Here is a 115,343-nt window from a genome sequence, read left to right as displayed (position 1 = left end):
GCAAGGCCACGGACCTTCCGTGGGCGTTGCACATCACGTCCTCCACGGACGGGCGCGTCCCCGGCTACTACCACCCGACCTTCCTGTACGAGTCCCTGTGGTGCGTCGGCGTCGGATTCCTGGTCATCTGGGCCGACCGCCGCTTCAAGCTCGGCCACGGGCGCGCCTTCGCCCTGTACGTCGCCGCCTACTGCGTCGGCCGCGGCTGGATCGAGTACATGCGCGTCGACGACGCCCACCACATCCTGGGCCTGCGTCTCAACGACTGGACCGCGATGGTGGTCTTCGTCCTCGCGGTGGTCTACATCGTGATCTCGTCCCGGCTGCGTCCGGGCCGGGAGGAGATCGTGGAGCCCCGCGCCGACGAGGACGCGCCCGCCGCGGACGACGAGACCGCCTCCGCCGAGGACGCGGCCGGCAAGGACGCCGACAAGTCCGAGGGCAGGACCGGGGACAAGGCCGAGAGCGGCCGCGAGGGCAAGGGCGAGGACGGGACCGAGGGCGACTCGGTCGACCTCGGCAAGGAGACCGTCACCGAGTCCACCACGTCTTCGGAGTCCGCCACGTCCTCGAAGTCCGCCGGGACCGCGTCCGCGGCGGAGTCCGAGACGGAGTCCGGCGAGGAGTCCGAGGCTCGCGACGAGGCCGGGTCGGCCAAGAAGGGCTGAGTTCTCCCCGTACGACGAAGGGGCGCCGCGTCCGGGACGCGGCGCCCCTTCGTGTCGTCCCGGGCCCTGTCGTCCTTGGTTGTTTCCCGGGCCTTGTTTCCCGGGCTCTGTCGTGCCGGGCGCGTGGACTCAGGCCAGGCGCTGGGCGAGGGCGAGGGTGCGGCGGGCGCCCGTGACCACCGCCGCGTCGATGAAACGGCCGTCCGGCAGGGCCTGCGCGCCCGGATCCGCGGCGGCCGCCCGGATGACGGCCTCGGCTGAGTCGACCTCGGCCGGGGTGGGGAGGTAGGCCCGCTCGATGATGGGGAGCTGGCGGGGATGGATCGCCGCGCGCCCGAGGAAGCCGAGGGCGCGCCCCCGCGCGCAGGACGAGGCCAGGCCCTCCACATCACGGATGTCGGGGAAGACCGACTGGGCCGGCGGCGGCAGCCCCGCTGCCCGCGCGGCCACGACCAGACGGGCCCGGGACCAGTCGAGGCCCGTGTCGTCACGGACGCCGAGATCGGCCCGCAGATCGCTCTCGCCGAGGGAGACACCGCGCAGGGCGCGATGGGACGAGGCGATGGAGAAGGCATGTTCGATGCCCAGAGCCGTCTCCAGCAGGGCGTAGAGCGGGATCGTGCCGCCCTCCGCCGGGATCGCGTTCTCCGCCACCCGTACGACGTCGGCGCGCGAGGTCACCTTCGGCAGCCGCAGGCCGGACAGGCCGCGCAGCGGCGAGAGCGTCTTCAGATCGGCTTCGCAGAAGGGGCCGTCGAGGGCGTTGACCCGGACGTGCACCGGGACGGGCGGCGCGTCGGCGAGCAGGTCGGCGGTGGCGGAGCGGGCGTACTCCTTGCGGTGCGGCGCGACCGCGTCCTCCAGGTCGACGAGCACGACGTCCGCGCCGGAGGCCAGAGCCTTGGCCACCACCTCGGGACGGTCTCCCGGCGCGTACAGCCAGGTCAGCGGCAGGAGGTCCGTGGTCATAGCACCCCCTCCGCCCTCAGCTCCTGGATCTCGGTCGTCGTCAGGCCGAGTTCACCGAGGACCGCGTCGGTGTCCGCGCCGTGCGGGCGGCCCGCCCAGTGGATCGCGCCGGGTGTGGCGGAGAGCCGGAAGAGGACGTTCTGCATGCGCAGCGGGCCCAGTTCGGGGTCGTCGACGGTGGTGACCGTGTCCAGGGCCTGGTACTGCGGGTCGGTCATGACGTCCCGGACGTCCTGGACGGGGGCGATCGCCGCCTCCGCCTCCTCGAAGGCGGCGAGGACCTCGTCCTGCTTGCGGCAGGCGATCCACGCGCCGACCGCCCCGTCCAGGACGTCGGCGTGGCGTGCCCGGTCCGCGCCGGTCGCGAACCACGGTTCGTCGATCACGTCGGGGCGGCCGACCAGCCGCATCACCCGCTCGGCGATCGACTGCGCCGAGGTCGAGACCGCGACCCAGGAGCCGTCCGCCGTGCGATAGGTGTTGCGGGGCGCGTTGTTCGCCGAGCGGTTGCCGGTGCGGGGCTGGACGTGGCCGAGCTGGTCGTACCAGATCGGCTGCGGGCCGAGGACGGTCAGGATCGGCTCGATGATCGCCATGTCGATCACCTGGCCCTCGCCGGTGCGGTCGCGGGCCCTCAGCGCGGTCAGCACGGCGTACGCGGTCGCAAGGCCGGCGATCGAGTCGGCCAGGCCGAACGGCGGGAGGGTCGGCGGTGCGTCCGGCTCGCCGGTGATCGCCGCGAAGCCGCTCATCGCCTCCGCGAGCGTGCCGAAGCCGGGGCGGTGCGCGTACGGGCCGAACTGGCCGAAGGCGGTGACCCGGGCGAGGATCAGACGCGGGTTGGCCGCGGACAGCTCGGCCCAGCCCAGGTCCCATTTCTCCAGAGTGCCCGGACGGAAGTTCTCGATGATCACGTCGGCTTCGGCGGCGAGCCGGAGCAGGGTCGCGCGGCCGCCGCGCTTCGACAGATCGAGCGTGATCGTGCGCTTGTTGCGGCCGAGGAGCTTCCACCACAGCCCGATGCCCTCCTTCGACGGGCCGTGTCCCCGGGACGGGTCCGGCTGGGTGGGATGTTCGACCTTGACGACCTCCGCGCCGAAGTCACCGAGCATGGTGGCGGCGAGCGGCCCGGCGAACAGGGTCGCGAGGTCGAGGACGCGCACGCCGTCGAGGGAGCCGCCCTCGCTGGGCCCGCTCACGCGCCGGCCTGGGTGTCGATCTCGGAGCGGTACGGCATCGAGGACGTCGCTCCGTGCCGCTGCACGGACACCGAGGCGGCCGCCGACGCCCACACCATGGCCTCCGACATCTCCCGGCCCTCGGCGAGCGCCACCGCCAGGGTGCCGACGAAGGTGTCGCCGGCCGCGGTGGAGTCGACGGCGGTCACCTTGGGGGCGGGCACCGTGATGGGTGCGGCGTCCCGGGTGGCGTACAGGCTGCCCTCCGCGCCCAGTGTGACGACGACCTCCGGGACCTGTTCGAGCAGGGCCGCGGCGGCTCCGCGTGGGTCGGTGAAGCCGGTGAGCGCGGCGGCCTCGTGCTGGTTTGGCACCAACAGGTCGATGGTGGACAGCAGTTGGGGCGACAGGAACTGCGCGGGGGCCGGGGTCAGGATCGTACGGACACCGTGTCTGCGGGCGGCCTCCGCGCCGGCGAGCACGGCTTCCAGCGGGATCTCCAGCTGGAGGAGGAGCGCGTCGGCGCTGGCGATGAGACCCTCGTCGCCGGGGGCCAGGGAGGTGACGGTGCCGTTGGCGCCGGGGATGACGACGATGGCGTTTGCGCCCTCGTCGTCCACCACGATGTGCGCGGTGCCGGAGGGGCCCTCGGTGGTGCGCAGATGGTCGGTGTTCACGCCGAAGTGCTCCAGCGTGGAGCGGAGTTGGCTGCCGAAGGAGTCGGCGCCCACCGCGCCGACGAGGGAGACGTCGGCGCCCGCGTGCGCGGCTGCCACCGCCTGGTTCGCGCCCTTGCCGCCGGGGATCGTGCGGAACTCCCGTCCCGTGACGGTCTCTCCGCGCTGCGGGGCTTTGGCGACATACGCGACGAGGTCCATGTTCGTGCTGCCGAGCACGGCGATATGGGTCATGGGCGAACGGTCTCCCGTTGTGTGAGGTGGGCGAGGGCGTCGAAGCCGATGCCGTTGAAGTCGGCGACGGAGGTGGCGAGCCGGTTCTTGAGGGGGCCCGTGAAGCGGTCGGGCAGTCCGGCGGGGTCGCCGGTGAGCAGTCCGGCGATGCTTCCGGCCGTCGCGCCGTTCGAGTCGGTGTCCAGGCCGCCGGACACCGCCCGGCAGACGGAGCCGCCGAAGTCGCCGTCCGCGTGGGTGAGGGCGGCGGCGATCAGCGCGGTGTTGGGTACGGCGTGGACCCAGTGGCAGTCGCGGTGGGCGGAGTGCAGTTCGTCGACGACCGCGTCGAAGTCCGGTGTCGTACGGGCCAGCCGGACGGCGTGGCGGACCGCCCGGGCCAGCCGGGAGCCGGGCGGGACGACTCTCAGCCCGGTGCGCAGACATGCGTGGACGTCACGGGTCGCGCCGGCCGCCTCGGCGATGGCGGCGGCCGTGAACATCGCCGCGTAGACGCCGTTGGCCGTGTGGGTCAGGGCCGCGTCGCGGTACGCCTGTTCCGCGGCCCGCGCCGGGTCGCCCGGGTTGGTCCAGCCGTGCACGTCCGCGCGGATCAGGGCGCCGATCCACTCGCGGAACGGGTTGTGCCGGCGGGCGGTGTCCGGGGGCTCGACGCCGCCGAGGAGGTTGCGGTACGCGACGCGTTCCGCGGTGAAGGTGCGGCCGGCGGGGAGTTCGTCGAGCCAGAGGCTGGCCACGTCCGCGGTGCTGAAGTCCCGGCCGTACCGCTGGAGCAACAACAGGTTCAGAAGGGGGTAGTTGAGGTCGTCGTCCTCCGGCATGCCGTCGATGTTCTCGGCCAGGGAGGTGGCGGCGGAGCGCCGGTTCCAGGGGTGGGCCTCCAGCAGGTCCCCGGGGACGCCCCGGGCGGTGAACCAGGTGTGCAGGGGCCAGTTGCCGGAGGCTCGCGCGAGGCCCCGGATCGCTTCGAGGGGGAGTTTTTCCACGGGTTTGCCGAGCAGGCAGCCCACGGCCCGGCCGAGCCAGGCCGCTTCCAGGCGGGCCGGGCCGGGAGCGGGGACGGGTGCGTACCGAGGGGGTGGCCAGTCGGGGCACTGGGCCTTGATCAGTGCCAGATCCGTCGGTTCGTCGTCCGCCAGCCTGCCCGGCAGGGCGGCGAGTTCGTCGAGGAGCCCGGCCGCCAGCCGGCGCAGGGACGGCGAGGCGGGGGCGGCCGACGCGCCCGCGCGCAGCGGGGCGGGCCGCCCGCCCGCCGCGTACCAGCGGGCGGCGACGCGGGACGGGTCCCGGCCGTCCTGCACGGCCTGGTTGAGCTCGTGCCCGAGGAGGTCCTCGGGCTGGACCCAGGTCAGCCGGAGCACGGTGTGCCCGCCAGCACGGCGTACGCCGCCTCGTGGGCCCGGCGGCGGTGGACGTCACGGTCGAAGATCTCCCGGGTCACCTCGGCCAGCGTACGCGCCGGGGCGTCCAGGTCGAGGCGGCTGGACTCGGCCACGGTCTTGGCCCAGTCGTGCGGGACCTCGGCGCCGAGCGCGCCCGCGAGGGCTCCGGCCATGGTGGCGATGGAGTCGCAGTCGCGGCCGTAGTTGACCGAACCCAGGACCGCGTGCCGGAAGTCGCCGTCCGACACCAGCAACATGCCGAGCGCGACCGGGAGTTCCTCGATGGAGTGGAGCCGGGAGGGGCGCCGGGCGCCGAGCGAGGGGGAGCGGTAGTCGGGGCCGACCGTGTCGAAGGGTGCCACCGCCCGGCGCAGCGGGACGAGGGCGGACTCGAAGTCCGTGTGCCGGGAGGCGACTTCGCAGACCGCCTCGACGGCGTCGCGGGTGCCGTCCTTGGCCAGCGACAGACAGGCGGCGACGACCGAGCCGGGGGTCGCGCCGGGGGAGCAGGCAGCCGCCACGGCCGCCGCGAAGACGCCCGCGGCCTCGCGGCCGTACGAGGACTGGTGGGCGCCCGCGACGTCGAGCGCCTCGGCGTACGCGCCCGCCGGGTTCGCCGCGTTGACCAGGCCGACCGGGGCCATGTACATCGCGGCACCGCAGTTGACGATGTTGCCCGTGCCGGCCTCCCGGGGGTCCACATGGCCGTAGTGGAGGCGGGCGACCATCCACTTCTCGGCGAGGAAGATCCGCTGCAGCGGGAGGGCCTCGGCCTCCAGTTCCGGGATCCAGCGGGGGGTCGTCATCAGGTCGGGGACGAGATGCCCGGCGACCGCGTAGGCGTCGAGGTGGTCGCGGACCTCCGCGTACACCCGTACCAGCGCATGGGTCATCAGGGTGTCGTCGGTGACGTGTCCGTCGCCCTTGTGGTACGGGGCGATGGGGCGGGCGGTGGGCCAGGCGTCGCCGTTCCAGGGGCCGACGACGCCGTGCACGCGGCCGCCGTGGCGTTCGGCGATCTGCTCGGGGGAGTACCCCTCGACGGGGCCGCCGAGGGCGTCGCCGACGGCGGCTCCGACGAGGGCTCCGGTGATCCGTTCGTCGAGGGTTCCCGTTCCTTCTCCTTTGGGCGTCATGCCCGAATCATCCCTCTGGGGCCACCGGTTCCGGGGAATCGCGCGGGTCGGCGAGTCCCGTCGCCTCCAGGAGTTCGGCGAGGCCGATGAGGTCCGTGCCGGTCAGCCGGGGCAGCGCGCAGCCGGACAGGGTGCGGCAGGCGTCGCGCCAGGAGGCGGGGACCGCGGCGGCGCCGCCGATCGCCCCGGTGAGCGCTCCGGCCAGGGCGGGGGCCGAGTCGGCGACCCGGGACAGACAGGCGGCGGCCGGTACGGCCTCGGCGATCCTGCCGCGCGCGGCCAGCGCCAGGGCCAGGGCCACGGGTACGGTCTCGGCGGCCGCGATCCCGTAGCTGTAGACGTGGTCGACGATCTGGTGCTCCAGCAGGGGGACCAGGGCGAAGGCGCTCTCGCTGTCCTGGGCCAGCGTCAGGGCGAGCCGGGTGTTGCGGCCGATCTCCGTGGCGGCGGGCAGTTCGGTCAGGGCCGCCTCCACACAGGTGCCGACGTCGTGCCCGGCGAGGGCGAGCGCCACGGCGGCCGCCATGGCGCGGGCGCCGTGCACCCCGTCGCCGTCCTGGGTGTAGCGGGCGTCGAACTCGGCGAGTTCCGCGGCGAGCCGGGGGTCTCCCGGGTGCGCCACGGCGAGGACGCAGGCCCGCACGCAGGCCGCGTCGTCGAAGTAGTGGGGGTTGTCGTGGCCGGTGGCGGGCGGGCGCAGACCGGTGGCGAGGTTGCCGAGTGCGGCCCGCACCGAGATCCGGGCGCGCAGCGGAAGCAGGGCGGACTCGACCTCGGGGGCGCGGTCCGCCGCGGCGGCCACCTCACTGGCGACGGCGTTCCAGGACAGGTCGATGGACGCGCGCATCCTGCGGCCGAGGCTCAGGTCGCCGAGCGCGGTGGTCTCCCCGGCCCGGAGCACGGCCTCCGCCGCGAACGCCGCCCACTCGGCGTCGTCCGAGGGGCCGAGCCGCAGCGGTTCGGGGGGCTGGTTCAGCGCGATCGGCACGGGCAGGGTCGTCGTCGCGTTCTGCTCCGCGAAGGTGTCCAGCTCGCGGGTCAGGCGCCGGGTCCACTCGGGCATCCGCGCGGCCCGGTGGCGGGCGGCGGGCCAGCCCGCGGCATCCCCGGCGGCCAGCCCGAGCAGCAGCCCTTCGATCCGCCGCACCCCCGGTTCCCCGGGCATCCGGGCCGGTGAGCTCCCGGCCTCCCGGACCGCGGGGGCGGCTGACGCGGAGGCGCCCGGCTCCGCAGCCCGGCGGTCCGCCGGATTGCTTCCTCCGAGCAGCGCCCCGGCCCGGACGGCACCGGCGAGGACACCACCGGCGACAGCCGCGGCCTTCGCCCCGGCGGCGAGCACCACGGGCTCCGCCTGCGCGATGGGTGGCGCGGGCCGCGCTTCTGCGGTGGGCTGGGTGTCTTGCGGGGGTGTCGCCGAGGCCGCGCTCCCGCCCGGTGCCGGGGCGGACCCGTCTCCGGGCAGGCCGGGGCTCATGACCGCGCCTCGTTGCCGTCGCGGCCGGTGGCCGCGTGCCTGGCCGCGTCCGGCGCCTGGACCGCGTACCCGGTTTCCGGGGCGGGCGGTACACGGCCCCCGGCGCCCCACTTCTCCTCGTGCTCCGGGGTCAGCAGTTCCGCCACGTCCAGGATGTGGTGGCCCTCCATGGAGGGGAGGCAGCTGCCGCGGGCCGGTCCGATGGCCGCCGCCCACTCGGCGGGGATCGAGGACATGCCCCGGGCAGCGCCCGCCAGCGCCCCGGCCACCGCGGCCGTCGTGTCGGCGTCGCGGCCCATGTTCACCGCGGTGAGGATCGACTCGGCGAACGCCCCGTCCGCCGCCGCGTAGGCGCCGAAGGCGAGGGCCACGGCCTCGGGGGCCAGGTCGGTCCACGGGTAGCCGCCGATCACCACGGCGGACCGCACCGCGCGCTCGCCCCGGTGCGCCACCGCGACCGCGCGGCGCAGGGAGCGGGCCGTCCAGGAGTCGTCCGGGACGACGGCCAGGGCGGAGGCGACGACCGTGGCGGTGGAGGCCCCCGCCATCGCGGCGGCGACCCCGGCCGCGACGGCCTGGCCGCCGTAGATGCCCTCGCCCTCGTGGCTCACCGAGCCGTCGATCGCCACGAGCCGGGCCGCCTCGGCGGGCCGCCCGGCCGCGAAGACACCGAAGGGTGCCGCGCGCATGGCCAGACCGTCGCTCCAGGCGTGCCGGTGCTGGGCGGAGATGGGCGCCGCGAGCCCCCGGCGCAGGTTCTCCAGCGTGCCGCGCTCACTGAACCCGGCGCCGCGGAACGGCCCCTCGTCGCGGTCCGCGATCCACTGGTGCCAGGCCGATTCGACGTGCGCCACGGTCAGCGCCGAGCCGTGCCGGGCCAGCAGCAGCCCCGAGAAGATCGCGTACTCGGTGTCGTCCGTCCCGGCCGGATGCTCGGCGACGTACCCGGTGATCCGGCCCCATCGGGCGCGGATCTCCGACGGCTTCATGTTCTCGGCCGGTGCGCCCAGCGCGTCCCCGACGGCGAGTCCGAGCAGTGCGCCGCGTGCCCGGTCGCGGAGACCGGCGGCGCTCCCGGCTGCCGGGGCCGAGGGAATGCAGGCGATGGAAGCCATACGTGCCTCTCTCTCAGGGTCCTGCCGGCGTGCGGAATGCGGCGCGCGGAACCCTTTGCGGATCTGTGCCACGTTGGCGGTTGACAGGAGCGTCACGGGCTCCACTGTCACCCGGTCGACATATGTGCATGACATGCCACGGATGAGCATTGAGAGGTAAAACCGCAGGTTAGCCCAGCCTTTCCTTGCTGGCGGCGGGGAATTGTGTGGCGTACTTTCAGAGTTGTCGAAAAGTGGAAACAGTCCAATGAAGCACTCTGGGGGACCGGCATGGCGATCATCGAGACCGAGGCGACGCTCCATGTGGCGCACCGCGACAACCACACCCACCGCGATGTCAACGGCGGATGGCTGCGCCCTGCCGTGTTCGGCGCGATGGACGGCCTGGTCTCCAACCTCGCCCTGATGACCGGTGTCGCCGGCGGGTCCGTGTCCCAGCAGACGATCGTCATCACCGGACTCGCGGGCCTCGCCGCCGGAGCCTTCTCCATGGCCGCCGGCGAGTACACCTCCGTCGCCTCCCAGCGTGAGCTCGTCGAGGCGGAGCTCGATGTCGAGCGGCGCGAGCTGCGCAAGCACCCCAAGGACGAGGAACGCGAGCTGGCCGAGCTCTACGAGGCCCGCGGCGTCGAGCCCGGGCTGGCCCGCGAGGTCGCCCGGCAGCTCTCCCAAGATCCTGAGCAGGCCCTGGAGATCCACGCCCGCGAGGAACTCGGCATCGACCCCGGCGACCTCCCCTCCCCGGCCGTCGCCGCCGTGTCCAGCTTCGGCTCGTTCGCGCTCGGCGCCCTCCTGCCCGTACTGCCGTATCTGCTGGGCGCGACCGTGCTGTGGCCGGCGCTGCTGCTCGCCATGATCGGGCTCTTCGCGTGCGGTGCCGTCGTGGCCAAGGTGACCGCGCGGTCCTGGTGGTTCAGCGGGCTGCGGCAGCTCGCCCTCGGTGGTGCCGCGGCGGGTGTGACGTACGCCCTGGGCAGTTTGTTCGGTGCGGCCGTAGGATGAGCCTCGATCACTTATGCGAGGGACCGCATAAGTAGTTGTTACCCGGCGGTTTCGATTCCGTGGCCACTGGGAATGAGCCGTAAGCGCCGCGGGCAATGACGCCCGCGCCGCATCTCACGCGGCGGATCACGATCTCCGCCGCGTGCCGGACCGATGGTCATCGATCTGTCCGCTTAGGTCCCATAACTCTCCACCGCTCAGCGCGATACCCCCGCCGCGCCCCCGTGGTGTCCGCATGTTGGAACGACGTATCCGATTCACGAGAATCGCTCCATCATGTAACCTGCACGAAATTTTGCACCCAGCAGAGGGCCAACGTCGTCCCTCGGCAGATGTCTTCCCAGCGCCGCAAGAGCCCGGGAGACCCCCCGCCCCGACGACGACGGGAGAGCCGATGCGTACCACGCGCCAGCCGTCCCAGCACTCCACGAACGACCAGAAGTGGTCCTTCATGGATGCTCGCCCTGCTGCGCAGGGTATGTACGACCCCCGCAACGAGCACGACGCCTGCGGCGTCGGCTTCGTGGCCACCCTCACCGGCGAGGCGAGCCATGCGCTGGTCGAGCAGGCGCTCACCGTTCTGCGCAACCTGGAACACCGCGGTGCCACCGGCTCCGAGCCCGACTCGGGCGACGGCGCGGGCATCCTCTCCCAGGTCCCGGACGCCTTCTTCCGCGAAGTGGCCGGATTCGAACTTCCCGCAGCCGGTGCGTACGCGGTAGGCATCGCCTTCCTCCCCGAGGACGGCACGGCCGACGCCGTCTCGCGCATCGAGACGATCGCCGCCGAAGAGGGCCTCACCGTCCTCGGCTGGCGTGAGGTCCCGGTCGCCCCCGAGCTCCTCGGCGCCACCGCCCGCTCGACGATGCCCGCCTTCCACCAGATCTTCGTGAGCGACGGCGAGAGCCAGGGCATCGCCCTGGACCGCACCGCGTTCGTGCTGCGCAAGCGCGCCGAACGCGAGGCCGGCGTCTACTTCCCCTCGCTGTCCGCGCGGACCATCGTCTACAAGGGCATGCTGACCACCGGCCAGCTGGAGCCCTTCTTCCCGGACCTGTCCGACCGCCGCTTCGCCTCCGCGATCGCGCTCGTGCACTCCCGGTTCTCCACCAACACCTTCCCGAGCTGGCCGCTCGCCCACCCGTACCGCTTCGTCGCGCACAACGGCGAGATCAACACGGTCAAGGGCAACCGCAACTGGATGGTCGCCCGCGAGTCCCAGCTCGCCTCGGACCTGTTCGGGGACAACGACAAGCTGCAGCGGATCTTCCCCGTCTGCACCCCCGACGCCTCCGACTCGGCCTCCTTCGACGAGGTGCTCGAACTCCTGCACCTCGGCGGCCGTTCGCTCCCGCACTCCGTGCTCATGATGATCCCGGAGGCGTGGGAGAACCACGCATCCATGGACCCGGCCCGGCGCGCCTTCTACCAGTTCCACTCCACGATGATGGAGCCCTGGGACGGCCCGGCCTGTGTCACCTTCACCGACGGCACCCAGGTCGGCGCGGTCCTCGACCGCAACGGTCTGCGCCCCGGCCGCTACTGGGTCACCGACGAGGGTCTCGTCGTCCTCGGTTCCGAGGTCGGCGTCCTCGACATCGACCCCGCCAAGGTCGTCCGCAAGGGCCGCCTCCAGCCCGGCAAGATGTTCCTCGTCGACACCGTCGAGCACCGCATCATCGAGGACGACGAGATCAAGGCCGGCCTCGCCGCCGAGAAGCCCTACGCCGAGTGGCTGGAAGCCGGCGAGATCGAGCTCTCCGACCTCCCCGAGCGCGAGCACATCGTGCACACCCACGCCTCGGTCACCCGCCGCCAGCAGACCTTCGGCTACACCGAGGAAGAGCTGCGGATCATCCTCGCGCCGATGGCCAACACCGCCGGTGAGCCGCTCGGCTCCATGGGCACCGACTCGCCGATCGCCGCGCTCTCGCAGCGCCCGCGTCTGCTCTTCGACTACTTCACCCAGCTGTTCGCCCAGGTCACCAACCCGCCGCTGGACGCGATCCGCGAAGAGCTGGTCACCTCCCTGCGCTCCTCCCTCGGCCCGGCGAGCAACCTGCTGGAGCCGACGGCCGCCTCCTGTCGCAGCGTCACCCTGCCCTTCCCGGTGATCGACAACGATGAGCTCGCCAAGCTCATCCACATCAACGCCGACGGCGACATGCCCGGCATGAAGGCCGCCACGCTCTCCGGCCTGTACCGCGTCTCCGGCGGCGGCGACTCCCTCGCCGCCCGCATCGAGGAGATCTACGCCGAGGCCGACGCCGCCATCGAGAACGGCGCCCGGCTGATCGTCCTGTCGGACCGCCACTCCGACGCCGAGCACGCGCCGATCCCCTCGCTGCTGCTCACCGCGGCCGTCCACCACCACCTCATCCGCACCAAGCAGCGCACCCAGGTGGGCCTGCTGGTCGAGGCCGGCGACGTCCGCGAGGTCCACCACGTCGCCCTGCTCATCGGCTTCGGCGCCGCGGCCGTCAACCCGTACCTCGCCATGGAGTCCGTCGAGGACCTGGTCCGCGCCGACACCTTCCTCCAGGGCATCGAGGCCGAGCAGGCCATCCGCAACCTGATCTACGCGCTCGGCAAGGGCGTCCTGAAGGTCATGTCCAAGATGGGCATCTCGACCGTCGCCTCCTACCGCGGCGCCCAGGTCTTCGAGGCCGTCGGCCTGGAGAAGGCCTTCGTCGAGAAGTACTTCAACGGCACGGCCACCAAGATCGGCGGCGCCGGCCTCGACGTCATCGCCAAGGAGGTCGCCGCCCGGCACGCCAAGGCCTACCCGGCCTCCGGCATCGCGCCCGCGCACCGCGCCCTGGACATAGGGGGCGAGTACCAGTGGCGCCGCGAGGGCGAGCCGCACCTGTTCGACCCGGAGACGGTCTTCCGCCTCCAGCACTCGACGCGCTCCGGCAGCTACGAGATCTTCAAGAAGTACACCGGCCGCGTGAACGAGCAGTCCGAGCGCCTGATGACGCTGCGCGGCCTGTTCGGCTTCACCTCGGACCGCACCCCGATCTCCCTCGACGAGGTCGAGCCCGTCTCCGAGATCGTCAAGCGCTTCTCCACCGGCGCCATGTCGTACGGCTCCATCTCCAAGGAGGCGCACGAAACCCTCGCCATCGCCATGAACCAGCTGGGCGGCAAGTCCAACACCGGTGAGGGCGGCGAGGACGCGGACCGGCTCTACGACCCGGCGCGCCGCTCCAGCATCAAGCAGGTCGCCTCCGGCCGCTTCGGTGTCACGAGCGAGTACCTGGTCAACGCCGACGACATCCAGATCAAGATGGCCCAGGGCGCCAAGCCCGGCGAGGGCGGCCAGCTGCCCGGCCACAAGGTCTACCCGTGGGTGGCCAAGACCCGTCACTCCACCCCGGGCGTCGGCCTGATCTCCCCGCCGCCGCACCACGACATCTACTCCATCGAGGACCTGGCTCAGCTGATCCACGACCTCAAGAACGCCAACCCGCAGGCCCGCATCCACGTGAAGCTGGTCTCCGAGGTCGGCGTCGGCACGGTCGCCGCGGGTGTCTCCAAGGCCCACGCGGACGTCGTCCTGATCTCCGGCCACGACGGCGGAACGGGCGCCTCCCCGCTGACCTCCCTCAAGCACGCGGGCGGCCCCTGGGAGCTCGGCCTCGCCGAGACCCAGCAGACCCTGCTGCTCAACGGCCTGCGCGACCGCATCGTCGTGCAGACCGACGGCCAGCTCAAGACCGGCCGCGACGTCGTCATCGCCGCGCTGCTCGGCGCCGAGGAGTTCGGTTTCGCGACCGCGCCGCTCGTCGTCTCCGGCTGCGTCATGATGCGCGTCTGCCACCTGGACACCTGCCCGGTCGGCATCGCCACCCAGAACCCGGTGCTGCGCGAGCGGTTCGCCGGCAAGGCCGAGTACATCGTCAACTTCTTCAAGTTCATCGCCGAAGAGGTCCGCGAGATCCTCGCCGAGCTCGGCTTCCGCAGCATCGAGGAGGCCGTCGGCCACGCCGAGAACCTCGACGTGGAGCGCGCCGTCACCCACTGGAAGGCGCAGGGCCTGGACCTGACCCCGCTCTTCTACGTGCCCGAACTGCCCGAGGGTGCGGCGCTGCACCAGGTCATCGAGCAGGACCACGGCCTGGAGAAGGCGCTCGACAACGAGCTCATCAAGCTCGCCGCCGACGCGCTGGCCGCGGACTCCGCGACCGACGCCCAGCCGGTCCGCGCCCAGGTCGCGATCCGCAACATCAACCGGACGGTCGGCACCATGCTCGGCCACGAGGTGACGAAGAAGTTCGGCGGCGCGGGCCTGCCCGACGACACCATCGACATCACCTTCACCGGCTCGGCGGGCCAGTCCTTCGGCGCCTTCCTCCCGCGCGGCGTCACGCTGCGCCTGGAGGGCGACGCCAACGACTACGTCGGCAAGGGCCTCTCCGGCGGCCGTGTCGTCGTCCGCCCCGACCGGGGCGCCGACCACCTCGCCGAGTACTCGACGATCGCGGGCAACACCATCGCCTACGGCGCGACCGGCGGCGAGCTGTTCCTGCGCGGCCGCACCGGCGAGCGCTTCTGCGTCCGCAACTCCGGCGCGCTGGTGGTCTCCGAGGGCGTCGGCGACCACGGCTGCGAGTACATGACCGGCGGTCACGCGGTCGTCCTCGGCGAGACGGGCCGCAACTTCGCGGCCGGCATGTCCGGCGGGGTCGCCTACGTGATCGACCTTGACCGCGACAACGTGAACGTCGCCAGCGTGAACGCCGTCGAGGAGCTCGACGACACCGACAGGCAGTGGCTGCACGACGTCGTGCGCCGGCACGCGGAGGAGACCGCCTCGACGGTCGCCGAGAAACTGCTCGCCGAGTGGCCCGCCGCCGTGGAGCGCTTCAGCAAGATCATCCCCAGCACCTACAAGGCAGTGCTCGCCGCCAAGGACGCCGCCGAGCGAGCCGGACTCGACGAGTCCGAGATCACCGAGAAGATGATGGAGGCGGCGACCAATGGCTGATCCCAAGGGCTTTTTGAACCACGGCCGTGAGGTCGCCAGGTCCCGCCCGGTCCAGGAGCGCCTCAAGGACTGGAACGAGGTCTACGTTCCGGGCTCGCTGCTCCCGATCATCTCCAAGCAGGCCTCGCGCTGCATGGACTGCGGCATCCCGTTCTGCCACAACGGCTGTCCGCTGGGCAACCTGATCCCCGAGTGGAACGACTACGCGTACCGCGAGGACTGGCAGGCCGCCTCCGAGCGCCTGCACGCCACGAACAACTTCCCGGAGTTCACGGGCCGGCTGTGCCCCGCGCCGTGCGAGTCCGCGTGTGTGCTGGGCATCAACCAGCCCGCCGTGACCATCAAGAACGTCGAGGTCTCGATCATCGACAAGGCGTGGGACACGGGCGACGTCGCCCCGCAGATCCCCGAGCGCCTGTCGGGCAAGACGGTCGCGGTCATCGGTTCGGGCCCCGCCGGTCTCGCCGCGGCGCAGCAGCTCACGCGGGCCGGTCACACGGTCGCCGTGTACGAGCGTGCCGACCGCGTCGGCGGTCTGCTCCGCTACGGCATCCCCGAGTTCAAGATGGAGAAGCGGCACATCAACCGCCGCATCGAGCAGATGCGCGCGGAGGGCACCCGCTTCCGCACGGGCATCGAGATCGGCCGCGACCTCAAGGCGACGGACCTGCGCAAGCGGTACGACGCCGTGGTCATCGCGGCCGGCGCGACGACCGCCCGCGACCTGCCCGTCCCCGGGCGGGAGCTGAGCGGCATCCACCAGGCCATGGAGTACCTGCCGCTGGCCAACAAGGTGCAGGAGGGCGACTTCGTGGCGCCCCCGATCACCGCCGAGGGCAAGCACGTCGTGGTCATCGGCGGCGGCGACACGGGCGCGGACTGTGTGGGCACCGCCCACCGCCAGGGCGCGGCCTCGGTCACGCAGCTGGAGATCATGCCGCGGCCGGGCGAGGAGCGGAACCCGGGCCAGCCCTGGCCGACCTTCCCGATGCTCTACAAGGTCACCTCCGCGCACGAGGAGGGTGGCGAGCGCGTCTACGCGGTCTCCACCACCCACTTCGAGGGCGACGAGGACGGCAACGTCCAGTGGCTGCACCTGGTCGAGGTAGAGTTCACCGGCGGCAAGCTGAACCAGAAGCCGGGCACGGAGCGCAAGATCCCCGCCCAGCTGGTGACGCTGGCGATGGGGTTCACCGGCACGGACGTCGAGAACGGCGTGGTCTCCCAGTTCGGCCTGGAGCTCGACGAGCGCGGCAACATCGCCCGCGACGCCGACTTCGCGACCAACGTTCCCGGTGTGTTCGTCGCCGGTGACGCGGGCCGCGGCCAGTCCCTCATCGTCTGGGCCATCGCGGAGGGCCGCTCGGCCGCCCGCGGTGTCGACCGCTTCCTCACCGGAGCGAGCGACCTGCCGGCCCCGATCCGCCCGACGGACCGTTCGCTGACGGTCTGACCCATGGATGCGTGACCTGACACGGTCACTCGAGAACGTCCCGCACAAAGGCGTGCGGAACACGAGACGGCGCCTGCCCCACTGTCCCCGACCGGACGACTGGGCAGGCGCCGCCGCATGTCCGCACCCGCCCGGCGCCTACGGCACGCGGTAGGTCTCGCCGTACACCTTCCACTCCAGCGGGGTGCGCAGGCCGAGGTTCCCCTCGTCGAGGAACCGGCGCTGGGCCGTGTCGACGCGGGTGGTGTCGCGGCCGGGGTTCTCGGACTTCATGGCCGCGCGGCGGATGTCCAGGAAGGTGCCGAGGTACGTCTTCTCGTCGCCGCCCCCGGACGGCGGGTCCGCCTCGCGCAGGGTGCGCTCGCGCAGCCCGTGGAAGCTGTGGACGCCGGTGCCCGGACCGTGCATCACCATGGCGTCGTAGTAGAGGAACTGGCCGAGCGTGCCGAGACCGTCGAGCTTGGCGAGCCGGACGGCGGGGCCGAAGTAGACCCGGTCGCGCTCGGAGTCCTGGGCCCTGCGGAACGCGGCGAGGGTGGCCTCGTGGCGCCAGGCCGCGGTGAAGCCCGGGTCCAGGCCCTCGTGGGAGTCCGTGCCGTCGACCTCGCGCAGGGCCGGGAGATAGCGGGCGAGCCCGTTGTCCGGGTGCGCCCGGGTGTAGCGCTCGACGAGGGTGAGCAGGTCGTGGGTGCCGGTGCAGAAGCCGACGACGCCCGCCGTGTAGCCCTGGCCGTCACCGATGTCCTCGATGTAGCCGTACGCCTCGTGCCAGTTCAGCGTGGAGTTCTCGGCACTCGCCACGATCTGCTGGGCGAGCTCCTTCTTGGCCGGAGCGGCGAGGCCCGCCGGCATGCCGGCGACACGCTCGTCGTCGGCCGTCCGCTCCGCCCTGTCCTTCGCACGGGACCGCGACGCGGCCGAGGGGCCGCCCCTGGCGTCGGCCGTGGCGTGCCCGGGCGTGGTGAGGTGGACCGCCGCCGTGATCAGCAGGAGGGCGAGGGTGATGAACAGATAACCCGCGCGTTTCATGCCGCACACGGTACGCAGGGCCGACGGGACCGGCGGGAAGGCCGGGGGGCCGCACGGGTGATGTACAGATGTGCCCCCGGGACCCGGCACGCGCGCCGGTTTCGGTCACGTCACCGGTCCGGCCACCGGAGCGTTCGGGCCAGGCGTTCCGGGCGGGGCACGCGTCGCGTCGGCGGTGCCCGACCCGCGTGCGGTCGGCGGCCGTTGACCCACCCCGGGCACCACGGCGGGGATCCGTGCCGGGCACCACGGCGGGGATCCGTGCCGGGCGCGGGCTCCCGCCGTTCGCTCCCGTGCTACACCGCGCCCGTCCGCAGCGCCGACACCTTCAGCACCGTGAGGACCACCAGCAGGGCGAGAAGGCCCACGCAGACGGACGCCTGGATCAGGGTCCGGCGGCGGTCGCGGGGGGCGTACGCGTAGGCGGCGGTCACGAGCCCGCCCGCCAGCAGCCCGCCCAGGTGCCCCTGCCAGGACGTGAGCCCCGCCGAGATCAGGAGCCAGATCAGCAGGCCCGCCATGAACCGGTTGATGTTCCCCCTGTCCGCGCCCAGGCGGCGGCCCATCACGTAGTACGCGGCGCTGATGCCGAAGATCGCGCCGGACGCGCCGATCGTCTGCTGGTCCGGGGCGATCAGCAGCACGAGGACCGAGCCGCCGAGCGCCGACAGCAGATACAGCGCGAGGTAGCGGACCCGGCCGAGCTGGGACTCGACGATCCGGCCGACGTTCCACAGCGCGAACATGTTCATCGCGATGTGGGCGATCCCGAACGTGCCCTCCGTGGGCGGCAGATGCAGGAACGCGCCGGTCAGCAGCCGGTACCACTCCCCGTCGACGAGGCCCTCCGCGTGATAGGACGCGGGGTACGCGGCGTCCCAGAGGTAGTGGAGCCCGTCCGAGTCCACCAGACCCGCGCCGAGCATCGAGAACCGGTCCACGACCGAGGCGCGCAGCAGTTCGGCCAGATAGGCCAGCACGTTCAGGCCGATGAGGACGTACGTCACCGCCGGCACCGTCGATATCCGGCCGCCGAAGGCCGTGCGGGCCTGCCGGACGGACCTCGCGCCCTCCTTCACGCACTCCACGCACTGATGGCCGACGGCCGCCTCGCGCATACAGCTCGGACATATGTAGCGGTCGCATTGGGTGCAGCGCACATGCGACTCGACCTTGGGGTGGCGGTAGCAGGTGGTGACGGCGGACTCGGACTCCACGGCCGGCTCCTAGGAACGCACGGGTACAGGGGAAAGTGAGCCGGTGGGGACGGCGATGATCAAAATATCCAACGTGACGGACGGCGGGTAACGGCAGGGCCACGATTCGCGGCCGCCGCCGGGGAACGCCGGTGCCCGCGCCGGGGATCGACCGGCGCCGTCACGTCGAACCCTGCCGGCTTCGTGGCCAACACCGCACCCGTGACGCCCCGTTGGCTTCGACCGCCCGGCGTGCCACCCTGGTGGGCCGAGGGGAGCGGCGAATGGGCGCACGAGAGATCGACTCCGGCCGGACCGCGGGGACTTCGGCGGACAGGGCACCCGGGGGCGGGACCGCGCAGGCCTCGGGCGGTACGGGGACCGTACGGGCCCGGCGCGCGCCGGAGACCGGCAAAGGGGAGAGGCTCGCCGACTGGGCCGACGGACGGCTGGGCGTCTACTCACTGGCCAAGGCCAACATGCGCAAGGTCTTCCCGGACCACTGGTCGTTCATGCTGGGCGAGGTCTGCCTCTACAGCTTCCTCGTCCTGATCCTCACCGGCATCTACCTCACCCTGTTCTTCGAGCCGAGCGGCGTCGAGGTCGTCTACCACGGCTCCTACGGGCCGCTGAACGGCATCGTCATGACGCGGGCCTACGAGTCCACGCTCGACATCAGCTTCGACGTGCGCGGCGGACTGCTGATCCGGCAGATCCACCACTGGGCGGCGCTCGTCTTCCTCGCCGGGATGCTCGTGCACATGATGCGGGTGTTCTTCACCGGCGCGTTCCGCAAGCCGCGCGAGGTCAACTGGCTCTTCGGCTGGACGCTGCTGATGCTCGGCCTCATCACCGGGCTGACCGGCTACTCGCTCCCCGACGACCTGCTCTCCGGCACCGGCGTCCGCTTCGCGCAGGGCGCGATCCTGTCCATCCCGGTCGTCGGGACGTACATCTCCTTCTTCCTGTTCGGCGGGGAGTTCCCGGGGCACGACATCATCCCGCGGTTCTTCCCCATCCACGTCCTGCTGCTGCCGGGCATCATGCTGGGACTGGTCGTCGCCCATCTGATCCTGGTCTTCTACCACAAGCACACGCAGTATCCGGGGCCCGGACGGGACCAGAAGTCGGTCGTCGGCATGCCGTTCATGCCGGTCTACATGGCGAAGGCAGGCGGCTTCTTCTTCCTGGTCTTCGGCGTCCTGTCGGTCATGGGCGCGATCGCCACCATCAACCCCGTGTGGGCGTTCGGGCCCTACCGCCCCGACCTGGTGACGACCGGCGCACAGCCCGACTGGTACCTCGGCTTCTCCGAAGGACTCATCCGCGTGATGCCGGGATGGGAGATCAACGCCTTCGGCCACACCCTCCAGCTGGGCGTCTTCATCCCCTTCTCGCTCTTCCCGCTCATCATGGCCGCCATCGCCGTCTACCCCTTCATCGAGGCCTGGGTCACCGGCGACAAGCGCGAGCACCACCTCCTGGACCGGCCGCGCAACGTCCCCACCCGCACCGCTCTCGGCGTCGCCTGGCTGACGCTGTACGCCGTCCTGCTGGTCGGCGGCGGCAACGACCTGTGGGCCACCCACTTCCACCTGTCGATCAACGCGATCACCTGGTTCGTCCGCGTCGCCGTCTTCGCCGGACCCGCCCTCGCCTACATCCTCACGAAACGGATCTGCCTGGGGCTGCAACGCGCCGACCGCGACAAGGTGCTGCACGGACGCGAGACCGGCACCGTCAAGCGCCTTCCGCACGGCGAGTACGTGGAGGTCCACGAACCCCTCACCCAGGCCCGGCGGTTCACCCTCACCCAGCACGAACAGCCGCCGCCCTACGAGGTGGGTCCGCTCGTCGACGCGAACGGCGTGGTCCGCCGGGTCGGCCCGGCCCGGAGGCTGCGCGCCCGGCTGGCGCGCGCCCTGTACGGTCCCGGCACCAGGATCCCGAAGCCCACGTCGGAGGAGTACCGGGCGCTCACGAACGGGGACGACCAGCACCACTGAGACCGGCCAGCGCCTCGGCCCTGCACTCCGCCGGGGTGCCCCAGGCCGAACGCAGGGCGCGGGCCTTGGTGAACCAGAGGGACAGGTCGTACTCGGCCGTGTAACCGATCGCGCCGTGCAGCTGCAACGCGGCCCGCGCCGTGGCGTACGCGGCCTCGCACGCCGTGACCTTCGCGGCGGCGACCTCCGCCGGCGCCATCGACAGCGCGGCCCCGAACAGCAGCGGGCGCGCGAACTCCAGGGCGATCATCGCGTCCGCGAGCCGGTGCTTGACCGCCTGGAACGAGGCGACGGGAACACCGAACTGGGTCCGCCGCCCGACGTACGCGACGGTCCGGCCGAGGAGCGCGAGGCCCACCCCGAGGGCCTGGGCCGCTGTGGCGAGCCGGGCCCAGGCCAGCGCCCGGAGCGCGGCGCGCGCGACCCGAGGTCCCGTGGCCAGGAGTTCGCCGCCGCCCTGCGCACGCGCGAGCCTGCGGGCCCGGTCCACGGACATCCGCACCGGGCCGGGACCGGGCGCGAGCCACAGACCCCGGCCGTCCACCGCGAGCAGCACCGTCGCCGCGTCCGCGTCGAGCGCCGGAGCACCGTCCGGGGCGAACGTGGCCACGCTCTTGCCCGAGGCGAGCCCCGGCAGCAGCCGTTCGGCCGGACCCGGCTCGCCCAGCGCGCTCAGCTCACCCAGCAGTACGGCGGCGGCCACCGTCTCCACCACCGGACCCGGAACCGCGTGCCGGCCCAACTCCACAAAAGCGACCGCCAGTTCCACCGGAAGCAGGCCCGCCCCCTCGTACGCCTCCGGGACCGCCAGAGCGAACACGCCCGCCTCGGCCAGCCGCGACCACAGGACCCGCCCCGGCGCGTGGTCGCCGTCCGCCCACGCCCGCACCGCCGACGGCGTGTCCGCGGACGCCAGCATCGCGTCCAGGGACGAGGCGAAGGCCCGCTGTTCGGTGTCGAGCAGGAAGCGCATCAGCGGCGGCCCTTCGGAAGGCCGAGCAGCCGCTCGGCGACGATGTCGCGCTGGATCTCGTTCGTGCCCGCGTAGATCGGGCCCGCGAGCGCGAAGACGTACCCCTCGCACCACCCGCTGTCCGCGAACTCGCCCTCGGCGCCCAGCAGATCGAGCGCCGTCTCGTGCAGCGCGATGTCCAGCTCCGACCAGAACACCTTGTTCAGGCTGGACTCCGGCCCGATGCCCTCCCCTTCGAGCAACCGGGAGGCATGGGCGTACGCGAAGAGCTGGTAGGCGCGCGCGCCGATCACCGCGTCGGCCACCCGGTCGCGCAGGGCCGAGTCGGACGGGTCGCCGTGGGCGTGCCACAACGCGGCCAGCCGGTCCGCGGCGGCCAGGAAACGGCCCGGCGAACGCAACGTCAGACCGCGCTCGTCGCCCGCCGTCGACATCGCCACCCGCCAGCCCTGCCCCGGTTCGCCGATCACGTCCTCGTCGGGGACGAACACATCGTCCAGGAACAGCTCCGCGAAGGCCGGTCTGCCGTCCAGGCGCCCGATCGGGCGGACCGTCACACCCGGCGCGCGCAGGTCGAACATCACGTACGTCAGCCCCTGGTGGGGTTTCGCCAGGCCCGGCTCACTGCGGAACAGGCCGAAGGCGCGATCGGCGAACGCGGCCCGCGACGACCACGTCTTCAGCCCCCGCAGCAGCCAGCCGCCGTCCACCCGCACCGCGCGCGATCTCAGCGAGGCCAGGTCCGAACCCGCCTCGGGCTCGGACCAGGCCTGCGCCCAGACCACCTCGCCCGTGGCCATCGAAGGCAGCACCCGCGCGCGCTGCTCCGCGGTGCCGTGGCCGAAGAGGGTCGGCGCGAGCAGGCTGATGCCGTTCTGCCCGACCCGGCCCGGAGCGCCCGCCGCGTGGTACTCCTCCTCGAACGCCAGCCAGCGCACGAGGTTCGCGTCCCGGCCGCCGTACTCGGCCGGCCACGACACCACCGACCAGCGGTCCGCGGCCAGTTCGGCCTCCCACGCACGATGCGCGGCGAAGCCCTCCGCGGTCTCCAGGGAGGGCAGCGCGGCCGCCGGGACGTGGGCGTCCAGCCAGGTACGGGCCTCGGCGCGGAACGCCTCGTCCGCGGGGGAGCGGGTGAGATCCATCGGCGGCACCTTCCGGCGGAGCTTCCCTAACAAGTGTTTGGTAGGTTAGCTTGGAGTCATGAGCGACGTCGAGAGCCCGGCGTACGTACCCGGCCACGGACTGCTGAAGGGCCGCAGCGCCGTCATCACCGCCGCCGCGGGCGCCGGCATCGGCGGAGCCACGGCACGCCGGTTCCTGGAGGAGGGCGCCCGCGTCCTGATCAGCGACGCGCACACCCGCCGGCTCAAGGAGACCGCCGAGACCCTGGCCGCGGAGTTCGGCCCCGGCCAGGTGACCGCACTGCCCTGCGACGTCACCGCCGAGGACCAGGTCCAGGCCCTCTTCGACACCGCCGAGCACCTCCACGGCCGACTGGACATCGTCGTCAACAACGCTGGCCTCGGCGGCACCGCGTCCCTCGTCGACATGACCGACGACCAGTGGTCCAAGGTCCTCGACGTGACCCTGAACGGCACCTTCCGCTGCACCCGGGCCGCCCTGCGGCGGCTCAGGGAACACGGCGACGGAGGAGTCGTCGTCAACAACGCCTCCGTCGTCGGCTGGCGCGCCCAGTCCGGACAGGCCCACTACGCCGCGGCGAAAGCCGGCGTCATGGCCCTCACCCGCTGCGCCGCGATCGAGGCCGCCGCCTACGGCGTCCGCGTCAACGCCGTCTCGCCCAGCCTCGCCCTGCACCCCCACCTGGTGAAGGTCACCACCCCCGAACTGCTGGAAGAACTCACCGCCCGCGAGGCCTTCGGCCGCCACGCCGAACCCTGGGAGGTGGCCAACGTGATCGTGTTCCTCGCCTCCGGCTACTCCTCGTACCTCACCGGCGAGGTCGTGTCCGTGAGCAGCCAGCGCGCATAGGACGACATTGACTTCCTCCCCCGTCTAAAGGCGGGGGGTTCCAGCGGTCGCCCGCTGGGGTTCCTGCTTCATCGACGACTGCCCCGTCCGGGAGGGCTCCCGTTGAGGTCTTACACCGTCTCCACAGGCAGACACGGCCAGCCCGGCCGCGAGAATGTTCTGCGCCGCGTTCGCGTCGCGGTCGTGCACCGTGCCGCACTCGCACGTCCATGTACGGACGTGCAGCGGCAGTTTCGCCCGGATCGTGCCGCAGTTCCCGCACAGTTTGCTGGAGGGGAACCAGCGGTCGACCGTAACGAGTTCGCGTCCGTACCAGGCGCACTTGTACTCGAGCATCGTCCTCAGCTCACGCCAGGCCGCATCCGAAATGGCCCGGGCGAGCCCGTGGTTCTTGACCATGTTGCGGACGCTCAGGTCCTCGATCACGACCGTTTGGTTCTCACGGACGAGACGAGTGGTCAGCTTGTGCAGGTGGTCGCGGCGCCGGTCGGCGATCCGGGCGTGGACCTTGGCGACCTTGCGGCGCGCCTTCTCCCGGTTGGCGGAGTCCTTCGTCTTGCGGGACAGTTCCCGCTGGGCCCTGGCGAGGCGGGCGCGGTCACGGCGTTCGTGCCGGGGGTTGGTGATCTTCTCCCCGGTGGACAGGGTCACCAGGGAGGTGATCCCCGCATCGATTCCGACCGCCCTGGTGGTGGCCGGTGCCGGGGGGATCGTGTCGTCGCAGAGCAGCGACACGAACCAGCGTCCGGCCGCGTCCTGGGACACGGTCACCGTGGACGGCGTCGCGTCGTCGGGGAGCGGCCTCGACCACACGATGTCCAGGGGCTCGCTCATCTTGGCGAGCGTGAGCCGGCCGTCGCGGTAGCGGAACGCCGAGCTGGTGTACTCCGCGGAGCGGCGGGACTTCTTGTGCGACTTGAACCGGGGGTACTTCGACCGTCCCTCGAAGAAGCTCGTGAACGCCGCTTGAAGGTGCCGCAGGCACTGCTGCAGGGGCACCGAGGACACCTCGGACAGGTAGGTGAGTTCCTCGGTCTTCTTCCACGCGGTGAGCATCGCCGAGGTCGCGTTGTAGTTGACCCTCTCCCGTCGCTGGTACCACGCGGCGGTACGTGCTTCGAGTGCCAGGTTGTAGACCTTGCGCACACATCCGAAGGTGCGCGACAGCTCCGCCGCCTGCGCATCCGTCGGATAGAAGCGGAACTTGAACGCCCGCTTCACGTGAGAGGTCATGGCTCACAAAGTAGCACGACAGGTTGTGACTGTATGCTGACTGCGGGTGGTGAGCGGCGATCCGTCCTGGCGGCAAGCCGTCTTCCCTGCCCTGCTCCGCGGGAGCCCGGTTCTCCCGTTGGCTGCGCCAGGGGCAATCCCATCCGGCCCGGAGGCCGGGGTACCCACCGAGGAAGCCCGATGACCGCGTGCCTACCAAGAAGAAGCCCCAGGTGACCGCCACCCCCGAGCGCCGCCGCGAACTCCTCGGCACCGCCGCCGAGGTGTTCGCCGAACAGGGCTACAACGCCACGACCGTCCGCAAGATCGCGGACGAGGCCGGGATGCTCGCGGGCAGCCTCTACTACCACTTCGACTCCAAGGAATCGATGCTGGAGGAGATCCTGCGGACCTTCCTCGACGAGCTCTGGGACGGCTACGACACCGTCCTCGACGCCGGACTCGGACCCCGGGAAACCTTGGAAGCCCTGGTCACCGAGTCCTTCCGGGAGATCGACCGGCACCGCGACGCCGTCGCGATCTACCAGAAGGAGTCCCGCCACCTCGTGGCACAGCAGCGCTTCGCCTTCCTCGCCGAGTCCCAGCGCAACTTCGAGAAGGCCTGGCTGAGCACCCTGGAACGCGGAGTCGACGCCGGGATCTTCCGCGCCGACCTCGACATCCGCCTCACCTACCGCTTCGTGCGCGACACCGTGTGGGTCGCCGCCTCCTGGTACCGGCCCGGCGGTCAGCACAGCCCCGAGGAGATCGCCCGGCAGTACCTGTCGATGGTGCTCGACGGCATCTCCGTCCGCGAGGAGACGTAAGCGAACCACTCACACCCCCAAGGGAGTCGTCATGGCCGAGGCCTACATCGTCGAAGCGGTCCGTACGCCCGTCGGGCGCCGAAGGGGAGGACTCGGCGCGGTCCACCCGGCCGACCTCGGCGCGCACGTGCTCAAAGCCCTTGTCGAACGCTGCGGTGTGGACCCGGCCGCCGTCGAGGACGTCGTCCTCGGCTGCCTGGACACCGTCGGGCCGCAGGCCGGGGACATCGCCCGCACGAGCTGGCTGGCCGCCGGACTGCCCGAGGAGGTCCCCGGGGTCACCGTCGACCGGCAGTGCGGCTCCTCCCAGCAGGCCGTCCACTTCGCCGCCCAGGCCGTCCTCTCCGGCACCCAGGACCTCGTCGTCGCCGGCGGCGTACAGAACATGACCCAGATACCCATCGCCTTCGCCTCCCGCCAGGCCGCCGAACCCCTCGGCCTCACCGAAGGCCCCTTCGCGGGCAGCGAGGGCTGGCGGGCCCGCTACGGCGACCGCCCCGTCAACCAGTTCCACGGCGCCGAACTCATCGCCGCCAAATGGGGCATCAGCCGCCGCGACCAGGAGGAGTTCGCCCTCCGCTCCCACCACCGCGCGATCCGCGCCGCCGACGAGGGCCGCTTCGCCCGCGAGACCGTCCCCCTCGCCGGCGTCACCGCCGACGAGGGCCCCCGCCGCGACACCACCCTGGAGAAGATGGCGGCCCTGAAGCCGGTCGTCGAGGGCGGCACCATCACCGCCGCCTGCTCCTCCCAGGTCTCCGACGGCGCCGCCGCGATGCTGCTCGCCTCCGAACAGGCGGTCCGCGAACACGGCCTCACCCCCCGCGCCCGCGTCCACCATCTCTCCGCCCGCGGCGAGGACCCCATCCGGATGCTCTCGGCCCCCATCCCGGCCACCGCCCACGCCCTGAAGAAGACCGGCATGTCCATCGGCGACATCGACCTCGTCGAGATCAACGAGGCGTTCGCCCCGGTCGTCCTCGCCTGGCTCAAGGAGACCGGCGCGGACCCCGCGAAGGTCAACGTCAACGGCGGCGCGATCGCCCTCGGCCACCCGCTCGGCGCCACGGGCGTACGGCTGATGACCACCCTGCTGCACGAACTGGAGCGCACCGGCGGCCGGTTCGGACTCCAGACGATGTGCGAGGGCGGCGGCCAGGCGAACGTGACGATCATCGAACGGATCTGACGGCTGTCACACCTCGTCGTGTTCACCAGCGATCTGTGGAAGACCGCTGAGAGCCGCCCCCGCTTCCGCCATCACCCGCTCGACCAGTTCCGCGCAGGACGGCAGATCCTCGATCACCCCGGCGACCTGCCCCGACGCCATCACCCCCAGATCCGTCCGGCCGTCCACCATCGACGACTTCAGGAGCATCGGGGTGTTGGCGGCGAGCAGGACCTGACTCCAGGACAGGTCCCGGCCGTGCTTCATGGCGAGGCCGTCGCGGATCATGCGGGACCAGGAGAGGCCGGAGATCCGCCGGAACCCGGCCGCGTGACGCACGGCCCGGACGAACGCCCTCGTGCGGCCCGCCCTCTCCAGCGCGTCGACGAGCTCACTGCGCAGCATGCGGTGCGGCAGCCCGTCCACGGCCGTCGTCAGCGTCACGTCCTTGACCGTCGCCGCCAGGTACCGCGCCTTCACCGCGTCGGGGACGGTCGAGTCGGAGGTCAGCAGGAACCGCGTGCCCATCGCGATGCCCGCCGCCCCGTAGGCCAGCGCCGCCACCAGCCCCCGCCCGTCGTGGAAGCCGCCCGCCGCCACCACCGGGATGTCCACGGCGTCCACCACCTGGGGCAGCAGCACGCTCGTCGCCACCTCCCCGGTGTGGCCGCCGCCCTCACCGCCCTGCACGATCACCGCGTCGGCACCCCAGGCGGCCACCTTCTCGGCGTGCCGCCGCGCGCCGACGGACGGCACGACGACCACCCCCGCCTCCCTCAGTCCGACGATCAGCTCCCGGGACGGGGCGAGCGCGAACGACGCGACCCGCACGCCCTCGTCGACGATGATCCGCACCCGGTCGCCCGCGTCCCCGGCGTCGGCGCGCAGATTCACGCCGAAGGGCCGGTCCGTACGCGACTTGACCTCCCGCACGGCGTCACGGAGCTGGTCGAGCGTCATCGTCGCCGAGGCCAGGATGCCCAGCGCCCCCGCGTTCGCCGTCGCCGAGACCAGACGGGGCCCCGCCACCCAGCCCATGCCGGTCTGCACGACGGGATGCCGGACCCCGACGAGCCGGGTCAGCGCGGTCTCCATCAGCGCCCGCCCCCGCCCGGACCGCCGGTCGAGGTGCCCCGCGGATCGGGCACCTCGCGTTCACGCCGACCGGCCGGGTCGAGCACCGTGCGGATCAACTCCAGCTCCTCCGCGGTCGGTTCGCGGGTGAACGGCACTTCGTCCGGGACCGTCAGCCCGAACCCCGTCGCCTCCCCGACCTGCTCGGCACTCACGCCCGGGTGGACGGACACCAGCCGCATCGAGTGATCGGGCGTCCCGAAGTCCAGGACGGCCAGGTCGGTCACCACACGGGGAAGGCGATGGAAACGGGTGGCGCTCGGCCCCGCGGCGCCGGCCCGGTCGTATCCCACCCCGCACACCAGGTCGACCCGCTCCACGAACACCCGCTGGGAATGCCGCGGGATCCAGTAACTCGTCGGATTGTTCAGGGTGTTGACCGGCGCGCCGCGCACGCCGAGCAGCTGGCGCCGGGGCCGGGACCAGTCGCCGACGCACGCGATGTTCTGGTTGCCGAACCGGTCGATCTGGCTCGCGCCCATCATCACGTGCCTCCGTCCGCCGGTCACCGCCGTCAGATGTCTGCGGTACGGCAGCCAGCCCTCCGGGGTGCCGTCGAGCCCGACGAGCAGCGCCTCGCCGTCGGTCAGCAGCAGATCCGGCGAGAAGGTGTGCCGGGCCAGCCGGGCGCCGATGGACGGGATCAGGCCCATCGGGCTGGCGAGCACCTCGCCGTTGTCCCGCCACGCCTCGGCGCACGCGATCACGCAGTACTCCGCTCGGGTGACGCTCACCGGTCCCGCTCCTTCCCCGTTCACCGCTCCCGCTCCTTCCGCCAGGCGCGCACGGCGCTCTGATAGGCCTCCTCGCCGCCGCCGAGGAACCGCTCGGCGAACTCGGCGTACGGCGTGGTCGCGTACAGCTTCTGGAAGGCCTCGTCCCGTCCGTAGTCCGGCACGCACGAGGTGAAGTGCGCCCCGTTCGGCGCCTCCACCACTCCCGTCACGAAGGAACGCTGGAGCAGCAGGGTCTGCGGCGCCGCCTCCTTCGTCAGCTCCGCCGTGTCCACGATCCGCTCGCAGGAGACGTACGCCGCGTCCGCCGCCTCGCAGAACAGGTCGTCGAAGTACGGATCGGGTCCCAGATACTGGCCGTTGCCCGCGCGGTCCGCGCGGTTCATGTGGACCAGGGCCGCGTCCAGACGCAGCGCGGGCATCGCGAGGAGCTCCTCCCGTATCCCCGAGACCGGGTCCGGATACGGCGAAGTGACCGTCCGCAGACCTGGATCGACCCGCATCACGTCCGAGCCGAGCCCCGCGCGCACCGGGAGGAACGGCAGCCGGTTCGCCGCCGCGTGCAGCCCCCACATGAACATCGCCTCGTCCACCTCCCTCAGCTCGAACGCGCCGCGCTCGCGGGCCGCGCGGTAGTGCGGTTCGAGCGGGACGGAGTCGAGCGTCACGAACGCGGTGACCAGGGTGCGGATCCGGCCGGCGGCGGCGAGCAGCCCGACGTCCGGGCCGCCGTACGACACGAGGGTCAGATCGGTGATCTCGCTGCGGAGCAGCGCTCTCACCAGGGCCATCGGCTTGCGGCGCGAGCCCCAGCCGCCGATGCCGAGCGTCATCCCGCTCTCCAGCCGGCCGACGACGTCCTGCGCCGACATGGTCTTGTCGCTCACCGGGGAGCCTCCTTGCCGAAGGTGTCACGGACGCGGGCGGCCACACCGGCCAGAGCGGCCTCGAAGGTGAAGCCCTGTTCGAAGCGGTAGCTGCGGCGCACGTCGACGGGATCGATGCCGTTGATGGCGGCCTTGGCGAGCCGGACGAGCTGCCCGTCCTTGGCCGCGATCTCGCGCGCCAGCTCCAGCGCCGCCGCCCGCAGCTCCCCGCCCGGCACGACCCGCCACACCGAGCCGTGCGCGTGCAGCTCGGCCGCCGTCACCGTGCGCGAGGTGTAGTACAGGACCCGCATCAGATGCTGCGGGACGAGACGCGCCAGATGCGTGGCCGCCCCGAGCGCGCCGCGATCCAGCTCGGGCAGGCCGAAGACGGCGTCCTCGCCCGCCACGATCGCGTCCGCGTTCCCCACCAGCCCGATGCCGCCGCCCAGGCAGAAACCGTGCACCGCGGCCACGACGGGCACCTCGCACTCGTACACCGCGGCGAAGGCCTCGGCGCAGCCGCGGTTCGCGCCGATCAGCGCCCCCCGGCCGGTGGGGTCGCGCTGAAGCTCCTTGATGTCGACGCCCGCGTTGAACCCGCGCCCCTCCGCTCTCAGGACGACACAGCGGACCCCCGGGTCGCCGCCCGCAGCGCGCACGGCGTCGGCGAGGTCGAACCAGCCCCGCACCGGCAGCGCGTTCACCGGCGGGAAGTCGACCGTGACGACGGAAATCCCCTTTTCCGGGGACGAGGTGGAGACACCCATGGGCACATCAGCTACCTTTCCACCAAACGTTTGTTAGGTGTGATGCGAAGCTAGCAGCGATCGCGGTCGCGCGGGAGGCCCTGTGGACAACCCGGACACCATGGACCGGCCCGGATCCGCCGTGGACCTCGGCGGCCGGACCGTCGTCGTCACCGGCGGCACCCGAGGCGTCGGCGCGGGCATCACCCGCGCCTTCCAGCGAGCCGGCGCCCACGTCGTGGTCTGCGCCCGGCGGCCGCCCGAAGCCCCCCTCGGCAAGGCCGACTTCGTCCCCCTCGACCTGCGCGACCCGGCCGCGGTACAGGCCTTCTTCGACGCCCTGCCCCGGCTCGACGTCCTGGTCAACAACGCGGGCGGCGCCCCCTACCGGCCGCTGGCCGAGGCCGACGCCGAGCGGCAAGCCCGGGTGATCGAGCTCAACCTCACCGTCCCGCTCACCGCGTCGATCGCGGCCCGCGACCACCTCAGGCGGAACCGGGGCTCGATCGTGATGATCGGCAGCGTGAGCGGATCGCGCCCCTCGCCCGGCTCCGCGGCCTACGGCGCCGCCAAGGCCGGACTGGAGCACCTGGCCCGCTCGATGGCCGTCGAGTGGGCGCCGGAGATCCGGGTCAACACCCTGGTCGTCGGCATGGTCCGCACCGAACTGGCCCATCTGCACTACGGCGGCGAGGACGGCCTCGCCGCCGTCGCCCGCACCGTCCCGCTGGGCCGCCTCGCCCAGCCCTCCGACGTCGGCGACGCCGCCGTCTTCCTCGCCTCCGACGCCGCCGCCTACATCAGCGGCGCCTCCGTCCTCGTCCACGGAGGCGGGGAACGCCCCGCCTTCCTCGACGCCGCCACCGCCAACAAGGACCAGCGGGGAGAGACACGATGAGCGCACGACGGCTGTGCGAGGGGCGGGTCGTGATCGTCACGGGCGCGGGCCGCGGGCTCGGCAGGGCACACGCCCTGGCGTACGCCGCGGAGGGCGCCCGGCTCGTCGTCAACGACCTCGGCGTCGGCCTCGACGGCACCCCCGCGGCGGACAGCCCGGCCCGGCAGGTGGCCGACGAGATCCGCGCGGCGGGCGGCGAGGCGGTCGCCCACGGCGGCGACATCGCGACGGCCGAGGGCACCGCGTCCCTCGTCCGCACCGCCCTGGAGACGTACGGGAGGCTCGACACCCTCGTCAACAACGCCGGATTCCTGCGCGACCGCATGCTGGTCAACCTCGACGAGGACGACTGGGACGCCGTCATGCGGGTCCACCTGAAGGGCCACTTCCTGCCGCTCAGGCAGGCGGCGGCACACTGGCGCGCGGAGGCGAGGGCGGGTCGCGCGCCCGACGCCAGGGTCGTCAACACCAGCAGCGGCGCGGGCCTGCTCGGGTCGGTCGGGCAGGGCAACTACAGCGCCGCCAAGGCCGGCATCGTCGCCCTGACACTGGTCGCGGCGGCCGAGATGGAACGCCACGGCGTCCAGGTCAACGCCATCGCCCCGGCCGCCCGCACGCGGATGACCGAGCGCGCCTTCGCCGACACCATGGCGGTCCCCGGCAGCGGATTCGACGCGATGGACCCCGGCAACGTCTCCCCGCTGGTCGTCTGGCTCGGATCGGCCGCCAGCGCCGGGGTCACCGGCCGCGTCTTCGAGACCGAGGGCGGCAGGATCACGGTGATGGAGGGCTGGCGGCCGGGCCCCAGCGCCGACAAGGGCGCCCGGTGGACCCCGGCGGAGGCCGGCGAGACGGCCCGCGAACTCCTGACGCGGACCGCGACTCCGGGAGCGGTGTACGGGGCGCGGTGAGCCTCAGCGCCCGGAGCGGGTCGTGCTCGCCTTCAGCAGGGCGACGATCTCCGCGTGACCGGTCTGGAGGTCGTCGCCCGCGAACGGCCGGCCCCGGGCGTCCAGGAGCTCGACCTCGACGGTGACGCCCTCGGGCGAAGGACGCCGGCGGGTGACGAAAGCGTGGCCGGAGCCGTGCGCGCGGGCCAGCCCCTCCCGCAGCTCCGCCTCGACGCCGACGCCGAGCAGCCGGCGGGCCTCCGCCAGCGCCTCGCCCCGCGCGCCCGCCCCGTGCGCGAGCAGCGCCCGCACACAGCCGGCCGAACCCCGGTGCGCCGCCGTCACCAGCGGGGGCTCGCCCGCCGGTCCGGGCCGGCCCGGGTCCGCGCCCGCCCCCAGGAGCGCCTCCGCGACGGCGGTGTGACCCCGCCGCAGGGCCCAGGTCAGCGCGGTGAAACCGAACGCCTCCACGGTGTCCGGGTACGCTCCCGCCGACAACAGGGCGCGCACCACCTCCGTATGACCGCCGCAGGCCGCCCCGCACAGCGGAGCGTCCGTGCCCAGACTCAGCCGGTCGGGCTCGGCGCCGGCGGCCAGCAGCAGCCGCACGACGCCGGGCCGGTCGCTCACCGCCGCCAGATACAGGGCGCTCTGGCCGTCCTCGTCGACCGCCTCCGGGCTCACCCCGGCACGCAGCAGCCGTACGACCGCGTCCTCGTCCCCCTCGTACAGAGCGGGGAAGAGGAGTGCGGTGGGGTCGTTCGTGCTCATCCTTCGACCCTCGCTCGCCACGGACACGCGAGGCAAAGGCTTTCGGGGTGTTCTGCCTCACCCGGCCCGCCCCCCGGCGCCACGAACGGCGCACTCGCGGGGCGGCGCACGGGGCCGGCCCTCAGGTGTCGCACTCCAGCACCGTCCGGCACAGCGCGCACCGCGCCCGTACCCGGCCCCGGACCGGCACCCTGATGCGCTGGTGGCAGGTGGGGCACGGGAAGGAGACACGCAGCGGTCCGCGGTCGTCGGGCGCGAAGGTGTAGGGCACGCCGGAGTGCTCGGGGGTGTGGTGCTCCTGGGCGTGGCGCCGGTCCCTGGCGTAACGCCGTCGCCCCGCCCAGCCGGCCGCGGTCAGCGGGGGCTGCCGCCCGTCACGCAGGGCCAGCTCCATGCCCTTGGTGTACGCGGTGTACGCCTGCGGGCTGGTGAACCACACCGAGGGGTCCTCGCCGAAGACCAGAGCGCGCTTGGCGAGGACGTAACCGAACTCCTCGGGCGTCAGATAGCCGAGTTTCTGCGAGGACGCGGCGTCCTCGCGGTAGGCGTCGAGAAGGAGCCAGCCCGCGCCGAGGTAGGCCGCGGCCGTGTCGGTGAGGATCTCGGTGTCGCGGGTGCCGGGGAACGAGAGGTCCAGGCGGTGCAGATAGACGTGCATCACCTCGTGGGCGAGGGCGGCGCCGATGTCCCTGCGGTGGGTGCGGAAGCGGTCGTTGAGCTCGATGAAGTACTCGGGCCCCGCGGCGAGTTCGACATGCGCCGCGTGGGTCATCTCGCGGAAGCCGATGATCATCCGGGCGTCCGGCAGCCGGTAGTGCCGCACCATCTCACGGGCGACGCGCTGCGCGCCCAGATGCAGGTCGTCGACGTCCGCGAAGGCCACGTCGGCGGGCGCCACGCTGGTCGCGAAGGTGTGGACGGTGTCGTACGAGAGCCGCTTGTAGAGCGCGGTGACCGATGCCCGCACCGTGTCCAGATGCGGGTAGCCGTGCTCCACGGGTCCGCCGTTCGCCACGCCCGCACCCCCAGAAGACGCCGGAACTCCTCTCCACTGTAAGCGGGGTTCCGCCCGGTGGCGGGGGAGCGGAGCGAGCGGGGGTGCCGCCCGGAGACGGGGGAGCGGGGTGAGTGGCGTTCCGCCCGGAGAAGGGGGCGCGGGGCACGTGGGGTTCCGCCCGGAGGCGGGGCGCCGCACGGGCCGGACGACGGCTGGCCGGAATGAGGCTCTTGCCCGCCGCGGCGGACGGTCCTCATAATCCCCACCAACTTGGCAGGTGCATGCCATTCGACATTTCCCGTGCACCCGCCCTGCCGACAACCCCCCACGAAAGGAAGCACGTTGAAGTCTCTCAGGAAGTACGGCGTCGTCAGAAGACTGCTCACCGTCGCCGCGGTAGCCCTCGCCACCGTCTCCCTCCAGCCGACGGCCGCACACGCCGCACCCGCACCCGTCGTCGGCGGCACCCGCGCCGCCCAGGGCGAATTCCCCTTCATGGTCCGCCTCTCCATGGGCTGCGGCGGCGCCCTCTACACCCAGAGCATCGTCCTGACCGCCGCGCACTGCGTGAACGGCTCCGGCACCAACACCTCCATCACCGCCACCGCCGGCGTCGTGGACCTCCAGAGCAGCAGCGCCGTCAAGGTCAAGTCCACCAAGGTGCTCCAGGCCCCCGGCTACACCGGCAAGGGCAAGGACTGGGCCCTCATCAAACTCGCCACACCCATCGCCCTGCCCACCCTGAAGATCGCCACCAGCACCGCCTACAACAACGGCAACTTCACCGTCGCCGGCTGGGGCGCCACCCGCGAAGGCGGCGCACAGCAGCGCTACCTGCTCAAGGCCACCGTCCCCTTCGTCGACGACGCCACCTGCAAGCAGGCGTACGGCAGCGACCTCGTCCCCGGCGACGAGATCTGCGCCGGATTCGTCGCCCAGGGCGGCGTCGACACCTGCCAGGGCGACTCCGGCGGACCCATGTTCCGCAAGGACGACACGGGCGCCTACATCCAGGTCGGCATCGTGAGCTGGGGCGAGGGCTGCGCCGAGCCGGGATACCCCGGCGTGTACAGCGAGGTCTCGACCTTCGCCGCCGACATAGCCAGAGCGGCCGCCGGCCTCTGACCCCGCCCGCCGTACGGCCCGCCCCACCCGCAGGACCCGAACGACCCCTGCGCGCGGCGCCCGCGACCCAGGTCGCGGGCGACCGCCGCACGGCCTCCCCTCGAGATCGAGCCCCCGCGGGCCACGTAGGGTTGGCTGTCATGACCACCAGCACGCCCCAGGAAGCCGGCCCCGACGTCAGAGCGGAGCTCGCCCGGCTGCGCGACAGCATCGACAACATCGACGCCGCCGTCGTCCACATGCTCGCCGAACGCTTCAAATGCACCCAGCAGGTCGGCCACCTCAAGGCGGCCCACCAGCTTCCGCCCGCCGACCCCTCCCGCGAGGCCCACCAGATCGCCCGGCTGCGCAGCCTGGCCGAGAACGCGAAGCTCGACCCGGCCTTCGCCGAGAAGCTGCTGAACTTCATCATCGCCGAGGTCATCCGGCACCACGAGCGCATCGCGGACGACGCGGGCGGCGGTACGGCCGGCACGGCCAGTACGACCGGTCCGACCTCCGAGACCGCCACGACCGGCGCGGCCACTACGACCGGTGCGGCCGGTACGGCCGACCCGACCGGCACGGCCGATACGCGGGAGTGACGGCGGCGGGCCGCCGCTCCGCCGCCCCGGCCGCCCCTCCCCCGACCGCAGCCCGTGACCAGGTGGCGTCAATGCGCATATACAGGACCACCCCTGTGTCCTGACCCGCGCCATCGGGCAGCATGGCCTCATGTCCGTACTGACGCGCGACGAAGCGCAGACCCGTGCCAAGCTCCTCGACGTCCACCACTACGGGATCGAACTCGACCTGACCCGAGGGGACGAGACCTTCGACTCCCTGACCGTCATCCGGTTCACCGCCCGCGCCGACGCGGACACCTTCGTCGAGATGAAGCCCGCCGAACTGCGCTCCGTCACCCTGGACGGCAGGCCCCTCGACCCCGCCACCCTCGACGAGAACCGGCTCACCCTCAAGGGACTCACCGCCGGCGAGCACGAACTGCGCGTCGACGCCTCCATGCGCTACTCCCGCACCGGGGAGGGCATGCACCGCTTCACCGACCCCACCGACGGCGAGACCTACGTCTACACCCAGCTCTTCATGGAAGACGTCCAGCGCGTCTTCGCCGCCTTCGACCAGCCCGACCTCAAGTCCGTCTTCGAGCTCTCCGTCACCGCCCCCGAAGGCTGGACCGTCCTCGCCAACGGCGTCACCGAACACCTCGGCGACGGCCGCTGGAAGGCCGCCCCCACCCCGCTGATCTCCACCTACCTCGTCGCCGTCGCCGCAGGCCCCTGGCACTCCGTCCGCACCGAACACGCCGGCCTGCCCTTCGGCCTCCACTGCCGCCGCTCCCTCGCCCCCTACCTCGACGCGGACGCCGACGAAATCCTCGACATCACCCGCGCCTGCTACGACCGCTACCACGAGAAGTTCGACGAGCCCTACCCCTTCGACTCCTACGACCAGGCGTTCGTCCCCGAGTTCAACGCCGGCGCCATGGAGAACCCCGGCCTCGTCACCTTCCGCGACGAGTTCATCTACCGCTCCGCCGTCACCGACACCGAGCGCCAGACCCGCGCCATGGTCATCGCCCACGAGATGGCCCACATGTGGTTCGGCGACCTCGTCACCCTGCGCTGGTGGGACGACATCTGGCTCAACGAGTCCTTCGCCGAGTACATGGGCTACCAGACCCTCACCGAAGCCACCCGCTTCACCGACACCTGGGTCGACTTCGGCGTCGCCCGCAAGTCCTGGGGCTACGACGCCGACCAGCGCCCCTCCACCCACCCCGTCGCCCCCGACCCGGACGCCGTCCCCGACACCGCGTCCGCCATGCTCAACTTCGACGGCATCTCCTACGCCAAGGGCGCCTCCGCACTGCGCCAACTCGTCGCCTGGCTCGGCGAGAAGGACTTCCTGGCCGGCATCAACACCCACTTCGCCCGCCACAAGTTCGCCAACGCCACCCTCGCCGACTTCATCGACAACCTCGCCTCCGCCACCGAACGCGACGTCCACGCCTGGGCCGACGCCTGGCTGCGCACCACTGGCGTCGACACCCTCACACCCGAGATCACCGAAGCCGACGGCCGGTGGCAGCTCACCGTCGCCCACCAGGGCAGCCGCCCCCACCGCATCGCCGTCGGCGCCTACGACATCGTCCCCGGCGAGGACAACCGGCTCACCCTGCGCGACCGCTTCGAACTCGACGTCCCCCAGGGCGACTCCACCGACCCCCGGCCCGGCCGCCGCCCCGACCTGCTCCTCCTCAACGACGGCGACCTCACCTACGCCAAGGTCCGCTTCGACACCAAGTCCTTCCAGACCGTACGAGCCGCCCTCGCCGGCCTCCCAGACCCCCTCACCCGGGCCGTCGTCTGGAACGCCCTGCGCGACGCCGTACGCGACGGCGAACTGCCCGCCACGGCCTACATCGAGACCGCCCGCACCCAGCTGCCGCACGAGACCGACCTCGCCGTCGTCCAGGGCGTCCTCACCTTCGCCACCGCCCACGTTGCCAACCGGTACCTGAGCCCCGAACAGCGGGCCACCGCCCTCGCCACCCTCACCGACCTGTGCCGCGACCTCATCCGCCGCACCGAGGACGGCTCCCGACCCGGACTGCGCCTGACCGCCGTACGCCACCTCATCGACGTCGCCGTCCACCCCGACACCATCAGCGCCTGGTTCTCCGAGGGCACCGTCCCCGGCGGCCCCGAACTCGACCCCGAGCTGCGCTGGCGCATCCTCGGCCGGCTCAGCGTCCTCGGCGCCGTCGACGACGCCGTGATCGAAGCCGAACTCGTCCAGGACCCCAGCGCCACCGGCCAGGAAGGCGCCGCCCGCTGCCGCGCCGCCCTGCCCGACCCCCAGGCCAAACGCACCGCCTGGGACGCGATGTTCGCCACCGACGACCTCTCCAACTACCTGTTCACCGCCACCGCCCAGGGCTTCTGGCAGCCCGAACAGGCCGGCCTCGTCCACGCCTACGTCGAGCGCTACTGGCCCGACGCCGTGGCCGTAGCCGAACGACGCGGCCCCGCCATCGCCGAAGCCGCAGGACGCTGGGCCTTCCCCGCCTGCGCCGTCACCCCCGAGACCCTCGCCCTCGGCGAGAGCTGCCTGCGCGACGCCGACCTCATCCCGGCTCTGCGCCGCAAACTCGCCGACCAACTGGACGACCTCGCACGCGCGTTGCGGGTGAGGCAGGCCTAGCCGCCAACCTGACGAAGACCGGACACCGGAGACCGGGCACAAGACCCGGCTCCGGACCCCGGAGTCCAGACACCAGACGCGAACCCGGACGCCGGACAGCTGCCCCGCAGCCGTCCGGCGTCCCGCGTGTCCGCCCCCGTCACACAAATCCTCCGTACGGCAGTACCCCCGCCGGGACCGAATCGTTGTCCTTGGCGGGCGCACCTGCCCAAAACACGCACACGCCGGGAAGGACCCCGCCGCACGTCCACCGGAGGACACCCATGAGCACGCCGCCCCTCGCCTCAGGCCCCGAAGGCCCCGACGCACTGCGGCCGTTGCTCGACACCGTCCTGCACGCACTCGCCGAAGGCACCGCCGCCCGCGGAGGCCCCCTCCCCGCCGGAGGACCCGCACACGTCGCCGAGCGCCTGCGCACAGCCCTCGGCGACCCCCTGCCCCACCACGGCAGCCCCGACGCCCTGCACACCCTCGTCCGCGCCCTCGCCGAAGGCGCCGCCGACCCCGCCGACCCCCTGTGCGCGGCGCACCTGCACTGCCCGCCCCTGGCCGTCGCCACCGCCGCCGACCTCGCAGCCTCCGCCCTGAACCCCTCCCTCGACTCCTGGGACCAGGCGCCCGCCGCCTCCGAACTCGAGGCACTCCTCACCCGGGCCCTCGCCGACCTGGTCTACGGCAACCCGGACGACACCTCGCACACCTCGCACACCTCAGGCGCGGAGGGCACGGAGGGCACGAAGGGCACGAAGGGCACGGAGATCGCGGAGATCGCGGAGATCGCGGAGGGCACGCGAGGCGCGCAGGGAGCGCGAGGCACGCAGGGCGACGCCCTCGTCACCACCGGCGGCACCGAATCCAACCAACTCGCCCTCCTCCTCGCCCGCGAGAAACACCACGGCGTCCAACTCGTCTGCGGAGCGAACGCCCACCACTCCCTCCACCGCGCCACCTGGCTCCTCGGCCTGCCCGAACCCGTCGTCCTCCCCGCACCCGCCGGCACCCTCGACCCCGCCGCCCTCGACAGCGCCCTCAGCGACCTGCGCGGCCCCCTCCTCGTCGCCGCCACCGCAGGCACCACCGACGCCGGACTCATCGACCCGCTGCCCGAGATCGCCGACCTCTGCGCCACCCACGGCGCCCGCCTCCACATCGACGCCGCCTACGGCGGAGGCCTCCTCTTCAGCGACCGGCACCGCACCAAACTCGACGGACTCGCCCACGCCGACACCGTCACCCTCGACCTGCACAAACTCGGCTGGCAGCCCGTCGCCGCCGGACTCCTCGCCGTACGCGACCCCACCGACCTCACCCCCCTCACCCACCGGGCCGACTACCTCAACGCCGACGACGACACGGAAGCAGGCCACCCCGACCTCCTCGGCCGCTCCCTGCGCACCACCCGCCGCCCCGACATCCTCAAGATCGCCGTCACCCTCAAGACCCTCGGACGCCACGGCATCGGCCACCTCGTCGACCAGGTCTGCGCCCACGCCCACGAACTCGCCGATCTCACCGCCGCACACCCCGGCTTCGAGCTCTACGACCACCCCGTCATCAGCACCGTCCTCTTCCGGCCCCGAGGCGCCACCGACGACACCGTCGCCGCCGTACGCCGCACCCTCCTCGACCAAGGCCGCGCCGTCCTCGGCCGCGCCACCCTCGACGGCCGCCGCTGGCTCAAAGCCACCCTCCTCAACCCCCACACCCGGCCGGGCGACCTGGCCACGCTCCTGAAACTGGTGGAAGGACACACCCCCCGATGAGACCGACACCCCACCCCCACCGCCCCGACGCCGAAACCCCCCGCGACCTCGTCGGCATCGGCATCGGCCCCTTCAACCTCTCCCTCGCCGCTCTCGCCCACCCCCTCACCGAACTCGACACCGTCTTCTACGAACAACGCCCCGGCTTCGACTGGCACCCCGGCCTCCTCATCGACGGCGCCACCCTCCAAGTCCCCTTCCTCGCCGACCTGGTCACCCTCGCCCACCCCACCAGCCCCTGGTCCTTCCTCAATTACCTCAAGGACCGCGACCGCCTCTTCCCCTTCTACTTCGCCGAGCGCTTCCACATCCAACGCGCCGAATACGACGCCTACTGCCGCTGGGTCGCCGACAACCTCCCCGGGCTCCGCTTCGCCCACCAGGTCGACACCGTCCGCTGGGACCCCGAACACGAGCTCTTCGAAGTCGACTTCACCCAGCTCGACACCCACGGCCGAGCCCAGGCCCACGGCCGCGCCCACGCCCGCAACATCGTCCTCGGCGTCGGCACAGCCCCCCACATCCCCGAACCCCTCAAACCACTCGTCGAGGCCCCCGACGCACCCGTCATCCACGCCGCCGACTACCTCAAACACCGCGACCGGTTCCTCACCGCCGACCACATCACCGTCATCGGCGCCGGCCAGTCAGGAGCCGAAGTCTTCCTCGACCTCCTCCGCAACCGCCCCACCGGAAAAGAAAAGATCCACTGGCTCGCCCGCACCGAGGCCTTCGCACCCATGGAGTACTCCAAACTCGGCCTCGAACACTTCACCCCCGACTACACCCGCTACTTCCACGCCCTCACCGAACCCGTCCGCGACCGCCTCCTCGCCGCCCAATGGCAACTCCACAAAGGCATCGACGCAGACACCATCGCCGCCATCCACGACGAGCTCTACCGCCGCACCCTCCACGGCGGCTGGCCCGACGCCGTCCTCACCCCCGCCGTCACCGTCCGCACCGCCGGCCGCATCGCCACCACCAAGATCGAACTTCACCTCGAACACACGCAGCAGGGCACCCGATCCCGCCTCACCACCAACGCCGTCGTCCTCGCCACCGGCTACCGCGAACGCCCCATCGCCCCCCTCCTCGCCGGACTCGACCCCTACCTCCGCCGCGACAACGCCGAGCGCCCCGACATCGACAACGAGTTCCGCCTCGTCCTCGACCCCACCGTCACCGGCCGCGTCTACGTCCAGAACGCCGAACTCCACACCCACGGCGTCGGCACCCCCGACCTCGGCCTCGCCGCCTGGCGCAGCGCCACCATCCTCAACTCCCTCACCGGCAAAGACCCCTACCCCCTCCCAGACCGCACCGCCTTCACCACCTTCGGACTCGAACACACCCACCGCGTCCCCGCCGCCCGCCAGGAAACCCGAACCCTCACCCGCCTCGTCCCGCTCATCCCTCTCGTCGAAGGACGATGACCACCCCCACATCCCCTCATCGGACGAGCCCCGCCGATCGGTTCACACATAGGCCGGGATTCTCCGATCGCCTTGCACAACCGCCCAAGACAAACGGCGCCGACGCGAGAAACCGCGCCGACGCCGCCGACCTGAACCGACCTGAACCAAAAACGCCCTAGAACACGGGCACACCCTCACGCGTCAGCTTCCAGTCCACCGACGCGAACTCCTTCGGGTCCAGCACACCCTTCGCCGTGACCCACTCCGCGATACGCGTCCGGATCTCCGTCGACTCCGACCACACCTCGGTCGCCGAAGCGACATGCGGAAACGCGCCGCCACCATTGGCACGGTAGTTGTTCACCGCGAACACGAACTGCTGAGCGTCATCCAACGGCGCACCGCCGAACGTCAGGTTCTTGATCCGCGAACCCTCCGCCTGCGCGATGTCGATGTCGTACGCGAGCCCCGACACATAGTCGTAGTTGTAGTCCGGACGACTGTTCGCGTTCGTCAGCTTCTCCGTGTCGACCACCGCACCCACGGGCGTCTGCACGAAATAGTTCGCCGAATACTCCAGGTACGCCCGCACCTGCGCACCCGTCAGCACCTTCGCCACCAGCGTGTTGTCGTACACATACAGACTCGACAGATCCCGGATCGTCACATCCCCGGCCGGGATCTCCGACGTCCGTGAGAACGGCGACGCCTGCGCGATCACCGGCAACGACGCGTACTGCGTCCCCACCAGCGCCGCCCTGACCACGTCCTCCTGCACCTTCGTGATCAGATCGATGATCGGAGCGTCCTTGTAACGCGCCTCCACCGTCGTCAACGTCTCCGTCGCCGCACCGACCACCTGGTTGACGTACGCCACCACCACGTCGTGCTCGTCCTTCAGCAGCCGCGTGATCTTCGGGTCGTCCGCCACCGAGTTCGTGTTGCGCACCGACGCGGCCACCGACTCGACCGTCCAGCGCCCCTTCTCGAAGACCAGCGCGAAGTCGAACACCGACATCCGCTCCGCGTACGCCAGCGGCTCCGACAGCACGACGGTCTTCCCCGTCACCGTGTTCGTGACCTTCAACTCCGGGATCTCCAGATGCGCGTGACCCACCAGGATCGCGTCGATCCCCGGCACCTGCTGCGCCACCAACGCCGCCGAATTCTCCACATACGGCAACTGGTCACCGTACGACGACGTACCCGACGCACCCGAATGCGCCGACACGACCACCACGTCCGCACCCATCGACCGCAGCTTCGGCACCCACTTCGCCGCCTGCTCCTCAAGACCCGGGAACGTCAACTTGCCCTGCACGTACGCCTTGTCCCAGATCGCGATACCCGGGTTCGTCAGACCCAGCACCGCCACCTTCACCGGCGGAGCGCCATGGACGTGGAACTCCTTCATGAAGTACGGAGGGAACGCCGGCTTCAGCGTCTTCGCGTCCAGCGCGTTCGCGCCCAGCAGCGGGAAACGGCACTGCGACTCGAACTTCCGCAGCGTCTCGATGCCGTAGTTGAACTCGTGGTTCCCGAGCGCCACCGCGTCATACCCGATCGCGTTCATCGCCTGCGCCATCGGATGCACCGGACCGCCCTTGGCGGTGATCGGATCCACCTTCGCGTAGTAGTACGTCAGCGGAGTGCCCTGGATCGTGTCACCGGCGTCCAGCAGCAGCGTGTTGCAACGCCCCTTCTCCGCACGGATCTCGTTCACCAGCGTCGAGATCCGCGCCAGACCCTGAGCGTTACCCGCCTTGTCCGCGTACTCCGCGTTTTTGAAGTAGTCCCAGTTGAAGACATGACCGTGCAGATCGGTGGTCCCCATCACCGTCAGCTCGTACCGCTTCACCGGCCGGCCCCCCTTCGCCCTCTCCGCGGCCTGCGCCACCGGAGCCGCGCCCACTCCCGCGAGCGCCACCCCCGCACCCGTCACGGCGGACTCTTTCAGAAACTTCCGGCGGTTAAACGGCATGGCTTGAACTCCTCGGGAAATTGGTCAACGACGCGCGTAGATTCTGGCCTAACACCCGCCCCCGCAAAAGACCCTGGAGGTTTCCATCTCGTGGCCGTACAACGCCACGGACCCCCCACCCCCTGACAGAGTGGGACGTATGACCCCCGACACCGCCCCCACCGCCAACCCGACCCCACCCGCCGTCCCCTACGGCACCCCCGACACACCCCGCATCGCCGTCCGCGGCGAAGCCCGTCTCGAAGTCGACCCCGAGATCGCCCGCGTCACCATCACCGTCACCGCCCGCGGCAAAGACCGACGCGAAACCCTCGCCGACCTCACCCGCCGCAACACCCTCGCCCTCGACCTCGTCAAGGCTTACGGCGACGCCGTCGAACGCCTCGAGACCAGCGCCCTCACCATCACCCCCGAACTCGGCCGCCACGGCCGCGGAGAACGCGTCCGCACCCACCACGGCCTCGTCCACATCACCGCCGAGCTCAACGACTTCACCGCACTGGGCGAACTCACCACCGCCCTCGCCGACCTCGACCTCACTCGCGTGGACGGCCCCTGGTGGACCCTGCGCCCCGACTCACCCGCCCACCGCACAGCACGCCAACAGGCCGTCCGCGAAGCCGTCCAGCGCGCCCGCGAATACGCCGAAGCCCTCGAAACCACCCTCACCGCACTCGTCGAACTCGCCGACACCGGCGCCGAGGACACCCACCCCCGAGTCCCCCAGAGCACCCGCGCGCTCAGCCGGGCCGCCTACGGCGCCGGCCCCACCGAGGACGAACCCGCCCCCCTCGACCTCGAACCCCAACGCCAGCACGTCCACGCCCAGGTCAACGCCCGCTTCACCATGGCACCGCCACGGCTCTAGCCGCACCTGGCAGCATCACGGAAAGTCACCACAAGGCTCTTCCGCGCACCCACCCCACAGCCCGGCGCACACTGGACGGGCACGAGCAGAAGAACGCGCCGACCGCACCGAGAACAGTGCCCTGCTCATCGGAGCGGCACGGCGCACAATTCAACAGTTGTCAATAACCCTTCACGCAAAGGTTGTTGAGTAGTCATGCGCGACCAATTCTCTACCGACCGGTAAGGCCTAGGCTCGAATCATGCGCCGAGCGAAAATCGTCTGCACCTTGGGCCCCGCCACCGACTCGTACGACCAGATCAAAGCCCTGGTCGAAGCCGGAATGGACGTAGCCCGCTTCAACCTCAGCCACGGCACCCACGCCGACCACGAGGAACGCTACCGACACGTCCGAAAGGCATCCGACGAAACCGGCCGCAGCGTCGGAATCCTCGGCGACCTTCAAGGACCGAAGATCCGCCTCGGCCGCTTCACCGAAGGCCCCGTACTCCTTGAACGCGGAGACACCTTCACCATCACCGTCGAAGAAGGCGCCGAAGGCGACCGCGACCACTGCGGAACCACCTACGACGGACTGGCAACGGACGTCACTCCCGGTGAACGCATCCTCGTCGACGACGGCAAAGTCTGCCTCGAAGTCACCTCCGTCGACGGCCCCCGCGTCCACACCACCGTCATCGAAGGCGGCATGGTCTCCGACCACAAAGGCCTCAACCTCCCCGGCGTCGCCGTCTCCGTCCCCGCCCTCTCCGACAAGGACGAGGACGACCTCCGCTGGGCCCTGCGCACCGGCTTCGACGTCATCGCCCTCTCCTTCGTCCGCAGCGGCAACGACATCCGCGACGTCCACCGCATCATGGACGAGGAAGGCCGCCGCCTCCCCGTCATCGCCAAAGTCGAAAAGCCCCAGGCCGTCGACAACATCGACGACATCGTCGCCGCCTTCGACGGCATCATGGTCGCCCGCGGCGACCTCGGCGTCGAAATGCCCCTGGAGCAGGTCCCGATCGTCCAGAAGCGTGCCATCAAGCTCGCGAAGCGCAACGCCAAGCCGGTCATCGTCGCCACCCAGATGCTCGACTCGATGATCGAGAACTCCCGCCCCACCCGCGCCGAAGCCTCCGACGTCGCCAACGCCGTCATCGACGGCACCGACGCCGTCATGCTCTCCGGCGAGACCAGCGTCGGCAAATACCCCATCGAGACCGTCAGGACGATGTCCCGCATCGTCGAAGCGGCCGAAGAAGACATCCTCGCCAAGGGCCTGCCGCCCCTCACCGAACGCAACAAACCCCGCACCCAGGGCGGAGCCGTCGCCCGAGCCGCCGCCGAAATGGGCGACTTCCTCGGCGCCAAGTTCCTCGTCGCCTTCACCCAGTCCGGCGACACCGTCCGCCGCCTCTCCCGCTACCGCTCACCCATCCCCCTCCTCGCCTTCACCCCCACCCCCGCCACCCGCTCCCAGCTCAACCTCACCTGGGGCGTCGAAACCTTCCTCGGCCCCCACGTCGACTCCACCGACGCCATGGTCGACCAGGTCGACGAACTCCTCCTCAAGTACGGCCGCTGCGCCAAGGGCGACATCGTCGTGATCACCGCCGGCTCCCCGCCCGGAGTCACCGGCTCCACGAACCTGGTCCGCGTCCACCACATCGGCGAGGACGACAGCCCCAAGTAGCAGGCACAGGCGCCTTCTCCGTCGCCGGTCAGTACTTGGGGCCCACGTGGGCGTCGAGGAGGGCTACGGAGGCCTTCCTGGCGACGGAGATGTTGTACGGGTTCCCGTGGCGGGTGCAGTGCGGCCAGTCGACCCCGAGCTTGTCCAGGGTGTCCGTGAAAAGCTGCCGGATGTCGTCCGAGACATTGGTGAAGAAGTACCGGGGGTACTCATAGCGCTTGCGCTCCCCGCCGACGAGTCGGGTCGTCCAGTTGGTGATGCGACAGCCGTCGGAGTGGATCAGCCCCCGGATGAACTCCCAGGGATGGGCGTCGACGATCTCCTGCTGCCAGGGTTCGAGGACGATGGGGCGCTCGTGCTTCTTGCCGGGGCCGTGCTGCGGGAAGAGGCGGTCGAGGTGCTTGAAGTACACCTTGATGTTGTGCGCGCCCTTGCTTCGCACGCGGCACGTGGCGTTGTGGGGGAACACGGTCCGCAGGGCGCGTTCCGTCCTGTCCTGGATACCTGGCCAGGCGTCGTCGAGGGTGATCATGAGGCTGGGCACTTTGTGCTTCGCGTAGTGAGTGATGTGTCCGTCGCCCAGATACAGGCCGAGGAGATAGCTGTACGAGGCCTTGTCGAGGTCACGGCCGTTGCACCTCGGGCAGAGGAGCGACGGGCGAACGGTGACCGGCTCGCCGCGTTTAACTCGGTCCACGTGCTTCCAGTAGCTGACCGTTCCCGGCGGAACGCCGAACCGTCGTGCCACGTCGGTGTTCTTGGCCCCGTCGCGGAGCAGGGCGAGAGTCTTCTGCCGTACTTCAGTTCCATGCGCGTTCATGTGAACACTGTGCGTTGCTGATCGTCACCGTGTGCAGCAAAAAGCGGAGGTCCACGAGAACGTGGACCTCCGCTTTGCGATGATCTGTGCCGGGTATGGGATTCGAACCCACATGTCCTTGCGGACAGAGGTGTTTGAGACCTCCGCGTCAACCAGTTGCGCCAACCCGGCGTGAGTGGCTCTGCGGAAGCATACCGGGTCATCGCGGTCCGCCGCCGCTAGGTAGTCTTCTTAAGCAGCACTACCTGCCCGGCCCGCAATGAGGAGCCCCCGTGACCGCCCCCGAGTCGCCCCAGCCCGTAGACGCGCCCGACGACGACAAGTCGCACGTGCCTCCGCTGACGACCCGTGTCGTCATCGCCGAGGACGAGGCGCTGATCCGCCTCGACCTCAAAGAGATGCTCGAAGAAGAGGGCTACACCGTCGTAGGTGAGGCCGGTGACGGTGAGCAGGCCGTCGAGCTGGCCCGGGAGCACAAGCCCGACCTGGTGATCCTCGACGTGAAGATGCCGAAGCTGGACGGCATCTCGGCGGCGGAGAAGATCGCCGAGGAGTCGATCGCCCCGGTGCTGATGCTGACCGCGTTCTCGCAGCGCGACCTGGTCGAGCGGGCCCGTGACGCGGGCGCGATGGCGTACCTGGTGAAGCCGTTCAGCAAGAGCGACGTGGTGCCGGCGATCGAGATGGCGGTGTCCCGGTTCGCGGAGCTGAAGGCGCTGGAGGGTGAGATCGCGGATCTCACGCAGCGTCTGGAGACGCGCAAGCTGGTGGACCGCGCGAAGTCGGTGCTGCAGACGGAGTACGGCCTGACGGAGCCGGCGGCGTTCCGGTGGATCCAGAAGACGTCGATGGACCGCCGTATGTCGATGCAGCAGGTGGCCGAGGCGGTCATCGAGGACGCCGCGGAGAAGAAGGCGTCGAAGGGCTAGTTCAGCCCCCTGTCGTAGAGCTTGGTCCGCCTGGTCGTGGCGGACGGAAGAGGCCCGCACCCCTGACGGAGGTGCGGGCCTCTTCGTGTGTGCGGCCGGGCCGCGGTGGATCAGTCCTCGCCGAGGTACGCCTTGCGGACGGACTCGTCGTGGAGGAGGTCCTGGCCGGTGCCGGAGAGGACGATGCTGCCGACCTCCATGACGTGGGCCTGGTCGGCGAGGGAGAGCGCCGCCTGGGCGTTCTGCTCGACGAGCAGGATGGTCGTACCGGACGCCTTGAGTTCGGCGATGGTGGCGAGGATCTTCTGCATCATGATCGGCGAGAGGCCCATGGAGGGTTCGTCGAGCATGAGCAGCTTGGGCTGGGACATGAGGGCGCGTCCCATGGCGAGCATCTGCTGCTCGCCGCCCGAGAGGGTGCCGGCGGCCTGCTTACGGCGTTCTCCCAGGATGGGGAAGAGGTCGTAGGCGCGCTGGATGTCCTTCTCGATGCCCGCCTTGTCGCTGCGGAGGAACGCTCCGAGCTGGAGGTTCTCCGCGATGGTGAGGCGGGGGAAGATGTGGCGTCCCTCGGGGGAGTGTGCGAGTCCGAGGGCGACGATCTTGTGGGCGGGGACGTTGGCGAGGGGCTGGCCGTCGAAGAGGATGCGGCCTCCGCTGGGCTTGAGGAGCCCGGAGAGGGTGCGCAGGGTCGTCGTCTTGCCGGCGCCGTTGGTGCCGATGAGGGTGACGATCTGGCCGGCTTCGACGGTGAAGGAGATGCCCTTGACGGCTTCGATCTTGCCGTAGGCGACCTTGAGGTCTTCGACCTCGAGCAGTGCGGTCACTGGGCGGTTCCTTCCTTGCTGGTGCTGCTGCCCTGTGCGTCGGCGTCGTCGGACGCGGTGGGGGCGTCGGAGTCGTCGGCCGGGGTGGCGTCCTCGGGCTCCTCGGAGGCCTCGGGGGCGTCGGACGTTTCCTCGGCCTCGGGGGCTTCGTCGGTGTCCGTGCCGTCCTCGGCCGCCGGGGTTGCTTCGGCTTCCCCGGCTTCGGGGGCGGCGTCGGCCGGGGCGGCTTCCTCGGTCTTCGGAGCGGTGTCCGTCGTGGTCACGGCTTCGGCGGTTCCCGCCGCTTCCGCGGCCTCGACCTCGGCCAGCTCCTCCTCGCCCGGGGCGCCCTCGAACGGGGTGCCCAGGTAGGCGGCGACGACGCGCTCGTCGCCCTGGACGACCTCGGAGGTGCCTTCGACGAGCTTTTCGCCCTGGACGAGGCAGGCCACGCGGTCGGACAGGTTGAAGATGAAGCGCATGTCGTGCTCGATGACGAGGACGGCGATGCCCCGGTCGCGGATGGCGAAGACGAGTTCTTCGGTCGCGCGGGTTTCCTGGGGGTTCATGCCGGCGGTGGGCTCGTCCAGGAGGAGCAGGCCCGGCTCGCTCGCCATCGCGCGCGCGATCTCCAGCTTGCGCTGCTCGCCGTAGGGGAGGTTGCGGGAGAGGTGGTCGGCCTTGTGGGCGAGACCGATGAACTCCAGCAGTTCCATGGCGCGTTCGCGGGATTCGGCTTCGGCCTTGCGGAAGCCGGGGCCGCGCAGGAGGGCGGACCAGAGGCCTTCCTTGGTGCGGGTGTGGCGTCCGACGAGCACGTTCTCCAGGACGGTCATGTTGGCGAAGAGCCGGATGTTCTGGAAGGTGCGGGCGATGCCGGCGCTGGTGACGAGGTGGGGCTTGGGGGGCAGGACCTTGCCCTTGTAGGCGACTTTGCCCTCGGTGGGGACGTAGAGGCCGGTGAGGCAGTTGAAGAAGGTGGTCTTGCCCGCGCCGTTGGGGCCGATGAGGCCGACGATCTCTCCGGCGTTGACCGTGAGGTCGACGTTGCGGACGGCGGTGAGGCCGCCGAACCGCATGGTGACGCCGGTGGCTTCGAGGACGGGGCTGGGGGCTGTGGTGGTGGTCATGTTGGTTACGCCCCTGCCTTGGTGACGCCGACGGTGGAGTCGGGCAGGCCTTGTTCGGGGATGTGGACGGTCTCGTCGCTGTCGTCGCTCTCGTGGAATTCGAGCTGGTTGCGGCGGTTGGCGATGATGCCTTCGGGGCGGAAGCGCATGAGGACGACGAGCGCGACGCCGAAGGCGAGGAGTTGGTACTCCTTGAGGAACTGGAGCTTCTCAGGGAGGAGGTAGAGCAGGGTGGCGCCGAGGATGGGTCCGCTGACGGTGCCCATGCCGCCGAGAACGACCGCGGCGAGGAGGAACGCGGAGTTCGGGGGTACGGAGCCGGCGAACTGGTACGGGGCCGGGTTGACGCTGTAGCCGACGTGGGCGCTGACCGTACCGGCGAGGCCGGCGAGGGAGGCGCCGAGGGCGAAGGCGACGAGCTTGACGCGGAAGCCGTTGATGCCCATGGCGGTGGCGGCGGTCTCGTCCTCGCGGATGGCGATCCAGGAGCGGCCGATCCGGGAGTCGGCGGCGCGGGAGAAGACGACGACCACGAGTCCGGTGATGAGCAGCATCAGCAGGAAGTAGTTGGCGAAGCGGCCGAGGGCGTGGCCGGCGACGTCGTGGGTCGTACCGAAGTCGAACCCGAAGATGTTGAGGTCCGGGATCATGGAGATGCCGTTGGGGCCGTTGGTGATGTTGGGTCCGGAGGCGCCGTCCAGGTTGTTGACGGCGATGCGGAAGATCTCTCCGAAGCCCAGGGTCACGATGGCGAGGTAGTCGCCGCGCAGTCGCAGGGTGGGGGCGCCGATGAGGACGCCGAAGACGAGCGACGCGGCCATGCCGGTGAGCATGGCGGCCCAGAAGGGGAACTGGACGCCGGAGAAGCGGGAGAACTCGGAGCCGGAGACGAGGGCCGCGGCGTAGGCGCCGACGCCGAGGAAGGCGACGTATCCGAGGTCGAGGAGTCCGGTGAGGCCGACGACGATGTTGAGGCCGAGGGCGACGGTGCCGACGACGAGGATGCTCACGCCGACGTTGGCGTTGTGCTCGTTGTCCGCGACGTAGGGGAAGATCGCCGCGGCGAGGAACGCCATGGTGGTGGCGAATCCCTTGTGGCGGGCGTTGAGCTGGGCGAAGCGGTCGAAGAGTCCGGCGGTCTGGAGGGCCCAGGTGCCGAAGACGACGAGGAGCAGGTAGCCCAGGAACGTTTCGCTCGCGTCGGGGTCGACGCCGATGCCGTACGTGAACGCGATGAGTGCGACGGCGGTGGCGGCGGTGATGACGAGGCGCTCGACCCAGCCGGGCAGCTTGGCGGCCGGCGGGATGAGGTCGGGCTTGGTGACGTAGTCCTTGAAGGTGTCACCGGGCTTGGGGAGTGCCAGGGTGCCGAGGAGGGCGATCAGGGAGCCGACGGCGGCGACGTAGGCGCCGGGGTCGAGTGCGACGAGGCCCTTGAGGTCGACGGCGATGGCGATGGCGCTGAACCAGCTGACGGCGAACGCGGAGGCGGCGGCGAGGACGACGGGCTGGGTGGCGCCCGCCGGGTTGAGCCAGCCGAGGCCGCGGACGTTCCAGAGGGTCAGGGCGAAGAGGAGGGTGAGCGCGCCGGCGACGATGTCGAGGATCTGGAGTCCGGCCGGGGAGCCGTAGTAGGTGAGGTCCCCGGGGAAGTCGGACGTGTAGGTCCAGGACATGAACGTGCTGGCGATGGTGGCGATGGCGCCGAAGGCGATGAGGGCGCGGGCGGCGCTCTCGGGGAGTGCGATCAGGCCGCGCTCGGAGGTGGTGGTCTCGGTGGTTGCCATGGTGCTCACGCCCTGTCCGCGACGCGTTCGCCGACGAGGCCTTGTGGCCTGAACAGCAGTACGAGGATGAGGAGTACGAAGGCCCAGACGGAGGACCAGCCGCCGCCGCCGAGCTGCTGCATGCCCGGGATGCCGTCGATGTAGCTGGTGGCCATGGTCTCGGCGAGGCCGAGGACGAGGCCGCCGATCATGGCGCCGTAGATGTTGCCGATGCCGCCGAGGACGGCTGCGGTGAAGGCCTTGAGGCCCATCTGGAAGCCCATGTCGTACTTGACGGTGCCGTAGCGCAGGCCGTAGGCGACGGCGGCGACAGCGGCGAAGAAGCCGCCGATGGCGAAGGCGATGACGATGATGCGGTTGGTGTCGATGCCCATGAGCTGTGCGGTGTCAGGGTCCTGCGCGGTGGCCTGCATGGCGCGGCCGGTGCGGGAGAGGCTGACGAACAGGGCGAGGGCCGCCATGCACAGGGGGGCGGCGACGATGACGAAGACCGAACCGCTCTGGATGCTGACCGAGCCGATGTGCACGGTGCCGAAGGGAAGCTGGGGGAACTTCAGGTCGGTCTTGGCATCGGGGTAGGTGTTGAAGACGATCTGCTGGAGGGCCAGGGACAGACCGATGGCGGTGATGAGGGGTGCGAGGCGTGGCGCTCCGCGCAGGGGGCGGTAGGCGAAGCGTTCGGCCCCGACGGCGATGAGGACGGAGACGATTCCGCCGCCTATCAGCATCGCTGGGAGGGCTATCCACATGGATGTGCCGTTTGGCAGAACGTACAGGTAGACCGAGAGTGCGCCGAAGCCGCCGGTCATGAAGATCTCGCCGTGGGCGAAGTTGATGAGCTGGACGATGCCGTACACCATCGTGTAGCCGATGGCGATCAGCCCGTACATCGAGCCGAGGAACAGCCCGTTGGCCAGCTGCTGCGGCAGGGTGTTCACCGCGTGGCCTCCATGTGGTGGGGAGAGTTGATCAGGGCGTATGAAGCGGGCCGCGCGGTGACGTGTGGTCGTGGCCGCGCGGCCCTGTGGTTGTGCTGAGGGCCTGTCCGATGGATCGGACCGGGCGTGTGGTGCCGCTCGGGGCGCCGGTGCCTGGTGGTGGACCGATCCATCGGAGTGGCCCGGGTGGTGCTGATCAGCCGTTGAACGTGCCGCTCTTGACGGCCTTCCACTTGCCGTCGACGACCTGGTAGACGGTGAGCTGCTTGTTGGTGGTGTCGCCGTACTCGTCGAAGGAGACGGGGCCGGCGATGCCGTCGAACTTGGTCTTCTGGACCTCGGCGACGATCTTGGCGCGGGCGCCGTCCGGGATCTTGCCGTCCTTCACGACAGCGCCGATGGCCTTGATGATGGCCGTGGCGGCGTCGTAGGAGTAGCCGCCGTAGGTGCCGTAGTCGCCCTTGAGGCCGGACGCCTTGTACTTCTTGATGAAGTCGGCGGCGGAGGCCAGGGAGTCGACGGGCTGGCCGACCGAGGTGACGAGGTCGCCCTCGGAGGGCTTGCCGGCGGTCTGGATGTAGGTGTCGGAGAACATGCCGTCGCCACCGAACAGCGGGATCTTGACTCCGCCGTCCTTGAGCTGCTTGGTGAGCTTCTCGGACTCGTCGTACTGGCCGCCGTAGTAGACGAGGTCGGCCTTGGAGTTCTTGATCTTGGTGACGAGGGCGGAGAAGTCCGTGTCGCCGGTGTTGACGTGGTCCTCGCCCGCGAGCTTGCCGCCGGACTTGGTGAAGCCGGCCTTGAAGAGCTTGGCGAGGCCGGCGCCGTAGGTCTGCTTGTCGTCGACCACGTACACCTTGCGCTTCTTCAGCGTGTTGTAGGCGTAGTCGGCCGCGAAGCCGCCCTGGAGGGCGTCGGTGGTGGCGGTGCGGAAGTAGGTCTTGAACGGGCGGGACTTGGCGGTCTGCCAGTTCTTGCCCTGGGTGAGCTCCGGGGCGGTGTTGGACGGCGAGATCTCGACGAGGCCTGCGGTGTCGAAGACCTGCTGCATCTGGGTGGCGACGCCGGAGTTCAGCGGGCCGACCACGCCGAGGACCTTGTCGTCCTGGACGAGCTGGGTGGCGTTGGCCTGGCCGGAGGCCGGGATGGCCTTGTCGTCGAGCGCCTTGACCTTGAAGGTCACGCCGGGGACGGTGTTGTTCTTGTTGGCGTCGTCGACGGCGATCTGGACGCCGCCCTGGATGCCGAGGCCGGTGGCGGAGTTCTGACCGGTCAGCGGCGCGTCCACGCCGATGATGATCTCGGTCTTCTTGTCGCCCTTGCTGTCGCCGCTGTCGTCGCGCGAGCCGCAGGCGGTCAGCGTGAGTGCTCCTGTCGTGAGCACGGCGGTGAGTATGACCATAGAACGCTGTCGCACGTTGAATCCTCTCCCTGGCGCGGCACCCCAGGGTGGGGGCCGTGTTTCTCGCCGGGCCGTACTGGGTGAAGCAGGGCCGTGCAGTGACGCGCCCGGCGGCGCGGTGACTGGCCGTGACTATAAGCGCAGGTTGGGGGGGTGGGGAGGAGCGTGGGGAAGGCTGTGACGCTCTTGTTATCCGGGGGGCGCCTCGCGGGGCGTGGGGCGGACGATCGGAGCATTTCGGCGTGTCGGTCGAGGGCGGTTGTGTGTTCGCATGGTGAGAACGTGCTGTTCCGGGTTGATGGCGGATACCGGAAGCTGTACGTGTGGTGGCGGTTCGGAGAGGCGCTCGGAGCGCGGTGCGGTGCGGCTCGCGGCGCGGGGATTGCTTTATTGCGGCAGAGGTAACCGACTGTTACCGCCGTGTGATGCGGTCGCCGGCGTCCTGGCCGGGTGAAGTGGGTGTGGGGAAGAGCCTGTTGGGGTAGCCGGGGCCGGGTGGTGCGGCCCTCGGGCCGAGCGGCCGTGTGCCGCCGAAGTGAGGCTTTGCTGTTGCTGTGCGTTGTTGTCGTGGACGGGCAGGTCGGGGTGGGGGGCCTCGGCGGCGTGCGGCGGCCCGGCGCGGTTGTATACGGCGCCGCGCAAGGCGATGAGGCGGGCGTTTCCGGCCTTCACTGTCAGTGGCAGCGGGGGTGGGTTTTTCGCGCTCAACTCGGCGGGGTCGATGCCTACTTGGCGGGCTTTGGCGGCTGTGCGGCGGGCGGTGCCGGCCTCGAAGCGGAAGGAGCGCGCGTGCCGGTGCGGCACTTGCGGCGGTGAGCTGCGCGCTCGGTGGTCAAGGGCGTGGCCGAGGCGGGGCGGCGGGGTGCCGGTTGCGATAGCGATGACGGTCCGGGCCCCGGGTGGGCCGCGTCCCAACGGGCGCCGAGGGGTGGAGGGCTGGACTTCGGCGGATCCGCGGATCCGGAGGGTGCGGTGAACCTCTGGGGGCGGCGAACCTGGGGAGGGGCTGCGAGCCTCTGGACGGTCCGTGAACCCGTGGGGCTCGGCGAACACTTTCGTGGCCCTGGGGCGCGGGGCGGGCCGGGGGTGGGCGTGGAGAACCGGAGGCCTCGGGAGAGTCGGGCGGCAGGAGGCCCTCGGCGGGGCCGGCGGAGTTCGCGCGCCTCACGGTGCTTGGGGGCCGCGTGCCCTGGAGTGCCTCGGGGCTCCGAGGGTTCGTGTGTCCCGGAGGGTCTCGGGGGGGCTCCGGGGGGTCCGTGTGCCACCCCGGAGGACCTCGGGGCGGCTCGGAGGGTCCGTGTGCCACCTGGAGGGCCTCGGGGTGGCTCCCGGGGGTCCGTGCCTCCCGGAGTGTCCCGGGGAGCCCTGGAGCCCTCGGGAGCACCCTGGAGGGTTCGCGCCCCGGAGGGCTTGAAGGCACCCCGGGGACCCGCGTGCCCCGGAGGCCTGGGAGCGCCCCGGGGATCCGTGCGGCCCCGGAGGGCTTCGGAGCGCCCCGGGGCGGTCCGGGTGTCAGCTCTGGGGTGCGTCCTTGAGGATGCAGGTGAGGCGGGCGCTGCAGACGCGCTTGCCGTCCTCGCCGGTGATGGCGATCTCGTACGTCGCCGAGGTGCGCCCGCGGTGGACGGGTGTGGCCACGCCGGTGACGAGGCCGGAGCGGACGCCGCGGTGGTGGGTGCAGTTCAGGTCGACGCCGACGGCGATCTTGGTGATGCCGCCGTGGAGCATGGCGCCGACGGAGCCGATGGTCTCGGCGAGGACGGCGGAGGCTCCTCCGTGGAGGAGGCCGTAGGGCTGGGTGTTCCCCTCGACGGGCATGGTGCCCACGACGCGGTCCGCGGAGGCCTCGATGATCTGGACGCCCATGCGGTTGCCGAGGTGGCCCGCGGAGAAGAGGGCGGGCAGGTCGACACCGAGTGCGGCGTACTCGTCGATGACCCCTTGCGGGAACTTCGGGGTGTGCTGTTCGCCCATGGCGCCCGGCTCCGTTCGTCGTGGACCACTTCGTCGTGGATGTCCTTGCTGAGCGAACGCTCAGTCGGCTGTCGATTGTTCCAGACGGACGACCACGGACTTGCTGGCAGGGGTGTTGCTGGTGTCGGCGGTCGAGTCGAGCGGGACCAGGACGTTGGTCTCGGGGTAGTAGGCGGCGGCGCAGCCGCGGGCGGTGGGGTAGTGCACGACGCGGAAGCCGGGGGCGCGTCGTTCGACGCCGTCCTTCCATTCGCCGACGAGGTCGACGTACGAGCCGTCCGTGATCTTCAGTTCGCGGGCGTCGTCGGGGTTGACGAGGACGACCCGGCGGCCGTTCTTGATGCCCCGGTATCGGTCGTCGAGTCCGTAGATGGTGGTGTTGTACTGGTCGTGCGAGCGCAGGGTCTGCAGGAGCAGGCGGCCTTCGGGGAGTTCGGGGTGTTCGACGGGTGCGGCGGTGAAGTTGGCCTTGCCGGTGGCCGTCGGGAAGCGGCGTTCGTCGCGGGGGGCGTGGGGGAGGGCGAAGCCGGCGGGGTCGGCCACGCGCGCGTTGAAGTCCTGGAAGCCGGGGATCACGCGGGCGATGCGGTCGCGGATGGTCGCGTAGTCCTTCTCGAACTCTTCCCAGGGGGTGCTACTACGCTCGCCGAGGGCCCTGCGGGCGAGGCGGGCGACGATGGCGGGCTCGGACAGCAGGTGGGCGCTGGCGGGCTCCAGGCGGCCGCGTGAGGCGTGCACCATGCCCATGGAGTCCTCGACGGTCACGAACTGTTCGCCGCTGCCCTGGAGGTCGCGTTCGGTGCGTCCGAGGGTGGGCAGGATGAGGGCGCGTGCGCCGGTGACCACGTGCGAGCGGTTGAGTTTGGTGGAGACGTGGACGGTGAGCCGGGCGCGTCGCATGGCCGCCTCGGTGACGTCGGTGTCGGGGGAGGCGGAGACGAAGTTGCCGCCCATGGCGAAGAAGACCTTCGCGTCGCCGTCGCGCAGGGCGCGGATGGCGCGTACGACGTCGTAGCCGTGTTCGCGGGGCGGCTTGAAGCCGAACTCCTTCTCCAGGGCGTCGAGGAAGGCGGGGGCGGGGCGTTCGAAGATGCCCATGGTGCGGTCGCCCTGGACGTTGGAGTGTCCGCGGACGGGGCAGACGCCGGCGCCGGGGCGGCCGATGTTGCCGCGCAGGAGCAGGAAGTTGACGACTTCGCGGATGGTGGGGACGGAGTGCTTGTGCTGGGTGAGGCCCATCGCCCAGCACACGATGGTGCGCTGCGAGGCGAGGACCATCGTGAGGGCTTCGTCGATGCTCTCGCGGGTGAGGCCGGTGGCGGTGAGGGTCTGGTCCCAGTCGGCGGCGCGGGCGGCCTGGGCGAACTCCTCGAATCCGTGGGTGTGTTCGGCGATGAAGGTGTCGTCGAGGGCGCCCTCGGTGGCGAGGATCAGCTTGTTCAGCAGGCGGAAGAGGGCCTGGTCGCCGCCGAGGCGGATCTGGAGGAAGAGGTCGGTGAGCGCTGCGCCCTTGATCATGCCCTGGGGGGTCTGCGGGTTCTTGAAGCGCTCCATGCCCGCTTCGGGCAGCGGGTTGACGGTGATGATCTTCGCGCCGTTGGCCTTGGCCTTTTCCAGGGCGGAGAGCATGCGGGGGTGGTTCGTGCCGGGGTTCTGGCCGGCGACGATGATCAGGTCCGCCTGGTAGAGGTCGTCGAGCAGGACGCTGCCCTTGCCGATGCCTATCGTCTCGTTGAGGGCCGAGCCGGACGACTCGTGGCACATGTTCGAGCAGTCCGGCAGGTTGTTCGTGCCGAACTCGCGGGCGAAGAGCTGGTACAGGAAGGCGGCCTCGTTGCTGGTGCGGCCCGAGGTGTAGAAGAGGGCTTCGTCGGGGGAGCCGAGCGCGGCGAGTTCCTCGGCGACGATCTCGAAGGCGCGCTCCCAGGCGATGGGCTCGTAGTGGTCGGCGCCCTCGGCCAGGTACATGGGGTGGGTGAGGCGGCCTTGCTGGCCGAGCCAGTAACCGCTGCGGCCGGCGAGGTCGGAGACGGAGTGCGCGGCGAAGAAGTCCGGGGTGACCCGGCGCAGGGTGGCCTCCTCGGCGACCGCCTTCGCGCCGTTCTCGCAGAACTCCGCGGCGTGCCGGTGCTCCGGCTCGGGCCAGGCGCAGCCCGGGCAGTCGAAGCCGTCCTTCTGGTTGACGCGCAGGAGCGTGAGCGCGGTGCGGCGCACGCCCATCTGCTGCTGGGCGATGCGCAGGGTGTGTCCGATGGCGGGGAGCCCGGCCGCGGCGTGCTTCGGTCCGGCTACCTGCGGCGCGTGCTGGACCGGATCGCTTTTCGGCGGCTTGCTGGCCATCACTGAACCCCTTCGCGTGCGCACGTCGGTGTGCGTGTCTTCGTACCGCTTGGATCCTCGCACGCGTGGCCGACAGTGCCGCTCATGGGTTGTGGGAATCCGGGCGGCGGAGGTGCGTGCCGGTCCGGGGCGGCTCTGGATGTCAGTGGGCCGTGGCAGGATCGGGGATGTGGCAGACACAGCATCGAAGAAGACCGAGAACACCGCAGGTACGGGCCGCCCGCGCCTGATGCTCATGGACGGGCACTCGCTGGCCTACCGCGCGTTCTTCGCGCTGCCCGCGGAGAACTTCACCACCGCGACGGGTCAGCCGACGAACGCCATCTATGGTTTCGCGTCGATGCTGGCGAACACGCTGCGCGACGAGTCGCCCACGCACTTCGCGGTGGCGTTCGACGTCTCGCGCAAGACCTGGCGTTCCGAGGAGTTCACCGAGTACAAGGCGAACAGGTCGAAGACCCCGGACGAGTTCAAGGGGCAGGTCGAGCTGATCGGCGAGGTGCTGGACGCGATGCACGCGCAGCGGTTCGCGGTGGACGGCTTCGAGGCCGACGACATCATCGCGACGCTCGCCACCCAGGCCGAGGCCGAGGGCTTCGAGGTGCTGATCGTCACGGGTGACCGGGACTCCTTCCAGCTGGTCTCGGAGCACACGACGGTGCTGTATCCGACGAAGGGTGTCTCCGAGCTGACGCGGTTCACTCCGGAGAAGGTCTTCGAGAAGTACGGGCTGACGCCGGCACAGTACCCGGATTTCGCGGCGCTGCGCGGTGACCCGTCGGACAACCTGCCGGGCATTCCCGGTGTGGGTGAGAAGACGGCCGCGAAGTGGATCAACCAGTTCGGTTCGTTCGCGGAGCTGGTCGAGCGCGTCGACGAGGTCAAGGGCAAGGCCGGGCAGAACCTGCGCGACCACCTGGAGGCGGTGAAGCTCAACCGCCGTCTCACGGAGATGGTCAAGGACGTCGAGCTGCCGCGGACGGTGGCGGACCTGGAGCGGGCTCCGTACGACCGTACGGCTGTGGCGATGGTCCTGGACACGCTGGAGATCCGTAACCCCTCGCTGCGCGAGCGGCTGTTCGCCGTGGACCCGGGGGGCGCGGAGGCCGAGGAGGCGCGGCCGGCCGCCGAGGGTGTCGAGATCGACGGGGCGGTGCTGGGGGCGGGCGAGCTGGTGCCGTGGCTCGCCGAGCACGGCACCGGGGTGCTGGGTGTGTCGACGGTCGACTCGTGGGCGCTGGGCTCGGGGTCGGTCGCCGAGGTGGCACTCGCGGCGGGTGCGGGGCCGGCGGTCTGGTTCGACCCGTCCCGGCTGGACGAGGCCGACGAGAACGCGTTCGCCGCGTGGCTCGCCGACTCCGGTCGGCACAAGGTGATGCACAACGCCAAGGGCGTGATGCGGGTCTTCGCCGAGCACGGCTGGAGCATCGAGGGTGTGACCATGGACACGGCGCTCGCGGCCTATCTGGTCAAGCCGGGCCGTCGTTCCTTCGCGCTGGACGCGCTCTCCCTGGAGTATCTGGGCCGGGAGCTCGGGCCCGCCGCCGCGGCCGACGGACAGCTCGCGTTCGGTGCGGACGAGCAGGCCGAGGCCGACGCGCTGATGGCGCAGGCCCGGACGATCCTCGATCTGGGGGAGGCGTTCGGGGAGAAGCTCCAGGAGGTCGGCGCGGCGGATCTGCTGCGGGACATGGAGCTGCCCACGTCCAGCCTGCTGGCGCGTCTGGAGCGGCACGGTATCGCGGCGGACCGGGCGCATCTGGAGGCCATGGAGCAGATGTTCGCCGGCGCGGTGCAGCAGGCGGTGAAGGAGGCGCACGCGGCCGCCGGGCACGAGTTCAACCTCGGTTCGCCCAAGCAGCTCCAGGAAGTCCTCTTCGGTGAACTGGCTCTGCCGAAGACGAAGAAGACGAAGACGGGTTACACGACGGACGCGGACGCGTTGGCCTGGCTGGCGACGCAGACCGAGAACGAGCTGCCGGTGATCATGCTCCGTCACCGTGAGCAGGCCAAGCTGCGTGTCACCGTCGAGGGCCTGATCAAGTCGATCGCCGCGGACGGCCGTATCCACACCACGTACAACCAGACGGTCGCGGCGACCGGCCGGCTGTCGTCGACCGATCCGAATCTGCAGAACATCCCGGTGCGCACGGACGAGGGCCGTGCGATCCGCCGCGGCTTCGTCGTCGGTGAGGGCTTCGAGTGCCTCATGACGGCGGACTACAGCCAGATCGAGCTGCGGGTGATGGCCCATCTGTCCGAGGACGAGGGGCTGCTGGAGGCGTTCACCTCCGGTGAGGACCTGCACACCACCGTCGCCTCCCAGGTGTTCTCGGTGGAGCGGTCCGCGGTCGACGCCGAGATGCGCCGCAAGATCAAGGCGATGTCGTACGGCCTCGCGTACGGGCTGTCGGCCTTCGGTCTGTCGCAGCAGCTGAACATCGAGGCGGGTGAGGCCCGTGCGCTGATGGACACGTACTTCGAGCGCTTCGGCGGGGTGCGGGACTATCTGCGCCGGGCGGTGGACGAGGCCCGGGCCACGGGTTACACCGCGACGCTCTTCGGGCGCCGCCGCTATCTGCCCGATCTCAACAGTGACAACCGCCAGCGCCGTGAGGCGGCCGAGCGGATGGCCCTGAACGCGCCCATCCAGGGCACGGCCGCCGACATCGTGAAGATCGCGATGCTGAACGTGGACCGGGCGCTGCGCGAGGCGAGGCTCGACTCCCGCATGCTGCTTCAGGTCCATGACGAAATCGTCCTGGAGATCGCTCCCGGTGAGCGTGAGCGGACCGAGGAACTGCTGCGTCACGAGATGGCGTCCGCGGTCCGGCTCGACGTCCCGCTGGACGTCTCCGTCGGCGCGGGCCGGGACTGGGAGTCGGCGGCGCACTAGGCAGCGGGCGACGCCTTCGGCCGAGGGCCGTGTCTGCGGCACCACGCGGTGCCGCAGACACGGCCCTCGGGCGTTCCCGGCCGTATGCCGGGCGGCTCGGGGCGGGCCCGTGAGGCGTCACCCGCGTGGCCCGCACAAGGAGCCCCGGGCCGGAGGGTGACGTAAGGATGCGGGCATGGGTATACGCACGCTCCACCGCCGTACGGCCACGGGTATGCGCACGCTCCACCGCCGTACAGTCATGGTCACGACCGTGGTGGTCGCGACCGCGACGGTGGCCGCGGCCGTCGTCCCGGTGCTGTTCGCGCCGGTACCCGCGGTCGCGGCCGAAGCGGGTACCGCCCGGCTGCCGGGGCTCGTCGGTTCCTCCCGTGGCGAGGATCGCGAGGAGGACTTCGGAGCCCGCTTGTCCCGAGACCTCCAGGCGGCCCTGTCAGCGCGCCCGGGTACGGTCCTGGTGTCGGTGCCCGACGACACGAGCGGCGACCGGGCCCGCACGAAGGCCGGTGACCGGTTGCGGTGGCCGGCGGTGGTCGCCGGCGCCCACGCGTTCCTGAGGGCCGCCGCGTGCCGCCTGCGGGTGTTCACGCGGCTGCGTGACGGCCGGCCCCGGAGGGTGTTCTTCGGTCCCCCGCGCGGACCGGGGACGCACATCTCGACCGGCAGGCTGCCCCGGGCCGCGAACGGCGGGCGTGTCCACGGCATCGGTTCCTTCACCGGCCCGGCCCGCAGCTACCGTGTCATCGTCCTGTCGTACGACCATCCGACGATGCCCTACGGTGCCCGCGTCGTCGAGCGGGTCGCCCGCGCCGTGCACCGGGGCTTCTTCCGGGGCGGTGGTCTGTTCCGCGGTCTCACCGCCGGCAGGGCGGTCAGCGAGCGGCGGGACGGCTCGGCTCCGTACGCGCCGCCGCGGGACCGGGACGAGCCGGAGCGGGACGCCACATCCTGACGGCGATGACGTACAGGCCGAGGCCGAGGACCAGGCCGGCGCCCCCGCCGAAGCACAGCGCCGGGATGAGTTCCCACGGCTTCGCGACGGATTTCCAGTACGTCCACCAGCGGATCGCCCGCTGTACCGCGGAGGCCAGCGCGAGGCCGCCGATCACCGTCGCGGCCAGCCACCGGTCGGCGGTGGACAGCACGGGCACCGCGACGGCGGGACCGTCCGGTGCGCGGCGCAGCGCGAGCACCACGAAGGTCACGATCACGACGGCCGCGAGGGCCGAACTGCCGTACTGGACGTACCAGTAGAGCGGCGAGCCCGCGAGGCTGTGCCCGAGGACGGGGAACAGCCGTACCCCCCACCGGTCGTGATGGGTGAACGCGTCCCAGACGACATGCGTCAGCGCGCCGAGCACCGCGGAGGCGTACCACCGCAGAACGGTCGGCGCGCGCACCGGCTCGCGCGTGGCTCCACAGCGCAGGAGTTGTGCCGTGCGCCCCTGCCGTGCCGCCGGCATCAACGCCACCAGGGGTTCGCGCAGCACCAGCCAGGCACCCGTCAGCGTCCATGCGATCAGTACATCGACCGTGAACACGCCGGTGAACGCGTGGGTGAACGTGCCGAACTCCATCGCCCCGGGCACTACGCTCGCGGCGTAGTAGGTCAGGTCGGGAGCGAAGGAACCTGCCACGAGAACGGCGGGAATCAGTCGGCCGCGGCCGTTTCCGTTCCCGCGGATCGCGGGCAGTACGGCGGCCGCGTGGCTGAGAGTGAAGGGCAAATCGTCCCCCTGCGTCTCCTTTTGGCCGGTATGTTCGGCCGGTTGATCACCGGAGGCCAGTATGCGGGACGACGGCTCATGGCCAACTGGTGAATATCGGGCGCGAACAGGTCCCTGGGCGACGGAAGTTGTCGTAGGGTCACCTGGGTTGCCGTGCGGGGAGCACGGCCGGAGGCAGTGGCAGCGCAGGACTGAGAGGCGACGGGTGACACCGGTCGTCCGTAGGAGGGGTTCACTCGATGGCGGCGCAATTCGGCAGGAGGCTGCGCAAGGGCGCGGCAACCACCGCTGTGGCCGCGGCCGCGGTCGCGGCTCTGTCCGCCTCCCAGGCCCCGGGAGTGATCACCGACGACCACGGCAGACAGTCGGCGGGCGCCGACCTCGGCCTGGGCACCGGCGACACGGGCGGTGACGGCACCGCGACCGGCAACGGGCGCTACTACACGGACCTTCCGCCGCTGCAGAGCCCCAACCCCGCGCCGACCACGGGAAGCGGCACGCCCGCCGCCACGGGCGCCGCCGAGGCCGGCATCCCGGCCACCGTGCTGGCCGCCTACAAGCAGGCCGAGGCGTCGCTGCGCGAGTCCAAGCCGACCTGCAACCTGCCCTGGCAGCTCCTCGCCGCCATCGGCAAGGTCGAGTCGGGCCAGGCCCGCGGCGGCCGTGTCGACGCGAACGGCACGACCCTGTCGCCCATTCTCGGCCCGGTCCTGAACGGCTACGGTTTCGCCAACATCAAGGACACCGACAACGGCGCGTACGACGGCGACAGCACCTTCGACCGTGCCGTCGGGCCGATGCAGTTCATCCCCTCCACCTGGGAGTGGGCCGGCCGCGACGGCAACGGCGACGGCAAGAAGGACCCCAACAACATCTACGACGCGGCGCTGGCCGCCGGGCACTACCTGTGCCGCTTCGACCACGACATGGCGGTCCAGGCACAGCTGAACGCGGCGATCCTCGGCTACAACAACTCGACGGAGTACCTCAACACCGTCCTGTCGTGGCTGGAGTACTACCGCAAGGGCACGCACGAGGTGCCGGACGGCACCGGCACGCTGCCCTCGCACAACAGCGACGAGCCCGCCTCGGCGAGCCCCACTCCCACGGAGCCGTCCTCGCCAGGCAGTACCGGCCCGGGCGGCGGCCCGTCGAGCCCCGCTCCGGAGCCGACCCCTCCCGCCACCCCGACCCCGCCGGCCACACAGCCCCCGACGACCCCGCCCACGTCCACGCCGACGCCCACCGAGACGGTGGACCACCTGACGAACATGGGCGCCGGCAAGCTCACGGCGACCGCCGGGGACCCGTTCGCGCAGAAGATCGCCGTGCGCACCGACGACAAGGCCGGCAAGGCCGTGGCGAAGGTCCGGGTGCGGTTCACCATCGTCGGCGACACCGACGCCACCTTCACCGGCGGCGAGAGTGTCGCCACGCTGGTCACCAACAAACTCGGCATCGCCGGCGCGCCCGCGCTCGTGGCGGGTGAGAAGACGGGCGACTTCACCGTCCGCGTCACCGTCGTGGGCCGCGTCATGGCCGGCCTCGACTACACGGCGAGCGTCACCGCGCGCCAGGCCGACGCCCTGGCCCGCACCGCCGACACCGCGCTGACCTGCGCCCCGGGCGGCGAGTTCGCCGACCAGGTCGAGGTGAAGGCCACCTACAAGGGCGTCGCGGCGGGCAAGGTCGCCGCGACCGCGACCCTGGTCAAGTCCGCCGACGACACAGGCGAGAACGACAAGGGCCCCTACTTCAAGGACGCGGACGGCAAGACCGTACGCACCCTCAGCGCCCTGACCACGGATGCGGACGGCCTGCTGAAGCTGCCGAAGCTGTACGCCGACGACACCACCGGCACCTTCCTGCTCCGCATCACCACCACGGGCGGGGCCACACTGACCGTCGAACTGACAGTGGCCGCCGCTCCCGCCACCGCCACGCCCACGGCCTCTCCCGCCGCCTCCTAGAACCGCCCCGCCACCGCGCGGCACAGCTCGCCTCCAGGGCGCCCTCCCGGCTCACGCCGAGGGGGCGCCCTGATCCGTTGTGTGTGCGACGTGTTCTCATCTCGCCCCGCCGTTGCTACGGTGCCGGACCTGACGATGTATCAGCTCCTGGCCCCGGAGGCCCGCATGCGTGCCCTCATCGCCGCCGCGACCGGTCTCGCCGCGGCACTCGCGCTGGTCCTGACCATCACGGCCATGGGCTCGCCCGCCGGACACACCTCGCCGAAGCCGTTGCTCACCACCGTCCCCAAGCACCCCTGACGCACGCACCGGGAGGGCCGTCGAGATGCGCCGCAAGGCAAGCCTGATCCTGCTCGCGCTCGCCGTGTTCTTCGCGGCGCTGTCCCCGCTGCTGCGCTGGTACGCCTTCCCGCGCCTGGCCAAGATCCCCGCCGGCCAGTATCAGGACATGGTCCTGGAGGCGAAGGACGCGACCCTCCTCGACTACGGCACCATGAAGTCCAGGAAGGTCTCCAAGGTCACCGTCGTGCAGACCCTCAAGGGCAACGTCGAGGCCTCCGAGCGGATCGAGCGGACCGCGGGCCGTGACGTCGTCGTCTGGGACTCCCTGTCCTACGTCCAGGGACCCGACGGGAAGATGGTCTCCAAGCTCCCCGAGCGCTACATCTTCGACGCGCACAGCCAGGAACCCGTCCACGCCACCGGCGAGTCCGTCGACGGCGACCCCGTCACCCGCCAGGGCATCGAGTTCAAATGGCCCTTCAGGACCGAAAAACGGGACTACGAGTACTTCGACGCGCAGACCCGCACCTCGGCGCCCATCCACTACAAGGACACCCGGACCTTCCGGGGCGTCAAGGTCTACTACTTCGAGCAGACCATCCCCTGGACGAAGGTGAAGTTCCCCAAGATCATGCCCGTCCAGGGCGTCACCCCGCAGTCCCTCGCCAAGACCGGCACCACCCGCTGGTACACCACCGTCCGCAGGTTCTGGGTCGAGCCGGTCACCGGAGCACCCGTCTACGGCGAGGAGAGCCACAAGGAGGAACTCCGCGGCGGCACCCTCCTGGGAGGGCGGGACAAGGTGACCGCCTTCTCCGGGGACGTGAAGATGCGCGAGGACTACATCCGGCACACCGTCGACCTCGTCAAGTCCAACCGCACCCTCGTCCTGATGATGACCTCCTACCTCCCCTGGGGCTTCCTGCTCCTGGGCGCGGCCCTGCTGGCCCTCTCCCTGTACCTGGAGGCCCGCGGCCGCAGGCCGGGCGAACCCGCGCCGGCACCGGCCGCCGACCCCGAGCCCGTCAGCGCCTGAGCCGCGCGTTCGTGTACCGCGTCGGCTCGGCGGTCGCCGGGTCCTCGGGCCACGGGTGCTTGGGGTAGCGGCCGCGCAGTTCGGCCCGTACGCCGTTGTAGCCGTCCTTCCAGAAGGACGCGAGATCGGCGGTCACCGCGGCCGGCCGGCCCGCGGGGGACAGGAGATGCACGAGTACGGGCACGCCGGCGACGGTGGGCGAGGCGTGGAGCCCGAACATCTCCTGGAGCTTCACGGCGAGCACCGGCTGTGCCGGGTCGGTGTAGTCGACGCGGATCCTCGAACCGCTCGGCACCTCGATCCGCTCGGGCGCGAGCTCGTCGAGCCGGGCCGCCTCGCCGGTGGCCCACGGAAGCAGCCGGTTCAGTGCCTGCCCGGCGTCGATCCGCGCCAGGTCCGCCCGCCGCCCGGCCCGGCTCAGCTCGGGCTCCAGCCACTCCTCCACGCGCGCGTGGAGGGCCTCTCCGGAGACGTCCGGCCACGGGTCACCCAGCCGCCGGCGCAGGAACGCGAGCCGCAGCCGCAGCACCTCGGCGTCCGGCGACCACCGCAGCAGGCCGAAGCCCTCCTCCCGCAGCCCTTCGAGCAGCGCCTCCCGTACGAGCCCGGGGTCCGCCTTGCGCAGCGGCCGCACGGCCAGTTCCACCGCCCCCAGCCGCTCCACCCGCCGGGCGACGACATCGCCTCCGGCCCAGTGGACCTCGTCGCCCTCGCCGTACAGGCCGGCGGCGGCCCGCCGTGCCGTCGGCTCGTCGATCACCGCCGCGAGCCGCACGCGCGCGTGCCCCCTGCCGACGGGGCGGTCGGCGACGGCGACGGCGAGCCAGGGAGCACCGCGCAGGACGGATCCCTCGCCGGTGTCGGCTCGGGTCCCGTTGACCATGAGGTGGGAGCCGCCCCTCAGGTGCGCGACGCGTTCGGGGAACGCCAGCGCGGCGACGAGCCCAACGATCCGGTCGTCCCCGGGCTCCGCCTCGCCGGCGCGCAGGCCTGGAGAGGAAGGGGAGCTGGAGGTGGCGGCGGGGGAGTCCGGGGGCGATGCCTGGCCGCGAGAGCCGGAGGGCGGCGCCTGGCCGGGTGCGGGCGGGGGTGCGGAGGCCGAGGTGGAGGCGGGTGCGAGGCCGGCCGCCGACGAGCGGAGGCGACGGGACTCGGCGCGCCAGCGGGCCGCGTAGGCGTCGCCGCCACGCCGGGCGGTGCGCCAGGCCGCGGCCAGGTCGTCGCCGTAGTCGCGCGGGGGCTCCTCGCTCAGCAGGGCGACCACGTCGGCTGCCCGTGCCGCGCCCACCAGCGGGGTCGCGTCCAGCAGGGCGCGCGCCAGCCGGGGGTGCAGTCCCAGGCGGGACATACGGACACCGCGGTCCGTGGCCCGCCCCGCGGCGTCGACCGCGCCCACGGCCGACAGGACGCCCCGCGCCGCCGCCATCGCCCCGCCCGGCGGCGGATCCAGCAGGGCCAGTCCCGTCGCCCCGGGATCGCCCCAGCAGGCCGCCTGGAGCGCGAACGCCGTCAGGTCGGCCACCTTGATCTCGGGTGCCGGGAACCGCGTCAGACGGGAGTCCTCCGCCTCCGCCCAGCAGCGGTAGACCGTGCCCGGCGCCTCACGCCCGGCCCGTCCCGCCCGCTGCCGCCCGGCCGCCTGCGAGGCCCGTACGGTCGCCAGGGCGCTCAGCCCGCGCGCGTGGTCCACCCGCGGCTCGCGCGCGAGCCCCGAGTCCACGACCACCCGCACCCCCGGAACCGTCAGCGACGACTCGGCCACCGAGGTCGAAAGGACCACGCGGCGCCGCACACCGGCCGTGAGCACCGCGTCCTGCACGGCGGCCGGAGCCCGCCCGTGCACCTGAAGGACGTCGACATCCCCGATACCGCCCAGCTGCCCGGCCACCCGCGCGATCTCCCCGACCCCGGGAAGGAAGCACAGGACGTCACCCGAGCGCTCGGCCAGCGCCCGCCGCACCGTGGACGCCACGTGCGTCAGCAGCTCCGGGTCCACCCGCATCCCGTGCGGGGGCCGCACGGGGCGCGCGGGCGGCGCCCACACCGTCTCGACCGGATACGCGACACCCTCCGCCTCGACGACCGGCGCGTCGCCCAGCAGCCGGGCCCAGCCCCCGGCGTCCGTCGTCGCGGACGCGGCGACCAGCCGCAGTTCAGGACGGAGCGCGGCCCGCACGTCCAGCAGGAACGCGGCCACCGTGTCGGCGTCCAGGTGCCGCTCGTGACACTCGTCGAGCACGACCACGTCGACGCCCGCCAGCTCCTGGTCCCGCTGAAGCCGCTGGAGCAGGACCCCGGTCGTGACGACCTCCACGCGCGCGTGCGGGCCGACCACCCGTTCCCCGCGCACCGTGAAGCCGACGCTCTGCCCGACCTTCTCGCCCAGCAGCCACGCCATCCGCCGGGCGGCGGCCCGGGCCGCGATGCGCCGCGGCTCGGCCACCACCACCCGCCGCGCCGGGCGCCCGTCGTCCAGGAGGCCCGCCAGGGCCATCGGCACCAGCGTCGTCTTGCCGGTGCCGGGCGGCGCCACCAGCACCGCGGCGCCGTGCCCCTCCAGGGCATCGTCCACGGCGGGCAGGGCGCCGCGCACGGGCAGCGCGTCCAGGGCTTCGTAACGGATCACGCCCCCAGTCTCGTACGAGCGCCGAACCGGCCGCGCAGGAACTCCGGGACAGCCCCCACGCGCGCGGGCGGCACGACGAAGCGGCACCGCGACGACGGGTGGGCGCGCGACGCGACGAAGGGGAGCCGATCGGCTCCCCTTCGTCGTCCTCCTCGCCACGGGCCGTTCCTCGTGGACCGCGCGGGTCAGTCCCGCTCGCACACGAAGATCGCCGTGCCCGGAATGAGGTTCCCGCGCAGCGGGGACCAGCCGCCCCACTCCTGGGTGTTCCAGGCGGGCCACTCGGGTTCGACGACGTCGACCAGGCGGAAGCCGCCGGCCACCACGTCACGCACCCGGTCGCCCAGCGTCCTGTGGTGCTCGACGTAGACCGCGCGGCCGTCCTCGTCCTGCTCCACGTAGGGGGTGCGGTCGAAGTAGGACGCGGACACCGACAGGCCCTCCGGGCCCGGCTCGTCGGGGAACGCCCAGCGGACCGGGTGCGTGACCGAGAAGACGAAGCGGCCGCCGGGGCGCAGAACCCGGTGGACCTCCCTCAGCACCAGCACGGGGTCGGCGACGAAGGGCAGCGCGCCGTACGCCGAGCACGCGAGGTCGAAGGAGCCGTCCGCGAACGGCAGCGCGCTCGCGTCCGCCTCCACCAGGGGCACGGTGCCCCCGATGCGCAGGGCGTGCTGGAGCTGGCGGTGGGAGAGGTCCAGGGCCACGGGGCGGGCGCCCTGCGCGGCCAGCCAGCGCGAGCACTGGGCCGCTCCGGCGCCGATCTCCAGGATGTCCTTGCCCTTGAGGTCCTCCGGAGGGCCCAGCAGTTCGGCCTCCACCTCGTCGAGACCCTCGGGACACCACACGAACCGGTCGTCGCCGAGGAACGTGCCGTGTTCGATCTGGTAGTCGTCCGCGTTCCGGTCCCACCAGCCCCGATTCGCCCGCGAACTCTCGATGAGGTCCGCGTCACGTCGGGTGGCTTCCGGTTCGAACGGTTCGGGCTCTTGGATGATCGGCTCCCTCGTCGTACTCTTCCGTCCAACCCGTCTCGGGCGTGTCACGACAGAGGCGTCCTACTGCCCGCGTGGCCTTGTGAGACAGGTCTTGTGCCGGGATTGCGGCGATCCGCCCCGGGTGTGCGCCTTCGCGCATTGACCCTGCCCGGCTGCCCCCGTATGCTACAAGTTGCGCTGCGGGCCTGCGCTCCTCAGACATAGCAGGCTGTGCTCGCATCTGTATGTATGTCCCCTCGGTTCTCGAGGCGCCTTCCGGCTGTGCCGGGTCGGGCGCTTCCTTGACTGTCCGGCTTCTACAGAGCGAAACGGGCTCCCGGCGTAAGCAGTACCTACGACTCACTGTCCGTACCGGAGCCCTTTCCCACATGACGAGCAGCACCGAGACCACCTCTACCACGCCGCAGGTAGCGGTCAACGACATCGGTAACGAGGAAGCATTCCTCGCCGCGATCGACGAGACGATCAAGTACTTCAACGACGGCGACATCGTCGACGGCGTCATCGTGAAAGTCGACCGGGACGAGGTCCTGCTCGACATCGGTTACAAGACCGAAGGTGTCATCCCGAGCCGCGAGCTCTCGATCAAGCACGACGTCGACCCGAACGAGGTCGTCAAGGTCGGCGACGAGATCGAAGCCCTTGTTCTCCAGAAGGAGGACAAGGAAGGCCGCCTGATCCTCTCGAAGAAGCGCGCCCAGTACGAGCGCGCCTGGGGCACCATCGAGAAGATCAAGGAAGAGGACGGCATCGTCACCGGCACCGTCATCGAGGTGGTCAAGGGTGGTCTCATCCTCGACATCGGCCTCCGTGGCTTCCTGCCGGCTTCTCTCGTCGAGATGCGCCGTGTCCGCGACCTCCAGCCCTACGTGGGCAAGGAGCTCGAGGCCAAGATCATCGAGCTGGACAAGAACCGCAACAACGTGGTCCTGTCCCGCCGTGCCTGGCTGGAGCAGACCCAGTCCGAGGTTCGCCAGACGTTCCTCACGACCCTGCAGAAGGGTCAGGTCCGCTCCGGCGTCGTCTCCTCGATCGTCAACTTCGGTGCCTTCGTGGACCTGGGTGGCGTCGACGGTCTGGTGCACGTCTCCGAGCTCTCCTGGAAGCACATCGACCACCCGTCCGAGGTTGTCGAGGTCGGCCAGGAAGTCACCGTCGAGGTCCTCGACGTCGACATGGACCGCGAGCGCGTCTCCCTGTCGCTCAAGGCGACGCAGGAAGACCCGTGGCAGCAGTTCGCCCGTACGCACCAGATCGGTCAGGTCGTCCCGGGTAAGGTCACGAAGCTCGTTCCGTTCGGTGCGTTCGTCCGCGTGGACGAGGGCATCGAGGGTCTGGTCCACATCTCCGAGCTGGCCGAGCGCCACGTGGAGATCCCGGAGCAGGTCGTCCAGGTCAACGACGAGATCTTCGTCAAGGTCATCGACATCGACCTCGAGCGCCGCCGCATCAGCCTCTCGCTGAAGCAGGCCAACGAGTCCTTCGGTGCCGACCCGGCCTCGGTCGAGTTCGACCCGACCCTGTACGGCATGGCCGCGTCGTACGACGACCAGGGCAACTACATCTACCCCGAGGGCTTCGACCCCGAGACCAACGACTGGCTCGAGGGCTTCGAGGCTCAGCGCGAGGTGTGGGAGAACCAGTACGCCGAGGCGCAGCAGCGCTTCGAGCAGCACCAGGCTCAGGTCATCAAGTCCCGCGAGGCCGACGCGCAGGCCGAGGCCGAGGGTGCCAGCACCTCCAGTGCGGCTCCGGCTGCCTCCGGTGGCGGCGGCGGTTCCTACTCCTCGGAGTCGGACGACAACTCCGGCGCCCTGGCGTCGGACGAGGCGCTTGCCGCCCTCCGCGAGAAGCTCGCCGGCGGCCAGAGCTGAAAAGCTCACCGCTAGCAAGTAGCTGAAAGAAGTGGGCCCGCACCGATTCGGTGCGGGCCCACTTCCATGGGGGGTCGTTCGCCGGGAGGGTGTCAGGGCGTCACCGTGATGTTGGTGAGCCCCTTGCCGCCCGTCACCGTGTTCGAGGCGTACACGGTGGTCCTGCAGTCGGTGCCGTAGTTGGTGACATTGACCGCCAGCTGCTTGTCGCCCGTGGCGCCCCGCAGATCCGAGGTGTTGCCCCGGAACACCGTGCCGCAGCCCCAGCCGGACTGCTGGGTGTGGGTCTCGTAGCCGTCGTTCGTCGTGGCCGTGCCCTTGTTGTTCTCCACGAGGACGTCGTTGCCCTTCACGTCGACCCAGGAGTCGTCGTAGTTGGCGCCGGTCAGGCCGCTGCCGTCGAAGGTGTTGCCGGTGATGCGCGCCCCCGTCGTGCCCTCCTTGATGTCGACGTTCTCGCCGCCCACGTCCGGTCCGATCGTGTTGCCGGTGATCTGGATGCGGTCGCTCTTGTCCGAGGTCCCGCCGGCCGTACCCACGTACACGCCCTCGCCCATGCCGCGGCCGTCGTTGCCGGTGTCGTAGATCTTCGAGTTGCTGATCACGCCGTCCGTGCTGGAGTTGCGGAAGTGGACGCCCTCCATGTCGAGGCCGTGGACGGTGACCCTGTCGACGACGACACCCTTCGCCGAGTCGATCATGATGCCCTTCTGGCCGCCGGTGACGGTGATGCCCTGGACCGTCCAGTACGAGGCGCCGTTGAGGTGCAGTCCGTAGCCGCCGCCCGCCGTGAGGACGGCCTTCGAGGAGCCGCTGAGGGTGATGCGGGAGCCCGCGCCCGCGGCCCTCGTCGCCTTGAAGTTGCCGGTGTACGTGCCGTCCGCGAGGTGGATCGTGTCGCCGGGGGCGGCCGAGGTGAGGGCGGACTTCAACTGGGCGGCGGTGGATACCTCGATGACCTGGGCCGCGTTCGCCGAAAGCGCTGCCGCCGGCGCCACGGCCGTGACCGCTGTCGCGCCGAGCAGGGGAATGAGAAGTGTGCGTCGGATGCGCATGTGGGGGGTGACCTTCCCGTCGGTTCGCAAGAAGCTCGTTCTCGTACATGAACTTAGGGTGCCCATCTGAACGTAGGGAGGTCGCGGGTTCGCGTCAAGGTCTGGACCAGGCCGGTGTGCGAGGAGAGAAACGTGTCGGATACACGAGTAACTGCAGGGCTGTAACGGGCCGTTGCCAGGATCCCCGGGTCATTCAAGATCGTGAGGGGAGTCGAAGGCATGGCAGCACACGAGCGATCGACAGCGGCGAGCCGGCGGGCGTTCCTGCGCAACGTCGGTCTGACCGGCGGCGCGGGCGCGATGTTCGCCACCATGGGGGCCCTCGGCCTTGCGCCCACCGCGCGGGCCGCCCAGCGCGAACAGCCCTTCCGCGCACCGAAGCCGGGCGATTTCACGCTCTCCGGGAGGGGGGCCGCGAAGGTCGTGATCGTAGGCGGCGGCATCGCGGGTCTCGCCTCCGCGTACGAGCTCGGCAAGGCGGGCTACGACTGTACGGTCCTGGAGGCGAGAGACCGCACCGGCGGCCGCAACTTCACCGTGCGCGGCGGTGATTCGACCACCGACCTGTACGGCAACACGCAGACGGCCCGGTTCGGCGAGGGTCAGTACATGAACGCGGGTCCGGCCCGCCTCCCGCAGTGGATGGTCACCCTCGACTACTGCCGCGAACTCGGCGTCCCCGTCGAAGTGTTCACGAACACGAACGCGGACGCGTACATGTACAACGAGTCGGCCGGCATGACCAGGCCGATGCGTCACCGGACAGCGAAGGCCGATGTCTACGGCTACGTCTCCGAGCTGCTGGCCAAGGCCACCGACAGGGGCGCCCTGGACAAGGAGCTGACAGCCGCCGACCAGGAGAGGCTCGTCGAGTTCCTCAAGGACTTCGGCGAACTCGGCGACAAGCTCACCTATGAGGGAGGTCCGCGCCGCGGCTACACCACCGTCCCCGCCGCCGCCGGGACCCCGGGCGTGCTCCTGGGCGACGTCCCGAGCGCCTCCGAGGTCTTCGCCTCCGGCGTCGGCCGGTACTTCTCCTTCGAGTTCGAATTCGACCAGGCGATGCTGATGTTCCAGCCGGTGGGCGGCATGGACCAGATACCCAAGGCGCTCACCAGGGCGATCGGGGCCCACCGCATCCGTACCGGAGCGGCGGTCTCCCGGATCACCGACAAGGGAGACGGCGTCACCGTCACGTACACCCAGGGCGGGCGCACCAGGACCCTGGACGCCGACTTCTGCATCGGCGCCCTGCCGCCCAACATCCTCGCCAGGATCCCGCACAACCTCGGCTCCGGGGTCCGGAGTGCCCTGGAGGCGATCACCCCCCAGTCCGCGGGCAAGATCGGCCTCGAATACCGGTCCCGCTGGTGGGAGCTCGACCACCGGATCTACGGCGGCATCACCGAGACCGACCTGGACGTCACCCACATCTGGCATCCCTCGTACGGCTTCCACGGCCGGCGCGGAGTCATGATCGGCTACTACAACTACGGCTCCGACGCCGACTCGTACGCGAAGCTCACCCCCAAGGAGCGCGAGAAGCGCGCGGTGGCCGCCGGCGTGAAGATCTACGGCGAGAAGTACCGCACCGAACTCGACTCGTCCTTCTCCCACCACTGGCGCCAGACCCCGCACCTGGAAGGCGCCTGGCACAACACCCCCGGCGGGCCCGACGACGTCCGCTACAAGCCGCTGAACCGGCCCACCGGGCGGGTCTACTTCGCGGGCGACTGGCTCAGCTATGCCGACGCCTGGCAGCACGGCGCCTTCACGTCCGCCCGCAACGCCGTCACCGCGCTCCACGCGCGCGTGCTGTCCTCGTAACACCCGTGTGCTGTGCTGGTGGCGGTCCGCCGACGGTGCCCCACCGCCGGCTGAACGCCTTCCGGCCGCTCGGAGAGGCCGATGGACCGGCATGAGGCAGCGGCGCGGAGCACGGGACGGGAATGCCCGTGCTCCGCGCCACGTTGTGCAGTACGAACACGAGGAGGAGCGGTCACAGTGCTTGATCCGCAGGGTTTGTACGCATGGGAGCCGAAGGGCCTGGCCGTGGTCGACATGGCACTCGCCCAGGAGTCGGCCGGTCTTGTCATGCTCTACCACTTCGACGGATACATCGACGCGGGCGAAACCGGCGAGCAGATCGTCGACCGGGTGCTCGACTCGCTGCCCCACCAGGTCGTGGCCCGTTTCGACCACGACCGGCTCGTGGACTATCGCGCCCGCCGTCCGCTGCTGACGTTCAAGCGCGACCGCTGGGCCGAGTACGAGGAGCCGACCCTCGAGGTACGGCTTGTGCAGGACGCCACCGGCGCGCCCTTCCTGCTGCTGTCGGGCCCCGAGCCGGACACCGAGTGGGAGCGCTTCGCCGCCGCCGTCCAGCAGATCGTGGAGCGGCTCGGGGTCCGCCTCTGCGTGAACTTCCACGGCATCCCCATGGGCGTCCCGCACACCCGCCCGGTGGGCCTCACCCCGCACGGCAACCGCACCGATCTGGTGCCCGGCCACCGCAGCCCCTTCGACGAGGCACAGGTCCCCGGAAGCGCCGAGTCGCTGATCGAGTACCGCCTCATGGAGGCCGGTCACGACGTTCTCGGTGTCGCCGCGCATGTGCCCCACTACATCGCGCGCTCCCCGTACCCGGACGCGGCGCTGACCGTCCTGGAGTCCATCACGGCCGCGACAGGCCTGGTGCTCCCCGGGATAGCGCACGGCCTGCGGACCGAGGCGCACCGCACCCAGACGGAGATCGACCGCCAGATCCAGGAGGGCGACGAGGAACTCGTCGCGCTCGTCCAGGGCCTTGAGCACCAGTACGACGCCGCCGCGGGCGCCGAGACCCGCGGCAACATGCTCGCGGAACCGGTGGACATCCCCTCGGCGGACGAGATCGGCCAGGAGTTCGAGCGCTTCCTGGCGGAACGCGAAGGAGACGCCTGACCCCCTCTCGGGCTCCCGGGACTTCCCGGCTCCCGGGCGGAGGGCCTGTCAGTGACAGGGCCTAAGCTGCGAGGCATGCTGAAGGTGGGCCTGACCGGTGGTATCGGCGCCGGCAAGAGCGAAGTGTCACGGCTGCTCGTCGCGCACGGCGCGGTGCTGATCGACGCGGACAGGATCGCGCGGGAGGTCGTCGCGCCCGGAACTCCCGGGCTGGCGGCGGTCGTCGACGCCTTCGGCGAGGAGGTCCTCGCCGCGGACGGCGGCCTGGACCGGCCGAAGCTCGGCTCGATCGTCTTCGCCGACCCGCAGAAGCTCGCCGTCCTGAACTCGGTCGTGCACCCCTTGGTCGGCGCCCGCTCGCGGGCCCTGGAGGACGCCGCGCCCGAGGACGCCGTCGTCGTCCACGACGTACCCCTGCTCGCGGAGAACGGCCTGGCCGCGCTGTACGACCTCGTGATCGTCGTCGACGCCCGTCCCGGGACCCAGCTCGAGCGTCTCGTCCGCCTGCGCGGCATGACGGAGGAGGACGCCCGTGCGCGGATGGCCGCACAGGCCTCCCGCGACAAGCGTCTGGCGATCGCGGACATCGTCATCGACAACGACGTGCCCCTGGAGGCACTGGAGCGGCGCGTACGGGACGTATGGGGCGATCTCGTACGCAGAGCACGCCACCCCCAGGAGCAGCGCCCGGAATAGCGCCCCTCCGGAGGGGCGTTGAACCCTTGCAGCGAGGGAAGGACTCTGCCGTGCCCGAGACCAGCGGATCGATCGGACGAACTCCCGAGACGCATGTCATCGACTTCCGCGCCGCCGAGCAACTGCTCGCCGCGCGTGATCCGCGGGGTGCGGTGAAGCTGCTCGACCCTGTCATCGCCGCACACCCGGAGAACACCGCGGCCCGGCTGCTGCGCGCGCGTGCCTTCTTCGCCGCCGCGCAACTGCGGCCCGCCGAGCTGGAGTTCACGATCGTCCTGGAGCGCGAGCCCGACAACGCGTTCGCGCACTTCGCGCTCGCCCGGACCTACGAGCGCCAGCGGCGCCCCGAGCAGGCGAAGCGGCACTTCAGACTGGCGGCCGCGCTCGACCCGCAGCCGCAGTATCTGCGGGCGGCGCGGTTCGACGTGTAGCGCGTCCGCGCGAAGCGGCCCGGCCGCCCCGCCGTTTCACGCGCATCGGCACGGCCGCCGGGAGGTTTCAGGGGTGCGACGGCCTCGACGGCCGGCGGCGCTCCGGCGGCGGCCGGTACGCGCGCCGGTCGTCCACGGGCTCGTACGGCGGGACGTCACGGCCCGGCTGGTAGTGCGGGCCCTGCCTGATGTGCCGAAGGATCATGGTCATGTCGACCGTGACGATCACCCACAGCGCGGCACACGCGGCCGCCCACCCCGGCCGCCCCACCAGGATGAACGCGACCGTCCCGAAGACGGCCCAGATCAGGCCCCAGACGCTCAGCCAGAAGCGCATCCGCAGAGCACTGCGCGCTGTCACCGGTTCACTGCCCGTACGCATCAGGATCACCACTCCTATGAGGAAACGTACTCTTCGTGGTGCACGTTCACCAAGGGAGAGCCGTCGGGCGACGGCCGCCGGGGGAGGCGACGGTGCTGCTGAGGACGCTGCGGGCGGACGCGAGGACCGCCGAGTGGCTGAGAGACCTGGAGAGCGAGAGTTCCGGCCTTCGGGAAGCGGCGCTCCCGGACGCCGACGCGTTGCCGGACATCCTGCTCGACCTGTCCGTGCCCCATGAACACATCAACGAACTCGTCGCACTGCGGGCCCGGTTCGCCGCCGATCCGGAGGCCATGATCCTCCTGGCGCGCTGCGTCACCCGCTTCGTGCGGGACATGGGGGACATAGGGAAGGGCTGGGAGCCACCCGCCTTCCCCGCGACGACGGGACTTCTCGGGCGCTGCTTCCATCTGTACGTCTTCATAGCGGCGCTTCCGTACGTCCGCGCCCATCACCGGGAGCGCGGGGTGCCCGAGGACGTCTCGCGGCGCACACTCGCCGACCTCGGCCGTCATGTGTCCGTGCACCACAGACGGTCCGGCGGCCCCGGACTGCTGTTCCCCTGGTGGATCGCCCTGCACTTCCACGGCGAGCTGTTCCAGCTGGGCCGGCTCCAGTTCCAGCGGGTCCTGCTGGGGCGGCGCACGGCCGGTGCCGCCGCGGCGGCGGGGCTGGCCCTGGACCCCGGCGCCCCCTGTCTGAACCTGCACATCACCGACTTCCGAGGCCCGCTCTCCCCGGCCGCGTGCGACCGTTCGCTCGACCTGGCGCGGGAGTTCTTCGCCCGCCACTACCCCGAGGAGCGCCACGGGACAGCCGTCTGCGACTCCTGGCTGCTCGACCCGCAGCTCAAGCGATATCTGCCGGCCGACTCCAACATCATTCGCTTCCAGGACCGCTTCCACCTGGTGCACGAGGAGAGGACCCCGGACGACACGATGCCCGTCGGCTTCGTCTTCGGTGATCCGGAGCTCCCGCTCGACGAACTGCCGCGGCGCAACCGTGTGGAGCGCGCGGTGGTCGACCATCTGCGCGCGGGCGGGCATTGGTACGGAGGACGGGGCTGGTTCGCGCTGTAGTCCGTCCCGTCGGGCCCCTGACTCGGACGGATGTCCCTCGAACATGTCACCCGAACGAGTGACCGGAGAGGGGAACGGGCTTGCGGAAGCCGTCCGTTGGACGGGTATGAGGATCGAAATGCGTCAGGGATACGAGGGCACGGGACCGGGTGCCATCACACCGGACGGCTGCGCGGTCGAGCTCTACACCCGTCTGCCCGTCGGAACCGAACCGGACATCATCACCGCGGCCGTGCCCGCCGCCTCGCACATCCTGGAACTGGGCAGCGGGGTCGGCCGGATGACCCACCCGCTCCTGGAACTCGGTTTCGCGGTCACGGCGGTGGACGAGTCCGCCGAGATGCTGGAGCACGTCCGAGGGGCGCGCCGCATACGCAGCAGCATCGAGGACCTCGACCTCGGCGAGACGTTCGACGTCGTGCTGCTGGCGTCGTTCCTCGTGCACGCCGGGGACGTCCGGGTGCGACGGGCGCTCCTGGACACCTGCGCTCGCCATGTCGCGGACGACGGCTGCGTACTGATCCAGCGCGAGGGCGAGAACTACCACACCGATGTGCCGCGCGAGCGCGCCGACCCGTCCGGATTCGTCGTGCGCATCCTGTCCACCGAGCCCGTGGGGGACGGGGTCGACTCGGTGCGCGCGGAGTACACGTTCCCGGACGCCACCTGGACGCAGACGTTTCTGTCCCGCCCTTTGACGAAGGAGGCATTCGAGGAGGCGCTGGCGGAGGCGGGGCTCAAGGTCGACCGGTATCTGACGGACGACGGGATATGGGTGAGGGCCGTGAAGGGGTGAGCGGCGGCCGCCGCGCGCGACAAATCCCGTTCAGCGCCGATGAGTTCCCGGCAGCCCCCAGGTCTACCTCTGTGAAAGCAGCTACCGCTTCCCACAGGAGGAGACCACCGTGTCCGAGACGACCATCCCCCTCACCGCCACCCGCGCCGCCCTCAGGCCCCGCTCCCGTGCCGCCCGGATCTCCCTGACCGCCCTCCAGGTCGTCCTCGGCCTCTTCTACGCGTTCGCGAGCGCCCTTCCCAAGCTGATCGCCCACCCTTCGGCGACGGAGTCGTTCGACAAGCTGGGCTGGGGCCACACCGGCATGTACATCATCGGCGCGCTCGAACTCGCCGGAGGCATGGCCCTGTTGATCCCACTGCTGGACTCGGTGGCCGCGCTGGCACTGAGCGCTCTGATGGTCGGTGCGTTCATCGTCAACGTCACCGTCGTCCACGGCCCGTACGTGGCGACCCCGCTGATCCTGATGCTGCCGCTCGGCCTGATCGCCTGGGCCAGGCGCGACCACACGACCGAACTGCTCCGCCTGGTACGCCGGCGGGCCGGACGTCGGGCGTGACGGCACAGCAAGGACGCAGGGCTCCTCCGGGACGGGGAGCCCCTCGATGCCGTACGTCCGTACGCCCGCCGGGGAAACGGCCTGTACACCGGTGCGCCGACCGGTGAGTGGCCCGTGTGCCGGTGAGCCGGCCGGTGCCTCGGTGCGGCCGCGTTCCGGACGGCCGGGAAGCCGAGACGGGTGCCGGTGCGGCTCGTCGAACCAGGGCTCGTCGAACCGGAGCGGCTCGACGAACCGGAGGCGGGGGGCGAGGACCGGGAGGGGAAGTTACGGGCGCGAGGAGGGCTCAGTGGCGGGAGGCGCCTCCGGACCCGGTCGTGCCCGGGGACCTGGTGGAGCCGGTCGGTCCCGTGGAGGGGCCCGAGGTTCGGACGGGGCCGGACGAACCCGTCTGCATTCCCCGCAGGCGTTCCATGTCGCGGCGGTCCCGCTTGGTCGGGCGTCCCGCGCCCCGGTCCCGGACACCCGCCGGAGCCACCGCCTCGCGCGGCGGAGGCGGTGGGCTGTTGTCGGCATAGCATTCGGCGGCGACGGGTGCGCCGACCCGCTTGCGGATCACGCGCTTCACGACGACGACCCGTTCGCGGCCCTCGTGCCACACGCGTACCTCGTCGCCGACGCGGACCGAGTACGCGGGCTTGACACGTTCCCCGTTGACCCGAACATGACCGCCCTTGCAGGCCGTGGCACCGATCGAGCGGGTCTTGACGAGACGGACGGACCAGATCCAGGCGTCGACCCGCACACTCTCGCCGCCGGCGGGCCCAGCGGCGACGGCGGCCCTGACGGCCGCAGCGGTCGCGGAGGCCGCCGTGGCAGTGGGATCGGGGTCGGTCCCGGACTCGATCCCGGAGGCGCCACCGGACTCGACCCCAGAAGCGGCCCTTGGGCCGGTCCCGGAGGCCGCCGTGGCAGAAGCCCTGGAGCCGGTCCGGCCAGTCCCGGACCCGGTCCCGGAGTCGGCCCTTGAGCCGGCCGTGGCGGTCTTCCCGGCATTCGCGCCGCGCCCGCCTTCGGTCCCCGCGCCCTTCATCTCCCCGTCAGCACCCTGAGAAGCCATGACCCGACTCTAATGCCCCCGGCCCGGGACACCGCATGCCTTTTCCGTCGCACGGACCACACCGGATGCGTCGTTCCCGGGGCGGGCGGAGGCTGTCGGTGAAGCCGTCCGGGGAACAGGAAGAGGGGACCGAGGGTGCAGACAGCAGCGAAGGTCGACGCGCTGATGGACGGCCTCCGCGCCGATCTGGAACGCCTCGCGGCCATCCCCTCCGTGGCGTTCCCCGGCTTCCCGGCCGGGCCGGTGCGGGAAGCCCACGATCTCCTCGTGGGCATGCTGCGGGACGCCGGAGTGGAGCGTGTCGAGAGCATCGATCTTCCCGGCACCGCCCCCGTGATCTTCGGGGAGATCCCGCCGCCGGACCCGGCCGCGCCGACCGTCCTGCTCTACTCGCACTACGACGTGCAGCCGCCCGGGGACGAGAAGCTGTGGCTGTCGCCGCCCTTCGAGCCGACCCCCGTCGAGGGCGGTCTCCGGGCCCGCGGGATCGCCGACGACAAGTCCAACGTGATCGCTCACCTGGGGATGCTCCGGGCGTACGAGGGGCGGCCGCCGGTCGGGGTGAAGATCGTCTTCGAGGGGCAGGAGGAGTACGGCAGCCCCTTCGACGACTATCCGCCCAGCGATCCCGAGCGGTTCGCGTGCGACGCGATGGTCATCGCCGACCTGGGCAATCTCCGCCCCGGCAGCCCCACCCTGACCACCGCACTGCGCGGTGCGGCCGAGGTCGTGGTCGAGGTGCGCACCCTCGAGGAGCCCCGGCACAGCGGGGAGTTCGGCGGTGCCGCGCCGGACGCCCTGCTCGTGCTGCTGACCGCCCTGTCCACGCTGCACGATGTGCAGGGCGATGTGGCCGTCGCGGGGCTGCGGCGTGAGGAGTGGAGCGGAACGACGTACACCGAGGACGAATTCCGTGAACTCGCCGGTGTCTGCGACGGGGTCCCGCTCGTCGGCAGCGGAAGTCTCGGCGAGCGGCTGTGGAGCGGGCCCGCGATCACGGTGATCGGCCTGGACGCGCCGAGTGTCGAACACGCGGCCTCCGCCGTCGTCCCGTACGCGCGTGCCAAGCTCAATCTCCGCTTCCACCCGCGCCAGGACGCGAAGGAGGCGCGGGCCAAGCTGGTCGACCACCTGCGCTCGCTGCGGCCCTTCGGCGTCCCTCTCACCGTCACACCGGGCGACACGGGCCCCGGCTACAAGGCCTCGACCGGCGGCCCCGCTTATCGCGCCGCGCTGACCGCGCTGCGCGAGGCCTGGGGCGAGGAGGCGGCGTACATCGCGACCGGTGGTTCGATTCCGCTGGTCAACGGGCTCGCACGAGCCGCACCCGACGCAGAGGTGCTGCTCTTCGGGGCGCAGGACAGCATGTGCAACCTGCACGCACCCAACGAGCGCGTCCTCTTCTCGGAGCTGCGCAACACCGTGGTGGCGATGTGTGCCTTCGTAAGGGAGTACGCGGCAGACTTCCGCGAGGGAGCGGGGGAGAGCGCGTGAGCCGGGACGGGACGGTCCGGTGACCACCCCGACCGGCACCGAGCCGGCCGGCACAGAAGAGCCGCCGCACCAGCGCAGGTTCACGTTTCCGAGTGCGCTGACCGTCCTCGCGATCGTCACGATCGCCGTGTGGGCACTGGCGTTCCTGATCCCGGCAGGACAGTACGACCGCACGCCCGAGGGCAGGCCGATCCAGGGCACGTATCACCGCGTCGACTCGGGGCAGAGTTTCGTCGACCGCCTCAACGACCTCTTCCTCTCGCCCGTCAACGGCCTCTACGGAATCCTGGACGAGAAGACCGCGCAGGTCGGGCCGGAGTTCGCCGGTGAACTGTACGGCAGCGCGGGTGTGTTCCTCTTCGTCCTCGCCATCGGGGCGTTCATCACGGTGGTGTTCGCGACGGGCGCCCTCGACCGGGGAATCGGCCTCCTCGCCCACCGGCTGCGCACACGCGGCGCGTTGCTCATCGCGGGCATCATGCTGGTGTTCTCGGTGCTCGGCACGGTGGAGGGCTTCGCCGAGGAGACCCTGGGGTTCTACGGGCTGATCGTGCCGTTGATGCTGGCGCTCGGCTACGACCGGATGGTGGCGGTCGGCACGATCATCCTCGGCGCGGGCATCGGGGTGCTGTGCTCGACGGTGAACCCGTTCGCGACGGGCGTCGCCTCGTCCGCCGCCGGCATCTCGCTCGGCGACGGCATCGTGCTGCGGTTCGTGATGTGGGTCGTGCTGACGGCGGTCACGATCGGGTACGTCATCCGGTACGCGCGCCGGGTGCAGCGGAGCCCCGACCGCTCGATCACCGGGTTCCTGCCGGGGGACCGCGAGCACGCCCAGGACGCGGCCGGCGAGGTTCCCGAGCTGACCGGTCTGCACAAGGCGGTCCTCGTCACCACGGCGCTGGTCTTCGCCTTCATGATCTTCTCCGTCGTGCCGTGGTCCAGCGCGCTCACCGGCGAGGCGGACGCGCGACCGTACGGGTTCGAGCTCGGCTGGTCCTTCCCGGAGCTGGCGGCGCTGTTCCTGTGCGCGGCGGTGCTGGTCGGGGTGGTGGCGCGGATGGGCGAGCAGAAGCTGAGCGCGACGATCGTCCAGGGCGCCGCGGACTTCATCTCGCCCGCGCTGGTGATCGTGCTGGCCCGCGGGGTCACCGTGATCATGAACAACTCGAAGATCACCGACACGGTTCTGCACTCCATCGAGGGCATCGTGGAGGGCACCTCCTCCAGTCTCTTCGCGATCATCGTCTTCATCGTGAACCTGCCGCTGGCCTTCCTCATCCCCTCCACCTCCGGCCACGCGACCCTCGCCATGCCGATCCTCGCCCCGCTCGCCGACTTCGCGGGCGTCTCCCGGGCCGTCGTCGTGACCGCGTGGCAGGCCGCCAGCGGCTGGATGAACCTCTGGGTCCCCACCACCGCGGTCACCATCGGAGGCGTCGCCCTCGCCAAGGTCGGCTACGACAAGTACCTGCGCTTCATCTGGCCCCTCCTCGCCCTCCTCTTCCTGCTGATCTGCGGGTTCCTGGCGCTGGGAGCGGAGATGACTTAGCCGCCGGTGGGAGTGGGGGCCGGGAACGGAGCGGGGGAGCGCCGAGCAGGGGGATCGGGCGCGGGCGGCCGGCCGGTCGTACGGCGGTCGTACGGTGGTCGTCTTTGGCGGTGCAGGGCGGTCGAACGGCGGTGCAGGGCGTGCAGGGCGGTCGTGCGGCGGTCGTACCGTGGTGATGTGAACAGCGGCGCTCCGGCGGAAGGTGCGGCCCGCTCCGCCGATCTCACCGTGCTCGACGGGCGGATCGCCGGCTGCCGGGCCTGTCCGCGGCTTGTCGCTTGGCGCGAAGAGGTGGCCGCCACCAAGCGCGCCGCCTTCGCCGGACAGACGTACTGGGGGCGTCCGGTGCCCGGGTTCGGGCCGCCCGACGCGTCCCTCCTCGTCGTCGGGCTCGCCCCCGCGGCGCACGGTGGCAACCGGACCGGGCGGATGTTCACCGGGGACCGGTCGGGTGACGTGCTGTACGCGGCGCTGCACGACATCGGGCTCGCCTCGCAGGGCACCTCGGTGAGCGCCGACGACGGACTGGAGCTGCACGGGGTGCGTGTCACCTCTCCGGTGCACTGCGCGCCGCCGGCCAACAGGCCGACGACCGAGGAGCGGGACACCTGCCGGCCCTGGCTCGTCAGGGAGCTGGGGCTGTTGCGGCCCACGCTGCGCACGGTGGTCGTCCTCGGAGCCTTCGGCTGGCAGGCCGCCCTGCCGGCCCTCGCGGAGGCGGGCTGGACGGTGCCCCGGCCACGTCCGGCGTTCGCGCACGGGGCGCGGGTGACGCTCGTACGGCGGCCGGAACCGGACGGCATGGGTATCGGCACCGGTATCGATGCCGGTATCGATGCCGCCCCCGCCTCCGTCGAGCTGTTCGGGTGCTTCCACGTCAGCCAGCGGAACACCTTCACCGGGCGCCTCACGCCGGCGATGCTGAGGGAGGTCCTGACCACGGCGGCGGAGTCCGCGGGGCTGACGACGCGCTCCCCGTGAGCGTTCCGCGGGTGTCAGGCGAGGTCGGGCCCACTGCCGGCCGTCGGTTCGGCCTCGGGGACGACGGCGGTCGCCGTGATCTCCACGAGCTGTCCGGTGTACCCGAGACAGGCCACGCCGAGCAGGGTCGAGGAGTGCGGGCCGATGCTCAGCCCCGAGGCCTCGACGACATTCCAGACCGCGGACAGCACCGCGGGCTCACCGCTGACGACGTACACGTCGGTCGACACGACATGGGCCATGTCGCTCCCCACCGCGCGCAGCTGCTCGTCGAGGTTGGCCAGTACCTGCTCGGCCTGGCGTACGGGATCGCCGACGCCGACCAGCTTCCCGTCGGCGTCGAGCGGCACGGACCCGGCGAGGAAGGCGAGCTTCGTCCCCGCCTCGACGACGGACGCGTGCGCGTAGACGGGCGGCGCGAAGAGGCTGGGAACGGTGACGCGCTGGACCATGGGGGCTCCTGTGGGTGGGGTCCGCCGACGGGTGGCGGACAACCTGCCGATGATGCGGGTCCGGCACGGGCCCGCGCACCTCTATTACCGTCGACGGCGCGCCGGCCGCGGAGGACGGACGCGCGGCCGACCGACGCGCGGCGGACGGGCGTGGGGCGAACCGACACGGGGGCGGAGGCGCTGGCCCCTCCCGGGCGAATAATCCTTCGAGTGATCCCCGTCGTCGCTGCTACGGTCACCGACGTGGCGAAACTCAATCAGATCATCGCAGTGGAGAAGGGCATCAAGTCCAAGTCCCATCAGGACCTGACGGCTGCTCATCATGGCCTGCAGAAGCCCGCGCTGCTCGCGGGCATCTCGCGGACGTACCAGCCGAAGGACGAGGAGGGCGAGCAGCTGCCGCCCGAGTCGACCCGGGTCCAGGTGCAGGCCGAGGACGTGCTGCGGGCCACCGCGGCGACCCTGACGCGGCTGTTCGACGTGACCGCCACCAAGGACTGGGCCAACTGCGCGGCGAGGGCCGATGTGGTGGTGGACGGGCGCGTACTCGTCGCCGAGGTGCCGGTGTCCTATCTGCTCTTCCTCGAGAAGCAGCTCACCGATCTCAACACCTTCGTAAGGAAGTTGCCCGTCCTCGACGCCTCCGAGTCCTGGGTGAGGGATCCCTCCACGGACGCCTGGAAGACCGAGCCGGTGCGGACCCTTCGTACGAAGAAGGTCCCGCGGAACCACGTCAAGGCCGAGGCCACCGAGAAGCACCCGGCCCAGGTCGAGGTGTACTACGAGGACATCCCCGTCGGGTACTGGACGACCGTCAAGTTCTCCGGTGCCCTGCCCGCGCGGCGCGTGAACGAACTCCTCGACCGTGTCGAGAAGTTGCAGCAGGCGGTCAAGTTCGCCCGCGAGGAGGCCAACGGCGCGGATGTCGTCGACCAGCGCGTCGGCGACGCTGTCTTCGGCTACCTGTTCGCACAGGGGTAGCCTTTTGAACTCCCCGGCCACAACGCACCGCGGCCGGGGTGCGCGAGGAGCGCAAGCTGAACCTGAGGCTTGTCGTGAATGCACGGTTCCAGTGGAGGTTCGAGTCCTCCCCGCGGCACCAAGCGGCACTCCGGATCCACGGAGTGTCCACGCGCCGCGGTAGCCCAACTCGGCAGAGGCAGACCGTGATCAATCTCAGACTATTGCTCCAGACTCAGCATTCGCCGCCGATCGCCGGATCGACCGGGCCCAGGCCCCAGTACGCCGAGATGCTGGTTCAAGTCCAGTCCGCGCAGCTCGATGCGTGGTGGTCCAAAGGCAGGACGCGGCGACATAACGACTGACCTGGGTTCTCAAGCGTGCCGGCGTGCGACATGGCGGCATCTCAGGGTCCGGGGGCCGGCTACGCCCTCGGACCCGCTCCTCCTCCCTTCCGAAACTCATCACGTCCGTCCCCCCGGTGAAATGTCACGTCGCGGAAATCCGCGCGTTCGCTGTCCGGGGACGGCACGCACTACCCTGGCAACGACACGAGCCCGGCCGACGTCGCCCGAAGGCACCCGCCCTCGCCCGACAGGAGCCCCGTGCGCATCACCCCCCTCGCTGTACCGCCCTGGCTCGCCCATGCCCTGCGCGCCCAGCGCGGACCGGTCCCCTGGAACGCGGTCGTGCGGGGTGCGCTGGCCTCCGGGCCGTTGCTGCTCGCGGCCGTCCTGAGCGGGCGTACCTCACTCGGAGTGATCGCCGCCCTCGGCGCCATGCTGACGGGGATCAACGACCGGCCGGGCAGCAGGCGGGTCGCCGTCGAACGGCTCGGGGTGCCCGCCCTCGCCGGGGCCACCGGTCTGCTCATCGGGTCGTACACCGGACAGCACACCGGCGCCGTGACGCTCACCCTCGTCCTCACCGGGCTCGGACTGCTCGCCGGAGCCGTCAGCGCGGTCGGCCCCGTCGCCTCCGGGGCAGCGACCCAGCTGCTGGTCGGCTCGGCGATCGGGGCCGGGATGCCGTTGCCCGAGCCGGGGTGGGTGCGTGCGCTGCTCTTCCTCGGCGGGGCCGGCTGGCTGCTCGCGCTGCGGCTGGCGCTGCCGACGACCGCGGTGAACACCGGCGACTACCGCTTCGACGGGGAGCGGGACGCGGTCGGCGGTGTGTACGACGCCATCGCCCGGCTGCTGCTCGCCGTGGGCGGACCCGACGCGACCCGGCGGCGCGTCGCGCTGACCGCGGCCCTCGACCACGCGCAGGACGCGCTCGACGGGCCCCGGCTGCGGCGGTACGCCAGTTCCGCGGCCGAGCGGCGGCTGCACGCGCAGTACGCCGCCTCCCTGCCGCTCGCCGAGGCAGCGACCGCGCTCGCCTGGGCGGGCGAGGCCGTGCCCGCACGGGCCGCGGAGGGCCCACGGCGGCTCGCCGTCGCGGTCCGCACCGGCGCCCCCACCGGGCCGCTCCCGGCGCCCGCCGTCCCCGGCGCCAGGTCCGGCCCGCCCGGGGGCACATCCGTCGTGCCCGCGCTGCGTGCCCTCCACGACGCCCTGCTGCATGCAGCCGAGACCTTCGACCGGGGCGTCGGGAACGCCCTGCACAACAGGCGGCGTACCGCTGCCTCCCTCGTCCGCACCGCGATCGGTGCCGCGGGCCGCGAGTACGGCCTCCGGGTCGCCCTCTGCTTCGGCGCGAGCGTCGCCGTGGCACAGGCCCTGCACCACGCACGCTGGTACGGCAACCATCCGCACTGGTACTGGCTCCCCGCGACCGCCGTCTTCCTCGTCAAGCCCGATCTGGGACCGCTCGCCTCCCGCGTGCTGTGCCGTGCGGCCGGCACCGTCCTCGGCGCGGTCGTCTTCGCGGGGCTCGCTCTTCTGCTGCCGCGGCCGGAGGGGTTCGTCGCGCTGGTCGCGGTCAGCGGCGCCCTCATCCCCGTCGCCACCCGGCACTTCGCCGCGCAGACCGCCGTCGTCACGGTCCTCGTCCTCGCCCTGGTGATGGTCGGCGGTGAGCCGCAGGCTTCCTGGAACCGGATCGCGGAGACCCTGCTGGCCTGCGCGATCGTGCTGCTCGTCGGACATCTGCCGACACTCGGGCAGCGTGGCGGGACCGTGCGGGCGAGGCTCACCCGGGCCGGCGAGGCGGCGGACGTCTATCTCGCCCATGTGCTGAGCGACGGTACGGCCCGCGACCGTACAGGCCGCTGGGTGCTGCGCCGTGAGGCCTATCGCGCGCTCGCCGAGGCCCGTGCCGCGATCGATCTCGCCGCGGCCGAACTCCCCGCCCTGGCACGGCACTCCGAGGGCACCGACGCGGTCGCGGCCACCCTGGAACGGCTCGTCGACACGACCACGGCATGCGCCGTGCAGCTCGACGACACCGGCCGGCTCACGCCCCGGCACACCGAGCGGATCGCCGAACTCCTCGGCGAACTGGCCGAGCGGCGCGAGCGCGCGGGACTGCGGACCGCACCCACGCGGCCCGTCGCGGTGTGACGCCCGGGGCGCGGGTGCCGTACGGCCTCGGGGACGGGACACCCGGGGGCGACTGACCGAGGAGTCGGCCGGCGGAGTGGCCGGCTCACGCGACGAGAAAGAGGACCCGCGGGGTCCGTCGCGGCTGTGCTGCTGCCTGGTGTGGACTTCGTCTCAGTACCGTCACTGCCAGAGCCGTTCACCCCATGGCAGGCGTTTAACTCTCCACAGCGTCGTGACATGGAGGTAGACGGTGAACGGGCGAATGGTGCTGGAGCGCTTTCCCGCAGGAGGACCACGCGGGTCGTGGCCCGCGGAGGAGTTCGCGCAGGCGCGCCGCCAGGAGGGCCAGGCGGCGGAGGTCGTCATGGATCTCGCCTCCGACGCGTTCCTGGTCGTCGTGGGCGGTGCCGACGGCGTCGAGTGAGGGGCGGGACCGGTCGCCCCCGGAGACGGGACTCCTTGCCTCCGCGACCGCCGGCACCGAAGTCTCACGCGCTGATCGGGCGTGACCAGGCGGGTGTCGTGCCCGTGACCTGGCACACCGCCAGATACAAGGGGATCGGCGGGGTATACGGAAGCGTGCCATCCGGTTTGTGGATGAGCCCGGGAATCCGAGGTGCGTCCGGCACGACCGCCCCCGTGACGTAGTGGGCGGGCGTCGGCCACTCCAGGGCGACATCGGAGTCGGAGGGAACGATCCACCACCAGTGAGCCCCGTCGGCGTAGACGCAGCCCACGCGAGGCAGCCGCGACAGCAGCAACGGGCCGAAGCGGGCGGGCACCGACACCGCGTCGCAGCCCAGCGGCACGTTCATGTCCTCGGGAACGGGGAGCCGCCTCGGCGGCCCGGACTGTCGCCGTCCGCGGCTCACGCGGACCAGCGTGTCCAGGCTCAGGACCCGCGCCGCAGGCCCCGCCGCAGACGTACGGCTCACAGGCTCTCCCGATCCCGATCCCGATCCCGATCCCGATCCTGTTCCCGGTTGTGCTCCCGACCCGGGTCCCCAGCCTGACGGGGATCGCCGGTCCGACGTGGATCCCCGTCCCCACAGGGATCCACGTCCCGCCGCCGATCCCCGTCGCCGTTCCCGTTCCGGACGGAGGGAGGCTGGGGGTTCCCCACGGTTCCCGCCCCCCAGGATCCCTCCGCCCCGGTGCCCCGGCCGTCGTTCGGGGGCTTCTTCGCGCTCCAGCCGAGGTCCGCCCGCGGGCCGCTGCCCGCTTCGGGCGAGCCCGGATCGGGCACCCCCGGTTCGCGCCGGGTGTTTTCGGCCCGGTCTGCCGAGCGCGGGATCTCCGCCCACACCAGCAGACCGGGCCCGGTGTCCTGGGCCCCCCAGGCCCTGGACACTGCCGCGACGAGAAGCAATCCCCTCCCGTGCTCCTCGTCGGGCCGCTGCGGGGAGGGATGCGGCTCGCCAGGAGCGCACCCCTCGTCCCACACGGCTATGCGCACCACGTCGTCGGCGTCGTGCAGTTCGCAGATCACGCGTTGTCCGGCGGCATGGACGATCGCGTTGGTGACCAGTTCCGAGACCACGAGGGCCGCCGTGTCACAGGTGTCCTCACACACCGCCCAGCGCGCCAGGCGGGACCGGGCCAGGCGTCTCGCCTGTGCCACGGAGCCCGGGTGTGCGGCCAACTCGAAGCGGAACCGGCGCTCGGCGGCCGCACGGGGGCGCTGCCCCATGGCGGCACGGAGACCGGACCGGTCTTCGGCGGCGTCTGTTCCTAACGGCGCGGACGGAATCACGCTTGCCACTATCGCGTCGCCGCGAACACTTGGCAAGACTCACTCTGAAAAATGCAGAGTGCCGTGTGACGCTGTGGGGGCGCGTGGCACACTGCTGGCAACAGCTAGCGAAGCGGCGCCAGTTGGGATCGTCGAGGCGGACGAGGAAGAACCCGGACGGCGCCGAACGGGCTGCCCGGACTCAGTGGAGGTGGGACGTGAGCGAACCGCGGTCCGCGCCGACGGTCGGCCAGGTCGTTCTCGGACGGCGACTGCTGGACCTGCGGGAACGCGCAGGTCTCAAGCGCGAGGAGGCCGCGCGGATCCTGCGTGTCGCCCCCGCGACGGTCCGCCGGATGGAGATGGCCGAGGTCTCCCTCAAAATCCCGTACCTCCAGCTCCTGCTGAAGTCGTACGGCGTCGGCGACCAGGAGGCCGAAGCCTTCGTCCAGCTCGCGGAGGACGCCAACAAGCCCGGCTGGTGGCAGCGGTTCCACGACATCCTGCCCGACTGGTTCTCCATGCACGTCAGCCTGGAAGGCGCCGCCTCATTGCTGCGCTCCTACGAACCGCACTTCGTTCCGGGCCTGTTGCAGACCGAGGACTACGCGCGCGGCGTCCTGAAGGCGGGAGCCATCGGGCAGACCAGGCCCGAGGACATCGAGCGCCATGTCGCGCTGCGCATGCAGCGCCAGAATCTGCTCACACGCGAGGACGCGCCCCGGATCTGGGTGGTGATGGACGAGACGGTGCTGCGCCGCACCATCGGCGGCCCCGAGGTGATGCGCTCCCAGATCGACAAGTTGCTTCAGGCCACGAAGCTGCCCCATGTGACGTTGCAGGTGATCCCGTTCTCCTCGGGTCCGCATCCCGGCACGTACGGGCCCTTCGTGCTGTTCCGATTTGCCATGCCGGAACTCCCGGACATGGTCTACAGCGAGTACCTGACCGGCGCTGTCTACCTGGACGCGCGTTCCGAGGTGGCGACCCACCTGGAGGTCATGGACCGCATGGCGGCCCAAGCCGCTACGGCACATCGCACGAAGGAGATCCTCCGGGATCTCCGCAAGGAGCTGTGAATGGAACGCGTCACGCCGGAACGCATCAACCCGCGAATAGGCAACGTGCGCATCTACAACGGAATGCCCGCCCGTGAACTGGGCAGCGAGGGCTGGCACAAACCGTGGAGCGGAGGCAACGGCGGCAACTGCCTGGAGGCGATGAAACTCGCCGACGGCCGTATCGCCGTACGCCAGTCGGCGGACCCGGACGGTCCCGCCCTGATCTACACGCCCGGCGAGATGACCGCTTTCATCGAGGGTGCGAAAGCGGGAGAGGCGGACTTCCTTCTCTCCTGAACGACTTGCTTTCTCCTTTTCCACGACTTCCCTGAATTTGGTTCTGAGTTGATCACTTACCACGGCGCGGACTTACGGAGACCGTCATGACCGGGCAGCCCCCGACCGGAACAGACACCGGAAAACCGCATCCGGCGCGGATGTACGACTGGTATCTCGGCGGCAAGGACAACTACCCCGTCGACGAGGAGATGGGCCGCCAGATGCTCGCCCTCGACCCGAGGGTGCCGGTGATGGCCCGGGTCAACCGCGCCTTCATGCACCGTGCCACACGCTGGCTGGCCCAGAACGGAGTGCGGCAGTTCCTCGACATCGGCACCGGCATCCCGACCGAGCCGAACCTGCACCAGATCGCCCAGGCCGTCGCGCCCGACACGCGGGTCGTGTACTGCGACAACGACCCGATCGTGCTGGCCCACGCGGCAGCCCTGCTGCGCAGTTCGGACGCGGGAGCGACCGAGTACCTCCAGGCCGACGCGCGGGATCCGGAGGCCATCCTCGACGGGGCGCGGAAGGTCCTGGACTTCGGCCGGCCCGTGGCGCTCTCCCTCGTGGCGCTGCTCCACTTCGTCTCCGACGCGGACGGCGCGCACGCCCTGGTCGGCCGTCTGCTGTCCGAACTGCCGTCCGGCAGCTATCTGATGGTCACGCATGCCACCGCCGACTTCACTCCCGAGGAGTCGGCCGCGGCGATCGAGAAGCTCAAGGCGGCGGGCGTCACCCTGGCGCTGCGCTCCCGCGCGGAGTTCACCCGCTTCTTCGACGGCCTCGACCTGGTCGAACCGGGCGTCGCGGTGGTCCACGAGTGGCACCCGGAACTGGGTGAACCGGTCCCGGGTCAGGACGACGGTGTCATCCCGGGATACGGAGCGGTGGCACGCAAACCGTAGGTCCCTCAGGGCGCGGCGGTCCGAAGCCGCGGCGGGCGCGACGGTCCGCGTGCACGGCCTGTACTACGTGGTCATGGGGCGGTCGTACGGTCCGATCGGTGCCGGCAGACGCGAGCGGGCCGCCCCGCTGAGCGCCCGGTCCACCGCCGCGGCGACCGCCCGGCCCTCGGCGATGGCCCACACCACCAGCGACTGCCCGCGCGCCGCGTCCCCAGCCGCGTACACCCCGGGAACGTTCGTGCCGAAGTCGGCGCCGCGGGCGATCGTGCCGCGCGGCTCGAGTTCCAGCCGCAGCTGGTCGATCACACCGTCGTGCGGGTCCGGGCCGGAGAAGCCGAGGGCGAGCAGGACGAGGTCGGCGGGCAGGGTCCGCGCGGAGTCGGGGACCGGGCGGCGCCCCTCATCGACCTCGACGAGACGCAGCGAGTGCACCCGGCCGTCCGCGTCCCCCTCGAACCGGAGCGTGGACGCTGCGAAGAGCCGGGCGTCCGCGTCGGCGGCGGGGGCCGTGCCCAGCGCGCCGGCTTCCTCGTGCGCGGCGGAGAGCCGGTAGACCTTCGGATACGTCGGCCACGGCTCGGCGTCCTCGTCGCGCTCGGCCTCCGGCTGCGGATAGATGTCGAGCTGGGTCACGGAGGCGGCGCCCTCACGCACCGCCGTCCCCAGACAGTCGGCGCCGGTGTCACCACCACCGACGATCACCACATGCCTGCCCGCCGCGGACAACGGGGAGACCTCCAGATCCCCCTCGCACACCCGGTCGGCCAGCGGAAGGTACTCCATCGCCTGATGGATGCCGGACAACTCTCTGCCGGGTACGTCCAGTTCGCGCCAGGCGGTGGCGCCGAGCGCCAGAATCACGGCGTCGTAGCGGGCCTTGAGCTCGACCGCCCCGATGTCGGTTCCGATCGCCGTCGACGTGCGGAACTTGGTTCCCTCCGCTCGCATCTGGGCCAGCCGGCGGTCCAGATGCCGCTTCTCCATCTTGAACGCGGGAATTCCGTACCGCAGCAGACCGCCGATCCGGTCCGCTCGTTCGTACACGGCCACCGTATGACCGGCCCGGGTCAACTGCTGTGCCGCGGCGAGCCCGGCGGGCCCCGACCCGACGACCGCGACCGTCCGCCCCGAGAGGCGGTCCGGCGGACTCGGCGGTGTGAACCCGTCCTCCCAGGCGCGGTCGGCGATGGCGACCTCGACGTTCTTGATGGTGACCGCCGGCTGGTTGATCGCCAGCACGCAGCCCGCCTCGCACGGAGCGGGGCACAACCGCCCGGTGAACTCGGGGAAGTTGTTCGTGGCGTGCAGCCGGTCGCTCGCCGCCCGCCAGTCGTCGCGCGAGACGAGGTCGTTCCACTCGGGGATCAGATTGCCCAGGGGACACGCGTCGTGACAGAAGGGGATGCCGCAGTCCATGCAGCGGTCGGCCTGTTTCTCGATGATCGGCAGCAGGCTTCCGGGAACGTACACCTCGTTCCAGTCCCGTACCCGCTCCGGGATCGGCCGGCGCGGATACTCCTGGCGTGGTGTGGTCAAGAAACCCTTGGGATCGGCCATGGCCGTCTCCCTCATGGACGCGTACGAGGGGGCACAGCCGCACGGACGTCGGCCGTCCTCGGCCACGGAATCCGGGCAGCACTCCTTTCCAGCCACGATACGTCGCCCGCGCACCCGCCGCCGCCCCGGACGGCAACGGGCCGAGGACTCGGACCCGGGCGGTCGCGGGCGGAGCGGCGCGACGCACCGGGGCGGGGGAGGGGCGCAGGGCTCAGGCGAGGGCGAGGGCGTAGGACACCGCCGCCGCGGCCGAGGCGGCGGTGCGGACGTGGTTCCACATCGTCCACTGGCGCACGAATACGGGCCAGTAGGCGGCGGCCTCCGGTGTCTCGGGGTCCAGCTTCAGCAGCGCGTCGTTGCGTGGGACGTTCGCCGCGATCGTCACCCCGAACGCCCCGAACAGGTACAGCGCGCTGCCGAGCAGCAACTCCACCGTCCCGTCGTCCGGCAGCAGCACGAACGTCACCACCGCCAGCACCGAGCTCAGTACCGCCGATCCGATGAACACCACCATGAACGGGGGACGGACCGCGGCGACGTTGATCGCGTTCATCGCGGCGACTCCCTGCGGCGGCGGCAGCTGGGCGAGGGCTCTCATCACGAAGGTCGAGAAGCCGCAGAACACCCCGGCCATCAGCCCACAGCCGAGCACCCCCAGCAGGGTCAGCACGAAATACGGTCCATCGATCATGTCCACTCCCGTGTCGAACCGGCCGGAGCCAAGATCCTGCACAGCGTCGGCCGTCATCTCAAGCGAAATCCCCCACGCCCACAACGGCCATGGCCGAGCGCCGCACACCCATGCGCGACCGTCTCCGCCGGCCCGCCCACCGTCCCCTCACGCCCCGGCCGACCACCCCGCGACGGCCGCCGGCCGTCTCCTCACATCGCCGCCGCCCGCCCCGCGACGCCCGCCGACCGTCCGATCGCTCGGCAGCCGACGCCCCGCGACGGCCGCCGACCGTCCGATCGCACCCGCGTGAACCCTTCGCTCGTACCTGGCTCTTACCCCATGCGAGCCTTCGAGCCTTCCTGCGTTCCCTCCTGCGAGCCCTCGCTCGTACACCCGCGCCCGCACCGGGGTGCCCCTTCGTTCACGCCTGTGCGGTGATGTCGTCGCGCCATTCCCAGAGCCTCGTGTCCACCGTCGCCGCGATCCGGCGGCGTGCCTCGAGACGCGAGACGCCGCTCATCAGCAGATGGTCGTACGGGGTCTCCGTGTGCCGTACCGACGCGCGGACCGCCGCGGTCACCGCCGCCTCGGACAGCGCACGGCCCGCCGAGCTGCGCCCGACCCGCCCGCTGCCGCGCACCGAGGCGTGTGCGGCGATCGCTCGTGCCCGGTCGGCCGGACAGGCCGGGAACAGCCGGGATATCTCCCGCGCGAACGCCTCCGTGAAGCGGACGTCCTCAGCCTCCCGGCGCCGCGCGTCCCGTGCCCGGCGTCGCCGCCGTGCCTCCGCGTCCGCCAGGCACCGTTCCTCGGCCAGGCCGAGCGCCGCCTCCTCGACCATGACGCCCTGCCGCTCGTAGCGCCCCCGCCGCCGGTTGAACCGCACCACCACCGCCGACAGCGTGCTGCCCTCCCGCGATCTGCGGGTCAGCGCCGTGTCGCCGCGCGGCAGGAACACCAGGTGTCCGAGATCCGCACAGTCCAGACACCGAGGCGCCCCTGCCTCCAGCACCAGCAGCGGGAGCGGCCCGCCCCGGCACTCGACACAGTGCCGCTTCCTGAGCGGCTGGACGACGAGAAGTCCGTTCCGGCGCGGGGGCTCAGCGATCGGTGCCATACGCGTTTTCTTCCCCGGACCGGTGCCACATCTACGTCGTCGGGCGATACCCGTGTATGACGCACACCCCGGTGGCCCGCTGCCCTCCACGTCCGCTCGCGGTCCGACGCACCGGCCTGGTCCCCTCACGCGCGCGGCATCATGGGGCCTGTGCGACTCGAAGCGATCACCTGGGAACGGCTCGGCGACCACCTCGCCGATCGTCTGCTCGACCTGAAACCGCAGGACGGCAGCCCCTGGCCACGCGTCGCCTTCGACGGAGCGCCGGCCGCCGGCACCGGCGAACTCGCCCAGCGCGTCTTCGAGGCGCTGCGGGTACGCGGCCGTCCCTCGCTGGTCGTCGCCACGCAGGACTTCCTGCGTCCCGCGTCGCTCCGGCTCGAACACGGTCACCAGGACGTCGAGGCCTACTACGACGGCTGGCTCGACACCGGCGCCCTGTGGCGTGAGGTCTTCGGGCCCCTCGAACCGGGCGGCGACGGCAGGGTCCTGCCCGACCTCCGGGACCCCGTCACCGACCGGGCCACCCGCAGTCCGTACGTCCAACTCCCGCCCGGTGGAATCCTGTTGCTCCACGGCCCCCTCCTGCTGCGTCACTGGTTCCCGTTCGACCTCAGCGTCCACGTACTCCTTTCTCCGGGTGCCCTCCGGCGCCGTACTCCCGAGGCGGAGCACTGGACCCTGCCCGCGTTCGCCCTCTACGAGAGGGAGGTGGGTCCGGACGCCGCCGCCGACGTCCTGGTACGGGCGGACGACCCCCGCCACCCGGCCTGGAACGGCTGATGGGGGTCCGGATCCACGGATCTCCAGGTGCGTGGCCCCTGGGGCGCGGCGAGAATAAAGGGCGCCGGGACTAGCGGTGTGTTCCACGCCGCGCCGGCCGTCCGGCACCGGGAGGTACTCCATGACCACCGCCGGAGACATCATGCACCGTGGCGCCCAGTGGATCCCCGCCCACGAGACCCTGGACCGCGCCGCCCAGCTGATGCGCGAGCTCAATGTGGGCGCGCTGCCCATCAGCGACCAGGACGAACGCCTCTGCGGCATCCTCACGGACCGCGACATCGTCGTCGGCTGTGTGGCCATGGGCCATGACCCCGCGCAGGTCACCGCAGGTGAGATGGCCAAGGGCACACCGCGTTGGATCGACGCGGGCGCCGATGTCGGCGAAGTGCTCCAGGAGATGAAGGGGCACCAGATCCGCCGGCTTCCGGTGATCGAGGACAATCGACTGGTCGGCATGATCAGCGAGGCCGACCTCGCCCAGCACCTCAGTGACGAACAACTCGCCGCGTGGGTCGAGAGTGTCTACGCGAGGGGCGCGGGCAGCGCCACGGGATGACCCTGCGGTCCTCCCGCCGGCACCGCCCCGACCGACCGGCCGGACGTGCCGGCGAGGCAGGTGTCAGAGCCAGCCGTTGCGCCGGAACCCTCGGTAGAGGACGAGGCAGCCGACGGATATGAGGCTGATGACGATGGGGTAACCGAACCTCCAGTGCAGTTCGGGCATGTTGTCGAAGTTCATGCCGTAGACGCCGCAGACCATGGTGGGGACGGCGATGACCGCAGCCCATGCCGTGATCTTCCGCATGTCCTCGTTCTGCGCCACCGTCACCTGCGCGAGATGCGCCTGCAGGATCGAGTTGAGCAGTTCGTCGAAGGCGGCTATCTGCTCGGTGACCCGCAGCAGATGGTCGGAGACGTCACGGAAGTACGCCTGTATCTCCGGGTCGACCACGCGGGTCGGCCGGGTCGCCAGCTCCTGGACGGGCCGGGCGAGCGGGACCACGGACCGCTTCAGTTCGAGGAGTTCACGCTTGAGCTGGTAGATGCGGCCCGCGTCGGCACGTGCGCCGTTCGGGGCGAACACGTCGGCCTCGACCTGGTCGATGTCCGACTGGACGGAGTCCGCGACGCTCACGAACTCGTCGACCACATGGTCCGCGACCGCGTGCAGGACCGCGGCCGGCCCCTTGGACAGCTGCTGTGCGTCGGACTCCAGCTCCTCGCGCAGCGGGCCCAGGGATCCGTGGCGCCCGTGGCGCACGGTGATGACGAAGTCCGGACCGACGAACACCATGATCTCGCCGGTGTTCACCACCTCACTGGTCGCCGTCAACTCCTTGTGCTCCACGTAACAGACCGTTTTGAACACCGCGAACAGCGTGTCGCCGTACCACTCCAGCTTCGGACGCTGATGAGCCTCCACCGCGTCCTCGACGGCCAGGGGATGCAGATCGAAGAGCTCCGCGATGCCCGCGAACTCGACGTCGGTCGGTTCGTGCAGCCCGAGCCAGACGAATCCCTCGTCGCGCTTGCGGATCCGCTGCACGGTGTCCACCAGATCGCGGCCCTCGGGGATGCGCACGCCGTCCCGGTACGCCACACAGTTCACCACCGAGGAGCCCAGCGGAGACCGGGCGGGGTGACTCAGGTCGACACGGCGGCTCCGCCGTGTCAGCCGTGCCACTCTGCGGAGGCCGTCGACCGCGCCGAGAGCCGTCACCCTCCGCAAATTCCCTGCCATGGACATCTGGATCTCCTCGCGTGGATCTCCCAGGGCCGCACTTTGCGCCTGGCACGCCAGTGTGCCAGGCCTGGTCGGACACCGGAAAAACCTGTGGGAACGGAGCATTCCGTTCCGGTGTTCGGAGGGCTCGGACGGACGCGGCAGGACGGACCTCTCGCCGACGTCCGTGCCGACGACGGGAGCGTCGACGATCCGCGTTGAGCAGGTCGACTGGGATGATCTCCTCATGACGCGAGCCGACGGGTATCTCCTCGACAACCAGCAGACGGAGGCGGGCCGGCGTTTCGAGGCCCTCGCCACTCTCTTCGACCCCACGACGTTCCGGCACTTGGAGCGCTTCGGCGTCGGGTCCGGCTGGCGCTGCTGGGAGGTCGGGGCGGGGGGCACGTCCGTCGTGTCCTGGCTGGCCAAGAAGGTGGGGCCGACGGGGAAGGTCGTCGCCACCGACATCGACACCTCGTGGGCGGCCTCCGTGGCACGCTCGCCCGTCGAGGTCCGCGTCCACGACGTGGGCGCCGAGGAACCGCCGGGGGAGGGTTTCGACCTCGTGCACGCCCGGCTCGTACTGGTCCATGTGACTGACCGGGAGCGCGCGTTGCAGTCGATGATCAAAGCCCTGCGGCCCGGAGGCAGGCTCCTCGTCGAGGACGCTGATCCCGCCCTGCAGCCGCTGCTCTGCCCCGAGGAGTACGGCCCCGAGCAGCAGCTCGCGAACCGGCTGCGCCAGGGCTTTCGCTCACTGCTCGCCGAGCGCGGTGCCGATCTCGCCTACGGACGCAAGCTCCCGCGGCTGCTCCGGGACGCTGGGCTGCGGGGAGTGGAAGCCGACGCGTACTTCCCCGTCACCTCACCCGCCTGCGAGGCCCTGGAGTCCGCCACGGTCCGTCAGATCCGCGACCAGCTCGTCACCGCGGGCCTCGCAACCCAGGAGGAGATCGACCAGCACCTCGCGAACGTCGCCACCGGTTTCATGGACCTGGCGACCGCGCCGATGATCTCGGCCTGGGGGCGCAAGAACTGAGCGAGGGCGAGGACGGCGGGCCCGGTCGGCCGCACGTGTGTGTCGTCGCGTGGCCGAGGCGTTCAGTGGCCGTGTGTCTCCCCTTCGTCTCGCCGGGCACTTCCCGTGGGCGGTCGTCCGCCGACCCGTTCCACTGCCTTCGCCCCGGCCGCGCACCCTGCCCCCGCGGCCTCTTCGGGGCCGGCGCCCATGAGCAGTGCCGCGAGGAACGCGCCGGTGAACGCGTCTCCGGCGCCCGTCGTGTCCCGCGGCGTCGCCCGCAGCGCCGGGAGATGGGCCCGGACGGATCCGGAACGGGCGACCACGGCGCCGTCACTCCCCAGCTTGGCGACGACCAGGGGGAAATGGCGGCTCAGCTTGGCGGCCGCGTCGGCCGGATCGGGCAGCCCGGTCAGCAGACAAGCCTCGTCACGGCTGGGCAGCAGGACGTCCACGCCCGCGCAGAGTTCGAGAAAGCGGTCCACGCCCAGCTCGGTGAGGAATCCCGTCGACGCCGGGTCGACGCTCACCGGCACACCACGCGCCCGCGTCGACTCCAGCACCGCGGACACCAGAGCCCGGCCCGGCCCGGAGAAGAACAGGTAGCCCGACAGGTGCAGCCGCGCGACCCCGTCGAGCAGCGAGGGCGACCAGTCGCCCGGTGCCAGCCGCAGTGACGCCCCGCTGTCCGTGAGGAACGTACGCTCCGCCGACGCACCGCCGTCCACCAGGCAGATCACCGTCCCGGTCGGAACCTTCGGATCCGTCACCAGGAGAGGCCGCACGCCGCTCGCCGTGAGTTCGCGTTCGTGCCACGCAGCGGCGTCGATGCCCACCCGGCCGAGCAGCCGTACGTCGGCGCAGCCCTCGTGCACGGCCCAGCACGCGACATTGGCGCCCGCGCCGCCCGGCACGGTCCGGATGGCGGCGACCGTGTCGGTGCCGGCCGCCAGCGGTCCGCGATGCCGGGCGACGACATCCGTGACCACGTCCCCGACGACGAGCAGAGCGCCTTCGGCGGGGCCGCCCCGGTCAGCGGCCTCGCCACCGCAGGCCTGGACGACGGGGGCCGTGTCGCTCACGCCCCCGCCCAGGCCGCCGCGATCCGTCCCGCGAGGCGCACGTTGCCGCGAACCGCCGCCAGATTGGCGGCGAGTGACGCGCCGTCCGTGTGCCGGACCAGATAGGAGAGCAGGAACGGTGTCACCGCCTGTCCTGTCACACCCTCCGACTCGCACGCGCGCAGCGCCTCGGCGAGCACGCGCGCGTGCAGCACGGGATCGAGCTGTTCCTCCTCGGGGACGGGGTTCGCGACGACGAGCGACGAGTCGGGGGCGTGCAGCGCGTCCTGGGCACGCATCACCTCCGCGACCTGCTCGGGAGAGTCGAGGGTCCAGTCCACGGGGTGCCCCGAGTCGGACAGATAGAAGCCGGGGAACCGGTCCGTGCCGTACCCGGCCACCGCCACGCCCAGCGTCTCCAGGCGCTGCAGTGTCGCGGGCACGTCCAGGATCGACTTGACCCCGGCGCACACCACCGTGATCCGGGTACGTGCCAACAGGCCCAGATCGGCGGACTCGTCCTGGGTCACCGTCCACTCGCGGTGCACACCGCCGAGCCCTCCCGTCGCGAACACCCGCACCCCCGCGCGGGCCGCCAGAAGTGCGGTCGCGGACACGGTCGTCGCCCCGCTCGCCCCCGCGGCCACCGCGAGCGGCAGGTCACGGTGGCCCAGTTTGCGGATGCCGTCCTCGTTCGCGACCCGCTCCAGCTGGCCCTTGTCCAGGCCTACGTGAGGCCGGCCGTCGAGCACGGCGATCGTCGCGGGTACGGCGCCCTCCTCGCGGACGACCTCCTCCAGTTCGAGGGCGACCTGCAGATTGCGCGGGCGTGGCAGCCCGTGGGCGATGATCGTGGACTCCAGGGCCACCACCGGCCGACGCGCGTCGAGCGCCTCCCGCACCTCTTCGGACGTCACGATCACGCGCCTGCCTCCTGTCGTCGGTCGACGTTCTTCTCCCTGATCTCTGGCGAGCGGCGCGTCCGGCCAAACCCTTGCGACCCGCGGCGTACGGCACTCGCCCCGGGGGTACGACGGACAACTCGCCACGACTCGGTCATGCCGTCGTGCCGACAGGCGATCCGGCCGCCTCGGCCGACTTCCACGAAACGGCCGCCGGGGATCTCCTCCGCCCCGGAAAAGAGAGGGCACTCCACACACGCGGGAGCGGGACCTTCGAACCGGTTTCGATACGGCCGGCTCGGGGCGACCCTCGGCGCACCGAGTGGAGGACAAGCCCTTAGGGTGTCCGCTCATGACCATGTACTCCCAGGCCACGCCGTCGTTCGCTGTGCACATTCCCGACGCCGAACTCGAACCCGAGCCGCTGAACCCGGCCCAGATCGTCTCCGGCGACCCCGCCGTGACGGGCAAGGTGCTGTGGGAGTCCGCCGACGGCAAGCAGTTGCGCGGCATCTGGCAGATCACGCCCGGCGTGGTGACCGACACCGAGGCCGACGAACTCTTCGTGGTGGTCAGCGGCCGCGCCACCATCGAGGTGGAGGGCGGCGACGTCATCGAGGTGGGTCCCGGCGACGCGGCGTTCCTGCGCGAGGGCGACCGCACGACGTGGACCGTCCACGAGACGCTGCGCAAGGCGTACCACATCAGCCTCTGAGGATCGGCGGACCGGACAATCCACCGCGCCCTTTGCCGCCGGCCCCCGCGGCGACCTCAGAACAGCGGTTCCGGGAGGACGCCTTCGAGGGCCAGCAGTTTCCGCTTGGTCTCCAGACCGCCCCCGAAGCCGCCGATGCCGCCGTCGCTCTCGACCACCCGGTGGCAGGGCACCACGACCGGCAGCGGATTCGAACCCATGGCCACCCCAACGGCCTGGGCCGCTCCGGGCGCGCCCACCCGCCCCGCCAGGTCGCCGTAGGCCACGACGGAACCGAACGGAACGCCCGAGTTCAGCTCACGCAGCACCTGACGGTTGAACCCGGAGATCAGCGACCAGTCGAGCGGCAGGTCGAAATCGTGCCGTTCGCCCGCGAAGTACGCCTCGACCTGGCGTATCGCCTCGGCCAGCAGAGGGGACCCGGGCGCCTCGGCCGGCTCGGAGCCCAGTCGGGACGCGATCCGGTCGAGCGCCTTGTCGCGCACCGTGTCCGAGGCGTGAAAGACGACATTGACCAGGCCGTGGGGCGTCGCGGCGAGGAGCAGCGGACCGATGTCCGTGCCGACGACGGACCACACGATCTGCTGCTCGTACCGCCCGTGGCTGTTCATGCGATCCACGGTACGGCCCGCCACTGACAATGCCCGGGGCGCGCACCCGGAGCCCGTCCGCGCCCCGGGCGACGGCGCGCTAGCGCAGGGCCGCGCGGATCACGTCGGGCGTGTTCGTGATGACGCCGTCCGTGCCGAAGGCCGCCAGGCTCCGCGCGGTGGCCGCGTCGTCCACGGTCCAGGCGAAGACTCTCATCGGGCCGTGCGGGCCGTGGAGTGCGTGCACCGCCGAGACGTAGTCGGACGAGAGCGAGCGGTGATCGGAGTTGATCTGGTCGGCGAACCGCGCGTACCAGGGCAGCCGCGCGACCGGAGGCGTCCCCAGGAAGGCCGTCGTGATGCCGGGCCGCAGCCGGTGCACGGCCCGGACACTGTCCGCGCTGAAGCTCTGGACGATCAGCCTGTCCCGCAGATGCACGGGTTCCAGCCAGCCCTGGTTGCTCAGGAGCCTGAGCGTCTGCCGCTCGATGCCCGGATACAGCTCAGGGTTCTTGATCTCCAGGACGAGTTTCTGATGGTTGCGCGAGACGCGATCCATGTACTCCCGCAGCGTCGGAACCTTCGCGCCCGCGAACCGAGGGCCGAACCAGCTGCCGGCATCCAGACGGGCGATCTCGGCCGCGGTGAAGTCCTTGACCTTCCAAGGGCTCCGGCCGGGATAGACCGCCTCGACGTCGGTCGTGCGCGCCAGCGAGGCGTCGTGGAGGACGACCAACTGGCCGTCGCGGGTGCGCTGGACGTCGTTCTCGACCCATTCGAACCCCAGCTCGGCCGCCCGGTCGACGGCGGCCAGCGTGTTCTCCGGAGCGTAGGCGGAGGCGCCGCGGTGGGCGACGACCAGCGGTGCCGTGGTCCGGCCGCCGGCCTTGGCGTGCGGGCTGGGCAGTATCAGAACGGCTCCCCCAAGAAGCGCGGCGGTCGTGGCGGCGGCAACGCGCGCGTGCATGCGTTCTCCTCGCGTCGGGCGATCACGGACAGCACAAGATTGACAGCAGAGAGTCGACGCAGGGGGGAAGGGAGATGGCCGCGGATTGAATGGAGTTGTCCAAGTCCGCTCGCTGCCACCGCACAACTGGGGAGAGGTCGTGATTGTTTGCAGGATTATCGTTCGACCATTCCGGTGGGGTCGTACTCTCTGCCTCAACCCGGTCCGCTCCGGCGGTCGGGGCCGCGGGGGTGTTTCGGACGGTTCCAGGAGTAACAGGGCGGGAAAGGCAGCCGCGCATGCGAGGCACGGTCGACGGCTTCACCTACGGACTCGTCACACCGCTGGTGGCGTATTTCATGGCCTGCCTGGGCGGGGCACTGGGCCTGCGCTGCACCGCCAGATCCATGCTCGTCGGCGGCCCCTGGCGGGCCGGCTGGCTCGCACTCGGCTCGGTCGCGATCGCCTCCGGCATCTGGACGATGCACTTCATCGCGATGATGGGTTTCACGGTCGAGGAGAGCCCCGTCCACTACGACCGGCCGACGACGTTCGCGAGCCTGGGCGTCGCGGTCCTGATGGTCGGCGCCGGGATCTTCATCGTCGGCTACCAGGGTGCGACCGGGACCGCGCTCTTCACCGGAGGGACCGTCACCGGCCTGGGTATCGCCTCGATGCACTACCTGGGCATGGCCGGGATGCGGCTCAACGGGAAGCTCGCCTACAACACCCTCACCGTCTCCGCCTCGGTCGTCATCGCCGTCGTGGCCGCCATCGCCGCCCTCTGGGCCGCCGGGCAAGTGCGTGGATTCCTCTGGAGCGTGGGTGCGAGCCTCGTCATGGGGCTGGCCGTCAGCGGCATGCACTACACGGGCATGGCGGCGCTCAGCGTGCATCTGCACGGCCCCGCCGACGGCACCCCCGCCGGGGACTCGGCGGCCTCGCTGCTCGCGCCCATGATGATCGGCCCCCTGGCCCTTCTCTGTCTCGCGGGCGTCGTCGTGATGTTCGATCCGCAGATGATCGTGGGCAAGCCCGACCGGCGCCCGGCGGAGATCCGGCGTCCGGGCGTCCCGGCCCACCCCGGCCCCGTGCACACCGGCCGCCGTCCGGCCGTCCGCCCCGTGAGAGAACGCGCCTACCGACGCTCGAGGACCCCGCAGAGCAGGTGATCCGGCCCGGTTGTCAGTGCGGGGTCGTACGGTGGATCCATGCGGCCAGTATCCAAGATCGAACGTTCGGTGGCGCCCTTCGAGGTCATCAGCCACTTTCAGCCGAGCGGTGACCAGCCCACGGCCATCGCCGACCTGGAGAAGCGCATCCGCGCAGGTGAGAAGGACGTCGTCCTGCTGGGCGCGACCGGCACCGGCAAGTCCGCCACCACCGCGTGGATGATCGAGAAGCTCCAGCGCCCCACGCTCGTCATGGCGCCGAACAAGACGCTGGCCGCCCAGCTGGCCAACGAGTTCCGTGAGCTGCTGCCGAACAACGCGGTCGAATACTTCGTGTCGTACTACGACTACTACCAGCCCGAGGCCTACGTCCCGCAGTCGGACACCTACATCGAGAAGGACTCCTCGATCAACGAGGAGGTGGAGCGCCTGCGCCACTCCGCGACCAACTCGCTGCTGACCCGCCGCGATGTCGTCGTGGTCGCGTCGGTGTCCTGCATCTACGGTCTCGGTACTCCGCAGGAGTACGTGGACCGGATGGTCAACCTCAAGGTCGGCGACGAGATCGACCGAGACGCCCTGCTGCGCCGCTTCGTCGACATCCAGTACACCCGCAACGACGTCGCCTTCGCCCGCGGCACCTTCCGGGTCCGCGGCGACACCATCGAGATCTTCCCGGTCTACGAGGAGCTCGCGGTCCGCATCGAGATGTTCGGCGACGAGATCGAGGCCCTGTCCACGCTGCACCCGCTCACCGGCGAGGTCATCAGCGACGACGACCAGATCTACGTCTTCCCCGCGTCCCACTACGTTGCCGGGCCCGAGCGCATGGAACGCGCCGTCAACGACATCGAGAAGGAGCTGGGGGAGCGCCTCGCCGAACTGGAGAAGCAGAGCAAGCTCCTGGAGGCCCAGCGCCTGCGCATGCGGACGACGTACGACATCGAGATGCTCCGCCAGATCGGCTCCTGTTCCGGGGTCGAGAACTACTCGATGCATTTCGACGGCCGTGAACCCGGCTCCCCGCCGAACACCCTGATCGACTACTTCCCGGACGACTTCCTGCTCGTCATCGACGAGTCGCACGTCACCGTGCCGCAGATCGGCGCGATGTACGAGGGCGACGCCTCCCGCAAGCGCACCCTCGTCGACCACGGCTTCCGGCTGCCCTCCGCCCTGGACAACCGCCCCCTGAAGTGGGAGGAGTTCCAGCAGCGCATCGGCCAGACCGTCTACCTCTCCGCGACCCCGGGCAACTACGAGCTCTCCCGCTCGGACGGCCACGTCGAGCAGATCATCCGTCCCACCGGCCTGATCGACCCCGAGGTGGTCGTCAAGTCCACCGAGGGCCAGATCGACGACCTGGTGCACGAGATCCGGAAGCGCACCGAGAAGGACGAGCGCGTGCTGGTCACCACGCTCACCAAGAAGATGGCCGAGGACCTCACGGACTACTTCCTGGAACTGGGCATCCAGGTGCGCTATCTGCACAGCGACGTCGACACCCTGCGCCGCGTCGAGCTGCTGCGCGAACTGCGTGCCGGCGAGTTCGACGTCCTGGTCGGCATCAACCTGCTGCGCGAGGGTCTCGACCTTCCCGAGGTCTCCCTGGTGGCGATCCTCGACGCCGACAAGGAGGGCTTCCTGCGCTCGGGGACCTCCCTGATCCAGACCATCGGCCGCGCGGCGCGCAATGTCTCCGGCCAGGTCCATATGTATGCGGACAGGATCACCCCGGCGATGGAGAAGGCCATCGAGGAGACCAACCGCCGCCGGGAGAAGCAGATCGCCTACAACACGGAGCGGGGCATCGATCCGCAGCCCCTCCGTAAGAAGATCAACGACATCGTCGCGCAGATCGCCCGCGAGGACGTCGACACCGAGCAACTGCTCGGCTCCGGCTACCGCAAGACGAAGGACGGCAAGGGTGCCAAGGCCCCGGTGCCCGCACTGGGCGCCAAGGCGACCCGCGCCGCCAAGTCCGCCAAGGCCAAGGACGCCGTGCCGACCGACCGCCCCGCGGCCGAGCTCGCCCAGCAGATCGAGGACATGACGGAACGGATGCGCGCCGCGGCGGCGGACCTCCAGTTCGAGATCGCGGCCCGTCTGCGTGACGAGGTGTCCGAGATGAAAAAGGAGTTGCGGCAGATGAAGGAAGCGGGGATCGCCTGACGGCCCGCCGCCTGCGCCGGACCCCGCAGGACGCGCGGTGTGTTGCAAGACCGACACAAAGTCCGCCCCAGGGTTCGGCGCTGTCAGTGCCGCTGCGTAGGGTTCTGTTCATCCGCGGACTCCGCGGCAACAGGGGACAGTTCGAGAGGGGAACAGCGCGTGACGGTCAACATGACCAAGGGTCAGGCCATCAGTCTGCAGAAGAACGACGGGGGCACGCTGACCGCGGTCCGTATGGGCCTCGGCTGGCAGGCGGCCCCCCGGCGCGGCCTGTTCGGCTCGCGCACCCGGGAGATCGACCTCGACGCGTCCGCCGTGCTCTTCGCGGACAAGCAGCCCGTCGACGTGGTGTTCTTCCGCCACCTCGTCAGCGACGACGGTTCAGTGCGGCACACCGGTGACAACCTCGTCGGCGGCGTGGGCCAGGGCGGCGACGACGAGGCCATCCTCGTCGACCTGCAGCGCATCCCGGTCCACATCGACCAGATCATCTTCACCGTGAACTCCTTCACGGGCCAGACCTTCCAGGAAGTGCAGAACGCGTTCTGCCGTCTGGTCGACGAGACCAACGGCCAGGAACTCGCCCGCTACACGCTGGCCGGCGGCGGCCAGTACACGGCCCAGATCATGGCGAAGGTGCACCGGTCCGGAACCGGCTGGCAGATGACGGCCCTCGGCACGCCGGCCAACGGCCGCACGTTCCAGGACCTGATGCCCGCCATCCTGCCGCACCTCTGAGCGGCCGACGCACACGTACACAGCGACATAGGGGGACAAGACGATGACGGCCGAGCTGGTCAGGGGGCAGAACCACCCGCTCTCCCAGGTCCGTCTCGAGGTCCGTATCTCGGCCGGGAAGCCGATCGTGGCCGGGGCCACGCTCAGCGACGAGCAGGGCAGGGTCCGGGGCGTCGAGTGGGTGGCCCATCCGGGCGCGCCCACGCTTCCCGGGCTCGAGGTCTCCAAGCAGGCGGCGGCCGACCACCGGCTGGCCTTCGACCTTGACGCCCTGCCGCAGGCCGTGCACCGGGTCAGCGTGCTGCTCGCGCTGCCCACCGGTGTCGGCGGACCTGTCCGGTTCGGTGCCGTCGCCGCCCCCTTCGTCGCGGTCACGGGCCTCGACGGTCTCGAGGTCGCCAGCTACACCCTCACCGGGCTGGACGCCGAGTCCGCCGTCGTGGCCCTGGAGCTCTACCGCCGGCAGGGCGCCTGGAAGGTGCGCGCGGTCGGCCAGGGCTACGCGGGCGGTCTCGCCGAACTCCTCGCCGACCAGGGGCTTCCGGAGGCCCGGCAGCTCGCGGTCGGCATCAACGAAGCCGTGGCCCAGGGCCTGGCGCGGTCGGTGGCGGCACCCCCGCCCCGCACCCCGGACGCGGACCGGTCACGGCAGGCCGCCGCCTCGGCCCCGGGACCGGACCAGCCCTATGCCGGAACCGGACCCCAGGGCACCTCAGGAACCGTGCCACCGCAGCAGACCCCGTACACGACCGGCCCGCAGGGAGCCGCGGCTCCGCAGACCGGTCGTCCGGGGAGCCCCGCGCAGCCCGACCCTTCCTCGGTCGCCCAGCCGCCGTCGCCCAGCGCCGGTGGCCCGGTCAACTACAGCCACCCCGGACGGCAGACCGCCGCTCCGCCGCCCCCGCCGACCGCTCCGCCCGCCCAGCCCGGACAGCCCGCGCAGCCTGTCGCGGGAGACGCGACCGGCTGGTCCATGGAGGAGCGGCTGTACAACCAGGTATGGGGGATGTTCGAGGACCTGGCCCGGACCGTCGCCGCGTACCGCAGCGCCGTCGACTTCGCCGACTCCCGTATGGAGAAGGAGCTCGACCAGGTCCTCTCCGACCCGCGCAGCCGGATCGGAGGGCAGGGCGACGCCGCTCGCGAAGCCGCCCGCGCCAAACACGCCCTGCTGGTCGACCAGGCCCGAGTCGCCCTCGACCGGGACCTCGCCCAGCTCACCGCCGAGGCCGAGGTCGTGGAGCCCGCGCTGCCGACGGCGTACGCGAGCTGGGACAATCCGGTCTGGCACGCCTACCGCGCCCCCATGGAAGTACCCATGGCCCTGCGGCTCGGAGATCTCCGCCTGCCCGAGACCGAGAACCTGAGCATCCCCATGCTGGTGCGTCTGCCGCTGGAGAGGGGTCTGTGGATCGACAGCGGTCGCACCTCCCTGGAGGGCACGCTCGCCGACTCCGACCAGGTGCGCCGCCTCGCCGTGGACACCGCCGTGGCGCACGCGGCCCGGCTGCTCGCCGTGTATCCCCCGGGCGAGTTCACCGTGCATGTCATCGACCCGGCCGGCACCGGTGCCTCGTCCCTCGCGCCCCTGACGCAGTCCGGGGTGCTCGGAAGCCCTCCGGCCGCGGGTGCCACCGGTGTGGCTGACGTGCTGCGACGTCTCACCCAGCGCGTCGACCTGGTGCAGATGGCGTTGCGCGGGGGAGCGGCCGACTCGTTGCCGCCGGATCTCGACACCGCCGAGCAACTGCTGATCGTCAACGACTTTCCGCATGGTTTCGACGACCGCGCCGTCACCCAGCTCCGCTACCTCGCGGACGAGGGGCCGGCCGTCGGCGTCCATCTGATGATGGTGGCCGACCGGGAGGACGCGGCGGCGTACGGACCGCTGCTCGACCCTCTGTGGCGGTCGCTGCTGCGCATCACACCGGTGCCCGACGACCATCTCGCCGATCCGTGGGTCGGGCACGCGTGGACGTACGAGCCCTCGCTCGTCCCCGCGAACAGCCAGGTGCTCCAGCGGGTCCTGGCGGCGGTGGCGGCCGCCCGCCGGTCCTGGAACCGCTGATCCGATCCGGGCGCCTCCGGACCCTGGTGAACCTTCGGACCGCAAGGCCGAGCGGCTTCACCAAGCAACCGTAAAGTGCTCTGAGCACGGGACTTGGTCTTTCTTTTACCAACCCCTTTACCTTCCCTTGGTGATTCGGGTACTCTTTTTCCATACGGAGGGGAGTACTCCCTACCTGCTGCGACGCACCCGTCAATACGGATCGAGTCAGATCCCGGGGCGTCGGCCCGCAGGCTCCCGGGCGCACCCAGCGCCCCGGCAGCCGCGGGCGGAAGAGACCTCCGGTAGCGCGACGACGCTGAAATCTGCCGTTACGAACTGCCGGAGGCGCAGTGGATGTTTCCCTGACCCTGTGGGTCCTGACCATCGTGGGGCTGGCCGCACTGATCGCGGTCGACTTCTTGATCGGCCGTAAGCCGCACGACGTATCGATCAAGGAAGCCGGAATCTGGACCGTCGTCTGGATCGCCCTCGCCGGGCTGTTCGGACTCGGACTGCTCCTCTTCGCCGGCGGACAGCCGGCCGGTGAGTTCTTCGCCGGCTTCATCACCGAGAAGTCGCTGAGCGTCGACAACCTCTTCGTCTTCGTCCTGATCATGGCGAAGTTCGCGGTGCCCTCGAAGTACCAGCAGCGCGTACTCCTCGTCGGTGTCCTGATAGCCCTCGTCCTGCGCACGATCTTCATCGCCTCCGGCGCCGCGATCATCGCGAACTTCGCCTGGGTCTTCTACATCTTCGGCGCGTTCCTCATCTACACCGCCTGGAAGCTGATCCAGGAGGCCAGGGCCGACGAGGACGAGGAGGAGTTCGAGGAGAACAGGCTGCTCAAGGCCGCCGAGCGGCGGTTCGGCGTGGCCGACCGCTATCACGGCACCAAGCTGTGGATCCGCCGGAACGGCAAGCGCGTCATGACGCCGATGCTGGTCGTGATGCTGGCGATCGGCACCACCGACGTGCTCTTCGCCCTCGACTCGATCCCCGCGATCTTCGGCCTGACCCAGGACCCGTACATCGTCTTCACGGCCAACGCCTTCGCGCTGATGGGCCTGCGACAGCTGTACTTCCTCATCGGCGGCCTGCTCAAGAAGCTGGTCCACCTCAGCTACGGCCTGTCGGTCATCCTCGGATTCATCGGCGTCAAGCTCGTCCTGCACGCACTGCACGAGTCCGGCGTCCATGTTCCCGAGATATCCATCCCGGTCTCGCTCGGCGTGATCTGCGCGGTCCTCGTGGTCACCACGATCACCAGCCTGACCGCCACCAGGAAGCAGGCGGCACGCGAGCGGTCCGAGACCGCTCCGAAGGAGAGCATCGACGCCTGACCGCGTCTGGCGCGGCGACGGCCACCCCCGGGAGCGGCGCGCGGGGCATCGCCCGCCACCGCTCCCGGTGCCCCTCCGGGCTCGACCGCCGCGATTGCGGACCGCGCCCCGCACCGCCGGAGTGCGGGGCACGCCGCCGACTGCGACGATCGCGGCATGATCGTTCGGCTCAGGTCACTCGTGACACGGTGGACCGCCGTGGTCCCCGTGATCGCGGTGGTGCTGCTGGCCCTCACCTGGGGGCGGGACCTGCCGGGCGCGGTCGTCGCACTGGTGACACTGGTCCTCGCGGGTTCCGTGCTCGCCGCGGTGCACCACGCCGAGGTGGTAGCCCACCGAGTGGGGGAACCCTTCGGATCCCTCGTCCTCGCCGTCGCGGTCACGATCATCGAAGTCGCCCTCATCGTCACCCTGATGGCGGACGGCGGCGCCAAGAGTTCGACACTGGCCCGCGACACGGTGTTCGCGGCCGTGATGATCACCTGCAACGGGATCGTCGGCGTGTGTCTGCTCGTCGCGTCACTGCGCCACGGGCTCGCCGTCTTCAACGCCGAAGGAACCGGAGCCGCCCTGGCGACCGTCGCGACGCTCGCCACCCTCAGCCTCGTCTTCCCGACCTTCACCACGAGCAAGCCGGGCCCGGAGTTCTCCGCCGCGCAACTCACCTTCGCCGCGGTCGCCTCCCTGGTGCTGTACGGCCTGTTCGTGGCGACCCAGACCGTCCGGCACCGTGACTACTTCCTGCCGATCACCCAGCACGGCGAGGTCATCGACGTGGACGAGCACGCCGACACGCCGTCCGCCCGCCAGACGCGGTTCAGCCTGGGACTCCTCGGCCTTGCCCTGGTCGGCGTGGTCGGCCTCGCCAAGGGTGTGTCGCCGACCATCGAGTCCGGGGTCGAGGCGGCCGGCATGCCGGCCGCCGTGGTCGGTGTGATCATCGCGCTGCTCGTGCTGCTCCCCGAGACCATCGCCGCGCTGCGGTCCGCCCGCAGGGACCGGGTGCAGACCAGCCTGAACCTCGCCCTCGGCTCGGCGATGGCCAGCATCGGACTGACCATCCCCGCCGTCGCCCTGGCCTCGCTGTGGCTCTCCGGACCACTCGTTCTCGGTCTCGGCGCCACCGAGATGGTGCTGCTCGCGCTGACCGTGGTCGTGAGCTCCCTGACGGTCGTGCCCGGGCGGGCCACCCCGCTTCAGGGGGGCGTTCATCTGGTCGTGTTCGCCGCCTATCTGGAACTGGCCGTCAACCCGTGACCGGCAGTCACTCCGTGACCGGTACGGCCGTCAGCCTGGGCACGGGCCGGGTCTCCGGCAGCAGCGCGAAGCACCCGAGGCTCAGCAGCGCGATCCCCGTCAGATAGGCGGCCACGCCCCACGGCACGCGCTCCCCGCTCGCCACCGCCGTCGCCACGACCGGGGTGAGCGCGCCTCCGAGGACCCCGCCCAGGTTGTACCCGAGAGCCGCGCCCGTGCAGCGCACCCGCGGCTCGTACAACTCCGGCAGATAGGCGGCGATCACCGCGAACATGGTGACGAAGGCGATCAGGGCCACCAGGAAGCCGAGGAACATCAGCAGGGGTTCGCCGGTCGACAGCAGTCCGATCATCGGGAACATCCACAGCGCGGCGCCCGCGCAGCCCGCCATGCACAGCGGCCGCCGGCCGTAGCGGTCTCCCAGCAGGGCCACCAGGGGCGTCAGAGCCCCCTTCACCACCACCGCGGCCATGATGCAGACCAGCATGACCGTGCGGCTCACGCCGAGCCGGTCGACACCGTAGGCGAGTGCCCAGGTCGTCACCGCGTAGAAGACGGCGTAACCGACCGCGAGTCCACCGGCCGTCAGCAGGACGAGCCGCCAGTGGTCGCGCGCCACCTCGGCGAGCGGCACGCGCGCGCGGTCACCCATTTCGAGGAACCGCGGGCTCTCCTCGAGCGAACGGCGCAGCCACAGTCCCGCAGCCGCGAGCACCCCCGCCGCCCAGAACGGCACCCGCCAGCCCCACTGCGCGAACTGCGCGTCGGACAGCGTCGACGACAGCGCCAGCATCACGCCGTTGGCCAGCACGAACCCGAGGGACGGACCGATCTGCGGGAAGCTCGACCACAGCCCGCGCCGCCCGGCGGGCGCGTGCTCGGCCGTCAGCAGCACCGCCCCGCCCCACTCGCCGCCGAGTCCGAGCCCCTGGAGAAAACGCAGCACCAGCAGCAGTACGGGAGCCGCGGCACCGATGCGGTCGTACGTCGGAACACAGCCGACGGCGACGGTCGCCGCGCCGGTCAGCAGCAGCGAGGCCAGCAGCACGGGCCGCCGCCCGCGCCGGTCCCCGATGTGCCCGAACAGCACCGAGCCCAGCGGACGGGCGACGAACCCGACGCCGAACGTCCCGAAGGCCGCCAGCGTGCCCGCGAGCGGCGAGAACGTCGGGAAGAACAGCGGCCCGAGAACCAGCGCCGCCGCCGTCCCGTAGACGAAGAAGTCGTAGAACTCGATGGCCGTCCCGGTCAGCGACGCGGCGGCGAGCCGCAGCATGGAAGGCGCCCTTACGGTGCGTACGTCGTGCATGCCGGATCAACTACCCACAGTCACCGGCGGTTACGGGGGCGTGCGGGAGCGCGGGGTGCGTCAGTAGGTGACGGTGATGCGCCGGGCCGGGCCGTCGACCCGGACGATCCCTCCATAGGGGATGACGACCTGCGGATCGGTGTGACCGAGATCCACATCGAGGACGACCATCATGTCCGGCGCGTACAAGCCGACGGCCCGGAGGACCGCTTCGCGCTGATCGCGGGCGTAACGGGCCCTGTCCTCCGGGGCGAGGGGCCGCTTGAACGACCAGGCCTTCGGGCGGCCCATCAGGAGGGCCGGAAAGCGCCGCAGCAGGCCGCGCTCGCCCATCGCGCGCAGGATCCAGAAGACGTCGTCGGCCCCGGGCATGTCCTCCGAGGTCTCCAGGAAGAGCACGTGACCGTCGTACACGGAAGGATCGCGGGCGATCTCGCGGTCGGCCATCAGCAGCCACGACAGGATCTCGAGGTTGCCGCCCCAGGAGCGGCCCTCGACCACCCTGTCCGGGCGGATCCAGGTCCAGCCCGTGCCCGGCTCGGTCCGCGGCTCGGCGAGGAAGCTCTCCGGCGCCTCCCACGGCACGCCCACCTCGCGGAAACGGCCGGCGGGACGCAGCTCGTACGGCCCGGACGTGAACAGGGCGGCCCGCAGCGACTCCGCGGTCAGCGGGTCCATGGCACCCGGCCGGCCGAGTTCGCACATGACCGTCGCGCCGTGATAGCCGACGATCCCGGCGTTCCACAGGTGGACGAGGAGGTTCGTGTTGTCGCTGTATCCGAAGAACGGCTTCGGATGCGCCCGGATCAACGCGCGGTCCAGCAGCGGCAGTACGGTGATCTGGTCGTCGCCGCCGATGGACGCGATGACCGCCTTGACCGTCGGATCGGCGAACGCGGCGTGGATGTCGTCGGCCCGTTCCCGCGGCGTCGACCCCATCCTCCGGGTCGACGGGTATTCGACCGGTTCCAGGCCGAACTCCTTGCGCAGCCGCTCCAGGCCCAGTTCGTACGGGAGCGGCAGGAGGCCGGGCAGGCCGCTGGACGGCGAGATCACGGCTATCCGGTCGCCGGGTACGGGCTTGGGAGGGTACGCGGGCGTCGTCATGGCGAGAGCGTACGAGCCGTCACCCTTTCGGTGCATCGTGATAAACCGGTTCCGATCAGCGGTCCTTGACGGGCCGGCAGACCCGAAGGACCGGAGGAAACGTGCCCCGCACCCTCGCCAACGCCCCGATCATGATTCTCAACGGCCCCAACCTGAACCTCCTCGGGCAGCGGCAGCCGGAGATCTACGGTTCCGACACGCTGGCGGACGTCGAGGCGCTGTGCGCCAAGGCGGCGGCCGCACACGGGGGCACGGTGGACTTCCGGCAGTCCAACCACGAGGGCGAGCTGGTGGACTGGATCCACGAGGCCCGGCTGAATCACGCCGGGATCGTCATCAACCCGGCCGCCTACTCGCACACTTCCGTCGCCATCCTCGACGCGCTCAACACCTGTGACGGACTTCCGGTGGTGGAGGTCCACATCTCCAACATCCATCAGCGTGAGGAGTTCCGGCACCACTCGTACGTCTCGCTGCGTGCCGACGGGGTCATCGCGGGCTGCGGCGTACAGGGGTACGCGTTCGGGGTGGAGCGGGTGGCGGCGCTCGCGGGAACGGGGCGCGCGGACACCTGACCACGGTTCGCCGGGCGGACAGCCGCGGACGTCCGACTTCGCGCCCGCCGGAAACCGTCCCCGGCTTCGAGTCCACTCGGCCCCGGCGCCCCGGCGCCCGAGTGTCACGGGCGCCCCGGGTTCACAGGCGTCCCGCCTCCACGATCCGTCTGAGGAAGCGCCGGGTGCGTTCCTGCCGCGGGTCCCCGAAGACCTGCTCGGGCGTGCCGCGCTCCAGGATCACACCCCCCTCCAGGAAGCAGACCTGGTCCGATACCTCACGGGCGAAGCCCATCTCGTGGGTGGCCAGGACCATGGTCATGCCGTCCGCCTTCATGTCACGGACGAC

At 71.0% G+C, this 115,343-nt stretch carries 98 protein-coding genes and 1 tRNA gene (2 of these 99 only partly in view); 51 read left to right on the top strand and 48 right to left on the bottom strand.

Annotated features, from left to right (window positions below):
- Positions 1-668, top strand: the 3' portion of a protein-coding gene (lgt, locus tag OG485_RS13350) for a prolipoprotein diacylglyceryl transferase (RefSeq protein ID WP_328668551.1). 454 nt of this gene lie to the left of the window's left edge; the window shows 668 of its 1,122 coding nt (coding positions 455-1,122); its start codon lies off the left edge, out of view; its stop codon occupies positions 666-668.
- Between the two features lie 129 nt (positions 669-797).
- Here lgt and OG485_RS13345 read toward each other — a convergent pair whose 3' ends face one another.
- The 7 genes from OG485_RS13345 to OG485_RS13315 form a co-directional block, all read right to left on the bottom strand.
- On the bottom strand, positions 798-1,637 hold the full coding sequence (locus tag OG485_RS13345; protein WP_328668550.1) for an HpcH/HpaI aldolase/citrate lyase family protein: 840 nt from the start codon (positions 1,635-1,637) through the stop codon (positions 798-800).
- On the bottom strand, positions 1,634-2,836 hold the full coding sequence (locus tag OG485_RS13340; protein WP_328668549.1) for a CaiB/BaiF CoA transferase family protein: 1,203 nt from the start codon (positions 2,834-2,836) through the stop codon (positions 1,634-1,636). The genes OG485_RS13345 and OG485_RS13340 overlap by 4 nt, the downstream gene beginning before the upstream one ends.
- A complete protein-coding gene (gene rbsK / locus OG485_RS13335; protein ID WP_328668548.1) occupies positions 2,833-3,726 on the bottom strand; it encodes a ribokinase in 894 nt (297 codons plus the stop codon). Before rbsK ends, OG485_RS13340 begins: the two co-directional genes overlap by 4 nt.
- The gene (locus tag OG485_RS13330; RefSeq protein ID WP_328668547.1) at positions 3,723-5,087 is read right to left on the bottom strand and encodes an ADP-ribosylglycohydrolase family protein; all 1,365 of its coding nucleotides are present in this window, start codon (positions 5,085-5,087) and stop codon (positions 3,723-3,725) included. The genes rbsK and OG485_RS13330 overlap by 4 nt, the downstream gene beginning before the upstream one ends.
- Positions 5,075-6,244, bottom strand: coding sequence for an ADP-ribosylglycohydrolase family protein (locus OG485_RS13325; protein ID WP_328668546.1), 1,170 nt, complete (start codon positions 6,242-6,244; stop codon positions 5,075-5,077). The genes OG485_RS13330 and OG485_RS13325 overlap by 13 nt, the downstream gene beginning before the upstream one ends.
- Before the next feature lie 7 nt (positions 6,245-6,251).
- Positions 6,252-7,409 carry an ADP-ribosylglycohydrolase family protein gene (locus OG485_RS13320; protein WP_328674411.1) on the bottom strand — a complete coding sequence of 386 codons (1,158 nt, stop codon included), beginning with the start codon at positions 7,407-7,409 and terminating at the stop codon, positions 6,252-6,254.
- A gap of 305 nt (positions 7,410-7,714) precedes the next feature.
- Positions 7,715-8,833: an ADP-ribosylglycohydrolase family protein gene (locus tag OG485_RS13315; protein WP_328668545.1), complete on the bottom strand. Its 1,119-nt coding sequence runs from the start codon at positions 8,831-8,833 to the stop codon at positions 7,715-7,717.
- A 270-nt stretch (positions 8,834-9,103) separates the two neighbouring features.
- On the opposite strand from OG485_RS13315, the gene OG485_RS13310 reads away from it, so the two are divergent.
- The 3 genes from OG485_RS13310 (at position 9,104) to OG485_RS13300 (ending at position 16,278) form a co-directional block, all read left to right on the top strand.
- Positions 9,104-9,835, top strand: coding sequence for a VIT1/CCC1 transporter family protein (locus OG485_RS13310; protein ID WP_328668544.1), 732 nt, complete (start codon positions 9,104-9,106; stop codon positions 9,833-9,835).
- A gap of 394 nt (positions 9,836-10,229) precedes the next feature.
- Entirely contained in the window at positions 10,230-14,825 is a 4,596-nt protein-coding gene (gene gltB / locus OG485_RS13305) for a glutamate synthase large subunit (RefSeq protein ID WP_328668543.1), read from the top strand.
- Positions 14,818-16,278, top strand: coding sequence for a glutamate synthase subunit beta (locus OG485_RS13300; protein WP_328668542.1), 1,461 nt, complete (start codon positions 14,818-14,820; stop codon positions 16,276-16,278). Before gltB ends, OG485_RS13300 begins: the two co-directional genes overlap by 8 nt.
- Before the next feature lie 138 nt (positions 16,279-16,416).
- On the opposite strand, the gene OG485_RS13295 is transcribed toward OG485_RS13300, so the two are convergent.
- Together OG485_RS13295 and OG485_RS13290 are read right to left on the bottom strand one after the other, a co-directional pair.
- The gene (locus OG485_RS13295; RefSeq protein ID WP_328668541.1) at positions 16,417-17,307 is read right to left on the bottom strand and encodes a chitosanase; all 891 of its coding nucleotides are present in this window, start codon (positions 17,305-17,307) and stop codon (positions 16,417-16,419) included.
- 296 nt (positions 17,308-17,603) lie between these two features.
- Positions 17,604-18,524 (bottom strand): rhomboid family intramembrane serine protease, encoded by a 921-nt coding sequence (locus tag OG485_RS13290; RefSeq protein ID WP_328668540.1) that lies wholly within the window; start codon positions 18,522-18,524, stop codon positions 17,604-17,606.
- A gap of 263 nt (positions 18,525-18,787) precedes the next feature.
- Between OG485_RS13290 and qcrB the strand changes: the two genes are divergently transcribed.
- Positions 18,788-20,509 (top strand): cytochrome bc1 complex cytochrome b subunit, encoded by a 1,722-nt coding sequence (qcrB, locus tag OG485_RS13285; protein WP_328668539.1) that lies wholly within the window; start codon positions 18,788-18,790, stop codon positions 20,507-20,509.
- On the opposite strand, the gene OG485_RS13280 is transcribed toward qcrB, so the two are convergent.
- Both OG485_RS13280 and OG485_RS13275 read right to left on the bottom strand, forming a co-directional pair.
- Positions 20,481-21,482, bottom strand: coding sequence for an acyl-CoA dehydrogenase family protein (locus tag OG485_RS13280; protein WP_328668538.1), 1,002 nt, complete (start codon positions 21,480-21,482; stop codon positions 20,481-20,483). The genes qcrB and OG485_RS13280 overlap by 29 nt on opposite strands.
- The gene (locus OG485_RS13275; protein ID WP_328668537.1) at positions 21,482-22,627 is read right to left on the bottom strand and encodes an acyl-CoA dehydrogenase family protein; all 1,146 of its coding nucleotides are present in this window, start codon (positions 22,625-22,627) and stop codon (positions 21,482-21,484) included. The genes OG485_RS13280 and OG485_RS13275 overlap by 1 nt, the downstream gene beginning before the upstream one ends.
- A gap of 58 nt (positions 22,628-22,685) precedes the next feature.
- Between OG485_RS13275 and OG485_RS13270 the strand changes: the two genes are divergently transcribed.
- The gene (locus tag OG485_RS13270; RefSeq protein ID WP_328668536.1) at positions 22,686-23,477 is read left to right on the top strand and encodes an SDR family oxidoreductase; all 792 of its coding nucleotides are present in this window, start codon (positions 22,686-22,688) and stop codon (positions 23,475-23,477) included.
- 24 nt (positions 23,478-23,501) lie between these two features.
- Here the strand turns inward: OG485_RS13270 and OG485_RS13265 are convergent, their stop codons facing one another.
- On the bottom strand, positions 23,502-24,710 hold the full coding sequence (locus OG485_RS13265) for an RNA-guided endonuclease InsQ/TnpB family protein (RefSeq protein WP_328668535.1): 1,209 nt from the start codon (positions 24,708-24,710) through the stop codon (positions 23,502-23,504).
- Positions 24,711-24,898: 188 nt separating this feature from the next.
- On the opposite strand from OG485_RS13265, the gene OG485_RS13260 reads away from it, so the two are divergent.
- On the top strand, positions 24,899-25,516 hold the full coding sequence (locus OG485_RS13260; protein ID WP_328668534.1) for a TetR/AcrR family transcriptional regulator: 618 nt from the start codon (positions 24,899-24,901) through the stop codon (positions 25,514-25,516).
- A gap of 31 nt (positions 25,517-25,547) precedes the next feature.
- Complete coding sequence (locus tag OG485_RS13255) at positions 25,548-26,705, top strand: acetyl-CoA C-acetyltransferase (RefSeq protein WP_328668533.1); 1,158 nt, start codon at positions 25,548-25,550, stop codon at positions 26,703-26,705.
- Positions 26,706-26,711: 6 nt separating this feature from the next.
- Here the strand turns inward: OG485_RS13255 and OG485_RS13250 are convergent, their stop codons facing one another.
- The 4 genes from OG485_RS13250 to OG485_RS13235 are packed head-to-tail and all read right to left on the bottom strand — an operon-like array spanning position 26,712 to position 30,188.
- A complete protein-coding gene (locus OG485_RS13250; RefSeq protein WP_328668532.1) occupies positions 26,712-27,779 on the bottom strand; it encodes an NAD(P)H-dependent flavin oxidoreductase in 1,068 nt (355 codons plus the stop codon).
- A complete protein-coding gene (locus OG485_RS13245) occupies positions 27,779-28,552 on the bottom strand; it encodes a CoA-transferase subunit beta (protein WP_328668531.1) in 774 nt (257 codons plus the stop codon). Before OG485_RS13245 ends, OG485_RS13250 begins: the two co-directional genes overlap by 1 nt.
- Before the next feature lie 20 nt (positions 28,553-28,572).
- Positions 28,573-29,439, bottom strand: coding sequence for a CoA transferase subunit A (locus OG485_RS13240; protein ID WP_328668530.1), 867 nt, complete (start codon positions 29,437-29,439; stop codon positions 28,573-28,575).
- Complete coding sequence (locus OG485_RS13235; RefSeq protein ID WP_328668529.1) at positions 29,436-30,188, bottom strand: enoyl-CoA hydratase family protein; 753 nt, start codon at positions 30,186-30,188, stop codon at positions 29,436-29,438. The genes OG485_RS13240 and OG485_RS13235 overlap by 4 nt, the downstream gene beginning before the upstream one ends.
- Before the next feature lie 100 nt (positions 30,189-30,288).
- On the opposite strand from OG485_RS13235, the gene OG485_RS13230 reads away from it, so the two are divergent.
- Both OG485_RS13230 and OG485_RS13225 read left to right on the top strand, forming a co-directional pair.
- The gene (locus OG485_RS13230; protein ID WP_443048912.1) at positions 30,289-31,065 is read left to right on the top strand and encodes an SDR family oxidoreductase; all 777 of its coding nucleotides are present in this window, start codon (positions 30,289-30,291) and stop codon (positions 31,063-31,065) included.
- The gene (locus OG485_RS13225; protein WP_328668528.1) at positions 31,062-31,976 is read left to right on the top strand and encodes an SDR family oxidoreductase; all 915 of its coding nucleotides are present in this window, start codon (positions 31,062-31,064) and stop codon (positions 31,974-31,976) included. The genes OG485_RS13230 and OG485_RS13225 overlap by 4 nt, the downstream gene beginning before the upstream one ends.
- Before the next feature lie 3 nt (positions 31,977-31,979).
- Here OG485_RS13225 and OG485_RS13220 read toward each other — a convergent pair whose 3' ends face one another.
- A complete protein-coding gene (locus OG485_RS13220) occupies positions 31,980-32,726 on the bottom strand; it encodes an ankyrin repeat domain-containing protein (RefSeq protein ID WP_328668527.1) in 747 nt (248 codons plus the stop codon).
- A gap of 121 nt (positions 32,727-32,847) precedes the next feature.
- Positions 32,848-33,741, bottom strand: coding sequence for a hypothetical protein (locus OG485_RS13215; RefSeq protein ID WP_328668526.1), 894 nt, complete (start codon positions 33,739-33,741; stop codon positions 32,848-32,850).
- Positions 33,742-34,065: 324 nt separating this feature from the next.
- On the opposite strand from OG485_RS13215, the gene OG485_RS13210 reads away from it, so the two are divergent.
- The 5 genes from OG485_RS13210 (at position 34,066) to OG485_RS13190 (ending at position 41,254) form a co-directional block, all read left to right on the top strand.
- Positions 34,066-34,848, top strand: coding sequence for a S1 family peptidase (locus OG485_RS13210; RefSeq protein ID WP_328668525.1), 783 nt, complete (start codon positions 34,066-34,068; stop codon positions 34,846-34,848).
- Positions 34,849-34,988: 140 nt separating this feature from the next.
- Positions 34,989-35,432 carry a chorismate mutase gene (locus OG485_RS13205; RefSeq protein ID WP_328668524.1) on the top strand — a complete coding sequence of 148 codons (444 nt, stop codon included), beginning with the start codon at positions 34,989-34,991 and terminating at the stop codon, positions 35,430-35,432.
- Positions 35,433-35,562: 130 nt separating this feature from the next.
- Entirely contained in the window at positions 35,563-38,055 is a 2,493-nt protein-coding gene (pepN, locus tag OG485_RS13200) for an aminopeptidase N (protein WP_328668523.1), read from the top strand.
- A 263-nt stretch (positions 38,056-38,318) separates the two neighbouring features.
- Positions 38,319-39,818 carry a pyridoxal phosphate-dependent decarboxylase family protein gene (locus tag OG485_RS13195; RefSeq protein WP_328668522.1) on the top strand — a complete coding sequence of 500 codons (1,500 nt, stop codon included), beginning with the start codon at positions 38,319-38,321 and terminating at the stop codon, positions 39,816-39,818.
- On the top strand, positions 39,815-41,254 hold the full coding sequence (locus tag OG485_RS13190; protein ID WP_328668521.1) for a lysine N(6)-hydroxylase/L-ornithine N(5)-oxygenase family protein: 1,440 nt from the start codon (positions 39,815-39,817) through the stop codon (positions 41,252-41,254). The genes OG485_RS13195 and OG485_RS13190 overlap by 4 nt, the downstream gene beginning before the upstream one ends.
- A gap of 157 nt (positions 41,255-41,411) precedes the next feature.
- On the opposite strand, the gene OG485_RS13185 is transcribed toward OG485_RS13190, so the two are convergent.
- Positions 41,412-43,217, bottom strand: coding sequence for a 5'-nucleotidase C-terminal domain-containing protein (locus OG485_RS13185; protein WP_328668520.1), 1,806 nt, complete (start codon positions 43,215-43,217; stop codon positions 41,412-41,414).
- 139 nt (positions 43,218-43,356) lie between these two features.
- On the opposite strand from OG485_RS13185, the gene OG485_RS13180 reads away from it, so the two are divergent.
- Positions 43,357-44,085 (top strand): SIMPL domain-containing protein, encoded by a 729-nt coding sequence (locus tag OG485_RS13180; RefSeq protein WP_328668519.1) that lies wholly within the window; start codon positions 43,357-43,359, stop codon positions 44,083-44,085.
- Between the two features lie 241 nt (positions 44,086-44,326).
- Entirely contained in the window at positions 44,327-45,763 is a 1,437-nt protein-coding gene (gene pyk / locus OG485_RS13175; RefSeq protein WP_328668518.1) for a pyruvate kinase, read from the top strand.
- 28 nt (positions 45,764-45,791) lie between these two features.
- On the opposite strand, the gene OG485_RS13170 is transcribed toward pyk, so the two are convergent.
- Positions 45,792-46,583: a helix-turn-helix domain-containing protein gene (locus OG485_RS13170; protein WP_328668517.1), complete on the bottom strand. Its 792-nt coding sequence runs from the start codon at positions 46,581-46,583 to the stop codon at positions 45,792-45,794.
- A gap of 87 nt (positions 46,584-46,670) precedes the next feature.
- Positions 46,671-46,754, bottom strand: a tRNA-Leu gene (locus OG485_RS13165).
- A 101-nt stretch (positions 46,755-46,855) separates the two neighbouring features.
- On the opposite strand from OG485_RS13165, the gene OG485_RS13160 reads away from it, so the two are divergent.
- The gene (locus tag OG485_RS13160; RefSeq protein ID WP_328668516.1) at positions 46,856-47,512 is read left to right on the top strand and encodes an ANTAR domain-containing response regulator; all 657 of its coding nucleotides are present in this window, start codon (positions 46,856-46,858) and stop codon (positions 47,510-47,512) included.
- A 110-nt stretch (positions 47,513-47,622) separates the two neighbouring features.
- Here the strand turns inward: OG485_RS13160 and OG485_RS13155 are convergent, their stop codons facing one another.
- The 7 genes from OG485_RS13155 to OG485_RS13125 all read right to left on the bottom strand — a co-directional run bounded on the left by OG485_RS13155 (position 47,623) and on the right by OG485_RS13125 (position 57,889).
- Positions 47,623-48,339, bottom strand: coding sequence for an ABC transporter ATP-binding protein (locus tag OG485_RS13155; RefSeq protein ID WP_328668515.1), 717 nt, complete (start codon positions 48,337-48,339; stop codon positions 47,623-47,625).
- Entirely contained in the window at positions 48,336-49,448 is a 1,113-nt protein-coding gene (locus tag OG485_RS13150) for an ABC transporter ATP-binding protein (protein WP_328668514.1), read from the bottom strand. The genes OG485_RS13155 and OG485_RS13150 overlap by 4 nt, the downstream gene beginning before the upstream one ends.
- 5 nt (positions 49,449-49,453) lie before the next feature.
- Complete coding sequence (locus tag OG485_RS13145; protein WP_328674407.1) at positions 49,454-51,235, bottom strand: branched-chain amino acid ABC transporter permease; 1,782 nt, start codon at positions 51,233-51,235, stop codon at positions 49,454-49,456.
- A gap of 5 nt (positions 51,236-51,240) precedes the next feature.
- A complete protein-coding gene (locus OG485_RS13140) occupies positions 51,241-52,173 on the bottom strand; it encodes a branched-chain amino acid ABC transporter permease (protein ID WP_326788391.1) in 933 nt (310 codons plus the stop codon).
- A gap of 196 nt (positions 52,174-52,369) precedes the next feature.
- Complete coding sequence (locus OG485_RS13135; protein ID WP_328674406.1) at positions 52,370-53,575, bottom strand: branched-chain amino acid ABC transporter substrate-binding protein; 1,206 nt, start codon at positions 53,573-53,575, stop codon at positions 52,370-52,372.
- A 1,512-nt stretch (positions 53,576-55,087) separates the two neighbouring features.
- Positions 55,088-55,549: a PaaI family thioesterase gene (locus OG485_RS13130; RefSeq protein WP_151474076.1), complete on the bottom strand. Its 462-nt coding sequence runs from the start codon at positions 55,547-55,549 to the stop codon at positions 55,088-55,090.
- 60 nt (positions 55,550-55,609) lie between these two features.
- Positions 55,610-57,889: an FdhF/YdeP family oxidoreductase gene (locus OG485_RS13125; protein WP_328668513.1), complete on the bottom strand. Its 2,280-nt coding sequence runs from the start codon at positions 57,887-57,889 to the stop codon at positions 55,610-55,612.
- A 169-nt stretch (positions 57,890-58,058) separates the two neighbouring features.
- Here OG485_RS13125 and polA point away from each other — a divergent pair, with 169 nt between their 5' ends.
- The gene (polA, locus tag OG485_RS13120) at positions 58,059-60,785 is read left to right on the top strand and encodes a DNA polymerase I (protein ID WP_328668512.1); all 2,727 of its coding nucleotides are present in this window, start codon (positions 58,059-58,061) and stop codon (positions 60,783-60,785) included.
- Positions 60,786-60,960: 175 nt separating this feature from the next.
- Entirely contained in the window at positions 60,961-61,737 is a 777-nt protein-coding gene (locus OG485_RS13115) for a hypothetical protein (RefSeq protein ID WP_328668511.1), read from the top strand.
- Here OG485_RS13115 and OG485_RS13110 read toward each other — a convergent pair.
- Positions 61,658-62,512, bottom strand: a complete 855-nt coding sequence (locus tag OG485_RS13110; RefSeq protein WP_328668510.1) for a DUF4184 family protein — start codon at positions 62,510-62,512, stop codon at positions 61,658-61,660. The two genes, OG485_RS13115 and OG485_RS13110, sit on opposite strands and share 80 nt — an antisense overlap.
- A 239-nt stretch (positions 62,513-62,751) precedes the next feature.
- On the opposite strand from OG485_RS13110, the gene OG485_RS13105 reads away from it, so the two are divergent.
- The 3 genes from OG485_RS13105 to OG485_RS13095 all read left to right on the top strand — a co-directional run bounded on the left by OG485_RS13105 (position 62,752) and on the right by OG485_RS13095 (position 65,800).
- Positions 62,752-64,482, top strand: a complete 1,731-nt coding sequence (locus tag OG485_RS13105; protein ID WP_328668509.1) for a lytic transglycosylase domain-containing protein — start codon at positions 62,752-62,754, stop codon at positions 64,480-64,482.
- Between the two features lie 165 nt (positions 64,483-64,647).
- The gene (locus tag OG485_RS13100) at positions 64,648-64,782 is read left to right on the top strand and encodes an SPW_0924 family protein (protein WP_326788397.1); all 135 of its coding nucleotides are present in this window, start codon (positions 64,648-64,650) and stop codon (positions 64,780-64,782) included.
- Between the two features lie 25 nt (positions 64,783-64,807).
- The gene (locus tag OG485_RS13095; RefSeq protein ID WP_328668508.1) at positions 64,808-65,800 is read left to right on the top strand and encodes a DUF3068 domain-containing protein; all 993 of its coding nucleotides are present in this window, start codon (positions 64,808-64,810) and stop codon (positions 65,798-65,800) included.
- On the opposite strand, the gene OG485_RS13090 is transcribed toward OG485_RS13095, so the two are convergent.
- Both OG485_RS13090 and OG485_RS13085 read right to left on the bottom strand, forming a co-directional pair.
- A complete protein-coding gene (locus tag OG485_RS13090) occupies positions 65,790-68,426 on the bottom strand; it encodes an ATP-dependent RNA helicase (protein WP_328668507.1) in 2,637 nt (878 codons plus the stop codon). The two genes, OG485_RS13095 and OG485_RS13090, sit on opposite strands and share 11 nt — an antisense overlap.
- A 185-nt stretch (positions 68,427-68,611) precedes the next feature.
- Positions 68,612-69,472: a class I SAM-dependent methyltransferase gene (locus OG485_RS13085; protein WP_328668506.1), complete on the bottom strand. Its 861-nt coding sequence runs from the start codon at positions 69,470-69,472 to the stop codon at positions 68,612-68,614.
- 320 nt (positions 69,473-69,792) lie between these two features.
- On the opposite strand from OG485_RS13085, the gene rpsA reads away from it, so the two are divergent.
- A complete protein-coding gene (gene rpsA, locus OG485_RS13080) occupies positions 69,793-71,298 on the top strand; it encodes a 30S ribosomal protein S1 (protein ID WP_328453613.1) in 1,506 nt (501 codons plus the stop codon).
- Positions 71,299-71,390: 92 nt separating this feature from the next.
- Here rpsA and OG485_RS13075 read toward each other — a convergent pair whose 3' ends face one another.
- The gene (locus OG485_RS13075; protein ID WP_328668505.1) at positions 71,391-72,353 is read right to left on the bottom strand and encodes a right-handed parallel beta-helix repeat-containing protein; all 963 of its coding nucleotides are present in this window, start codon (positions 72,351-72,353) and stop codon (positions 71,391-71,393) included.
- Positions 72,354-72,653: 300 nt separating this feature from the next.
- On the opposite strand from OG485_RS13075, the gene OG485_RS13070 reads away from it, so the two are divergent.
- From OG485_RS13070 to OG485_RS13055, 4 genes are all read left to right on the top strand, one after another.
- The gene (locus tag OG485_RS13070; RefSeq protein WP_328674403.1) at positions 72,654-74,180 is read left to right on the top strand and encodes a flavin monoamine oxidase family protein; all 1,527 of its coding nucleotides are present in this window, start codon (positions 72,654-72,656) and stop codon (positions 74,178-74,180) included.
- A gap of 177 nt (positions 74,181-74,357) precedes the next feature.
- Entirely contained in the window at positions 74,358-75,296 is a 939-nt protein-coding gene (locus OG485_RS13065; RefSeq protein WP_328668504.1) for a PAC2 family protein, read from the top strand.
- 75 nt (positions 75,297-75,371) lie between these two features.
- Complete coding sequence (gene coaE / locus OG485_RS13060; RefSeq protein ID WP_328668503.1) at positions 75,372-75,992, top strand: dephospho-CoA kinase; 621 nt, start codon at positions 75,372-75,374, stop codon at positions 75,990-75,992.
- Between the two features lie 50 nt (positions 75,993-76,042).
- Positions 76,043-76,423: a tetratricopeptide repeat protein gene (locus OG485_RS13055; RefSeq protein WP_326788405.1), complete on the top strand. Its 381-nt coding sequence runs from the start codon at positions 76,043-76,045 to the stop codon at positions 76,421-76,423.
- A 67-nt stretch (positions 76,424-76,490) separates the two neighbouring features.
- On the opposite strand, the gene OG485_RS13050 is transcribed toward OG485_RS13055, so the two are convergent.
- Positions 76,491-76,805: a DUF6343 family protein gene (locus OG485_RS13050; RefSeq protein ID WP_328668502.1), complete on the bottom strand. Its 315-nt coding sequence runs from the start codon at positions 76,803-76,805 to the stop codon at positions 76,491-76,493.
- Between the two features lie 92 nt (positions 76,806-76,897).
- On the opposite strand from OG485_RS13050, the gene OG485_RS13045 reads away from it, so the two are divergent.
- From OG485_RS13045 to OG485_RS13035, 3 genes are all read left to right on the top strand, one after another.
- Positions 76,898-77,884, top strand: coding sequence for an acyltransferase domain-containing protein (locus tag OG485_RS13045; RefSeq protein WP_328668501.1), 987 nt, complete (start codon positions 76,898-76,900; stop codon positions 77,882-77,884).
- A 118-nt stretch (positions 77,885-78,002) separates the two neighbouring features.
- Entirely contained in the window at positions 78,003-78,680 is a 678-nt protein-coding gene (locus tag OG485_RS13040; protein ID WP_328668500.1) for a class I SAM-dependent methyltransferase, read from the top strand.
- 109 nt (positions 78,681-78,789) lie between these two features.
- Positions 78,790-79,239 (top strand): DoxX family protein, encoded by a 450-nt coding sequence (locus tag OG485_RS13035; protein ID WP_328668499.1) that lies wholly within the window; start codon positions 78,790-78,792, stop codon positions 79,237-79,239.
- Positions 79,240-79,525: 286 nt separating this feature from the next.
- Here the strand turns inward: OG485_RS13035 and OG485_RS13030 are convergent, their stop codons facing one another.
- Positions 79,526-80,086 carry an RNA-binding S4 domain-containing protein gene (locus OG485_RS13030; protein WP_328674402.1) on the bottom strand — a complete coding sequence of 187 codons (561 nt, stop codon included), beginning with the start codon at positions 80,084-80,086 and terminating at the stop codon, positions 79,526-79,528.
- Positions 80,087-80,464: 378 nt separating this feature from the next.
- Between OG485_RS13030 and OG485_RS13025 the strand changes: the two genes are divergently transcribed.
- The 3 genes from OG485_RS13025 (at position 80,465) to OG485_RS13015 (ending at position 84,326) form a co-directional block, all read left to right on the top strand.
- Positions 80,465-81,793 (top strand): M20/M25/M40 family metallo-hydrolase, encoded by a 1,329-nt coding sequence (locus OG485_RS13025; RefSeq protein ID WP_443048911.1) that lies wholly within the window; start codon positions 80,465-80,467, stop codon positions 81,791-81,793.
- Between the two features lie 19 nt (positions 81,794-81,812).
- A complete protein-coding gene (locus tag OG485_RS13020) occupies positions 81,813-83,345 on the top strand; it encodes a YfcC family protein (RefSeq protein ID WP_328668497.1) in 1,533 nt (510 codons plus the stop codon).
- Positions 83,346-83,522: 177 nt separating this feature from the next.
- Positions 83,523-84,326, top strand: a complete 804-nt coding sequence (locus tag OG485_RS13015; protein WP_328668496.1) for a uracil-DNA glycosylase — start codon at positions 83,523-83,525, stop codon at positions 84,324-84,326.
- 14 nt (positions 84,327-84,340) lie between these two features.
- Here OG485_RS13015 and OG485_RS13010 read toward each other — a convergent pair whose 3' ends face one another.
- Positions 84,341-84,778 carry a RidA family protein gene (locus OG485_RS13010; RefSeq protein ID WP_328668495.1) on the bottom strand — a complete coding sequence of 146 codons (438 nt, stop codon included), beginning with the start codon at positions 84,776-84,778 and terminating at the stop codon, positions 84,341-84,343.
- Between the two features lie 243 nt (positions 84,779-85,021).
- Here OG485_RS13010 and OG485_RS13005 point away from each other — a divergent pair, with 243 nt between their 5' ends.
- From OG485_RS13005 to OG485_RS12995, 3 genes are all read left to right on the top strand, one after another.
- A complete protein-coding gene (locus OG485_RS13005) occupies positions 85,022-85,759 on the top strand; it encodes a DUF7873 family protein (protein WP_261703435.1) in 738 nt (245 codons plus the stop codon).
- Positions 85,760-86,343: 584 nt separating this feature from the next.
- A complete protein-coding gene (locus OG485_RS13000) occupies positions 86,344-88,242 on the top strand; it encodes an FUSC family protein (RefSeq protein ID WP_443048689.1) in 1,899 nt (632 codons plus the stop codon).
- Between the two features lie 232 nt (positions 88,243-88,474).
- The gene (locus OG485_RS12995; protein WP_261703432.1) at positions 88,475-88,648 is read left to right on the top strand and encodes a hypothetical protein; all 174 of its coding nucleotides are present in this window, start codon (positions 88,475-88,477) and stop codon (positions 88,646-88,648) included.
- A gap of 64 nt (positions 88,649-88,712) precedes the next feature.
- Here the strand turns inward: OG485_RS12995 and OG485_RS12990 are convergent, their stop codons facing one another.
- Both OG485_RS12990 and OG485_RS12985 read right to left on the bottom strand, forming a co-directional pair.
- The gene (locus OG485_RS12990) at positions 88,713-89,159 is read right to left on the bottom strand and encodes a hypothetical protein (protein ID WP_328668494.1); all 447 of its coding nucleotides are present in this window, start codon (positions 89,157-89,159) and stop codon (positions 88,713-88,715) included.
- Positions 89,156-89,914 (bottom strand): ATP-binding protein, encoded by a 759-nt coding sequence (locus tag OG485_RS12985; RefSeq protein WP_328668493.1) that lies wholly within the window; start codon positions 89,912-89,914, stop codon positions 89,156-89,158. The genes OG485_RS12990 and OG485_RS12985 overlap by 4 nt, the downstream gene beginning before the upstream one ends.
- Positions 89,915-90,174: 260 nt before the next feature.
- Between OG485_RS12985 and OG485_RS12980 the strand changes: the two genes are divergently transcribed.
- The 3 genes from OG485_RS12980 to OG485_RS12970 all read left to right on the top strand — a co-directional run bounded on the left by OG485_RS12980 (position 90,175) and on the right by OG485_RS12970 (position 92,204).
- Positions 90,175-91,035 carry a helix-turn-helix domain-containing protein gene (locus OG485_RS12980; protein WP_328668492.1) on the top strand — a complete coding sequence of 287 codons (861 nt, stop codon included), beginning with the start codon at positions 90,175-90,177 and terminating at the stop codon, positions 91,033-91,035.
- A complete protein-coding gene (locus OG485_RS12975) occupies positions 91,036-91,314 on the top strand; it encodes a DUF397 domain-containing protein (protein ID WP_326788416.1) in 279 nt (92 codons plus the stop codon).
- 86 nt (positions 91,315-91,400) lie between these two features.
- Positions 91,401-92,204, top strand: coding sequence for an SAM-dependent methyltransferase (locus tag OG485_RS12970; protein WP_328668491.1), 804 nt, complete (start codon positions 91,401-91,403; stop codon positions 92,202-92,204).
- 63 nt (positions 92,205-92,267) lie between these two features.
- Here the strand turns inward: OG485_RS12970 and OG485_RS12965 are convergent, their stop codons facing one another.
- The 3 genes from OG485_RS12965 to OG485_RS12955 all read right to left on the bottom strand — a co-directional run bounded on the left by OG485_RS12965 (position 92,268) and on the right by OG485_RS12955 (position 95,551).
- The gene (locus OG485_RS12965; RefSeq protein ID WP_328668490.1) at positions 92,268-93,761 is read right to left on the bottom strand and encodes a glutamate synthase subunit beta; all 1,494 of its coding nucleotides are present in this window, start codon (positions 93,759-93,761) and stop codon (positions 92,268-92,270) included.
- A 211-nt stretch (positions 93,762-93,972) separates the two neighbouring features.
- The gene (locus OG485_RS12960) at positions 93,973-94,452 is read right to left on the bottom strand and encodes an anthrone oxygenase family protein (protein WP_328668489.1); all 480 of its coding nucleotides are present in this window, start codon (positions 94,450-94,452) and stop codon (positions 93,973-93,975) included.
- A gap of 403 nt (positions 94,453-94,855) precedes the next feature.
- Positions 94,856-95,551 (bottom strand): DUF2293 domain-containing protein, encoded by a 696-nt coding sequence (locus tag OG485_RS12955; protein WP_328668488.1) that lies wholly within the window; start codon positions 95,549-95,551, stop codon positions 94,856-94,858.
- Between the two features lie 141 nt (positions 95,552-95,692).
- On the opposite strand from OG485_RS12955, the gene OG485_RS12950 reads away from it, so the two are divergent.
- Together OG485_RS12950 and OG485_RS12945 are read left to right on the top strand one after the other, a co-directional pair.
- Positions 95,693-96,334 carry a uridine kinase gene (locus OG485_RS12950; protein ID WP_328668487.1) on the top strand — a complete coding sequence of 214 codons (642 nt, stop codon included), beginning with the start codon at positions 95,693-95,695 and terminating at the stop codon, positions 96,332-96,334.
- A gap of 121 nt (positions 96,335-96,455) precedes the next feature.
- Positions 96,456-96,893, top strand: coding sequence for a CBS domain-containing protein (locus OG485_RS12945; protein ID WP_328668486.1), 438 nt, complete (start codon positions 96,456-96,458; stop codon positions 96,891-96,893).
- Positions 96,894-96,956: 63 nt separating this feature from the next.
- Here the strand turns inward: OG485_RS12945 and OG485_RS12940 are convergent, their stop codons facing one another.
- Positions 96,957-98,084, bottom strand: a complete 1,128-nt coding sequence (locus tag OG485_RS12940; RefSeq protein WP_328668485.1) for a magnesium and cobalt transport protein CorA — start codon at positions 98,082-98,084, stop codon at positions 96,957-96,959.
- A 223-nt stretch (positions 98,085-98,307) separates the two neighbouring features.
- Here OG485_RS12940 and OG485_RS12935 point away from each other — a divergent pair, with 223 nt between their 5' ends.
- Positions 98,308-99,102 carry a methyltransferase domain-containing protein gene (locus OG485_RS12935; protein WP_328668484.1) on the top strand — a complete coding sequence of 265 codons (795 nt, stop codon included), beginning with the start codon at positions 98,308-98,310 and terminating at the stop codon, positions 99,100-99,102.
- A gap of 62 nt (positions 99,103-99,164) precedes the next feature.
- Here OG485_RS12935 and OG485_RS12930 read toward each other — a convergent pair whose 3' ends face one another.
- Positions 99,165-100,163, bottom strand: a complete 999-nt coding sequence (locus OG485_RS12930) for a carbohydrate kinase family protein (protein WP_443048688.1) — start codon at positions 100,161-100,163, stop codon at positions 99,165-99,167.
- Positions 100,160-101,065 carry a pseudouridine-5'-phosphate glycosidase gene (locus OG485_RS12925; protein ID WP_328668483.1) on the bottom strand — a complete coding sequence of 302 codons (906 nt, stop codon included), beginning with the start codon at positions 101,063-101,065 and terminating at the stop codon, positions 100,160-100,162. Before OG485_RS12925 ends, OG485_RS12930 begins: the two co-directional genes overlap by 4 nt.
- Positions 101,066-101,396: 331 nt before the next feature.
- Between OG485_RS12925 and OG485_RS12920 the strand changes: the two genes are divergently transcribed.
- Positions 101,397-101,759 carry a cupin domain-containing protein gene (locus tag OG485_RS12920; protein ID WP_328668482.1) on the top strand — a complete coding sequence of 121 codons (363 nt, stop codon included), beginning with the start codon at positions 101,397-101,399 and terminating at the stop codon, positions 101,757-101,759.
- Between the two features lie 56 nt (positions 101,760-101,815).
- On the opposite strand, the gene OG485_RS12915 is transcribed toward OG485_RS12920, so the two are convergent.
- Both OG485_RS12915 and OG485_RS12910 read right to left on the bottom strand, forming a co-directional pair.
- Complete coding sequence (locus tag OG485_RS12915) at positions 101,816-102,370, bottom strand: methylated-DNA--[protein]-cysteine S-methyltransferase (protein WP_328668481.1); 555 nt, start codon at positions 102,368-102,370, stop codon at positions 101,816-101,818.
- Positions 102,371-102,449: 79 nt separating this feature from the next.
- The gene (locus OG485_RS12910) at positions 102,450-103,316 is read right to left on the bottom strand and encodes a glycerophosphodiester phosphodiesterase (protein ID WP_328668480.1); all 867 of its coding nucleotides are present in this window, start codon (positions 103,314-103,316) and stop codon (positions 102,450-102,452) included.
- Positions 103,317-103,594: 278 nt separating this feature from the next.
- On the opposite strand from OG485_RS12910, the gene OG485_RS12905 reads away from it, so the two are divergent.
- From OG485_RS12905 to OG485_RS12880, 6 genes are all read left to right on the top strand, one after another.
- Complete coding sequence (locus OG485_RS12905) at positions 103,595-104,467, top strand: MHYT domain-containing protein (protein WP_328668479.1); 873 nt, start codon at positions 103,595-103,597, stop codon at positions 104,465-104,467.
- A 39-nt stretch (positions 104,468-104,506) separates the two neighbouring features.
- A complete protein-coding gene (uvrB, locus tag OG485_RS12900) occupies positions 104,507-106,639 on the top strand; it encodes an excinuclease ABC subunit UvrB (RefSeq protein WP_328668478.1) in 2,133 nt (710 codons plus the stop codon).
- A gap of 159 nt (positions 106,640-106,798) precedes the next feature.
- Positions 106,799-107,377, top strand: coding sequence for a TerD family protein (locus OG485_RS12895; protein ID WP_328668477.1), 579 nt, complete (start codon positions 106,799-106,801; stop codon positions 107,375-107,377).
- A 43-nt stretch (positions 107,378-107,420) separates the two neighbouring features.
- Positions 107,421-109,445 carry a TerD family protein gene (locus OG485_RS12890; RefSeq protein ID WP_328668476.1) on the top strand — a complete coding sequence of 675 codons (2,025 nt, stop codon included), beginning with the start codon at positions 107,421-107,423 and terminating at the stop codon, positions 109,443-109,445.
- Between the two features lie 332 nt (positions 109,446-109,777).
- Positions 109,778-110,767 carry a TerC family protein gene (locus tag OG485_RS12885; RefSeq protein WP_328668475.1) on the top strand — a complete coding sequence of 330 codons (990 nt, stop codon included), beginning with the start codon at positions 109,778-109,780 and terminating at the stop codon, positions 110,765-110,767.
- Positions 110,768-110,923: 156 nt separating this feature from the next.
- Positions 110,924-112,024: a calcium:proton antiporter gene (locus OG485_RS12880; protein ID WP_328668474.1), complete on the top strand. Its 1,101-nt coding sequence runs from the start codon at positions 110,924-110,926 to the stop codon at positions 112,022-112,024.
- Positions 112,025-112,031: 7 nt separating this feature from the next.
- Here OG485_RS12880 and OG485_RS12875 read toward each other — a convergent pair whose 3' ends face one another.
- A complete protein-coding gene (locus OG485_RS12875; RefSeq protein WP_328668473.1) occupies positions 112,032-113,333 on the bottom strand; it encodes an MFS transporter in 1,302 nt (433 codons plus the stop codon).
- Between the two features lie 60 nt (positions 113,334-113,393).
- Positions 113,394-114,440, bottom strand: a complete 1,047-nt coding sequence (locus OG485_RS12870) for a S66 family peptidase (RefSeq protein ID WP_328668472.1) — start codon at positions 114,438-114,440, stop codon at positions 113,394-113,396.
- A gap of 101 nt (positions 114,441-114,541) precedes the next feature.
- Here OG485_RS12870 and aroQ point away from each other — a divergent pair, with 101 nt between their 5' ends.
- On the top strand, positions 114,542-115,015 hold the full coding sequence (gene aroQ, locus OG485_RS12865; protein WP_328668471.1) for a type II 3-dehydroquinate dehydratase: 474 nt from the start codon (positions 114,542-114,544) through the stop codon (positions 115,013-115,015).
- A gap of 121 nt (positions 115,016-115,136) precedes the next feature.
- On the opposite strand, the gene OG485_RS12860 is transcribed toward aroQ, so the two are convergent.
- Positions 115,137-115,343, bottom strand: partial view of an amino acid ABC transporter ATP-binding protein gene (locus OG485_RS12860; RefSeq protein WP_328668470.1) — the final stretch only. The gene runs 561 nt beyond the window's last position; only the last 207 of its 768 coding nucleotides appear in the window; its start codon lies off the right edge, out of view — the gene reads right to left on this strand; its stop codon occupies positions 115,137-115,139.

This window comes from Streptomyces sp. NBC_00328 (assembly GCF_036139655.1).
In the GTDB taxonomy this organism is placed as follows: domain Bacteria; phylum Actinomycetota; class Actinomycetes; order Streptomycetales; family Streptomycetaceae; genus Streptomyces.
Note: the sequence above shows the minus strand (reverse complement) of the source record. Positions and strands in the feature narration are given on the sequence as shown.

Bases quoted from the DNA above. Each gene is read 5' to 3' on its own strand.
- OG485_RS13025 (WP_443048911.1), top strand. From the start codon at position 80,465: ATGGACGGCCTCCGCGCCGATCTGGAACGCCTCGCGGCCATCCCCTCC.
- OG485_RS13095 (WP_328668508.1), top strand. From the start codon at position 64,808: ATGCGCCGCAAGGCAAGCCTGATCCTGCTCGCGCTCGCCGTGTTCTTC.
- OG485_RS13320 (WP_328674411.1), bottom strand. From the start codon at position 7,409: ATGCCCGGGGAACCGGGGGTGCGGCGGATCGAAGGGCTGCTGCTCGGG.
- coaE (WP_328668503.1), top strand. From the start codon at position 75,372: ATGCTGAAGGTGGGCCTGACCGGTGGTATCGGCGCCGGCAAGAGCGAA.
- rpsA (WP_328453613.1), top strand. From the start codon at position 69,793: ATGACGAGCAGCACCGAGACCACCTCTACCACGCCGCAGGTAGCGGTC.
- OG485_RS12935 (WP_328668484.1), top strand. From the start codon at position 98,308: ATGACGCGAGCCGACGGGTATCTCCTCGACAACCAGCAGACGGAGGCG.
- OG485_RS13105 (WP_328668509.1), top strand. From the start codon at position 62,752: ATGGCGGCGCAATTCGGCAGGAGGCTGCGCAAGGGCGCGGCAACCACC.
- OG485_RS13040 (WP_328668500.1), top strand. From the start codon at position 78,003: ATGCGTCAGGGATACGAGGGCACGGGACCGGGTGCCATCACACCGGAC.
- OG485_RS13295 (WP_328668541.1), bottom strand. From the start codon at position 17,307: ATGAAACGCGCGGGTTATCTGTTCATCACCCTCGCCCTCCTGCTGATC.
- OG485_RS12910 (WP_328668480.1), bottom strand. From the start codon at position 103,316: ATGCACGCGCGCGTTGCCGCCGCCACGACCGCCGCGCTTCTTGGGGGA.
- OG485_RS13145 (WP_328674407.1), bottom strand. From the start codon at position 51,235: ATGGCAACCACCGAGACCACCACCTCCGAGCGCGGCCTGATCGCACTC.
- OG485_RS13270 (WP_328668536.1), top strand. From the start codon at position 22,686: ATGAGCGACGTCGAGAGCCCGGCGTACGTACCCGGCCACGGACTGCTG.
- OG485_RS13180 (WP_328668519.1), top strand. From the start codon at position 43,357: ATGACCCCCGACACCGCCCCCACCGCCAACCCGACCCCACCCGCCGTC.
- OG485_RS13345 (WP_328668550.1), bottom strand. From the start codon at position 1,637: ATGACCACGGACCTCCTGCCGCTGACCTGGCTGTACGCGCCGGGAGAC.
- OG485_RS13280 (WP_328668538.1), bottom strand. From the start codon at position 21,482: ATGCGCTTCCTGCTCGACACCGAACAGCGGGCCTTCGCCTCGTCCCTG.
- OG485_RS12870 (WP_328668472.1), bottom strand. From the start codon at position 114,440: ATGACGACGCCCGCGTACCCTCCCAAGCCCGTACCCGGCGACCGGATA.
- OG485_RS13190 (WP_328668521.1), top strand. From the start codon at position 39,815: ATGAGACCGACACCCCACCCCCACCGCCCCGACGCCGAAACCCCCCGC.
- OG485_RS13075 (WP_328668505.1), bottom strand. From the start codon at position 72,353: ATGCGCATCCGACGCACACTTCTCATTCCCCTGCTCGGCGCGACAGCG.
- OG485_RS13250 (WP_328668532.1), bottom strand. From the start codon at position 27,779: ATGGAGACCGCGCTGACCCGGCTCGTCGGGGTCCGGCATCCCGTCGTG.
- uvrB (WP_328668478.1), top strand. From the start codon at position 104,507: ATGCGGCCAGTATCCAAGATCGAACGTTCGGTGGCGCCCTTCGAGGTC.
- OG485_RS13050 (WP_328668502.1), bottom strand. From the start codon at position 76,805: ATGCGTACGGGCAGTGAACCGGTGACAGCGCGCAGTGCTCTGCGGATG.
- OG485_RS13225 (WP_328668528.1), top strand. From the start codon at position 31,062: ATGAGCGCACGACGGCTGTGCGAGGGGCGGGTCGTGATCGTCACGGGC.
- OG485_RS12940 (WP_328668485.1), bottom strand. From the start codon at position 98,084: ATGTCCATGGCAGGGAATTTGCGGAGGGTGACGGCTCTCGGCGCGGTC.
- OG485_RS13235 (WP_328668529.1), bottom strand. From the start codon at position 30,188: ATGGGTGTCTCCACCTCGTCCCCGGAAAAGGGGATTTCCGTCGTCACG.
- OG485_RS13100 (WP_326788397.1), top strand. From the start codon at position 64,648: ATGCGTGCCCTCATCGCCGCCGCGACCGGTCTCGCCGCGGCACTCGCG.
- OG485_RS12915 (WP_328668481.1), bottom strand. From the start codon at position 102,370: ATGAACAGCCACGGGCGGTACGAGCAGCAGATCGTGTGGTCCGTCGTC.
- OG485_RS13265 (WP_328668535.1), bottom strand. From the start codon at position 24,710: ATGACCTCTCACGTGAAGCGGGCGTTCAAGTTCCGCTTCTATCCGACG.
- OG485_RS13310 (WP_328668544.1), top strand. From the start codon at position 9,104: ATGGCGATCATCGAGACCGAGGCGACGCTCCATGTGGCGCACCGCGAC.
- OG485_RS13135 (WP_328674406.1), bottom strand. From the start codon at position 53,575: ATGGTCATACTCACCGCCGTGCTCACGACAGGAGCACTCACGCTGACC.
- OG485_RS13325 (WP_328668546.1), bottom strand. From the start codon at position 6,244: ATGACGCCCAAAGGAGAAGGAACGGGAACCCTCGACGAACGGATCACC.
- OG485_RS13070 (WP_328674403.1), top strand. From the start codon at position 72,654: ATGTTCGCCACCATGGGGGCCCTCGGCCTTGCGCCCACCGCGCGGGCC.
- OG485_RS12985 (WP_328668493.1), bottom strand. From the start codon at position 89,914: ATGGGGCAGCGCCCCCGTGCGGCCGCCGAGCGCCGGTTCCGCTTCGAG.
- qcrB (WP_328668539.1), top strand. From the start codon at position 18,788: ATGGGCGCACGAGAGATCGACTCCGGCCGGACCGCGGGGACTTCGGCG.
- OG485_RS13130 (WP_151474076.1), bottom strand. From the start codon at position 55,549: ATGGGCGAACAGCACACCCCGAAGTTCCCGCAAGGGGTCATCGACGAG.
- OG485_RS12950 (WP_328668487.1), top strand. From the start codon at position 95,693: ATGGGGCCTGTGCGACTCGAAGCGATCACCTGGGAACGGCTCGGCGAC.
- OG485_RS13115 (WP_328668511.1), top strand. From the start codon at position 60,961: ATGGGTATACGCACGCTCCACCGCCGTACGGCCACGGGTATGCGCACG.
- OG485_RS12920 (WP_328668482.1), top strand. From the start codon at position 101,397: ATGACCATGTACTCCCAGGCCACGCCGTCGTTCGCTGTGCACATTCCC.
- OG485_RS13275 (WP_328668537.1), bottom strand. From the start codon at position 22,627: ATGGATCTCACCCGCTCCCCCGCGGACGAGGCGTTCCGCGCCGAGGCC.
- OG485_RS12875 (WP_328668473.1), bottom strand. From the start codon at position 113,333: ATGCACGACGTACGCACCGTAAGGGCGCCTTCCATGCTGCGGCTCGCC.
- OG485_RS12880 (WP_328668474.1), top strand. From the start codon at position 110,924: ATGATCGTTCGGCTCAGGTCACTCGTGACACGGTGGACCGCCGTGGTC.
- OG485_RS12975 (WP_326788416.1), top strand. From the start codon at position 91,036: ATGGAACGCGTCACGCCGGAACGCATCAACCCGCGAATAGGCAACGTG.
- OG485_RS12905 (WP_328668479.1), top strand. From the start codon at position 103,595: ATGCGAGGCACGGTCGACGGCTTCACCTACGGACTCGTCACACCGCTG.
- pyk (WP_328668518.1), top strand. From the start codon at position 44,327: ATGCGCCGAGCGAAAATCGTCTGCACCTTGGGCCCCGCCACCGACTCG.
- OG485_RS12955 (WP_328668488.1), bottom strand. From the start codon at position 95,551: ATGGCACCGATCGCTGAGCCCCCGCGCCGGAACGGACTTCTCGTCGTC.
- OG485_RS13195 (WP_328668522.1), top strand. From the start codon at position 38,319: ATGAGCACGCCGCCCCTCGCCTCAGGCCCCGAAGGCCCCGACGCACTG.
- gltB (WP_328668543.1), top strand. From the start codon at position 10,230: ATGCGTACCACGCGCCAGCCGTCCCAGCACTCCACGAACGACCAGAAG.
- OG485_RS13205 (WP_328668524.1), top strand. From the start codon at position 34,989: ATGACCACCAGCACGCCCCAGGAAGCCGGCCCCGACGTCAGAGCGGAG.
- OG485_RS13150 (WP_328668514.1), bottom strand. From the start codon at position 49,448: ATGACCACCACCACAGCCCCCAGCCCCGTCCTCGAAGCCACCGGCGTC.
- OG485_RS12945 (WP_328668486.1), top strand. From the start codon at position 96,456: ATGACCACCGCCGGAGACATCATGCACCGTGGCGCCCAGTGGATCCCC.
- OG485_RS12960 (WP_328668489.1), bottom strand. From the start codon at position 94,452: ATGATCGATGGACCGTATTTCGTGCTGACCCTGCTGGGGGTGCTCGGC.
- OG485_RS13255 (WP_328668533.1), top strand. From the start codon at position 25,548: ATGGCCGAGGCCTACATCGTCGAAGCGGTCCGTACGCCCGTCGGGCGC.
- OG485_RS13220 (WP_328668527.1), bottom strand. From the start codon at position 32,726: ATGAGCACGAACGACCCCACCGCACTCCTCTTCCCCGCTCTGTACGAG.
- OG485_RS12890 (WP_328668476.1), top strand. From the start codon at position 107,421: ATGACGGCCGAGCTGGTCAGGGGGCAGAACCACCCGCTCTCCCAGGTC.
- OG485_RS13170 (WP_328668517.1), bottom strand. From the start codon at position 46,583: ATGAACGCGCATGGAACTGAAGTACGGCAGAAGACTCTCGCCCTGCTC.
- OG485_RS12965 (WP_328668490.1), bottom strand. From the start codon at position 93,761: ATGGCCGATCCCAAGGGTTTCTTGACCACACCACGCCAGGAGTATCCG.
- OG485_RS13300 (WP_328668542.1), top strand. From the start codon at position 14,818: ATGGCTGATCCCAAGGGCTTTTTGAACCACGGCCGTGAGGTCGCCAGG.
- OG485_RS13125 (WP_328668513.1), bottom strand. From the start codon at position 57,889: ATGGCCAGCAAGCCGCCGAAAAGCGATCCGGTCCAGCACGCGCCGCAG.
- rbsK (WP_328668548.1), bottom strand. From the start codon at position 3,726: ATGACCCATATCGCCGTGCTCGGCAGCACGAACATGGACCTCGTCGCG.
- OG485_RS12970 (WP_328668491.1), top strand. From the start codon at position 91,401: ATGACCGGGCAGCCCCCGACCGGAACAGACACCGGAAAACCGCATCCG.
- OG485_RS13010 (WP_328668495.1), bottom strand. From the start codon at position 84,778: ATGGTCCAGCGCGTCACCGTTCCCAGCCTCTTCGCGCCGCCCGTCTAC.
- OG485_RS13230 (WP_443048912.1), top strand. From the start codon at position 30,289: ATGGACCGGCCCGGATCCGCCGTGGACCTCGGCGGCCGGACCGTCGTC.
- OG485_RS13315 (WP_328668545.1), bottom strand. From the start codon at position 8,833: ATGGCTTCCATCGCCTGCATTCCCTCGGCCCCGGCAGCCGGGAGCGCC.
- OG485_RS13185 (WP_328668520.1), bottom strand. From the start codon at position 43,217: ATGCCGTTTAACCGCCGGAAGTTTCTGAAAGAGTCCGCCGTGACGGGT.
- pepN (WP_328668523.1), top strand. From the start codon at position 35,563: ATGTCCGTACTGACGCGCGACGAAGCGCAGACCCGTGCCAAGCTCCTC.